The following is a 115,343-nucleotide window of genomic DNA, read 5'->3' as shown; positions in this document are numbered from 1 at the left end:
CCCGCGGTCCACGTAGGGGACGCATGCGGCGTCGTCGCAGGCGCCCGGCGACGCGGTCGCCGTTCCGGCGCCGAACCCCAGGACCGGAGCGACCAGCAGACCACCGGCAAGTGCGAGCAGACCTCTCATGCCCTGCAGCCTAAGTGGTCCGGCCGCGCTCCCGAGCGGGCTTTGCCGGCATTGGCCCGATATCGCGCCGTGGCGCGTAGCGTGTCGGCTCATGAAGGCGCGGTCTACTGCGGTGACGCTCGGGTTGGCACTCGGGTCGGCGGCCGCCGTCGTCTCCGCGCCGTCGGCGGCTGCCGACGCGGTGGCGTATCTGGTCAACGTCACGGTGCGGCCCGGCTACAACTTCCCGAACGCCGACGCCGCGATCGGCTACGGACGCAGCATCTGCGATCGGGTCGCGGCGAAGACCAGCTACGCCGACCTGGTGGACCAGGTGACGGCCGACTTCCACAGCACCGATTGGTACCAGGGCGCCTACCTGATCAACCAGGCCGTCAACGAACTCTGCCCGGCACAGATCTGGCAGCTGCGGCAGTCGGCCGCCGGTTACCGACCGTCGTGATTCAGGGGCAGGTCACCTCGATCTCGAACGGCTTGGTGACCGGTTGCAGCGGGTTGGCCATGTCGACGCCGGAGGCAGTGCCGGAGATCTTGTAGGTCTTGTCGTCCTTCTCGACCTTGGCTTCGCCTTGTCCGTTGTTGGCATAGCCCAGCGTCACCCCGTTGACGTTGCCCAGCGCCACCGACACAACCGACGGGTTGTCACCGGTGGTCACGATGGCACCCAACCCGCCGGTCGGGTTGCCGATCGCGATGTTGGTGTTGCCGCCCGCGTCCGTGCAGACGACGTTGCCCTGGATCTCCTGGTCCTGACCGTCGATCGTGACGGTGGACTTGCCCTCAGCGGCCGCGACCGACGAGGTCTCTCCGGATGTCTCCGACTTCTTCTCGGACGAACAGCCTGACAGGCCGGCGATGAGGATCGCTGCGCCGCCGACGGCGACCAGGACGTCACGCTTCATCACGGTTCTCCTTCATGTCTTCATGGGGATCCGCCGCTGGATCACCGCGGCCAGTATGGGCGGCGGGCAGGTCGGAGTTATCCAGATTGCGAAAATGTGACACAGCTGATTGGCAGCCGATATGCAGGCTCGCCGGGCAGCGGGCGGGCCCGAGTCAGCAGGAAACGGCGATGGTGAACGTGCCCGACGTGCGGAAACTCGGGCTGTCGGTGGCGAAGCCGTCCGCGGTGCCGGTGATCTCGTAGGTGCGGCCCGTCATGCTCACCGAGGCATCACCTCCGAGCCCCGCGTTGTAGCTGCCGGTGAACCCGCCCAGATCGGTGATGCCGACCTGGCGAACCACCAGTCCGTCGGCGTTGGACACCATCGCCGAGACCCCGCGGCTGTCGTCACCGGTCTCGATCGTCATCAGGGAACCGGCCGGCGTGCAGCGCACCGACTCGGTTCTCCCGAGATCCTGACCGTTGACGCTGACCTGTGCGGTGCCGGCGACGAGCTGGCCCGGGGGCGGGTCGTAGGGTGGCGGTGCCGACGAGCACCCGGCCAGCACTGCCGCCGCAGCACCGGCCCATGCGCCTCGAATCCTCACAATGGAAGAATCTACGTCCGTGCCGCCCCCGAACACCCGCGATCCGTACTTCTGCGTCGAGGCGGAATTGCCGGGACGGGCGGGCCGAGCAGGGGTGATCCACACTCCGCACGGCGACATCCGCACGCCAGCCTTCATCGCCGTCGGCACCCAGGCCACCGTCAAGGCGGTTCTGCCAGAGACCATGAAAAGCCTTGGTGCGCAGGCGATTCTGGCCAACGCCTACCATCTCTACCTGCAACCCGGCGCAGACATCGTGGACGAGGCGGGCGGCCTGGGCGCCTTCATGAACTGGCCGGGTCCCACGTTCACCGACAGTGGTGGCTTCCAGGTGATGTCGCTGGGCGTCGGGTTCAAGAAGGTCCTGGCGATGGACACCACCCGGGTGCAGACAGACGACATCATCGCCGAGGGCAAGCAGCGGCTCGCCCACGTCGACGACGACGGCGTGACGTTCCGCTCGCACCTCAACGGCTCGACGCACCGCTTCACCCCCGAGGTGTCGATCGGTATCCAGCATCAGCTCGGCGCCGACATCATCTTCGCGTTCGACGAGCTGACCACGTTGGTCAACACCCGCGGATACCAGGAGCAGTCGGTCGAGCGCACGCACCGGTGGGCGCAGCGCTGCCTGGCCGAGCATCGCCGGCTCACGCAGGTGCGCGCCGACAAACCGCCTCAGGCTCTGTTCGGTGTGGTGCAGGGCGCGCAATACGAGGACCTGCGCCGTCAGGCCGCGCGCGGACTGACCGAGATCGTCGACGACGACGGCGCCGGGTTCGACGGCTACGGGATCGGCGGTGCGCTGGAGAAGCAGAACCTCGCCACCATCGTCGGCTGGGTCACCAGCGAACTGCCCGCCGACAAGCCCCGGCATCTGCTCGGCATCAGCGAACCCGATGACCTGTTCGCGGCGGTGGCGGCCGGCGCGGACACCTTCGACTGCGTCTCGCCCTCGCGGGTGGCGCGCAACGCGGCGGTCTACTCCCGCACCGGTCGGTACAACCTCACGGGCTCGCGTTACCGGCGCGACTTCACGCCGATCGACGACGAATGCGACTGCTACACCTGCGCCCACTACACGCGCGCCTACCTGCGCCATCTGTTCAAGGCAAAGGAAATCCTGGCCTCGACGCTGGCGACGATCCACAACGAACGCTTCGTCGTGCGGCTGGTCGACGACATCCGCGCGGCCATCCTGGCCGGCCGCTTCGACGAGCTGCGCGAGCACGTGCTGGGGCGGTACTACGGGACGCGGGCACAATAGGGCATGACCACAGGCAGGATCGACGAAGCGCCGGACGTCCTGCTGCGCGAGCTCCTCGATCCTGATCACCGCGCCGACCCCTACCCGCTCTATGCCGGCCTCCGCGAGCACGGCCCCCTGGTTCTGCCCGATCACAACCTCGCGGTGTTCACGTCCTACGCCGACTGCGACGAGGTGCTCCGTCACCCGGCCACGTGCAGCGACCGGCTGAAGTCCACGGTGGCCCGGCGTGCGATCGCCAACGGCGCTCCGGCGCGCCCGCTCGGACCGCCCGGCTTCCTGTTCCTCGATCCGCCCGACCACACCCGGCTGCGCCGGCTGGTCAGCAAAGCGTTCGTGCCGAAGGTCGTGCGCGAACTGGAGCCCGCCATCACCGGCATGGTGGACGAGCTGCTCGATGCGGCGGCGAGCCCGTTCGACGCGGTCGCCGGACTGGCCCATCCGCTGCCGGTCGCGGTGATCTGCCGGCTGCTCGGCGTGCCCGTCGACGACGAGCCACGCTTCCGCGACGCCTCCGCCCGGCTCGCCCAAGGGCTGGACCCGTTCGTGTCGATCACCGGTGCTGCCGATGACGGCGTCGAGGAGCGGTTGCGCGCAGGACAGTGGCTGCGGGAGTACCTGCGCGGGCTGATCGCCGAGCGACGGCGCGAACCCGGCGAGGACCTGATGTCGGCGCTGGTCGCTGTGGAGGAGTCCGGCGACGTGCTCACCGAGGACGAGATCGTCGCCACCTGCAATCTGCTGCTGATCGCCGGGCACGAGACGACGGTGAACCTCATCGCGAACGCGACGCTGGCGCTGCTGCGCCACCCCGACCAGTGGGCCGCGCTGACCCGCGATCCGAGCCGTGCCGCCGCGGTGATCGAGGAGACGCTGCGCTACGACCCGCCGGTGCAGCTGATCGGCCGCGTCGCGGGGGAGGACATGACGATCGGGGGGACCCGTATTCCCAAGGGAGACAACATGTTGCTTCTGCTGGCCGCTGCGCACCGCGACCCAGCGGCGACCGAGCGCCCCGACGAGTTCGATCCGGATCGTCCGGCGATCCGCCACCTCGGGTTCGGCAAGGGCCCGCATTTCTGCATCGGCGCTCCGCTGGCGCGAGTGGAAGCCACCGTGGCGCTGACCGCGCTGACCACCCGCTTCCCCGATGCGAGCCTGGCCGCCGAGCCGGCCTACAAACCGAACGTCACCCTGCGGGGGATGGAGGAGCTGTCGATCACGTTGTGACGCAGGCTAACTCAGCGCGGCGATGACCTCGCCGGCAGCGCGCTCGCCCGCTTCGACGGCGCCCTCCATGTAAGCGCTCCAGTGCGTGGCGGTATCGGTCGAGGCCCAGTGGATGACCCCGATCGGCTCGGCGAGTGCGGGGCCGTAGGTGGTCCACACGAGCGGCCCGCAGTTGGCGTTGTAGCAGCCTCGCGTCCACTGCCGGCTGCCCCATTCGCCGTCGATGTAGTACTGGGGGTTCGCCGCCCGATCCCCGTAGTGGCGGACCAGTTCCGCGGTGAGTGCCGCCCGCCGATCCTCCTCGGACCAGTGCAGGTGCGTGCGCGCCTGCTCGCCCTCCAGGAACAGCAGGATCACCCCGCGGTCGTCGCCGGGCAGGCAGGTGTCGTTGGACATCCGGGCCGGTCCGATGTCGGAGATCAACTGGCCGTTGTGGCCGTCGGCACGCCAGAACGGCTCGTCGTAGACGAAAAACGCTTTCATGGCAGCCGAGTTCGGCATGCGCTGGGTGAGCTGGTCGCGATACCCCGACAGCGGTGGATCGTAGGCGATGCGGCCCGCCAGCATCGGCGAGATGGCCACGATGACCCGGCGCGCGCGGGCGGTGCGGCCGCCGCGGCAGTGCACGTTGACGCTGTCGGCAGTGTGCTCGATCAGCTGCACCGGGGCCTCGAGCACGAGATGGCTCTCGACCAACGCCGCCAACCGGTTCGGGATCTCGGCCGTCCCGCCGACGAACCGGGTCGTTTGCGCCCCACCTTCGGATTCGGCGAACAGTTCGGCGGTCACACCGCACGTCTGGATCGTGAACAGCAGATGCAGGAACGACACCTCTACCGTTGGCACCGCGAGGATTCCGACTGTGCAGATCTCCAGCAGCGTGCGCGCCACCGGGGAGAGTCCCTGGCCGTCGTACCAGGCGCCCGCGGTGATCGCGTCCCACTCCGCGGCGTGCGGAGCCGTCCACGGTGCCTCCGGCGGAACCTCGGCCGCCAGCTCGTCGAGCAGCCGCAGCACCTTCTCCAGCTCGGCGAGCTCACCCCCGAATCGGCGATGGAACTCGTTCTCGCGCAACACCCCCGAGCCGACCAGCTCGTAGGAGGTCTCCCCCTCGTCGTACTGCTCGTAGGTCTGCACACCGAGTTCGGCAGCGAGCGCGAACATCCGGTGGTGGGTGTCGCCGATCCACTGGGCGCCCAGCTCCACCGGCAACCCGGGGGCCACCTCCTCGGTGAGCACGCGGCCCCCGACGCGTTCGTCGGCCTCCAGGACCAGCGGGGTCAGGCCGGCGGCGAGGACCGTGCGCGCCGCGATCAGCCCGGAGATGCCCGCACCGACGATCACGACGTCGGCCTCGAGTGCTGCCATGCCGACAGCTTCTCACGGTGGTCTAGAGCGGGTTGAGGATTCGCTGCAGGAACTGCCGGGTGCGCTCGTGCTGCGGGTCGCCGATCACCGCGGCGGGCGGGCCCTGCTCGAGGATCACCCCGGAGTCGGTGAACAGCACCTGATCGGACACCTGCCTGGCGAACTGGATCTCATGGGTGACGATCACCAGCGTCTGCCCCTCGACTGCCAGATCGCGGATCACCGCCAGTACTTCGCCCACCAGTTCCGGGTCCAATGCCGAGGTGGGCTCGTCGAACAGCACGACCTTGGGGTTCAGCGCGAGCGCCCGGGCGATGCCGACTCGCTGCTGCTGACCGCCGGAGAGTTGGAACGGATACTGGTCGCGCTTGTCGGCCAGCCCCACCTGGTCGAGCAGGGTCACCGCCTCGGCCCGGGCCTGCTCGCGCGGCCGTTTCTGCGCGACGACCGGTCCCTCGATGACGTTCTCCAGCACCGTCTTGTGCGGAAACAGGTTGTGGGACTGGAACACGAAGCCGCTCTGGGCCCGGTACTCGCGCAGCGTGTTCTTCGTGACGGGTGCGCTGAAGTCGATCTCGACGTCCCCGACGCGGATCACCCCGGCGTCCGGAGCGTCGAGTGCGTTGAGCGCGCGCAGCAAGGTGGTCTTGCCGGAGCCGGAAGGTCCGATGATCGTCGTCGCCGAACCGCGGGGCACGGTGAACGACACGTCCTTGAGCACCTCCAGCGGGCCGAAGGACTTCCGCACGCCTCGGGCGATGATCCGGTCCTCGCTCATCATCTTCTCCTCCTCGCGCGAGCGCTCGTCATCTCGCCACGTACCTCTCCAGTCGATGCTCGATTCTGGCCTGACCGAACGACAGCACCAGGCAGATCACCCAGTAGTAGACGGCGGCGGTGCCGTAGAGGGCGAAGAACTCGAACGTCGGCGCGGCGATGATCTGCGCCTGCCGCAGGAGCTCGGTGACCAGGATGGTCGACGCCAGCGAGGTGTCTTTCACCAGGGAGATCAGGGTGTTCGACAGCGGGGGTACCGCGACGCGGGTCGCCTGGGGCAGGATGATCCGGCGCAGGGTTCCTGCGTAGTCAAGCCCGATGGTCTGCGCCGCCTCCCACTGCCCCTTCGGGATGCTCTGGATCGCCGATCGGATGATCTCGGCGGCGTATCCGCCGACGTTGAGCGAGAACGCGATCACCGCGGCGGGGAACGGGTCGATCTTCACACCGAACTGGGGTAGGGCGAAGAACACGATGAACAACTGCACCAGCAGCGGAGTCCCGCGGATCACCGAGATGTAGAACCGGGCGAGGTTGCTGGCCACGATGTTCGACGACAGCCGCGCCAACGCCACCGCGAGGGCGATCACCAGACCCAGAGCGAAACTGATCACGGTCAGCGGGATCGTCATCGTCAATGCCGCCCGCGCCAGCGGCCAGAGGTTCTCCCGGACCAGCTGCCAGGTGGACCGCGCCGGGGGCGCCGTGTCGGCGGCCTCGGGCGCCCCGGAGGCGTTGGCGTTGAGGTACTTCTGCGAGATCCGCGCGAGCGTGCCGTCGGCGCGGAGTTGGTCGAGCGCGCTGTTCAGTTCGGGCAGCAGCCCGCTGTCCTTGCGGGCGGCGAAGCCCTGCTCGCTCTTCTCCCCGACAGTGCCGGCGATCTTGACCGAGGTGTCCTTGGTCTCGGCCAGATAGGCGTACACCGCGATGCTGTCGTTGATGACGACGTCGACGCGGCCCTGGCTGAGCAGGGTGATCGCCTGGGTGAAGCCCTCGACCGTTTCCACCCGGGCGCCGGCCCTGCGGGCGACCTCGGACCAGTTGCTGGTGGCGTTCTCGGCGGCCACCTTGCCTTTCAGATCCGCCGTCGACGTGATCGAGGTGTCGCCGGCACGGGTGACGATGACGCCCTCACCTACTGAATACGGCTGCGAGAGGTCGTATTTGGCTTGGCGTTCGGGGTTGATCGTGACCTCGTTGGCGACCACGTCGAACCGGTCGGCCTCCAGCGCGGCGAACATCGCATCCCACGGCGTCTCGACGAACTCGACGCGCACGCCGAGCTTCTCTGCGACGGCGCGTGCCACGTCGACGTCGTATCCGACCAGCTCTCCCGTCGCGGCATCGTGGTAGGAGAACGGGGCGTACACGCCCTCGGTCCCCACCCGCAGCACCCCGGCCGAGGCGATCGGGGTGTCGCCGCCGCCCGAGGACCCGGCGCATCCGGTGAGGATCAGCGCCGCGAGGAGGAGGATCGACAGGGTTCTGATCACCCGGGCACATATACCCACGGTGAGCGGGGTAGACGCGCCGGATCGAAATCGTCGAGCATGCCGTCCACGGTGCTCGACGTGAATCCGAGAGAGTCGGCGATCAGGGCCAGCGCCTGCTCGACGCCGATCTCGGCGAGGGTGACCGCGCCATCGCGTTTGGCCAGCCGGGCGCCGTCGGCGTTGAGGACCAGCGGCACATGGGCGTAGACCGGTTCGGGGTGGCCGAGCAGCCGGGCGAGATAGGCCTGGCGCGGAGAAGAGGACAACAGGTCATCGCCCCGGACCACCTGGTCGATCCCGGCTTCGGCGTCGTCGACGACGACCGCCAGGTTGTAGGCGGGTACGCCGTCGCCGCGGCGGACGACGAAGTCGTCGACCAGACCCGTGTAGTCGCCGTGCAGCAGGTCGTGCACCGTCGCCGTCGTGGTGTCGGTCCGCAACCGCAACGCCGGGGGCCGCCCGGTGTCCGCGCGCCGGTGCGCCCGCTCGGTGTCGGTGAGGTCGCGGCACGTACCCGGATACGCCCCCTCGGGGGCGTGCGGCGCCCGCGGCGCCTGCGCGATGTCGCGTCGGCTGCAATAGCACTCATAGAGCAGGCCACGCCGGTCGAGATCCTCGACGACGGCGTCGTAGCGGTCCGGGTGGTCGGTCTGCCTGGTGGCCGGGCCGTCCCAGGTGACGCCGATGGCGGCCAGGTCGGCGAGTTGGCGCTCGGCGATGTCGGTGTGAGTGCGGTCGTCGAGGTCCTCGACGCGCATCAGGAACCGGCGGCCGGTGGCGCGGGCGAACAACCAGGCGAGCACCGCGGTGCGTAGGTTCCCCAGGTGCAGGTCGGCCGACGGGCTCGGGGCGAATCTGCCGGCGCCGCACGTACTGGTCACCGTGTCACTGTGACAGACCGGTGTCAGACGGCGCGCCGGTCCCGGCTCTGCAGGGCGACCGACGCCACCGATGCCGCCGCCACCTCCGGCGCGACGCCGACGCCGCGGCCCTGCGCGGTGACCGCGAGCCGGGTGCGGTCACCGCGGAAGAGGTCGCGGGAGAATTCACACGGGGTGTCGTGCTGGTCGTAGGTGATCCGGGTGATCAGCAGCAGGGCCGAATTAGCCTGGATGCCAAGAAGATTGGCCTCTTCATCGGTGGCGTTCACCGCCTCGATGCGCTCGTCGGCCCGCGCAGCGACCAGACCGTAGCGGCTCTCCAGGATCTCGTAGAGCGAGCCTCCGAGCTGCTGTTCGAGCAGGCCCGGAAACGCGTCGGCGGGAAACTGCGCGAGCTCCAGGGAGATCGGCGAACCGTCGGCCAGCCGGACACGCTGGATCTCGACGACGAAGTCGTCGCCGGACAGGCCCAGTGCCTTCTGTGAGGTGGCGTCGGCGGCGCAGATCTTGGTGGACAGCACCCGGGTGCCTGCGACATAACCCTGGCTGGCCAGGAACGCGGGGACTCCGACGACGTCGCCGAGGCTGCGCTGCACCTGCGCGTGGCTGATGAAGATCCCGCCGGCCCGCCCGATCACCCGGTCGACCAGGCCGGCCTCCTCCAGAGCGGCCAGAACCTGACGCAAGCTGGAGCGGCTGGTGCGATACCGGTCGGCGAGCTCACGCTCGCTGCCGAGCTTGGTGCCCGGCTCGCCAGCGTTGATGTCGGCCACGATCCGGCGCCGCAGGTCTTCGGTATGCGTGGCCACCCGCGTCTCCTCGCGCCTGAATTTGGTCGGACCAAATCAGGATACGTGCTCCTCAGAGGTCGGCGAGCGCCTCTGCCGATTCCGGCAGGATCTGACCGCCGTCGACGACGAGCGTCTGACCGGTGATGTAGGCGGCTTCGTCGGTGGCGAAGAACAGTGCCGCGTTACCGATGTCGGCGACCGTGCCGAGCGTGCCGGTGGGGATGGCGGCCTTCATCTGGTCCATGTACTGCTCACCCATCTCGACGAGGCCCTCGGTCAGAATGTTGCCGGGCAGCACCGCGTTGACGGTGATCTTCTTGCGCGCCAACTCGATGGCCGCGGTGCGCAGGAACCCGAGCTGCGCGGCCTTGCTGGCGCCGTAGTGCGACCAGCCGGGAAAGCCGGTGATGGGTCCGGTGATCGACGAGGTCAGCACGATGCGGCCGTGGCCGCTGGCGGTCAGCGGCTCCAGAGCGGCCTGCACGATGTAGAAGGTGCCTTTGACGTTGGTGTCGAGCACCTGGTCGAGATCCTCCGGGGTCATCTCGCTCAGCGACGCCGACGGGAAGATTCCCGCGTTGGCGCAGACGATGTCGAGGCCGCCGTGACGTTCGACCGCGGCCGCCACCACCGCGCGGCAGTCGTCCGGACTGGTCACATCGGCGGTGTGACCGCTCACCGTGCCCGGCAGGTCGGCGAAATCAGCGACCGTGCGGTCGATGTCGGCCTGGGTGCGGCCGGTGAGCACGACGTTGACACCGGCACGGGCGAAGACCTCGACGATGCCGCGGCCGATGCCCTTGCTGCCACCGGTCACGATGGCCGTACGGCCCTGCAGGGAGGTGAACATGGACGAACCTTTCGAATGTCAGGTCAGCGAGTGACCGTCGGAGGACAGGTACTTCTCGGCGAGCATGCAACTGCCTGCCGCATAGGTCACGGAAATGGCCTGCGATTCCCGAGAGTGGCTGTGCGTGCCCATCCAGGCGAGCAGCAGCATCCGCCGCAGCAGCACGAACGAGGCGAGCATGTCCTCGTCGGCGGCCGTCATCTCGCGGCGGGTGCGGTAGCCGCTGACCCAGGCGTCCTGCCACTCCGGCACCGAGGGGTGATCTTCGAAGAACGACACCGCGGTGCCGAAGTCGTAGAAATACCAACCGAATCCGCAGTCGTCGAAATCGATCACCGTGATCGTGTCACCGTCGACGAGCAGGTTGGCCAGTCTCAGGTCGGCGTGCACCAGGCCGAAGGTGCCGCTGCCCGTACCGTATTCGGCGAGCCGGCGGCTCAACAACTGCTCGGCGCGGGTCAGGACCTCGGCCTCGGACTCTCCGACCCCGATGGCATCGCGCCACCGGCCCCAGCGCGGTGAGGCGCCCAGACTGTGCTCCCAGTCCCAGGCGAAGCGACTGAACGCCGGGGGTCGCGCCCAGCCGCGGGCGTGGTCGTGCAGTGCGGCGGTGATACATCCCAGCGTGTGGAAATCCGTTCCGCTGAGGGTGTTCTCGTCGGGTTCGGCGCCGGGCACCATCTCGAAGTGCACGACGTGCCGCGGTGTCCCCTCGTGTTCGACGGTGACCACACGACGCCCGTCACGAGTCGGCACCACCGTCGGCACCGTGACGTCGCTGTCACGGCGCAACGCGTCCAGCCACATCAGCTCGGACTCGATCTGATCGGCGCGGTGGTAGTTCTTGCGGTGTACCCGCAGGATCGACCGGTGCCCGCAGCCGGGCTCTTCGACGGCGTAGGTGGCGTTCTCGGAGAGGTTCAGCAGCCGCAGCGCCGAGCCCTGCGGCAGATCGAACTCCTCGAGGGCCTTCTGTGCGACGACCTCATCACCGCCGAGGTCAGCACCGAGATCGCTCAATGGTCCCGCCCCTCGATCCCCTGCAGCACCGTGGTGATCGCCTCGCGGGCGGTCACCACATCGTCGGTGCTGCCGCTGATGTAGAGCCGGCCGGCCGCACCGATCATCTGCACGTCCACCAGGGTCAGGCCGGGTGCAGCGCGCTCGGCCTCGTTGGCGGCGACCGCGGCGAACAGCGCCGGTGTCATCTCGTAGACGAGCAGCGACTGCCCCGGCAGCACCATCGAGGCCTGCCGGTTGCGGTTGAGGATCACCGCGTGCTGATCGGTGATATCGGCGATCACGTCGTGGTAGAGCACCCGCGGGCGCAGCTGATCGGACGCCGAGCTCTTCGTGCCGTTCAGGATCGCCTCACCGGCCCGGCGCACGTCGGCCAGATCGCTCGAGTGGATCTCGAGGACACCGAACTGGCGTTCCACGTAGAGGATTCCGGGTTGGATACCGGGCACCTCGCGCAGTGCCAGGTCGATGACCCGCTCGATCGCCAGCGCCGGCGACACCTCGACGATGAGCGCGTGCTCCCCGGCATACGGCGGATAGCCGCGGGCGCGGGTCGGCGTCCCGAGATAGGCGGCGAACTGCTGCTGCAGATCCTCGACGAGCAGGTAGACGCGGATGTCGGTCCGGGTCGGTGCGTCGGTGGCGGCCATCGGGTGAGGTTACTGCGCGGCGACGGAGAAGTGCGCGCCGAGCTCGTTGTGCGGGCGCGGGATCACGTGCACGCTGATGAGCTCGCCCACCTGGGCGGCGGCCTCGGCGCCGGCCTCTGTCGCGGCCTTGACCGCGCCCACCTCGCCGGTGACGATCACGGCGACCAGACCGTCACCGACCTGCTGACGGTCGGTGATGGTCACGTTGGCAGCCTTGACCATCGCGTCCGCCGCGGCGAGCGCCGCGACGAAGCCCTTGGTCTCGATCATGCCGATCGCGTTGCTGGCCATGGTTTCTCCTTCTGTGTGGGTGGTGATGACGGGTGTTCTGGTTATTCGTCGGGGTCGATGGAGCCGATGATCAGGGCGTCGACCGGCGGCGGCGTGCCGGTGAACCAGCTCGCCGCCACCGACCCCTGGGTGATCAGGACGTGTTCGCCGACGCCGCTGCCGAGGACGTCGAACGCGATCAGCCGTGACCCCGAGCCGTCGACCTCGACTTCGAGGAAGGCGCCGGCCGGCAGACCGTCGATGCGTCGGGTCGACCAGACCTGACCGGTGACCGTGCCACGGATCATGTTCGCTCCTTGTGGATCGTCACGCCCAGCGCACGGGCGCGTTCGCGGGCCAGCGGGGTGAGCACGGCCTTGGGGCCGAGGACCAGGGATGAGCCGGATGCGGCGATGTCGGCGATCTGCCGCTCGGTGACCGCGCCGCGGTCGACGCGTCGACTGCCCCCGGCGCCTGGACGTTCCGTCCCGGCCAGGCGAAAGGACAGCCGGCCGTGCCGAAGGTCGGCGCGCGTCTTGGGATTCTCGAACAGTCGCAACAGGTTCCGCACGAAGACGTCGAGGTCGCGGTCGTTGGTGATGCGGACTGTGTCCACCCGCGACCGTTCGTCGGCGGCCAACGGCCCGGTGGCCACCGGACCCTCCGGCACCCGGGGGGCCGGCGGTGGGGGGGACGGCTGCGCAGCCGGGCGGGGTGCCGGCGCAGGTGTCAGGTCGCCGATGGCCTCCCTGATCACCTCGCGCACCAGCTGGCGCAGCGCATCCCGGTCGATGCTCACCGCACGCTCCGCGCCAGGGCTTCTTCGGCCGCCGCGGCGGCCTGGCGGATGTCGGATTCGCTCCCGGACAGGTAGACCCGGCCGGTCGCGCCGATCATGCGGAAGTCGACGACCTTGATGTCGGCGGCTTTCTCGGCCTCGTTGGTGGCCAGGATCGCATAGGAGGCCGGCGCGACCTCGAGGACGTACAGCGTCTCACCGGCCAGCACCATCGACCCGATCTTGTTGCGGTTGATCAGGAATGCGTGCTGGGAGTCGATGCTGGAGATGATGCGCGACGCCAGGATCTGCGGCGGTTTGGCGTCGGCCGTCGCGTCCCCGTCACGGCCCAGCTCGGCAAGTGCCGCATCGGCGGCGGACTGCACGGCGTCGGTGTCGCCGTGGAACTCCAGGTAGCCGAACTGACGCTCGACGACGAGCACTCCGGCCTGCACCTGTGCGTGTTTGAGCGCGACGTCGGTGACGCCCTCGATGTCGAGACCTGGTGCCACCTCGATGATCTGGGCCGCCACGCCGGCCCGCGGCAAGGCGCCTTTGATCCAGGTACCCAGATACGACATCGTCTGCGGCTGGAGCCGATCGATGAAGATGAACGAACGCAGTTCAGCCACGGGTCACCTCTTGATCAGTTGGGCGAGTTCTTCGGCCACCAGCGCGCGCAGCTCGGCGCGCAGCGCCTCGATGCCCGGGTCGGCGGCGCGGCGGGACGCGGTCGGGCGGCTCACCGGTGCAGCGGGCGCCGGGCCGGACGTGTCGTTCGACGCACGCGGATACGCGGGCACCGGTTCGGCGGGGGTGCGCCACGGTGAGAGCCCGGCGAAATTGGGCATCGCGACGCCGGCATCGGAGTTGTAGGCGATCCGCGTCCAGTTCATCAGGTTCTCGGGCTGCAGGTTCTCCCCGATCGAGCTGCGGCCGACGAACCCGGTGCCGATCGTCATCGACGGCGCGAGGTTGGTCTCCAGGCCGGAGCTGCCCGTGGAGTTCCCGACGTTGACCGACACCCGCAGAACCGGCACGTTGGCTGCGAATTCCGTGATCACCGAGGCGCTTTCGCTGTGGATCGCGGCGGAGTGTCCGGCGCCGGCGATGCGGACCACCGCGCGGGCGGCGCGGATGCCGCGCTGCGCGTCGGCGACCGTCGTCATGCCGAGCACCGGGCTGAGTTTCTCGTGGGTGAGCACCTCCTCGCCGATCAGATCGGTGAACGGGGCCACCAGCACCTTCGTCTTGGGCGTCACCCGCAGCCCGATGCGCTCGGCGATCCACGCGGCATCGCGCCCGACCACGTCGGTGTTCAGGGCGCCCTCGGGGAACATGAACTCGCGCAGCCGCTGGGTGGCGTCGGCGTCGAGGACGTGCGCGCCGTGCCGGGTGAGTGCCGAGGTGAGCTTGCCGGCGATCGCCTCCTCGGCGATCAGTACGGATTCGTTGGTGCACAGCACCGAGTTGTCGAATGCCTTGCTCTCGACGATGCGGCGCGCGGCGGCGTCGATGTCGGCCGTCGCGTCGACGAAGACGGGCACGTTGCCCGGCCCCACACCCAGCGCGGGATTGCCCGAGGAGTAGGCCGCCCGCACGACGCCGGTGCCGCCGGTGGCGACGATGACGTCGGTGCGTTCGTCGATCATCATCGCTTCGATCAGCGGCAGGGTCGGTTCGTCGATGACCTGGACGACCCCGTCGGGGGCACCGGCTGCGACGGCGGCCTCGGCCAGCAGGCGGGCCGCCTCGGTCGAGCACTGGCGGGCCCGCGGGTGCGGCGCGACGACCACCGCATTGCGCGTCATCAGCGCCAGGATCACCTTGAAGTACACCGTGGCAACGGGATTGGTGGTCGGGCACAGTGCGAGCACGACACCGGCCGGGCGGGGGATCTCCACGATCTTGCGAGCCGTGTCGATGCGCGGGGTCACGTAGTCCTGGTCGCGATAGAAGTCCACGATGCCGCGTGAGCAAGCGCGGTTCTTGACGATCTTGTGGTCGACGACGCCCATCTGGGTCTCGGCGACCGCGGCCGCGGCGAAACGTTCGGCGTCGCGGTGCCCGGCATCGGCGACCGCTTCGACGATGCGCGCCACCGACGCCTGGTCGTACTCGGCGTACGCGGCCGCGGCGAAGCGCGCCCGTTCCAGCAGTTGACCCGCCTGCGCTACCGATATCACGGCTTCCTCCGTCCGGTCGCGGCCAGCTTCGCCCGCCCGACGGCGACCTCGACGCGGTCGAGCACGTCCTCGCACAGTTCGCGGTTGAGCAGTAGGCCCGGTTTGAATTGCAGGACACGGGGATCGAGGGTGGAGAAGATCGCCCACACGCCGCCGTTGTACAGCTCGCGCATCACGAACTTGGCGCCCTCGGGGTGGTCGAACTCCAGGCCGATCACGACGCCGTTCTGCCGGATGCCGATGAACCAGTCCGGGTGGTCGGCCTGGATGCGAGCCAGACCGCGGGCGAAGATGTCGGCGATGTAGTGCACCGAGGAGCGCACCTCGGGGCGAGAAGTGATCTCGAGTGTCTTGAGTGCGGCAACGCAACCGAGTTCGGCACCGCCGAAGGTGGAGATGTGGCCGAAGCCGTCCTGCTCGAGCCACTGGGCCGCGCGATCGCTGAGCAGCGCGGCGGTGATGGGATACATGCCGCCGGAGAGGCCCTTGCCGGTGACCATGATGTCGGGCTCGATGCCGTGTTTGGTGATCGCCCACATCTCGCCGGTGCGCATCAGCCCGGTCTGCACCTCGTCGGCGATGTAGAGCGCGTCGTACCGGACGCACATCTCCTTGACCGCTTCCAGATATCCGATGGGCGGCAACGGGAACCCGTAGGTGGCGGGGATGGTCTCCATGATCACCGCGGCGACGTCGCGACCACGCAGTGCCTGTTCCATCGCATCGGTGTCGCCGAAGGGCACCTGCACGAACTCGTCGGGCCGGTCGGCGAGGAACAGTTTGGCGAACCGGTCGTCACCGGTGGCCACCGCCAGCCCGGTGTGGCCGTGGTAGGCCTTGACGATCGAGACGATCTTGCGACGCTGCATGGCGTGGCGCGCGCTCTTGAGCGCGATGTCGATGGCCTCGCCGCCGCCGGAGCCGAACGCGACCTTGGTCAGCGACGCCGGCGCCGATTCGATCAGCTTCTGCGCCAATGCTGTTCGCGCCACAGACGGAAAGTGGTGGTTGCCGACGTCGAAGTACTGCATACCTTCGGAGATGGCGGCGACCAGTTCGGGATTGCGATGGCCGAGGTTGTACGTGCCGCCGTTGAGGTGCATGTCGATGAGGCGGCGTCCGCTCATGTCCCACAGGAAGTAGTCCTGCCTGCGGTCGATCACGAGGTCGACCCCGGAGTCGGTCCAGAACTGGGTCTTGTCCGGGTTCCAGTACTCCTTGGCACGTTCGAGCACCTGTGCCTTGGATTCGAACGAGAACGTGCCGTAGTCGTACACGAAACTCCCTGTCGTCAGGTCGCGGGGGCTGACCAAAAGCTAAAGGGTAGGACCATTTATGTCAACAGAGCCCGTTTGGGGTTGCGCGGTTCATTTGGTAGTGCCAATATGACTGCCGAATATCCCCTGTGGTCTAGGCCACACAGACCGACCATGATGGCCTGTCTCCCCTTCGCCTGGAAGGTGCTCGTCGAATGACAGAAGATGTCGTGCCCCGCCAAACATCGAATGATTCGGTGCAACGGCTCAAGCGCAACGCCGTAGGCACCTTCGGGGTGATCTTCATGGCGGTGGCGACCGCGGCCCCGATCACCGCGATGGTCGGCAACGTGCCGATCGCCGTCGGTTTCGGCAACGGTACCCACGCCCCGGCCGGTTACCTCGTCGCCACGATCGTGTTGGGCCTCTTCGCGATCGGGTACGCGACGATGGCCAAGCACATCACGTCCACGGGGGCGTTCTACGGCTACATCTCCCACGGTCTCGGCCGGGTGATCGGGATGGCGAGCGGGCTGATCATCACGATGGCCTACGTCGTGTTCGAGGGCTCGCTGATCGGCATCTTCGCGTTCTTCTTCCAGAATCTGTTCTCCAGTCAGCTCGGGATCACGATCCACTGGCTGATCCCTGCGCTGCTGATGCTGGCGCTGAACTGCATCCTGACCTACTTCGACGTCAACCTCACCGCCAAGGTGCTCGGCGTCTTCCTGATCACCGAGATCGTCATGCTGTCGCTCGGTGCGCTCGCCGTCGCGGTCAAGGGCGGTGGCCCGGACGGCTTCGCCGTCGGCCAGATCCTCAACCCGGTCGGCGCATTCCAGCCCGCAGCCATCGCCGGCGCCAGCGCCGGCCTCGGCCTGTTCTTCGCGTTCTGGTCGTGGGTCGGCTTCGAATCCACGGCCATGTACGGCGAGGAGTCCAAGGACCCCAAGCGGATCATCCCGCGCGCCACCATGATCGCCGTGCTCGGCGTCGGCATCTTCTACATCTTCGTGTCCTGGATGGCGATCGCCGGCACCGGCCCGCAGAAGGCCATCGAGCTCGCCCAGGATGCCAACACCAGCTCGGAGATCTTCTTCGGCCCCGTGCGCAGCACCTACGGGGAATGGGCGATCACCCTGTTCAACATCCTGCTGGTGACCGGTTCGTTCGCATGCGGCATGGCATTCCACAACTGCGCATCGCGCTACCTGTACGCCATGGGCCGTGAGGGCCTGCACGCCGGCCTGCAGAAGACCCTGGGCGCCACGCATCCGCACCACGGCTCGCCGCACATCGCCTCGTTCGTGCAGACCGGCATCACGCTGGTGATCATCCTGGCGTTCTTCTTCGCCGGTATGGACCCCTACGTCCACATGTACACGCTGCTGGCGATCCTGGGCACCATGGCGATCCTGATCGTGCAGTCGCTGTGTGCCTTCTCCGTCGTCGCCTACTTCCACTTCCACAAGAACCATCCCTCCAGCGCCCACTGGTTCAAGACGTTCCTCGCGCCGCTGCTCGGCGGCATCGGCATGCTCTACGTGGTGTACCTGCTGTGGGAGCACAAAGACGCCGCCGCCGGTGCTGCCTCGGGCACGCTGCTGTTCAAGCTGACACCATGGATCGTGGTCGGGTTGTTCGCGTTCGGTGCGGCGATGGCGCTGTACTTCAAGTTCGCCGACAAGGACCGGTACGAGCTGATCGGTCGGATCGTCTACGAGGACAACGAAGTCCGCGACTGACGATTCGACGCCGAGAGTCCAGCCAGGAGGCTTGCATGGCAGACGAGTTGGGCCGGTTCCGGGTACTGAACGCCAAGGCCGTCAATCTCGACGGGTTCAGCGTCCCGGACCCCCGACTCGGTCTGGCCGCGATGAGCAGCCCCCATGACCCCTCCCCGTCCCTGACCATTCGGGACGGGGAGGTCGTCGAGCTCGATGGCAAAGGCGCCAGCGAGTTCGACGTGATCGACGAGTTCATCGCCCGCTACGGCATCGACCTCGCGGTCGCCGAGGAGGCGATGGCTCTCGACGACGTGACGCTGGCGCGGATGGCGGTGGACATCAACGTCCCCCGTGCGGAGGTGGTACGGCTGATCGGCGGCACCACACCCGCCAAGCTGGCCCGCGTCATCGCGCTGATGTCCCCGGTCGAGATGCAGATGGCGATGGCCAAGATGCGGGCTCGCCGGACCCCGAGCAACCAGGCGCACGTGACCAACCAGCTCGACGACCCGCTGTTGATCGCCGCGGACGCCGCGAGCGCGGTCGCCTACGGTTTCCGGGAGGTCGAGACCACCGTGCCGGTGCTCGGCGATGCACCCTCGAATGCGGTGGCGTTGCTGATCGGCTCACAGGTCGGTACGCCGGGCGCGATGGCGCAGTGCTCGATCGAGGAGGCCCTGGAACTGCGGCTCGGCCTGCGCGGGCTGACCAGCTACGCCGAGACCATCTCGATCTACGGCACCGAGCAGGTGTTCGTCGACGGTGACGACACTCCGTTCAGCAAGGCCATTCTCACCTCCGCTTATGCGTCTCGTGGTCTCAAGATGCGGGTCACCAGCGGCGGCGGCGCCGAGGTCCTGATGGGCGCGGCCGAGCAGTGCTCGATCCTCTACCTCGAATCGCGGTGTGTGTCGCTGGCGCGTGCGCTCGGCTCCCAGGGCGTGCAGAACGGCGGCATCGACGGGGTCGGCGTGGTGGCCTCGGTGCCCGAGGGCATGAAGGAGCTGCTCGCCGAGAACCTGATGGTGATGATGCGCGACCTGGAGTCGTGCGCGGGTAACGACAACCTGATCTCCGAGTCCGACATCCGTCGCAGCGCACACACGCTGCCTGTGCTGCTCGCCGGCGCCGACTTCATCTTCTCCGGGTTCGGCTCGATTCCGCGCTACGACAACGCTTTCGCGCTGTCGAACTTCAACTCCGACGACATGGATGACTTCCTGGTACTGCAGCGCGACTGGGGTGCCGACGGCGGGTTGCGCACCGTGTCCCCGGAGCACCTCGAGACGGTCCGGCGGCGTGCCGCGCAAGCGGTCCAGGCGGTCTATCGCGATCTCGGTCTCGCCGACTACGACGACGCCCGCGTCGAGCAGGTGGTGGCGGCCAACGGTTCCCGCGATCTGCCCGCGGGCCACCCGAAGATGGTCGCCGAGGCCGCCGCGTCGATCGAGGCCAAACAGTTGACGGTCTTCGACGTGATCGCCGCTCTGCACCGCACCGGTTTCACCGAGGAGGCCGAGGCCATCACGACCCTGACGCGCGAGCGCCTCAAGGGCGACCAGCTGCAGACCTCGGCGATCTTCGACGAGCACTTCGGGGTGCTGTCCAAGCTCACCGACCCCAACGACTACACGGGCCCGGCCACCGGATACGCACTCACCGACGCCCGGCGCGCCGAGATCGACGCCATCCGCCAGGCCCGCACCGGCGACGAGTTGACCGCCGACCAGGACGAGCACCGCGGGCACGTGACCGTCGTCGACGTCGAGCCGGCCCGGCAGGGCAGCGATCCGCGCGAAGTGTGCATCGGCCTGTCCCCGGCCTGGGGGCGCAGCGTCTGGTTGAGCCTGTGCGGGTTGACGATCGGTGAGGTGCTGCGCCAGTTGTCCGCCGGACTGGAAGAGGAAGGCTGTGTGGCCCGCACCGTGCAGGTGCGCTCGACCATCGACGTGGGCCTCATCGGATTGACCGCGGCCCGGCTCTCCGGATCCGGAATCGGAATCGGGTTGCAGGGCAAAGGAACCGCCCTGATCCATCGGCGCGACCTGGCGCCACTGGCGAACCTCGAACTGTTCAGCGTGGCGCCGCTGCTGACCGCGAAGATGTACCGCGAGCTGGGCCGCAACGCCGCCCGGCACGCGAAGGGAATGGCCCCGGTGCCGATCTTCACCGGAGGCACCGACGAATCCATCTCCGCGCGGTATCACGCGAGGGCAGTGGCGTTGGTGGCGCTGGAACGTCAGTCCTGCGAACCGGGGGCAGCCCCCGTCACGGTGAAGGTGGAACGGCCATGAGCGAGATCACCGTCGGCAACGCGGTGGACGGCAAGCTCGGGCTGGCCGATCTGCGGATGGATCCCGCGGCGCTGGCCCACCAGGCTGCGGTGGCCGAACAGGGCGGAAACCCGCAGCTCGCCGAGAACTTCCTGCGGGCAGCGGAATTGGCGATGATCGACGACGAAGACGTGATGGCGCTCTACGAGGCACTGCGCCCGCACCGGTCGACGGCCGCGGAGTTGGAGCAGCTGCGCATCTCGCTGATCGACCGCGGCGCGCCCCGGTGCGCCGCGCTGGTCGAGCAGGCTGCCGCCGCCTACGCCCGTCGAGGCCTGCTGCGTTGACCCGCACGGTCGCCGGGATCGACATCGGCAACCACACCACCGAGATCGTGGTGGCCAGGGTGGACGGCGGTGCGGTCACGACGCTCTCGCACGGTCAGGCGCCCACCCGCGGGCGCAAGGGCAGCCGCGATTCGCTGCAGGGCGCCGCTGCGCTGCTGCACAAGATCGAGGTCGAGGCCGGGGTCAGCGCCGATGAACTGTTGCTCTCGGCGTTGCGGCCGGTCGACACCGCGACCGCGCCGATCCCGCCGGCCTATTCACCCACAGCGCCGGTGCGCAGCCTGCGCCGCCCGGACGCCAGCACGCCGGCCGGCGCGGGACACGCAGTGGGACACCATGTTCGGCTCGCGGATCTGAGTTCATCGCCGGTGGACGGGCCGGTGGTCGTGTCCGTCGATGAGGTCACCGATTTCGAGGATGCCGCGCGTGAGATCGGTGCGGCGGTCGCCCGCGGACGGCAGGTCGTGGGGGTGGTGGCCGCGCAGGACGACGCCGTCCTGATTCGCAACCGCATTCCGATCGACGTGCCGGTTGTCGACGAGTGCGACGTCGCCGGGCTCGCCCCCGGGGCGCTGGTCGCGGTCGAGGTCGTCGAGCAGGGCCGCGCGTACCGGGCCATGGCCGACCCGATCGCGCTGTCTGCGGCGCTGGACCTGCCGCTGGAATCTCTGTCCGAGGTGGCCGAGTTCTGTCGCGAGTTGGCCGACGCGGCAGCGATCGCGGTCACTGCGCGGACCGAACCCCCGCCCCCGCCCGCCGCCGACGAGGACTACGTCGAGATCCGTGTCGATGACCGTGCGGTCCGCTACACCCCGGCGCAGGCACACACGGTGCTGCGCCGTTCGGTGCCGGGGTCGGTCACCCACGTTCGGTTGCGATCGATGCCGTCCGCAGCAGGCGGCCTCGCCGTGCACGACGCGTTCTTCACCGACCTGGCGACCATCGACAACGGGGCGTGGCTGCGCCGCGGCGTCGTCGACGCCCACGGCACCGTGGTCGCCCTGCTGGCCGCCGAGGAAGCGGCTGACGCCGCCGGGCAGTTGAGCGAGCTGACCGGCCGGCCCGCTCGCACGCTGACCTCCGAGCCCGAGGCGGCGGCATGGGGCGCGCGCACCACGCCGGGTTTCCCGCCCGGGGCCATGGTGTGCGACATCGGCGGCGGCACAGTCGATCTCATCGGTGCCGAGGCGACCGTGGTCGCCGCGGGCGCGGGCGAGTCGATCACCGTGGCCATCGCCGCGGTGCTCGGCATCCCGCAGGCGCTCGCCGAGACGGTCAAACGCACCCCCGCGGTGCGGGTGGAGGGTCCGCACGTCGCGCACGAGGAGGACGGCAGGCGGGTCTTCCTCGACGCCCCCGCGTCATCGGATGCCATCGGTCGGTTGTGCACCCGGGGCAGCGCGGGCCTGGTGCCGTTCTCGAACCGGCTGGCTGCCGAGGAGTGGCGCAGCCTGCGGCTGGCGGTCAAGCAAGAGACCGTCGCCGCCAACATCGCGCGATGCCTGACCGCGTTCGACGAGCCGCCGCGAGCCTTGCTGCTGGCCGGGGGCGGCGCGCTCGACGACGAGTTGATGCGCACGGTCGCCGAGGCGCTGCGGCCCGCGCGGATCGTGGTGGGCAGGGCGCACATCGACGGTGTGCACGGTCCGCGCTTCGCCGTCGCCCGCGGCCTGGTCGCCCTCTACGGCGAGCAGACGCGAACTCGCGCGACACGCCGCTGAGACCACTCGAGTCCGCGTCTGCTCGCGGGGCAAATCACCGCCGCGCGGGAAGCGGTAGTCCTGCGATCGCGTGGGCAATATGGCCGCGCCAGTGGGCCGGTTCGATGCGATGGATGGCCTCCCCGTCAAACGCGCTGGAGATCACCACATCTGGGGTGATTTCAGCGAGCGCACGCAGACTTGCGCCGATCGCGGCGGCGTCGTCTGGAGTGTGGAAGCCCTCGATGTAGCCTGCGCGCCATTCACCGTCGATGTGGAACAGTGCGTCGCCGGTGAAGAGGTAGCGGCCTTCGGCCCCGGGGACCAAATAGCAGACGCTGCCCGGCGAATGTCCCGGTGTCGGGATGATTTCGATGCCGTTGGCGTCGACGTAGCGACCCGTCACCGGCACGTCGACGTGGTGGTGTCTGCTGATCTCGGCGAGATCCCCGGTCGGCGCGTGCAATGCCGAGCCGAACCGTTCCGCGATGCGGGCGAGCATCGGGCCGGCTTCGTCGCGGTGGCTCAGGTACTGATGGCGGACACCACCGAGCGCGTCGAGCCCGTCGAAGTCGGCATCGGTGGCCGGCGAGTAGAACAGGATGTTCGCCGGCGTCCACAGACACGCGTGGGTCGTGAGTCCGGGAAATGGTGAGTCGGTGCGGGTTTCGTAGAGGTCGCGAAGTACACGTTGCACGCGGCAAGGTTGCAACCTCAACAATGCTTCAGGTCAAGTGCCGCGGCGAGCAGACGCGAACTCGAGAGACACGCCGCTGAGAACACTCGAGTTCGCGTCTACTCGCGAGAAGGACTCAGCCCAACTCGGCGAGTTGTTCGACTGCTGGTGCGATGCCCTCGATCCACGCGGCCGGAGAACCGGTGGGCGGGAACACGATCACCTCGTCGACCCCCAGTTTCGCGTAGTCGGCCATGCCGGACACGAAGTCGTCGCGGGTGTCCGGCGCCGGGCTCAGGTCGTTGACCATGATGGTCTTGCGGATGGTGTCGTAGTCGCGGCCGACGTCGTCGCAGTGCCCACGCAGCACCTGCAGTTTGTGGGCCACTTCCTCGGCTGAGGAGGCGATCAGGTTGCAGGCATCGCCGTACTGGGCGACCAGCCTCAGGGTCTTTCGTTCACCGCTCCCGCCGATGAGCACCTTGGGTTTGTTGATCGGCTGCGGATTGCACAACGTTTCCTGCAGGTGGTAGTGCTTGCCGCGATACTCCCCGTTGTTGTCCGGGTCCCACATCTGGTCACAGATCTGGATGGTCTCTTCGAGCCGTTCGAAGCGCTCCTTCAGCGGCGGGTAGGGCACGCCGAGCCCGAGGTGCTCACGCTCGAACCACGCCGCGCCGATGCCCAGGACCGCGCGGCCACCGGAGAGCACGTCGACGGTCGTCACCGTCTTGGCGAGCAGTCCGGGATGGCGGTAGGTCACGCCGGTGACGAGCAGGCCCAGGTCGATCTGGGACGTGTGGCCGGCGAGGTAGCCGAGCAGCGTGTAGCCCTCCAGCATGTTGGCTTCCGCGGGCAACCCGGTGGGTTCGATCTGGAAGAAGTGGTCCATGAACCACAGCGAGTTGGCGCCGACCGCCTCGGCGGCCTCGCCGACGCTGGCGAGTTCAGGTCCGATCGCTGTGGTGCCACCGTCGATGTCGAGAATGGGAATGCTGAGTCCGAGGTCCATGTTCGGCTACAAGACGGTGCTCGGCGTCACCATTCCCGATTGGCAGCAACTCGATGGCGACGCCGGCAACTGCCACCGTCACTGCCGGGCCATGGCCACCCGCAGTGCCTCCTCCGGCGAGACGCGGTGATTCTCGGCGACCGCAGCCTCGGCGATGGCGAGTTGCACGCCCTTCACCCGGCCGGTGAACGCGTTGCGTCCGGCGTGGTAGTCAGGGGAGACCGGCGACCCGGAGTCGAGTCCGACATCGCAGCCGTCATCGGCCGAGAAGATCATCGGAAGGGTCGCGTCGACCTCACCGCTGCCCACCTCGGTGCCGTCGACGTACAGGCGCACCGCACCGCCGCCGCCGAGGACCTCGCCGCGGTAGTCGAACTCCATGCGCACCTGGTGATCACCGGCGGGCAGCGGCTCGCCGGATGCCGCGTAGAAGTGCCGCACCCCGCCGAGGTTGTAGCAGTACTTCAAAATGCCGCGCAGAGCGTAGAGGCTCCAGCCGCCGATGCTCGCACCCTGGGCGATGATCACGCCCTCCGCCCCCGATTCGGGGACCTCGATCTCCGCGGTGACCGAGTGCGACTTGTTCTTCAGGTTCAGCACGCAGTTCTCCGACAGGTGGCCCATCCCACCGAACAGCAGCTGGGTGTTGCCGCGGATCAGTACGGGCCGGCCGGCGACGTCGGGGTTCAGTCGCCGGGCCACGTCGTCGTCGAGCGGCAACACGTTGTAGCGGGTCGCCTCGATCAACCAGAGTCGTTGCAGCTCATGGAGTTTCTCCGGCATCTCGGCGGCCAGGTCACGGGCCTGACTCCAGTCCACGGTGGTGTCGTAGAGCTCCCACACGTCGTCGTCGAAGGCCGGCACGTCGTCCTCGACCAGCAGCCACGGCGTCTTGTGCTTGGTGACCGCGGTCCACCCCTTGTGATAGATGCCGCGGTTGCCGAACATCTCGAAGTACTGGGTCTCGTGGCGGTCCGCCGCGTCGGCGTCGTCGAACGAGTACAGCATGCTCACCCCCTCGATCGGATGCTGCTGCACGCCGTTGACGAACAGCGGCTCCGGCAGGCCCGCGGCCTCGAGGATCGTCGGCGCGACGTCGATGACGTGGTGGAACTGCCAGCGCATCTCACCGCGCGACTCAATAGCGTTGGGCCAGTGCACGATCGTGCCGTTGCGTGTGCCGCCCCAGTGAGAGGCGACTTGTTTGGTCCACTGGTACGGCGTGTCCATGGCGTGCGCCCAGCCGACCGCGTAGTGGTTGTAGGAGTCGGGCCCGCCGAACTGGTCGAGCCGCTCGGTCATGAACTCCGGTGTCTCGATCGCGGCCATGCCGTTGAAGTTCAGCATCTCGTTGTAGGTACCGTTCAGCGTTCCTTCGGCCGAGGCGCCGTTGTCGCCGATGATGTAGTAGATCAGCGTGTCGTCGAGGACACCGAGATCCTGCAGTGCGTCGACGAGGCGGCCCACATGGTGGTCGGTGTACTCGAGGAACCCGGCATAGACCTCCATCTGCCGGCGCAGCACCGGCTTGAGGTCGTCGGGCATGTCGTCCCAGGCCGGGATCTCGGCGTGCCGCGTGGTGAGCTCGCACTCCGGCGGGATCACGCCCAGCTCCTTCTGCCGTGCGAACGTCCGCTCCCGCAGCGCATCCCAGCCGTCGTCGAAGCGCCCGCGGTACTTGTCGGCCCACTCCGCGGGGACGTGGTGCGGCGCGTGGGTGGCGCCCGGGGCGAAGTAGACGAAGAACGGTTTGTCGGCCGCGAGCGCCTTCTGCTGACCTATCCAGGCGAGCGCCTTGTCGGTCATGTCCGCCATGAAGTGGTAACCCTCGTCGGGCGTGCGGGTCACCTCGATCGGATTGGTGCCCTCGAACAGCGTCGGGTACCACTGGTTGGCCTCGCCGCCGACGAAGCCGTAGAAGTACTCGAAGCCGCCGCCGCCGGTGGGCCAGGCGTCGAAGGGGCCCACCGGGCTGGTCTCCCACACAGGTATCTCATGGCACTTGCCGAACTGAGCGGTGTTGTAGCCGTTGAGTTTCAGCGTGCGCGCGATCGGTGACATCGTGTTGGGCAGCACCGAGCTGTAGCCCGGGGCTCCGGTGGCGATCTCGGTGATGCCGCCCATGCCGGTCGAGTGGTGGTTGCGGCCGGTCAGCAACGCCTGCCGCGTCGGTGAACACAGTGCGGTCGTGTGAAAGCGGTTGTACCGCAGGCCATTGGCCGCCAGGCGTTCCGCGACCGGCGTCGCACACGGCCCGCCGAATGCGCTCGAGGCACCGAAGCCGACGTCGTCGAGCAGGATCACCAGGACATTGGGCGCGCCGTCGGGCGGGCGCACCGGCTGGATCGGCGGGTAGCTGGTGTCGGGGTCTTTGGCGTCGTAGGTGATCAGGCCCGTGCGTGACGGTGTGGGGATGGGGAGATGGGTCCGCTGGATCACGATGTCCTCCGTGCTCGTCGGCGACTGCTTCACCGATCCACGGCAGACCCTAGACCCGGGACGATGTCGTCGAGGCGGAAATTGACGGGCCGGTCCAGCTGATCGAAGGTGCAGGAGCGCGGGTCGCGGTCGGGCCGCCACCGATTGAATTGCGCGGTGTGCCGGAAGCGGCTGCCCTCCATGTGGTCGTAGCGCACCTCGACGACGCGCTCGGGCCGCAACGGCACGAACGACAGGTCCTTGCCCGCGTTCCACCGCGACCCCCCGCCGTAGCGACGCACCACATCCGGGTCGGCGTGCGCGGCCCAGTTCCACGGGTGCTCGTCGAACGTCGTCACCAGCGGCTGCAATTCCGCGAACAGCGCGCGCCGGCGCGCCATCGGGAACGCGCCGATCACCCCGACCGACGCCAGCGACCCGTCGGCCGCGTACAGCCCGAGCAGCAGCGAGCCGATCGCATCCGGCCCGGATTTGTGCAGCCGATAGCCGGCGACCACACAGTCGGCGGTGCGCTGGTGCTTGATCTTGAACATCACCCGCTTGTCGGGCTGGTAGGTCACCTCGGGCGGTTTGGCGATGACCCCGTCGAGACCGGCGCCTTCGAACTCGTCGAACCAGCGGAGGGCGGTGGCGAGGTCGGTGGTCGCCGGGGTGACGTGGATCGTCGGTCCGCACCCGGCGAGTGCGTCGACGAGAGCGGCGCGCCGTTCGGCGAAGGGCCGCGCGGTCAGGTCGTCGTCACCGAGGGCGAGCAGATCGAAGGTGATGAACGCGGCCGGGGTCTGCTCGGCCAGCATCCGTACCCGCGAGGCGGCAGGATGCAAGCGCAGCTGCAGCGCCTCGAAATCCAGGCCGTCGGCGGTGGCGATGACGATCTCGCCGTCGATCACGCAGCGCGGCGGCAGCTCGGCCCGCGCGGCGTCGGCGATCTCGGGGAAGTAGCGCGTCATCGGCCGCTCGTTGCGGCTGCCGAGTTCGACGTCGTCGCCGTCGCGGAACAGGATCGACCGGAACCCGTCCCACTTCGGCTCGTACCACGCATCCGGCGGGATCTCGGGAACCGACTTCGCCAGCATCGGCGACACGGGCGGCAGCACGGGGAGTCTCATCGACTCCCATTCTGACCGCCGGCTCAGCGCTTCCTGCCGACCAGTGCGTCGACCGGGTCGGGCGCGCCGTCACGATCCTTGACCGCCCGGTAGGCAGCGAACCCGACGACAAGGGTGAGCACCACGAAGATCAGCGCGAAGTACTGCAGGAACAGCGAGTCGCCGTCGGGGTTGTAGACCTCCTGACGCGGCCAGCCGATGTTGATCACCAGCAGTGCGCCCATCACGACCGCGATCAGGTTGACCGGGATACCCCAGCGGCCCAGGTCCATGATCGGTTTGCCGTGCGACAGGCTCGTTCCGCGCAACCGGTGCATCAGCGCAGGCACCGTGACCAGCAGGTAGGCCAGATAGACGATGACCACCGACACCGACGCGATCGCGGCGAACACGCTGGCCTGACCGAGGTTGACCAGCAGCACCAGGATGGCCAGCGCGCTGACCGAGATGCCGGTGATGACCGGTGTGCCGGTGCGCTTGTTGACCTTCGCGAGGAACGAGCCGAACGGCAACCGGTTGTCGCGGGCCATCGAGAACATCACCCGCGAGGCCGACGCCTGGATCGCCAGCGTCGCCGAGAAGATCGCGACGGCCACCAGGCCCAGCAGCGTCTTGCCGAGCCACGTGTCGAGTTGGCTCTCGATCACCCAGGCCATCCCGCCGTGGGCGAGGTCGTCGCCGAGGACGGGGGCCGACATCAGCGCGGCCACGATCATCAATCCACCGCCGAGGAACGAGACGAGCAGTGCGGTCACGATCGCCTTGGGTGCGGTGCGCCGCGGGTCGCGGGTCTCTTCGGAGAGCTCTGCGGCGCTGTCGAATCCGTACATCACGTAGGCGGCCATCAGCATCGAGGCCAGGAACGCCGGCAGGTAGTGCACGCCGGTGCCATGGCCACCGGTGTCGAGCACGGCCTGGGCGGGGCTGCGCTCGGCGGTCAGGAACATCGCGCCGATGATGAGGATGACGCCGATGATCTCCAGCGTCACCCCGGTCACCGTGATCCGGGCCATGAACCGCACGCCGACGGCGCTGATGATCGTGCAGATCACGATCGTGACGGCGCCCAGGATGATGCCGTTGGTGGCGCCGTCGACCGACAGCGGGTCCATGTCCTCACCCACCAGCTGGAACCCGCTCCAGATGGGCGGCAGCACCGTCTGCATCGCGATGGCCAGCGCCGCGATCGACACGATGTAGCCGATGAGCATGAACCACCCGGCGAACCAGCCGATCGCGTTGCCGGCCAGTCGTCGCGACCACTGGTAGATCGCGCCGGCGACGGGGAACTTGCCGGACAGTTCGGCGAAGACGAGGCACACGCAGAACTGGCAGACGAAGACGATGGGCCAGGTGAAGAAGAACGAGGGCCCGCCGAGGGCGAAGCCGAGCGGAAAGAACGCGAACACCGTGGTCAGGATCGAGACGAACGAGAAGCCGGCCGCGAACGAGGCGTAGCCGCCGATGCCTCTGTGGAGTTCCTGTGTGTAGCCGAGTTCCTCCAGGGTGGAGGCGTCCTCGGCGGAGGAGATGGCGGGATCGTAGCCGGCGGTCATGGCGCTCCTGACATAGACATTCCTGTCGTGCGACAGAAACGTACGAAACGATCGTGTGCTGGTCGTTTCGGTGATGTCACGGCTGTGTGACCGGAGCCTGGAAAGGGCGACAATCAACTCCATGTCGCACGGTCATGATCTCGCGCAGACCGTCGCCGCGCTCGACATGTGCGCCGACGAGGCGGCTCTGCGTGCCGAGATCACCCGTGCGATGGCCGGCCTCACCCGCCGGCCCGAAGCGTCACAGGCGTGGTCGGCGGTGCTGCGCCGCGCCGTGGCGGCCGCGGTGCGCGTGGTGGAACCGGCGGACTGGACGTGGTTCGTCTCGGGGAGCGTGGCCCGGGGAGAGGCCGTGCCGGGGTCCGACGTCGAGACGATGGTGATGCTCGGCGAGGGGGTCGGTGACCCCGAGAAGGCCGACCTGCTGGCCCGTGCCGCGCAGGTGCATGCGCTGTTGGAACGCAGTGGGATCGGTGGCGACGCCAACGGCGTGCTGGCCAGCCGGTCGCGGTTCTGCCGGCGGCGGAGCAGCTGGGACGAGGGCATCGAACGCTGGGCGACCGAGCCAGAGCGGGACCGGGGCGTGGTGATGACCGGTTTGGTGGCCGATGCGTCTGCCCTGGCCGGCGCGGAGGACGCGATGCGGGTGGGTGGGGCGGCAGCGGCCGGCAGGCACTATGCGGTGCGTCAGGCGATGCTGCAGGATGCCACCGCGGTGCGGGCTTCGGTCCCGTCGCGGCTGCGGGTGTTCGTCAGTGCCGGGGACGCCGTCGACGTCAAGCGCGCCGTACTCGACCCGGTGGTCAAGATCGCGCGGTGGGCCTCGCTGTCGGTCGGCTCCACCGAGCTGACCACCCGGCAACGGTTGGCCGACGGCGCCGCCGGCGGGGTGCTCGACTCCGACGACGCCGAGACGCTGCGCGAGTGCCAGCAGTGGTTGATGCGGTTCCGGTGGCAGGCCCGGGTTGCGGATCTGCGGACCGGCCGCACAGTGGGGGACGTGGTCGCCCTTCGTGAGTTGTCCCCCCAGGACCGCGCCGCGTTACGCAGCGTCGCCCGGGAGGTGTCCGGTGTGATGCGCAAACTCGGCTATCTGGCGTCGGTGTCGGCGTTCGCCGACCAGTAGATGGACGCCCAGGAGCACGTCGTCGCGACGACGGTGGCCGTACACCGCATCGAGGGGTGGCACCCCGACGCCGAACACCTCGAGGCGCTCGCCGCGATCGCGCGGGGGGAGCTTCGCTGCGACGATCACCTGACCGGCTACCGGCGCCGCCACCCCCCGCCCGTTCGGCAGCGGCGGCGGCTGCGGCTGGGACGGCCTGCGCCTTACCTGATCCCCGGCACATCGTTGCTGCGCAACGAGTTCGGAGTCACCACTGCCGACGCGCTCGCCGACCTGGAGTACATGACGTCCGCGGCGCGCATGGCGGAGTGGCTGTGCCGTCAGCCCGCTGATCAACCGCTCGACGTCCGCGACATCCACCGGCACCTGTTCGGCGGGGTGTACGACTGGGCGGGCCGCTATCGGACGGTTGATTTACGCCGCGGCAAACAGTCTTTCGGCTCTGTGTCGGCGATCGCCGACGCGATGGCCGCGGTACACGACCGGGCGCGGCAACTGGTGGGCGAAGACCTTGACCCCGCCCGGCTGGCCTACGAGCTCGCGCGAATCTACGCCGACTACAACCAGATTCACCCGTTCCGGGAGGGCAACGGGCGCGCCGGCGCTCTGCTGCTGCTCGGTGTCGCGGCGCGCTGCGGTCGGCGGCTCGACTTCACCGGGATCGAGCGGGCCGACTGGTATGCCGCGGCGATCGACAGCATGCCGCTGCGCCGCGACGGCCGAGCGAGCCACCGGCCGTTTCTGTATCTGCTGAACCGGGCGCTGCGATGAGCGCATGATGGGGGCATGCTCCGAGTCGTGCTCTGCGTGCCGGTGGCCGTGCTGCTCGCAGCCCCCTGCGCAGCCGAACCGAGCTCGGCGGCAGCCGTCATCGACGAACTTAAAGATCAGGGGTACGACGTCGCCATCAACTGGGTGAGCGGCATCAGCAGTCGACCGCTGTCGGAGTGCCGCTCGCTAGGTGTGCACAATCCGGATCTCACGGGCCCGCCGCCAGAGACGTTCACGACGGTCTACGTCGACGTGTCGTGCCCCAACGATCACGACGACGGCGGCGTCTGGATCGAGGGTGGTCTGGGCGGTGTGGGAGTCGGCATCAGCAACTGAGCGCGATGAGATTGTCTGGGTACTCGGGTCTACGTGACTATGGAAGCCATGGACCTGCCCGTGATGCCGCCGCTGGAGCCGATGCTGGCCAAGGCGCAGAAGGCGGTCCCCGCAGAGGCCGGTGTGTGGTCGTATGAGCCCAAGTGGGACGGGTTCCGGGCGTTGGTGTTCCGCGACGGCGACGAGGTGGTGCTGCTCTCGCGCAGCGGCAAGGATCTGGCCCGCTATTTCCCTGAGGTCCTCGACGCGGTGCGCGACGAGCTGGCGCCGCGCTGCGTGCTCGACGGAGAGATCGTGGTGCCACGCGACATCGGGGGCCGTGTGAGGCTGGACTGGGAGTCGCTGAGCCAGCGCATCCATCCCGCCGAGTCGCGCGTGCGGATGCTGTCGGAGCAGACACCGGCGCACTTCATCGGTTTCGACGCCCCCGCCGTCGGTGACACCTCGCTGCTGAAAGAGCCCTTCCGGACCCGGCGAGAAGCCTTGATCGAGGCGGTCAACGAGAAGCAGTGGTGCCACGTCACCCGAACCACCGAGGACTCCGCGCTGGGCACGCAGTGGCTGCAGGACTTCGAGGGCGCGGGGTTGGACGGGGTGATCGCCAAGCGACTCGATGGCGTGTACCTGCCGGGCAAGCGCGACATGGTGAAGGTCAAGCATGCCCGCGACGCCGATTGCGTGGCGATCGGCTATCGAATCCACAAGAGCGGAGAGGGTATCGGCTCGATCCTGCTCGGCCTGTACCGAGACGACGGTGAGCTGCAGATGGTCGGCGGGGCCGCGTCGTTCACCGCAAAGGCGAGGCTCTCGCTGCTGGCGGATCTGGGGCCGTTGCGCATCGGCGACGACGTCCGGGACGGCGAGCCCAGCCGGTGGAACTCCGCGGCGGACAAGCGCTGGATCCCGGTGCGGCCCGAGCGGGTCTGCGAGGTCGCCTACGACCAGATGGAAGGGGACCGCTTCCGCCACGCCGTGACGTTCCGCCGGTGGCGCCCCGATCGCGACCCGGCCAGCTGCACCTTCGACCAGCTCGACGTGCCGGCGACCTACGACCTCTACGACGTTCTGGAGTCCTCCGGGGCGAGCGAAGCGACGGGGGAGGGGAATTGATGCCCAGTCCCGCAACCGAACTCGATGTCGACGGGGTGAAGGTCCGGCTGACCAACCCGGACAAGCCGTATTTCCCGAAGCTCGGCGCCGAGGGCACCAAGGGCAAGCTGGTCGAGTACTACCTGTCGGTGGCCGACCGCATGGTCGCGTTGCTGCGGGACCGGCCGGTGCACCTGCAACGCTTCCCCGACGGCATCGACGGTGAGGAGATCTACCAGAAGCGGGTGCCGCAGAAGCATCCCGACTACCTCGAGACCTGCACCGTCACCTTTCCGTCCGGCCGCACCGCCGACGCCCTGAAGATCACTCACCCGTCGGCGATCGCGTGGGCCGCGCAGATGGGTTCGGTGACGCTGCACCCATGGCAGGTGCGCTGCCCCGACACCGAACATCCCGACGAGCTGCGCATCGACCTCGACCCGCAGCCGGGCACCGGCTTCGCGGAGGCGCGCGCCGTGGCGGTCGATGTGCTCAAGCCGCTACTCGACGAGCTCGGCCTGGTCGGGTATCCGAAGACGTCCGGCGGGCGCGGCGTACACGTGTTCCTGCGCATCGCACCCGAGTGGGATTTCGTCGCGGTGCGCCGGGCGGGGATCGCGCTGGCCCGCGAAGTGGAACGGCGGGCCCCCGACGCGGTGACGACGTCGTGGTGGAAGGAGGAACGGGGTGAGCGGTTGTTCATCGACTACAACCAGAACGCGCGCGATCGCACGTTCGCCTCGGCGTACTCGGTGCGCAAGACGCCGATCGCCACGGTGTCGACGCCGCTGACGTGGGACGAGCTGCGCACCGCCGATCCCGACGAATTCACCATTCAGACCGTGCCCGACTTCGTCGCCGGCCGACCCGATCCGTGGGCCGGCATCGACGACAACGCCCAGTCGATCGAGCCGCTGCTGGACATGGTGAAAGCCGACGAGGAGCGTGGTCTCGGCGACCTGCCGTACCCGTCGGTGTTCTCTGGGAAATGGCTATGTGCGTGCGTGTCGAGTCGGAACAGGCGGGGATCCCGCTTACGGTGTGGGAGTGCTCTCCGCTGCCGCACCAGCAAAGACGTGGACAGTTCTAACAACGAAACGGCGGGGAACGTGGCCGACGGGGTACTCCGACGTCTTGGATGCGTGCGGTCCGGTAACGCCTGACGATTACCCGCCTGGGGTGGTAAAGGGCACGCCGATTCTGCTCTCGGACAACGGTGAGCTCGATGAATGGCTGGTGCTCTACTTCAATTCGTGCCCGGAGTTCACCGCGCTGGATCTGTCATCCCGGAAGACGTATGCGCGCGAGATCGCCATGTGGTGTGGCTTTCTCGGGCAACAAGTCGACCCGATCACCTGGCTTGAAGCTACGGAAGAAGAGTTCGTCGACTACAAGATTCGCAGAACCGACCAACTTCATTCCGCCAATGCGGTGACGGGAGCAACGTGGAACAAGGCCGTCTTCGCGCTCAGAGGCTTGTACGACTGGGCATTGAGCCGGAAGATTCCGATTACACCCCACGGACCTGCAATTGATGCGAGTCCGGTGCCCGGCGGGCGCGGCGCGACGAAGTTGCCAGGCGTAAGGGCGAACGCGGCGTTCGTGCGTACCGAACGGGACCGGTGGATCGTCCCCGGGACCTACCGTCTTTGGCGTGACGTTGGCCTACGTGGCCGCGGCGTTCAACGAGTCGGTGCGAGTCAGTGGCAAGTCGCAGGCGACGATGAATCGTGCCGGGCCCGCAACTCGTTGCGTAACACCGCATTCACCGACTTCATCTACTCAACCGGTTTACGTGTTCAGGAAGCCGGATCACTACTCGTGGCGGAACTGCCGCCGGCGGACGTGATCGAGGCGAAGCTGCCGGCAGCGGTCGCAAAGTACGGCAAGGCCCGGATGTGGTACGCGGCGCCGACTGTGATGCGCACGGTGCGCAGTTATATGGCGGTTGCCCGGGCAGCTGCCGTTCGCCGGGCGATACGCGAGAGCCGTTATGACGAGATCGAGGGCATCATCTGGGTGACGGAGGTCCGCCGCTCGCGCAAGGGAACTCTGGAAGCCGTCCGCGACGACGGTGCCGTCATGTCATTAAACACGATGAAGCCAGAGGTCCGGCGACGATTGTTCTGGCTTCGCGACGGCCACCCGGAACCGATGACGTTGTGGCTTAGCGAGTCTGGAACCCCGTTCCACCACGAATCCTGGATCGGGATCTTCGATGCCGCCAACGAAAGGCTCTGGTCAGCAATAGAAAACACCGGTGCGGCAGCCAGTCACGAGCTGTCAGTCACACCGCATTCCCTCCGATTCAGCTTTGCGCTGGCGCTGACGGTTCAGCTGCATCAGCGGCTTGATGATTCGCACGGATGGGACGAGAGCGTCTCCTACGGGGACGGGTCGCGCTATGACGAGGTGTTTCGCACCGTGAAAGACGTCCTGGGCCACAAGTCGGTCGAGACGACACGAAACATCTACATGCCTAGGGTGCAACGACTGCGCTTCGACCGACTGTTTGGTACCCCAAACGGCCGGATGACCACGACGGGGGATCTGGTGTCAGCCCTGGCGCAGCACCTCGTCGAAGTTCGCGACTTGACCGGGTCCAAACCGTGACAGCGCCCAAGCGTCGACAGTCCGCCGACGGCGTCGTCACGCGCCGTGACGATCCAGAGGTCGTGGTCGCCACCCTGCCGGGCTCTTATGCACCTACCGTAATCGACCTTCGGGAGTGGCCATGCGACACGAAGCTCAGGGTGCAACTCGCCGATGCCATCGAGGCCCTTACAGGAGTGAACGGAACGTGGAAGAGTGCCCAGTCGGCACGGCAGAACCGCGACCGGATCAAGTATTTCGCACGGTGGTGCGGTGAACAAGAGGTTTGCGAGCTCCAGCAGCTGACCCCGGATCAGTGGAACAGCTACCTGCTGCACTTGGCGACGAAGGGAACCAAGTCCAACACCCAGCACAGGCAGCTGGTCGCGGTGAGGCAGCTGATACGCCGGTATCCGCATCGGCTCCACCCCGACCTCTCCAGGCATTTGAACCGACGGCTGCCGAAGCGGGACGCTGACGAAAGCCAGCCTTATTCAGAGGATTTCTACGACGCAATCCTCAAGGCGGCGGCCGCTGCCGTCAACGCCGAGTATCAGCGCATTCACCCCAACCAGGTGATGCTGCGGCGGCGCAACGATACTAAGCTCCCGCCCGAGCATAAGGCTCGTGCCGACGCTCTTCGTGAAGTCGCCACTACTGGCGCCCCGCGATCGGACGCGACCCGCGACGCGTTGGGAATCACCCTCGCCGACCACCGATACTCCGGGGTCAACAAGGCGCGACCGATGCTGTTCGTCAGCCAGGAAGGCGCCGTCGCTATCGCCGTGCTCATCGCTTGCCTGGAGGGGGCGAACTTCACCCCGATCAACGAACGAAAGGTGCCCTCGGCCGCACCGGGTCTCGGTGTCAAAGAGAATATTTGGGGCGTCGAGGACGAAAAGCGCCGGCGACACGATCACCCATACGACGCCCACGCAATACCGAAGAATGCCCGCCGTGCGATGTCAAAGATCATCGAGATGACCCAGCCGGGACGGGACTACTTGGCGGCGAACAATCTGCCTGGTGCTGACCGCCTCATCGTCTACTGGCCTGCCATGAAGGCTCTGGAGTCTTCTCCATCGGTTGGCTTGACCCCTAGTCACCTCAAGCTGAGCAGGCTCACGTGGTGGCCGAACCAGGACGAGCCGATCTCGTTCACCCGCATCCGCAAGACGGTCCGCGTGCTGATCGACCGGACCCCGCAGGGACATTCGCGTGCAACCTGGTCCACCACCTACATAGAAGCATCGGAAGTCGAACGCGAGCGGCTCATGACCGAAGCGGTGGAGACCGGCTTGTGGGCAGTGATCAAGAATGCTGAGGACCATCTGAAGATGCGCTACGAGCGCGCCCTCGCGATGACCAACACCGACACAACGATCGGCGGGTGCGTCGACTGGGAGCACCACCCCCTGACCGGGCAACCCTGTGGCGACGATTTCCTGTTATGTTTGCAATGCACCAACGCCTTCGCCACCCCCCGCCACCTTCCCCGGCTCATCGAACTGCGCCACCAGTTGGAGGCCATCGCATCCACCGACGGACCCGACTGGACGGATTTCCGGGCCATGGCCTACAGGTGCCTCGTCGCGCTCATTGATGACCGGACGCTCATCACCGGTGACGAATACGCTGCCGCCGAACGTGAAATCACCGACGAGGACCGAACCGAAATCCATCTGCTCCTGAACGGAAAGTACACATGACTCGATCTGCGGTAGGCGCGGACGATCTTGCTTCTGGCAACGGCACCGGCGCCGTCGATTGGGCAGCTGTCGAGGCCGGACCGGTCGTCGTGCATCCGCTGCGGCTCAGGCGCCCCGACCTTCCAGGAAGCATATTCACGGACGACAGATGGTCTCTCCGTCCTATGGAGGTCACACGCGGTACCGTTCAGAATTTGCACTGGATACCTGGGCCGAAAGAGCAGCAGTATCGGATCCCACACCGACTGATCAATACGTTCAAGCGCGTCATATGGCTGATCATCAACAGGCCCGCCCCAATCGCCTACCTCGCAGGCAACAATGGGCGGACATGGCCGGCTGCCTCATCTGTGCGTGCGCGGTTCGTCGCGATGCGTCATTTCGCTGATTTTCTTGGTCGACATGAAATCATCCAACTTCGCGATGTGAGTGTCGACCTGCTCGACGAGTATGCGGCGGGCGTTATTGCTGACGAAAGTCGGTCCAGTCATGCGCGAAAGGCGCAGGACCTCGGGTACATAGCAGTAATCCCCCACCTAGCCGACGACCTTCCAGAAGCCGATCGCATGGTTGCGCCGTCGTGGTCTGCCGTGAACCTCGGGGCTGGTCGTCGTGCGCGTGCGGTTGACAACAGCAAGGAGATCATCCACCCGGATACATTCGCGCCGCTGTTGTGGTGGTCCCAGCAGATTCTCGGCTGTGCCCCGGACATCATCGCCGCCGTGACGTGGCTGAATGCAGCACTGAGCCGCCCGCAAGCTCGCGAGAGTTCACGCGCGGGTTTCGACGCGGTCGAGCAGATCGTGGCTTTGCGTGGCGGGGTCCTGCCTCAAGGCGAGATTGACGGTTATGTCGCTGCGCAGTACCTCATTGCGGTGCATGAGGCCGATATCAATATTCGAGATTTCAGCAGCTGGCGTCGGCAACGTGGTGGCACATTTTCAGTCGATCCGTCTGTACCGCAGCCGATTCCGGTACCCGTCACATGCTTGATCGAGGGACGGCCCTGGCTTCCGCAGATCGATTACCGAGATATCGGAAAATTACATCGCGTTCTTAAAGCGGCGGCAGCGATCCTGATTTGCACGTGTTCGGGAATGCGTGGCGAGGAGTGCACGAACCTGCAGCGCGGTGCACTACGTACGGTTCCACGTCCGGACGGAGCCCACTCATACCGGATCGACGGCCGCATCTTCAAGGCAGTCCGCGACGGCGACGACCAGCAGGATCGCGGCGGCAAGCAATGGGTGTGGGCGACCATTAAACCCGGCGCCGACGCGATCACGGCATTGAAGCGCCTGGCCGACGTGACCGGCTCGAGCGCGTTGCTGGCTCACCCGGAGGCACGTCGTCAGCCAGGATTGACGAGCGCAACGATGACTCGGTGGGTTGACGAACTCATCGAGTACGCCAATGGGTTGCGCACCACACTCGGCATCGATGGCGTCCATAGCATCGATCCGGACCCGGCCGGGAACGTCACGCTCGACCGCTTTCGTCGCAGTGTTGCGTGGCATATCGTCAACCAGCCGGATGGCCTCGCGGCAGCGGGTGTCCAATTTGGGCACATGCAGTCGACTACTACTGATGGCTACGGCTCCACCATCACGTCAGGTATGGCGGCCACAATGGATCACGAGCGCACCGAGGCCATGTACAACGCTCTCCAGAACCACGCGAACGCTGCCAAGAACGGGCTGAAAGCATCTGGCCCTGCGGCCAAGCGGCTCGGCCAGGCGCTAAATCGATTCGTCGCTGGCAAATTCCCGGGTACATATGCTGATCTGACGAAAAAGGAAGAACGCCGGCTGCGTAGTGATCCAGACATGGCTGTGCGGGAGAATCCCGGCCACGCGTGCCTGTGTCTTGCCGACCCGTTGAGGCCTGAAACCATGGCGTGCTCTCGAGAGAACGACGGCGAGCCTAACCGCAATGATTGCAAAACCTATTGTGGCAGCCGGGTTTACACCGACGCCACGGTTGCGCAAGACAAGAAAGAGGCTGCCCAACTCCGGGAGCGGTTGCAAGACGTGAACCCGATCATGGCGGCGCGGATCAACAGGCGGATCTCGCACCTTGAAGAGCACATCGCTGAACACGAGAACACAGCAATGCCGTTGCTGACGATCATGTCTGCGGAGGAAGCCAAAGCAGCCCGCGTTTCACAGAAGGCTCAACCTAAGAGCCCAAGACTGTCGAATGTTCCTACAGATGGAGACGTGGTATGACATCCGGTGCTGTGATACCTGTGGCGCAACGTGATTGGCCTCCAACGGACGACGAGATCAACGAGGAACGGAATCCCACGCGTAAGGCCGTCTTAATTGCAATGCGGAGTCTGCTTACAGGGGACCCTGCGCCAAAACCGATCAATCAAGGTAAGCGAAGCGTTGTGGCACTGGCCAACGAAGCAGGAGTCGGTCGCACCCGGCTAGTGCGTGGCGCACTGAGCGATCTCGCCGACTGGATGGACAGGGCCGCCGCCAAGCAGGACGAGGTGGTCACTCCGCAAGAGATCGAGTGGAACAAGAAGTTTCAGAAGATGCTGGACCGCGCTCTCGACGCGGAGCGTAAGTACGAGGCCGCACGTGATAAGCGAAAGGAACTCGAAGCCGTTGTCCAGGCACTGTCCGAGCAGCTTCAAGTCAGCATCAGAGACAGGGCAAGGCTCCAGGGAAAGCTGGACAGAGTGGCCAAGAAAAGTACTGGGGTGTTTCCGGGGAGTGAGTCCCGCTCATCCTGATGGTCCGCCCACGCGCACCCAGGTTTGTATGCTCTCAACTCGCCCGAAACGCATTCCTAGGAGGGATGTTTGGCCAAACTCAAGACGCTCGACCGGCTCACCGCTGCTGTGGTCCAGGCCGAGCTGATCCCTACGAATCGCCCCCTCACCACTGGGGAGATCGAGTTGCTCGACGATATCAACGCCCAGCTGCGCCCGGAGCTCGCCAGCCACCGGGGCGAGGTCATCGGTCTGCTGCGTCGCGTCTCCGCAGTTCGCAGGAACCGTGAAACCGGTGTTAGCGCATCGGCCACGCATTCGCAGGCCGCAAAGAAGCCGGTGAAGGTGCAGAACTCGAAGGCTAAAGGCACAAGTATCGGGCAGATCCACGCCGAATTATCCCAAATGGCAACCACACAGAAGTCAGGGACGCTCGGACGCAAGCGCCGCGAGCGACTCAACAAGATCATCAACGACGCGGCGAAGCTAACCTGGAAGGGTCCCCAGTACAAGCGGCTGTACGAGCGCGCACTGCAGATTCAGGAAAAGGACATGAGGCCTTCGCGACCGAAAAGAAGTCGGCGCGTTGGACCCTCCGGGCTCGTCCAGAACCCCGGCCTTTCTGAAGGCGGCCGCGAAGTGCTCGGCGGGTTGCCGTCTTCGAGGCGCGGACACTGACCTCAAATCAGCGACCATGGCCGCGAACCGTTAGACCTGTGAAAACCTTAGTTCAATCGCAGTAGTCCGTCGGGTTGTACCGCTCAGCGCGAAGGCCCGCTGCGCTGTGAATTTGACAACCAACAGGCAACGCCGAGTCGCCTCTGCTGTCATCCATGGTGAACAGCGCCGCCAGCGCCGGGCCTTGCAGTTTGTTCGTGATCGATAGGTCCACAGCTGCGTCGAGCTCGAGCAGGTCAATGAGGCTCGGGTTGTCGTCCCAGAGCTTGAGTGCTGACGGTTCAGACATCAAATCCCACCTTGTGGGACCAGTTTCTTCATGGAGTCGAGCCGACGATGTACGTAAGAGAACAGGGAGAAGGCGTCATAGAAATCCACCAAGTCTTCATCCTGAGAAATCCTGCTTGAGTGAGCGCGCGGATTTCGGACGTGTCCGTGGATGCCTACGAGCAGGTTCTTGAATCCACGATGCTCGCTGATCTCGGTGTCTGATCGGTGAGCGTTGATAGACCAGAGGGGATGCTCACGATTCGTACCGAGCACGCCATCGAACAGCGCGGCCCCATCACCTGCCAGGCCCGTGATGCTCCGAATACGGGCAGGGATGCTCTTCGATGCCTCCGACATGGCGTGAAACAGGGAGCGGTTGATGAGCTCCTCGTCGCAGTAGCGAAGCAGTTCGGTATGGCAACCGCGTCGCATTAGCTCGGTTCGAAGGCGTCCCGCCCGAGCGGCACCCTCGGAAATCGTTGAGGCTTTTGTTCCGCTCATGAGCTTGCCGTGTCGGCTCCGGTCGAAAAGTGAGCAGGTAGTTCCGGTCGAAAAGTGAGCACCCTTCTGATTGGAGAGTGATCACTTTGGAGGATTGGGCGGAGATTCGCCGGCTGTATCGGTCGGAGAAGCTGTCGCAGGCGGCGATCGCGCGGAGGTTGTCGCTGTCGCGCAACACCGTGGCCAAGGCGATCAGCGCCGAGGCACCACCACGCTACGAACGGGCACCGTCGTCGACGTCGGCGTGGTCGCAGATCGAGTTGGCGGTGCGGGTGCTGCTCGGGCAGTTCCCGACGATGCCGGCCGCGGTGCTGGCGCAGCGGGTCGGCTGGACGGGTGGGCATTCCTGGTTCGCCGAGAACGTCGCACGGATCCGCCCGGAGTACGCCCCGGCCGATCCCTGCGACCGGCTGGTGCATCTGCCCGGTGAGCAGGTGCAGTGCGACCTCTGGTTCCCCGGCCAACTCGTGCCCGATCACGCCGGGGTGCTGCGCTCGTTCCCGGTACTGGTGATGGTCGCCGCGTACTCGCGGTTCATCGCCGCGATGATGATCCCGTCGCGGATGACCGGTGATCTACTGGCCGGCATGTGGCAACTGCTCCAGGATATCGGCGCGGTGCCGCGCACACTGTTGTGGGACAACGAGTCCGGTATCGGTCAACGCGGCAGACTGGCCGAGGGCGTGGCCGGGTTCTGCGGTGTGCTGGCCACCCGACTGATCCAGACCCGACCCTATGACCCCGAGTCCAAGGGACTGGTGGAGCGGGCCAACGGCTACCTGGAGACCTCGTTCCTGCCCGGCCGGACGTTCACCTGCGCGGCGGACTTCAACACCCAGCTGTGGGCGTGGCTGACCGAAATCGCCAACCGACGCATCCACGCCACGACGGGGCTGATCCCGGCCGATGCACTTGCGGTGGATCGGGCGGCGATGACCGCCCTGCCACCCGTGCCTCCGGCGGTGGGGACGACGGTGACGACCCGGTTGGGACGCGACTACTACGTCAGCTGCGGCGGCAACGCCTACTCGGTGAATCCGGAGGTGATCGGCCGGATGATCATCGTGAGGACCGGTCTGGATCGAGTCACCGCCTCTTGCGGGGACCGGCTGGTCGCCGATCACGAACGGCTCTGGGGCACAGCCGGTCTGGTCACCGATCCGGAACACTTGGCCGCTGCGGCGGTACTGCGGGAGCAGTTCCGCGCTCGTCCCACCGCAGGATCGCATCTACAGGTCGAGGTGGAAGTGGCCGACCTGAGTGCCTACGACGCACGGTTCGGAACCGGGGAGGTCGCCTGATGCCCGCCAAACGCACGTCTACGGCTCCCGGTGACGCCGACAAGCTCATCGCCCACCAATCCCGTCTTCTGAAGGCCCCCCGGATCGCCGAGCACTACCACCGCCTCGCCGAGCAGGGCCGCGACGCCGACTGGTCGTTGGAGGACTACCTCGGCGCGGTCCTGGCGGTGGAATCGAATGCCCGCGCCGAATCCGGCGCCCGTCAACGGATTCGGTATGCCGGGTTCCCGGCGATCAAGACGATCACCGACTTCGACTTCACCGCCCAACCCGCCCTCGACCGCGCCCAGATCGCCCGACTGGAAGCCGGCGGATGGCTGGCCGAAGCCCGCAACATCGTCCTACTCGGCCCACCCGGAACCGGCAAAACCCATCTGGCCACCGCGCTGGCGATCGCGGCCGCCCACACCGGGCACCGGGTGGCATTCGCCCCCGCGACCGGCTGGATCACCCGCTTGGCCGAAGCGCACCGCACCAACCGCCTCGACGCCGAACTGCGCAAGATCAGCCGTTACGGACTCATCGTGATCGACGAGGTCGGCTACATCCCGTTCGATACCGAAGCGGCCAACCTGTTCTTCCAGCTCGTCTCCACCCGCTACGAGAAGTCCTCGATCATCCTCACCTCCAACCTGCCGTTCTCCCGCTGGGGCCAGGTCTTCGGCGAAGCCACCATCGCCTCGGCGATGATCGACCGCATCGTGCACCACGCCGACGTCATCGCCCTCAAAGGCGCCAGCTACCGCATCAAACACACCGCGATCGACACACTGCCCTCCGTGGAAGCCGATCGTCAGGCAGACTCAACCCCGTAAACCTGCTCACTTTTCAACCGGAGCAGGCCGCTCAGGATTCGACCGGAGCCGACATGCCGGCCTCATTGACCGAGTATCCGTAGTAGATGAGAGACTCGTTGAGCTGGTCGCGCAGATCGGTGAATCGAGCTGGTTGAGCGGCGTATTTGCTCGGGCTCATTGCTTTGGCGATGAATGCGCCCACGACATTGCCGGCCTGCTGTCGAACCTGGACGTTATAGAGCGTGATGTAGAGACTCTCACGCTTGTTACCACCAGGCTCCCGACCTTGGACCCGCACCATCTGAAGGAGAGAATCGATCTCCGAGCCTGAGAGGCCCGGGAAGCCAGTTTGCGCGAGGACATCGCAGACTCCCTTGACGAAGTCCGGACCAAACGGCGGAATTTTGGCGGGTTTCTGTTGGGATGCGGTGGTCATAGTTCTGCGCCTAGCTAGTAGTTCTACGGTCTCATTTTCCTGCGCCGTTCCTCCTCCGTGATGCATGACACGCCAACACTCCGTCGTGTTTGGGCAATGAGGATCGATTGCGTCTCGAAGACACAATCACGATGTCCGCCTATCCCCGCAGAACCAGGTCATCCTCCGCTAGGGTCGGTCATACCCAGAAAGATCGGGGTTCGTCGGACGGGGGTTCTACGCCGCAATGCCTGAGCCTTGGTTGTCGGCCGACGACATCGCCGCGCATCTGGGCGTCACGAAGGACACGGTCTACTCCTGGATCGCCGACAAAGCGATGCCAGCCCACAAGGTCGGTCGCCTGTGGAAGTTCCAGGCCACCGAGGTCGACGACTGGGTCCGCACCGGCGGCGCGGCAGCAGCAGAGGGAAAGCCTTCGTCCGGGTGAGCCGCGGGACACCGGCAACTCGACATGTCTGACAGTGGAGGTATGTTGATCGACTTTGCTCATCGCTGGAGGAGGTGCACTTGATGACAGACACGCCGCGCGGTTCGCGCTACGCGCTGTCGTTTACCAGTGGCGCTCTTCTAATGCGTGAGGCGACCATCGCGGCCCCGGTATACCTCCGTGAGCACGACTGGGGGAAGGTCCGACAGCTCATCGAAGATGACAACCTGCTCCAGGCTCGTACCGTCGCTACCGGACGGCGGCTCGCTCGGGAGGTTGCCCAGCGTCTCTCCGTCCTAAGCGATGGCGAACTCGAGTTGGTAATCGACGCGACGACATCGGAACGCGGTCACCTAATGTGGGCTGCAGCCTGCCGGCGCTACCGCCTGGTCGGCGAGTTCGCCGAGGAAGTCGTTCGTGAGCGCTTCCTCCTGCTGACACCCACGCTGGATTACGACGACTTCGACGGATTCATCCGGAGCAAGGCCCTCTGGCACGAAGAGGTCGCAAACCTTAAGAGTTCCACCCTGCGGAGGCTCCGCTCCAATATGTTCCAAATGCTCGCCGAGGCAGGTCTCCTCGACCAGGACGGCCGGATCGTTCCCGCAGTGCTGTCGTCCCGCGTCTCCGACGTGCTTTCTGCCCGCACTCCGAGCGGCGTCCGCTTCTTCCCGACGGCAGTGGATGCGCAATGAGCAGCGTCGATCTGGGCAAGCAGGAGGAGCACCTGTTCGGGGTGCTCAGCGGTAAGCGATTTCTTCGGATGGAGGGCCTCAGCAATGAGGTGCCGTTCTTCATCTACCCATATCCGCCGGAGGACGCCCTTGCTGTCGCGCAAATCAAGAAGCGTGTCAAAAACAGGTTGAGCCTCATTGGCGTCAACGTGCGCGAGGTCAACCTCTACGACCTCTCCGTCGAGATCCTCAAGAAGCGCGGTGTGTGGGAACGTGTACTCGCGGCAGAGCCGGACCAAGATAAGGACGACTTCCGCGAGCTACTCCAAGGCATGCTGGATCCGCAGCTCCACGTCGCACCGGCGATCCGCACCAAGATCGAAGACGGCGATTTCGACATCTTCTTCCTCACCGGCATCGGCGAGGTCTTCCCATACATCCGGTCACACAACGTGCTGAATAACCTCCAGAGCGTCGTGACCGGCAAGCCAATGCTCATGTTCTTCCCCGGCCGCTACGAGCAGTCCGACACCCTCGGCTCCACGCTCGTGCTTTTTGGCCGGCTGAAGGATGACCAGTACTACCGGGCAAAGAACATCCTGGAACAGGAAGCTTGACAATGACGTTGCTGAACGAGATCTTCGCCAAGGACGTGCAGCGTCCGATCGAGGGCGTCATCAAAGCGGACGACACCGCGCACCTGGGTACCGAGGTGGACGAGTACGTCCTGACTAATGAAGCATCGATAGGTCTTGAGCTCCTGCTGGAGGCCTACACGAACTACACCAACGCCAACGGAGTGTGGATCTCGGGCTTCTTCGGTTCTGGTAAGTCGCACCTCCTGAAGATGCTCGCTCACCTTCTCGGCGACGTCGAAAGCCAGGCGTTCGACCGCGCCAAGGTCACGGAGAGCTTCCGCGCCAAGGGAACTGGTGCCTTCCTGCCTGCTCTTCTGGCCAAAGCCGAGCGCATCCCCGCTAAGAGCCTGCTGTTCAACATCGATCAGAAGGCCACGCTCATCACCAAGGATCAGACCGATGCCTTGCTGAAGGTGTTCGTGAAGGTCTTCGACGAGAGCCGCGGTTACTACGGAAACCAGGGCCACGTCGCTCGCTTCGAACGAGACCTCGACAATCGCGGTCAGTACGCAGCATTCAAGGAGGCCTACCAGCGGATCTCCGGACGTGACTGGGCCCAGGGTCGCGAAGAGGGCGTTCTCGAAGAGACCAACGTGGCCGCGGCCTATGCCGAGGTTAGCGGTCAGGGCGGCTCGCCGACCAACATCCTCACCAAGTACCGCAACGAATACTCGGTCTCCATCGAGGATTTCGCCGAGGAGATCACAACATGGCTCAACAAGCAGCCCACGGGCTTTCGGCTCAACTTCTTCGTCGACGAGGTGGGCCAGTTCATCGGCTCGAACACCCATTTGATGCTCAACCTCCAGACGATTGCCGAGACCCTTAACACCAAGTGCCAGGGCCGCGCGTGGGTGTTCGTGACGTCGCAGGAAGACATGGACAAAGTTGTCGGAGACCGTACTAAACAACAGGGCAACGATTTCTCGAAGATTCAGGCGCGCTTCAAGACTCGTGTGAAGCTCACTAGCGCCGACGTCGAAGAAGTCATCCGCAAGCGCCTACTGGAGAAGAACGCGGCAGGCGCCGCCGCGCTCAGCGCCATATACGACAGGGAGTCGGCCAACTTCAAGACCCTGTTCGACTTCGTCGACGGGGCGAAGAGCTACCGCAACTACGCCAACAAAGCTCACTTCGTCGGCACCTATCCTCTTGTCAGCTACCAGTTCCCGCTCTTTCAAGCGGCAATCGAAGGCATCTCTGACCACAACGTCTTCGAGGGCCGCAACAGCTCGGTGGGCGAACGGTCGATGCTCGGCGTCGTCCAGCAGGTCGCCAAGGATATCGGTGACGTGGAGGTCGGTCGCCTGGCCACCTTCGATCACATGTTTGCCGGTATCCGAGCGTCGTTGAAGTCTGCGGCTCAGCGCTCCATAGACGTCGCTGAGCGGAACCTCGATAACCAACTCGCGATCCGCCTCCTCAAGGCACTCTTCCTCGTCAAGTACGTCGAGAGCTTCCAGGCCACACCGCGCAACCTGACGGTGCTCGTCTATGACCGCTTCGGCCTCGATCTGCCCGCCTTGTCCGCAGAGGTCAAGGAAGCGCTCTCGTTGCTAGAGGCGCAGACTTACGTCCAGCGCAACGGCACCATCTACGAATACCTGACCAACGAAGAGCAGGTTATCGAAGAAGAGATCAAGAACGTCGACTTCGACTCCTCCGAGGTGAGCACACGACTCTTCAAGATGCTGTCCGGCGACGTCATCAAGACCAACAAACTCCGCTATGCGAAGAACGGTCAGGACTTCCCGTTCGGCTTCAAACTCGACGACCAGGTGCATGGCCCTCAACGGGAACTATCAATTCACTTCATCACCCCGGAATATCCATTCACGCCGGACGAGACGCGGATGCACAGCGCCGGGAAGGACGAACTGCGCGTCATCCTCGAACCAGACGCCCGCGTGCTCGCGGATCTCCGCTTGCTCATCAAGACGGAGAAATATACGAAACGCAAGCAGACCAGCTCACTTTCGGCGATCGAAGATCAGATCCTTCGTTCGAAGGCCGCGCAGAACGTCGAACGCGAGAAGGAACTCATTGGGCGCATCCGCCGTGCCGTGGGCGAAGCTGCGCTGATCATCAACGCCACCGAAGTCTCCGTGAACTCGCAGGAAGCGCTCGCCCGCGTGACCGACGGCTTTCAGGACCTCGTTAGCCGAACCTACACCCAACTAAAACTGCTCGACGGCGTCACTTATGGCGAGCAGCAGGTGGCAGGGGCGGCGAATCCGGACAGCGGCCTCTTCGACCCCGCGGCGTGGACGAAACTCGCCACTCCCGGTGAGGAAGTGCTTTCGTTCATGCTGCGGAAGCAGGCACAAGGGGAGCAGGTCACGGTCAAGACGATCGTCGATACCTTCCAGGCAAAGCCCTACGGTTGGGACCTGGCCTCGATCGAGGTATTCGTGGCCTTCTTGATCGGTGCCTCGAAGGTAACCCTGACGGTGGACGGCAACGTCCTCAAGCGAAGCGAAGTGGCTGCTGCGCTGCGTAATACGCAGAAGCATTCGCACGCTGTCGTCGCTCCGCAGAAAATATTCGACGAACGTAAAGTCGCCGCCTTCCGGAGATTCTGCACCGACTTCTTCGACGATGCGAACGCGCCCAAGGATCCGCTCGAGCTGGCCCGTCACGGCGCCGACAAGCTTAAGGGCAAGCTTGGCGAACTAAAGGCGGTCGCCACTGGTTCGAAGTACCCGTTCGTGGAGCAACTCGGCGGCCCCATCAGCTTGCTGGACCAGGCGGTAGGCAAGCCCGACGAGTGGTACCTCAGCGACTTCAACCTGGGCGATGACCTGCTCGACGCCAAGGAAGACACCGTCGACCCGATCCTGTCTTTCCTGAATGGGGCGCAGAGTGCGATCTACGATGAGGCCGTAGCACTACTCGCCGCACACAGCAGCAACCTCAGGTATCTGCCCAAGGGCAGTGTCGATGACGTCCGGGCTGGGCTCACGGATCCGAATGCCTTCCGGGGCAACCGGATGGCGCAGCTCAAGAAGGCCACCGACGAACTCCGCAGCCGCATCGAGGACGTCGTCACCGCGAACCGGAGCAACGTCAGCACTTCGATTAAAGGACGCAGGACCGAGCTTCTCGACAGCACTTATTACGAGAAGGCCACGGCCGCAGCCCAACAGGGCGTTCTCCAGTTGATTGACCAAACGCTCTCGCGAGTCGGCACGGAGAGCCAGGTGGCACTCATTCTGCAGATCGGAACCGACTTCGAGGCCAGCGTGTACCCGTCACTGCTCGATCAACTGGCCGGATCCCAACAGGGCGGGGGCAATGGTCCGCCCCTGCAGCAGACAGTGGCTGTCAAGTCGGTGGTCGTGGCTGGAGTGACCGGTGTACTCGAAACAGAACACGACGTCGACAACTACCTCACGGCACTCCGTGCTGCCCTGCTCAGAACGCTGGACGACGGAAAGCGAATCTCACTCTGATGGAGACTGCCTCGCTGAAATCTTTTGCGACGTGGGCGCGTACTGCACTCATTCGCGAGGTCACCGCACGCATCGCTGTCGTGCTGGCCCCGGCTTCGCCGGCACGCGTCGAGCAGTCCAATGTTGTTGCCGCCCTCGAAAGAGCCGTCAATGCTGCGGGCGGTGGCGACAAGGGGCGATCGGCCGTGGCGGACAGAGTCGCGTACACCTGGTTCAACCGGATCATCGCTCTGCGCTTTATGGATGCCAACGGCTACACCGGAATCGGAGTCGTCTCGCCCCAAGCCGGAGTTGACGTTGGCCAGCCAGAGATCCTCGCCGAGGCCAAGCGAGCCAACATCGACCCCGAAGTGGTCAGTCAGCACGCCCGCGAAATTGTCGCGGGGTTGCTCAACGGAGCACTACGCAGTGACGACCCGCAGGGCGAGGCATACGCGCTGTTGCTCGCTGAGTACTGCCGTCATTGGAACCGCTCTATGCCATTCATGTTCGAACGCGAAGGCGACTTCACCGAGTTGCTCATCCCGGCCAGTTTGCTCGCAGACGATTCGGTGCTGAACCGTGCGGTCAAGGTCCTGACCACTGACGCGTGCCAGGACGTCGAGGTGATTGGTTGGCTGTACCAGTTCTACATCTCGGAGCGGAAAGACGAAGTCTTCGCTGGCTTCAAGCAGAACCAGAAGGCCGGCGCTGCAGAAATTCCCGCTGCAACACAGCTCTTCACCCCGCACTGGATAGTCCGCTACCTCGTTGAGAACTCACTCGGCCGCCTCTGGATGCTCAACCACCCGACGTCACGCTTAGTCGACCAGATGCAGTACTACATAGCCCCGGTCGACATCGAGACCGAATTCCTTCTGATCAACAGCCCCGAGGACCTCAAGGTCATCGACCCAGCTTGCGGATCCGGCCATATGCTCACCTACGCCTTCGATCTGCTCTGTGCCATTTACGAAGAAGAAGGCTACGCGTCAGCCGAGATCCCGGGACTTGTCCTGAAGAACAATCTATTTGGCACCGAGATCGACCGCCGCGCTGGTGCCTTAGCTGCATTCGCGCTGACCATGAAGGCGCGCGCCCGTCAACGGACGTTTTTCACCAAACAGCTTCACCCCAACGTCTGCGTGCTGGAACCCGTCGCCTTTACGATTGTCGAGCTTGCCGAACTTACTAGCCGGCATGGTGACCGTGTCGCCGAGGAAGCATTCTGGAATCAGTTCCAGCACGCTGATATCTATGGGGCCCTTATCCGCCCGGACGATGCGCTCGTCGAACCCCTTCAACGACACATCGACCAGACCCTTTCGCGCCGCGAAGATCTTCTAGCATCAGACTTGTATGACCGAGCTCAACGAGTACTGGTGCAGGCGAGGTATTTGTCACCCACGTACCACGTGACCGTCGCTAACCCGCCCTACATGGTAGGCGGCAACATGAATGCGGGATTATCTGAGTTTGTCAAGCAATTCTTTCCGGACTCTAAGGCAGACCTCTTCGCGGCGTTTATCGAACGCAATCTGAGCTTGTCGCTTCCCGGTGGCTGGGTGGCGATGATCACTATGCAATCATGGCTCTTTCTGTCGTCGTTTGTGACGCTGCGCCGTCGAGTAATGGATGAACACGCGCTGTCGTTGATGGCGCATTTCGGTAACTTCGCTTTCGACACCATCAATAGTAAGGTGCTGTCCACCACCGCGTTCGTAATTCGAACTGGACATTCAACCGAACTTTCTCATGGAACCTATTTACGCCTTGTCAAGGGCGCCAACGAGTCCATCAAGGCCCATGAACTGCGCAGAATAGCGGAGGGCCAGCAATCGGAAAACCGGTATGACTTGAAGAATGCGGAATTGTCAGTGCTGCCAGGCGCGGTAATAGCTTATTGGCTCAGTCCGGCTGTTCGGCGGTGCTTCACGGCAGGAACGCCGTTGGCGGCTGATTTTGCCGCAATTAATGGGATGACAACCGGTGAGAACGCACGCTTTCTACGTTTATGGTATGAGATTTCGCATGCGCGACTGTCGCTCGTAGCGACCAGTGCGTCGGTGGCGACAGCAAGCGGTGCCAAGTGGTTCCCATACAACAAAGGCGGGGGTTATCGGAAATGGTATGGCAACGCAGAGTTCGTGATCAATTGGGAGGGCGACGGTAGAGACGTAATTGCACACGGCCGCGCGTTTCCCCGAGGGCGAACCCACTACTTTGAGCCGATGGTGTCTTGGGGAAAGGTCAGCAGCGCGTTGCCGTCGTTTCGGTTTTATCCGAGTGGGTTCATATTCGATGTCGCTGGTACGGCCATGTTCACTCATGGGTCGGGACACCTTCACGATGCTCTGGCTTTCTGCAACTCGGTGGTGGCAGAAAAGCTGCTCGGCGCGCTATCCCCGACAATGAATTTCGAGTCTGGTCAGATCGCGTCGCTTCCATTGATTCCAGAAAGCAGCGGGCGTGTAAGGGAAATTTGCGAACGTCTTATCAATATTTCCCGCGATGACTGGGACGCCGCAGAAACATCATGGGGCTTTGTGGGTCCAGCTTACTGCCCTGTACCTGCTGGTTCGGAGACGAAGTTAGAGGTTGCTTTCGAGGCGCAGAGGAATGCGGAACTTCAACTAGCCGAGGAGGTGCGACGGCTTGAAGAAGAGAATAACGCAATTTTGTTACAACTATATGAGCTGACTGGTGAGTTCGATGCTGGGGTCGCCAGACATAAGGTTTCAATTTCGGCTAATCCTGAATTTCGATTTGGTCCAGGTAAAAGTGAAAACGAATATGCCGCGCTCGTGCAATCTTCCCGTGCTGCGGATCTCGTTTCCTATGCCGTTGGTTGCATGTTCGGTCGATACAGCCTGGACAAGGCAGGTCTGATCCTGGCCGACCAGGGCTCGACTTTGAGAGACTACTTCACGGAGGTGCCAACGCCGTCCTTCGTGCCCGACGCGGATAACGTAATCCCGATTGTCGACGGTGACTGGTTTGAGGATGACGTCGTCGTGCGGTTCCGCAAGTTCCTCCGTGCGGCCTTCGGCGATCAGCATTTCGAGCAAAATCTTCGGTTCGTCACTGAGGCGATCGGGGTGAAGGACTTACGCGACTACTTCGTGAAGTCCTTCTATAAGGAACACGTTCAGCGGTACAAGAAGCGCCCAATCTACTGGTTGTTCTCCAGTCCGAAGGGCTCGTTCAACGCGCTCGTCTACATGCACCGCTACACGCCGTCAACCGTATCGACTGTGTTGAACGAGTACCTGCGCGAGTACAAGGCCAAGCTGGGTGCCAGCCTCCAGCATCATGAGCGCCTCGCCGGCGGTGGTACGCCTCGGGAGCAGGCCGCTGCGCTCAAGGAAGCCGACAGGCTCCGCAAGGTGCTGCTGGAGCTCGAGGAGTATGAGCACGATGTGCTTTACCCGTTGGCGTCCAAGCAGATTGAGATCGATTTGGACGACGGCGTAAGAGTGAACTACCCGAAGTTCGGCGCCGCGCTGAAGAAGATTCCCGGGCTGGATGTGGCCGAATGACGATCCTGATAAGCGGGGCCCACTGATGTGGACCGCACAAGTCCATGCTCCCATTTGGAGCATCCGAGGTCTCCTGTGAGTGGCGTTCGCGATCACCTCCTGCGTCGGTTTGAAGGTACGCGGGTCGTGTTCTGGCACGATCCCGACGGCCAATACGCCGCGGACCTCGACGCCCTCGACTTGGTGGGTGTGGAGACGATCCGCGTCGCCGACAATGAGTACGCCATCAAGCAGCGGTTGCTGCACGACGAGCCGATGGGCAAGTTTCTTGTGTACCGCTCCGGACATGTTCCCAATGGAATCGGCAACTGGCTCCTCGATCTGGAGTTGGCCTACGGGGTCTTCACGGCGGACCGCACGTCGTTGGTCGCCCAAGACCTCGGGCTCACCGCCGACGGGATCGACGAGGTCGTCCAGGCGCATGAGAAGTTCTTCAATGCGGCCAGACGCGTTCAGAGTCTGAAGGCGTTACTGAATCCCGATGACGACCCAACAGTCTTGCGCGCCAAAATGACCGCGGTGGTGCTCGGGGTGAAGGATTCGCACAGTCTGTTGGAGGTCACCCGGACGCTCCTCGTTGAGAACGCGAAGGACAATCGGACGAAGTACGACGCCCTCGTCGACTATGAACTCGACGATTTCTTCTGGCGCGGCGTCGCCTCCATCTACGGATATGAGTCTCCAACACCAAGCGTAGAGGACTTTGTACTGTGGACCTTCCGGAAGGCGATTGACGGCTTCGCATCGGAACGACCGGGCGGCCTGCGGAACATCCAGCTCGACTTCGCGAGCCTCCGCAACGACCGGCGCAGCCAGGATGCGCTCGCCACGCTGGCCAAGCGCGCGGCCGCCGACCTCGATTACGCCTCCGCCATCGAAGACGCCAGCTTCCGCGACCTCGTGTCGGTCGACCTGTTCGAAGAGACTGACCAGAAGATCCTCAGCGACCTGGCAAGCGCGGTGGCCGAGCGAACCGTCACCGCGCGCGAGGTCGCCGAGGTCGTGCGTGCGCGGCAGAGCAGCGTGTGGGTCGATGGTTATAAGCAGCTCTACACGGCGATCGCCAGCGCGTCGGAGTTGCTGGCCGAACTGGTGTCGCTGAACTTCGTTGCGCAGTCGTTCGACGATGCATTGGAGCGGTACCGCCGCGAATGGTTCCGTATCGACCAGCTCTATCGACAGTTCACCTTTGCGTATAGGACTTACGAGGGCCCGCATCCGCTGGGACCGCTGCGTGAGCAGGTCGAGAAGCGCTATACCAACACATTCGTCTACGAGCTGGGCAATTCTTGGCAGCAGAAGGTCGACGACGCGGACGCGTGGACGTCGTCCGTATTGCGATCGCAGACCTCCTTCTACGCCGACTACGTCGAGCCGCTGGTACGCGACGGTGACAAGAAGGCGGTCGTCATCATCTCCGACGCGCTGCGCTACGAGGTGGCCGAGGAGCTCGGGTCGCGCATCCGTCAGGAGGATCGTTTCGACGCCTCACTCGATGCGGTCCTAGGCGTGCTGCCCAGCTATACACAACTGGGAATGGCAGCACTGCTGCCGCACACCACGCTTAAGCACTCCGATGACGCGAAGACAGTGCTGGCGGACGGCCAGCCCACCAACGGAACTGCCTTCCGTGGCAAAATCCTTGAGAACGTGGGCGGTTCAGCAATTCAGGCTGAGCAGTTCAGAGGGATGACCGGCGACGAACGGCGCGCACTCTTCAAATCGAATCGAGTGCTGTACGTCTACCACAATCGGATCGACAAGATCGGAGATGACCCGATCTCCGAGCGGCAGGTCTTCGAAGCCGCGGAGGACACCCTGCGGGACATCATCGACCTCGTAAAGAAGTTGGCTAATGCCAACGCCACGAACATCTTCATCACGGCCGACCATGGATTCCTGTTTCAAGACGACGCCCTCGCTGATTCGTTCTTCCTCTCGACGAAGCCGCAGGGCGACGACATCAAGGTGGTCAACCGCCGCTATATCCTCGGGCGCGGCCTCAAGATCGACATGGCCTTCAACACATTCACGTCTGCACAACTCAACCTCGGCAGCGACTTCGAGGTTCAGATCCCCAAGTCGATTCATCGACTTCGGCTACCTGGCGGAGGCACGCGATTCGTCCACGGCGGCTCCACACTTCAGGAAGTCGTCGTACCGGTGCTCGCTGTCAACAAGAAGCGCAAAACCGATACCCGGTTGGTCAACGTCGAGGTGTGGCCGGAGTCCGACAAGATCACCACGGGGCAGGTCGTCGTTCGCTTGTTCCAGTCCGAACCGGTGAGCGACAAGGTGCAGCCTCGCACCGTCCGTGCCGGGCTCTACGTAGGGGAGACCCTGATCTCGAACCAAGCTGAGTTGACTTTCGATCAATCCTCAACCGACAAGCGGGACCGTTATCAAAGCGCCCACATGCTGCTCAGCCAGGACGCCAACGACTACAACAACCGTGCGGTCGAGTTCCGGCTCGAAGAGCGCATCCCAAACACCAACCAATGGCGCGTCTACGCCAAGGCGATATACACGCTAAAGCGGTCGTTTGCCTCGGATTTCGACTTCTAAGGAAGGTACGTGATGAGCGAAGTGGGTGAGCTAAGCGTGGACGCCGTGGAGGACGGGGCTCCTGAACCGCCGGCGCAGTCGGCGCTCGACCGCAAGATCAATGAGCACTTCGCCGGAGTCGTCGTACGCAAGGACTTGGTCAAGGCTGTGAAGGGCAACGCAATCGTCCCGTCGTACGTGTTGGAGTACCTACTCGGTCAGTACGCCGCCTCGGACGACGAAGCCACCATCCAGGCCGGCATCGACACAGTCCGGCAGATCCTTGCCGATCATTACGTTCACCGGAACCAGTCCGAACTGGTGAAGTCGACGATCAAAGAACGCGGGCGCTACAAGATCATCGATAAGGTCACCGTGAGCCTCAACGATAAGGACGACGTCTACGAGGCCACGTTCGCCAACCTCGGCATCAAGCAGGTCCTCGTTGAGTCGGCCACCATCAAGGCCCACCCGAAGCTGCTCGTCGGTGGCGTGTGGTGCATCTGCGACATCGAGTACTTCCACAGCGACAACGCCAAGGTCGTGCCGTGGATCCTAGGGTCGATCAAACCGATCCAGCTGTCCAACTTTGACTTCGACGGCTATATCACCGCCCGGCGCGAACTAAGTACCGACGAATGGGTCGACCTGTTGATTCAGTCGATAGGGTTCAACCCAGAGATGTTCGGCCGTCGCGCCAAGCTCCTTCAGCTCGTTCGTCTCATCCCTTTCGTCGAGCGCAACTACAATCTCGTCGAGCTCGGGCCGAAGGGCACGGGGAAATCGCACATCTTCTCCGAGTTCTCGCCACACGGCATGCTGATCTCCGGTGGCGAAGTCACCGTCCCAAAGCTTTTCGTCAACAACTCCAATGGCCGCCTCGGCTTGGTCGGCTACTGGGACGTCGTCGCCTTCGACGAGTTCGCGGGCAAGAAGAAGCGCACTGACAAAGCACTCGTGGACATCATGAAGAACTACATGGCGAACAAGTCGTTCTCCCGCGGTGTCGAGACTCTCGGCGCAGAGGCCTCAATGGTGTTCGTCGGCAACACATCACACACCGTGCCCTTCATGCTCAAGAACTCCGACCTGTTCGACGAGCTACCAGAGAGCTACCACGACTCCGCCTACCTCGACCGCCTGCACTACTACATCCCCGGCTGGGAAGTCGACACCATCAGGGGCGAGATGTTCTCCGAAGGTTATGGATTCGTCGTCGACTACATCGCCGAAGTACTCAAGTCCATGCGAGACGCCGACTACTCGGACCGCTACCAGCAGCACTTCACCCTGGGCTCTGATATCTCCACCCGTGACCGCGATGGCATCCACAAGACGTTCTCCGGACTTTCAAAGATCCTCTTCCCACACGGGGAAGCGACGAAGGAGGAGGTCGAAGAGATACTCCGGTTCGCTATTGAAGGCCGTAAGCGGGTCAAGGACCAGATCCTGCGAATCGACACCACGATGGCCAACGTTAAATTCGGCTACCTCGACAAGGCCGACGAATGGCATGCCGTCACCACGCTCGAAGAAGACGAGTACCCGAGGTACTACCGCCGGCTGCAGTCCGACGATGACGAGAACGAGGACTCGTCGGGCACCACGGTCCAAGACCCCGAGGTCCCAGTTACGCCGCCGACGGTCGATACGACGCCGAAACCGGAGCGACTCTGCGAGGGCCACCGCGAATTTCAGGAGAACCAACGCGGCGTCTCCTACGAAACGCTGCTGCTTCCGTACCTCCGCGGCGCAACAGAGATCACCATCGTCGATCCGTATATCCGTCTGCCGCACCAAGGTCGCAACCTCGTCGATCTCCTCGGCCTGCTGGCTTCAGCGAAGGACCCTGCCGACGAAATTGCGGTGACGTTGGTGACCAAGGAGGACACCGGCGAGTTTCAGAGGCAGCATCTGTTGATGCTCAAAGACATTCAGGACGGAGCCGCCACTGTCGGGATCAAATTCGACGTTCATTGGGACCCGTCCATTCATGACCGATCCATTCGGGCTGACAACGGCTGGAAGATCCTCCTGGGCCGTGGACTCGATATCTTCCAGAAGGGGTCCGGCAGCCAGTTCGACATCGGAGCCCGCCGCCAAGAGTTCAGACAGGTGGTCGCTTTCGGGGTTACCTACATCCGACAGTTGGAGGGTGGGCTCAATGCCTGAATCGCCCGAGATAGCGCGGCAAGCCCAGGTGGGTCCGGAAGACGAGGCGGGGCCAAAGCACCAAGGCCGTGTGGTCGAACGTCCTCGCGGGCTGTTTCTGGTCGGCGGAGTCGTCAAACAGCTCATAACGACAGACGATGCGCATGTGGTGCGCGAGCATTTGAGCTCGCTCTTACAGGTAAAGAATCTTGTCGTGTTTCTTGGGTCCGGGGCTTCGTTTCATCTCGGGTCACCACAGACTCGCAACCTCACCAATCAGACGGTGCTCGAACTGATCACAAAGTCTGGCGGCGAACCCAGCGATGCCGACGCCGAGCTTCTGACCGTCATCAACCCCACCGACAATGGTGACCTGGAACAGTTGCTCAATGGACTGCAATTGGCTGCCTCACTCGCGAGGCAAGCGGGTCAAGACTCGGTTTCAATCGGTGCGGGACAGGCGGCCAAGGGTTACCCGAAGGAGCAGGTCGAAGGTCTCCGCCGCAGTATCAACCGAGCGCTTGCTGAAGCTTGCCGACTGCCCTCTGATTTGGCTGCGCTCGAGTCGCCGTTCGACGTTGATCCGTTTCGCGCCCACCGAACTTTTCTGTCGCGAATGGTGCGCAGTCGCCGGTCAAATCTCGCGCGCCCCAGTATCTTCACGACCAACTACGACCTTGTAATAGAGCGAGCTCTGGATCAACTCGGTTATCCATACATCGACGGCTTCAGCGGGACTGTGGATCGTCGCCTGAACCTGGCCCACTACGGCCTCGACTTTCATCGAGTGGAAACGACCACCCAATCAGTAGTCGCAAGGGCAGAGGGAGCTGTTTACCTCCACAAAGTCCATGGCAGTCTCAACTGGCGATCGTCCGTCGAGCGAGACGCGCTCACGGGACTCGAATCGTTGGAAGTCAAGCAGAGCGCCGACGGGTTCGTGGGCGACGAGCTCGTGCTCATTTATCCCACAGCCGCCAAAGAGGCTGACTCCCTCGCCTACCCGTATTCAGATCTGCTGCGCCTGCTCGGAGATGCAGTCCAACAAGATGACACCGCGGTCCTCGCAGTGGGATACGGCTTTGCTGACCCCCACATCAATCGGCTCTTGTTGCGCAGTCTTGCCAGTAACCCTGCGCTCAACGTTTTCGTGGCCGACCCGAAGGCGGTCCTGAGCGATGACGATCTGGCGGCAGTGACAGACAACTCGGATAACCTCGGCAAGGCGTTGAGTGACACCGGTGCAAACCCGAAATCGACGGCTATCGCGGCACTTGCGGCCGCGGCCGATTCTCGTATCGCCGTACTCACCGGAGACCTCGGCAAGTTCTCAGAACTTGCCGAGTTGATGCCAGACACAAGCACCCACGGAAGCGTGGGTCCACCCACGGCAATCACAAGCCTCATCGAGGCCTTGGAGCGGGCAGCAAGCGGAGCCGTTCCGCCTCTTCCTGGGATTGATGCCGTGTGAGGGACGTCGGTGTGATCGGGCGGGTCATCGATGTTCGGAGCACCACGATCCGCGTCGCGTTGGAGGTCGGAGCGAAGGGCTTCACCAAGGTGGGGCCGGATGGTCTCCAAACTGTAGGTGTCGTCAACTCATACGTCACAGTGCCAGCGGGGGCTCACCGCGTCGTAGGAATCGTCACTGCTGTGTATATCAGCGGGCGTCAGGCGTCGAAGGAGCGCGTCGAATTGCTTAGCCAAGACGATACGGCTACTTACGAGCTGGAAGCCACGGTTGTAGGTCGGTTCGAGGGCAACATCTTCAAGTCAGGGCTAACTGGCTATCCACCCCTGCACGCCCCCGTCCAAGCGGCGACCCCTCAAGAAGTCAAGTACATATTTCACCCGAAAGGAGGCCCGGCGCTTCGGATCGGAACATCGGCTGTGGCCAGCGAGCAGGTGGTCTATCTGGATGCGAACCTATTACTTGGGCATCATTGTGCGGTCGTCGGTTCAACCGGCTCCGGCAAGTCATGCACTGTTACGGCCGTGATTGATGGACTTCTCGATCACCCGATTCCCAACGCGCACATCGTGATCTTCGACATCAACGGCGAGTACGCCCAGTCATTTTCGCCGCCGACCACACGAAGTAAGCGGACTCGGCCATTGATACTTGGACCACGTCCAGGGACGTCGACTGGTCTCTTCCTACCGCATTGGTTCATGAACAACGAAGAGCATTTGACTCTGTTCAAGGCCAGCGAAGGGGTACAAGCACCGATGTTGCAGCGCTCGATCGCCGACGCGCGTGTCGCAGGCGCATCGAGCAACACCGAAGTGCTCCGGCTACAAAACCTGCTGACTTCGATGACGATCGTCGAGGGAGCTTTCTCCGACAAAGGCGGTTCCGATAAGACGTTCACGCAACTTGCTGGGTTGAAAACCCTGGTGGACAGCCAAGCTGGCGAAACGTCCGGTTGCGCTGCGCAGTGGGCGCAGATCAAGGTTATCCTTGACGCAGGTATCCCTCAGGTCGACGCTCGCAACACCCCATGGACGGCGTTGACAGCACCGCAACGGGATGTGCTTGCACGCATGTTCGTCGCTATGCGCAAGCAGGTTCAGGCAGCGTTCGGCATCTTAGGCATGGGGAGTGCCCACGCGGCGCCCGACTTCGACGCGCCCGTGTATTACTCGCTCCAAGAACTCTGCGATTTCTTCCTGCCGAATCGAATCCAGCGGGAGCAGGGTACCGACAACAAGATCGCGGGTTACGTGGCAACGCTTCAAATGCGCCTGAGCCGTCTCCTGGCTGACGGGCGCTACGACTTCATCACTCGCGTGGAGAAGCACGTCGACCCGCTTGGTAACTACCTGAAGGCGCTAATGGGTGTCGATCCAACCGGAGGAAGAGCGCACTCCGATTGGCCGGCCGCAGACGCATACCTCACTCAAGCGGCCACCCACAGTTCTGGACCATCAGTGACGATCTTCGATCTCAGCCTCGTCGCGAACGACGTGCTCGAGAACGTAACCGCTTTGCTGGGCAGGATCCTGTTCGAGTTCGCGGTAAGAAGCCAGCCTCGGGCCGAGCATCCGCTATTGCTGGTGCTAGAGGAGGCCCATCGATTTATCCCCTCACGACAAGAGCTCAACGGTTCTGGCAGTCGCTCGGCAGCTGTGTTCGAGCGAATTGCGAAGGAGGGGAGAAAGTTTGGCCTCTCCTTACTCCTTGCCAGCCAACGACCGAGCGAACTCAGTGAGACTGTTGTCGCGCAGTGCGGCACCGTGATCGCACATCGGCTTACTCATGAAGCGGACCAGAGCTTGTTGCGGCACGCGACGGCGCTGAGTTCGCGCGCGCTTCTCGACCAACTCCCGAGTCTTGCGCAACAACATGCCCTTGTCACCGGGGTCAGCACCGGTGTGCCAGTCGCCGTCAGAGTGCGCGATGTCGACAACCCTCCGAAGAGTGACGATCCAGACTTCATGACCGCCTGGGGGCAGGCCGAGAATTCGTCGGGGCTCTCGGAGCATATCGATCGGGTGGTCAAAGACTGGCAGGGCGAGGTGCCGACGAATTAAAGTCTGTGACTACCCATTGGCTCGCCTGTGGTGTTCAATCAAGCCAAAGCAGTGGATGAACGGCGCCGGAATGGGCTGATTCCTGTCTCTCCACGGGCAATATTGTCGAGGATCAACTTCCGCTCCTTCCACCTTGCAGTTAAGCAGCGTGAGTGCGCGGCCACTTCACTCATCTTGCCAGTTAGCAGCCACTTTTCGGCTCGGCTGCACTCGCGGGGGCTCGCCGGGCATCTTGGGGTAATCCGGAGGAAAATTTTTCTCAACTGGGTTTTCGTTCCATAGATCCAGCAGCTGTTCAATCGAGTGGTGCTCATCGTCGATACTCAGCCAGGGGTCGCCTGACTCCGCTAGACGTCCCGGCACAGTGGACACGTTGAGTTCACGGGGGTCGGGGATCCGCTCGAGCTCAGTCCAAGTCACCGGTGTCGAGACCGGTGCCCCAGAGCGCGCTCGGGGCGACCAAGCTGCGGCAATCGTTCTGTCCCGACAATTCTGGTTGTAGTCGACGAAGACTCTCTCGCCGCGGAGTTCTTTCCACCATTCCGTAGTGACGCCTTTGTCGCGCCGCTCCAGTTCTCTGCCGAAAGCGATAGCAGCGTGACGTACGTCGTCGAAACCCCAATCTGGCTTGATCCGCGCGAACACGTGTACGCCGCGGCCGCCTGAGGTCTTGCAGTAACCAGTTATCCCGAACTCTCCGAGTAGATCTCGGGCTGTAAGCGCCACCCTCACGACGTCACGAAAAGTGGTTCCTGGTTCGGGATCCAGATCTATGCGCAACTCGTCTGGTTTGTCGACAGAAGTCGGATCATCTGTACGTCGGACCGGCCACGGGTGGAACGTGATTGTCCCCATTTGGGCGCACCAAGCGAGCACCGCCGTTTCTGTTGGGCAGAGTTCTGTGGCGGTTCTGCCAGAAGGAAAAGTAATCTCGACCCCATCGACGTAATCAGGCGCATGTCGGATCATGCGTTTTTGGTAGAAGCCGCCGTCGTCTGCGCCTCGTCCTAGGTGCATCCCAGGATGCACGCCGTTGGGCCATCGCTCCAAAGTCGTTGGGCGCTGACGTAATACGCGAAGAAGTGGTTCGCTAACCGCAAGCGTGTAGTTGACTAAATCGAGCTTGGTTATGGCTGGCGTAATGTCCGTTGATGGAAAGACCACGCGACTGGCGCTCGACACACGCAAGATTCGGGTCGGCGCAGCTGACGATTCCACCTCTAGCTCAACATCGTCGCGCTTTGCCATCTCCTAGTCCTTGTCTTGTCGTCGATCGAACTGAGGCCATCAGGTACTGAGCGGCAGTGCCCACGGTGCGCAGCCTAATCGCTGAATCACGAGCAGGGATGTTTGTTGGGGACGATAAGTTCCCGGGAGATTTACCGGCCTAATGATCCCCCGCGAGCAAAACCAGTGGTCAGCGACGGCACGGGGCCATACGATCGCCAGATGCGGTAAAGGCTTGGCGGAGGTGCAGCCATGGGACGAGGGACCCCTAAGAAGGTAGTGGTGTCAAAGGCTGCGTTGAAGCGCGCCGGGATGCGTGCCACTAAGGCGTCAGCCAAGTTAGAGGGCCGGGTCGTGCCCGCTGGCCACCAGCGGTCTGCGGCCGTCGAGGCGTGGCTGGCAAAGCAGCAGTCAGCGAAGCGCTGATACTGCTTACCTCTCGCCGATGTCGCGATTCCAATCCTGTGTCAGTATTGCCGAGCTGGGCCTTCGGCGACTGCATCGCCGCACACCAATGGGGCCGTCATCGGCCGCGTGCGGTAAGCCCGTCCCGACCCGCCGATGTCAGTGAAGTCGCAACACACCACGGTGTGATCCGGTCCTATGCGCGCGTACGGGAGGTACCAACTACGGTCTGGACAGGCGGTTTCCACACAGAGCGCACCATCCAACAGCAGTGCCGAAGATTGAAGTGATCGCGTCCAGTTTGTCCAGACGGTGGGTACATCCGGCGCGAGTCAGGTGGTCTCGGATGGTGGTGGCGATGAAGTGTGCGCGCTCGGCGGGGGTGCTTCCGTAACCGTCCGCATAGATTGTTCCGGAAGCGATGATGTCCCCGCGCTCCAGGTTCAGCTGTCGGTAGCGGGTGGTGCCGTCGGCACTCTGGCCGTCGGCGATTCGCATGGATTTTCCGGTGGGCCGGAGGTCTATTTCGAGGTCCCAGTCTCCGCCCCGTTCGCGAAAGTAGAAGCTGTGTCCGTCGACTTCGCCGCGCCACTGTTCGGGTGCCCAGCCGCCGTGGCTTTGGACAACGACGCCTGGGTGCTCGGCGAGCCAGGTTTGCAGGTCTTGTTCGGCAGTCTCGTCGGCGGCGCGGATTCGGAGGCCTTCCGGAGATTGCCAGTACCCATCAATCCCGTCGAACAACCGTCGAAATGACTCGCGACGCTGGTCGTGCGTGCGGGTGCACGTGCATCCGAAGCCAAAGTCATGGAGGTCGCTGCTAGGCAGCTGCGGGTGACAGGAACAGCGGCACAGCTCGCCTGTCTCAATGTCGGGCCACTCGGTCAACGCCGTCAACAGCGCTTCTGCCATGCCCGCGGGGTCCGCGCCGCCCCGTTCGTCGAGCCTTGCCGCCAGATAGGCGAGGTAGCGGGCACGCGCATCAGAGCGGGCACGCTCTCGGCGTTCGCGGTGCTCGGCCGCAGTCAGCGGCCCCCGGTCGTCGGTCACGAGAAGTCAGGATGACACCGCCGCCGTCAGTATGTCGCGCACTTTTTCCGGATGGCCGCGGCCCGCTGCGAAGGCGGGGCTCAACGGCTGGTACGGCGGCAGCGAAATAGGACCTTGCCAGTTCGCCGCCAGGGTGAGAATCTGTACGACTTTGCTCCATCCCGCCGACCCCACCTGAAGCGATGACCCTCACCGAAGACGCAGCATCAACCGACGACGTTCCGACTGGACGCAGTGCTGATGCCGCCCGCATCGTAGCCGCCCTGCTCGCCGGTCTACCTGGCGCCGACACCGCCGACACCGTCGACACCGACGCGGTGGCCGCCGCGCTTCCGGAGCGCGCCAGCGGTAGCGGCCTGCGCGAGATCGTGCGCCGCGCCGTCCTGTCCGCCGACGACACCGGCCTCCTGGCCAACACGGCGCTGCTGGCGGAGTTGGGCAGCGGCCGCTACCGCGCCATCCCCACGGAAAGGATGTACCGGTGACGGCCGATGGTGACGGCATCCCGGAACTGACCGACGCGGAGAAGGTCCTCGGGCGCGCTGCTGAATCCGACGTCGCCGCCATGAGCGAGGCACTCAACAACGGCACCGCCACACCTGAGGACGTCGACGGCGCCTTCGGCCGGCTCATGGCCCTGGACGTCGACCCCAACAAGCACCGCAACGACCTGCACATCCCACCCGACGCCGGAGAGCATGCAGCAGCGATCGAGGCCATCCTGCGACGCATTCCGGACGGATGGGGTCGCTGGCTGAGCGTCGACGCCGGCTGGTACCCACTCGTGATCGCCACCGACACACAACTGGCCCGACTCGACCCCCACTATCGGGTGCACCAGATCAAAGAGAAGTTCGGCCTCTTGTGCTACTACTGCTGGCTCAGCATCGACGACGCAAGCTCGGAACTGTTCGACGCGATGTACGCCATCACCGAAGACGCCGAACGCGCCTCCGCCCTCATCTGCGAACGATGCGGAGAACCCGGCATCCTGCACCAAAGCCGCCACGTCCGGGTCAAAACCCTCTGCCCTTCCTGCGCCGAGCAACTCGGATATATCACACGTGAGTAGCGAGCGTGCACGCGGCGCTGTGGCTGATCCGACCGCCACCCTTAGTTGATGAGGGTCAATCCGCGTCTTCGGCGCAGAAGGACTCGAGTTCGATGTAGGCGCAGCGGTGCCCCTAGTAGAACGACGGCGCCTGAGCGAACTGCGCACCTTCGAATGTTCAGCTAGCTGTACAGACTTCTCATCCGCCAGCAGACCTACTAGACGGTGTGCCCACCGCTCGCGATCAACACGACCCGAGGCGGGTTGCTGCGTGGGAGCGGCGTCGCAGGCAGATTGGCCTAAGAGTCCAATCGCTGCGGATCGAAAAGGGGCTGACACAGGAACAGCTTGCGCTTCTCGCGGGTCTTTCCAGGGGCACGCTCATAGCGATAGAGCATGGGACCAGTGGGATCCTCGTCGAGAGATGCTTCGATATCGCGAAGGTCTTAGACATCTCTGGCGCAGAGCTGATCGAGGGGATTCGGTAGCTGGCGGCTGATGGCGGGGGACCGTCGAGTACCCAGATACGATTGCCACTCGCCGAAGGTCAATGTTCGCCTAGAGCGACTTTAGTGCAGTACCCTACATCGTGTCCGCCAAGACTCCCCGGCCGTCGGGGCCAGACCCGTTGGTGGTGCCAGCCACCAACGGGTTCGTAGGCCTCGAGGCTGCAGACCAACTCGCCCCCGCAGAAGCGCTCAGCGTTCCCACCGACGCTGGCAAGTATCGAGACGCACTGATCACGGTGCTCCTCCGGATCCCGACCGGGTACGACAAGAGAATTGCGTGTGGCCCGGGCTGGTACCAGCTTGTTGCGCGACTGCACAGAGCGCTGTGCAGCATCGACGTCCACTACACGGTGTACAGCGTTCGCAAATGCGGGAACCGGTTGCAGTATGAAGCCGAGAGCTTGTCCGAAGATCCGGCAGTGCAGAGATCCTTCCATGATGCAGTGACGCGTGCGCAGCGTCGGTCTTCGGAGATCTGCCCATGGTCTGGGGAACCGATTCGTAGCCATTAGTTAACGGCAGGCGATTGGGTGATCCAGGGGTGATCCCCAATCTGGCTGGGCACACCGTCACGCTACAAACACGCTTTTCGGATCGCTGGGCATCTCGTGGAGCGTCCAGGCGCCGTTGTGGCGGCCAACCCTTTCCGGCGGTCAGCTATCGTCGCGGTCATGCGACTCTCGCGAGTGGTACTCGTCGGCTACAGATCTATCGACTATCTGGATTTCGAAATCGGGCCGTTCACGGTGCTGTTCGGAAAGAACAACACCGGTAAGACGAACGTCCTCGAAGCAATCTATGAAATATTGGCTTCAGGTGAGGAGCCCGGTCCATGGGGGCAGTCGAGTTCCGTCCGCGGGTTACGCGGAGTTGATGACGTTACCGGGATCCCGCGTGGCGCGGCCTATGTCCAGCTCGATAGGGGTTCGCAGTTCGACAATGAAGTTGCATCGCTGGGCAACGTGGGGAGGGAGATTGTGCCTGTCGGCTTTCAGGTTCACTCGCTTCCAAGTGGGGAGGTCGCCTTGGTCAGGGACTACGAGGAGTCGCTGGTGGCCTTCGTGGATCCAGGCCCCTACTTCTTGCGAGATCTGACCAGTCTTGCAGAGGGGGAGTCCTTTGAGCAATTCAAGTCAACATGTGCGAAAGGTCCACGCCCGCAACGTCTTTTCCTTGATTGGGACTTCGACAACATCAACGAACGAGTGGGCGCCGCACTCCTCAAGCCACTCATGCAAGGTGGAAGAACAGCCAAAGGTCGAAACCCTCGTCGAGGTTGGTCAGAACGTATCGACGACACCGAGGTAGAGGCTTGGCGGGTGCGGCCGGAGATCCACGAACGTGTCGCGAGCTTTGCCGAGTTAGCGACGAGCTTGTTGCCGGATTTCATCAGGGGTTCCATTCGTGCACGTTTCTGCGTTCCCAACCAGTGGGGCCAGGCGCCTTGGGTCTCAGTCGAGTTTGAGGACGAAGATACGGGCTTGCGCACCGACTCTGTAAACGACATCGGCCGAGGTGCCGCGCGATGGATAGCAGTCGTCACACAGCTAGCTCAGCATCTCGTTGTCGGTGGCGGCTTGGATGCCGAGCATGTTCTGTTTCTCGACGAGCCTGAAGCTCACCTCCATCCTTCCGCGGTCGCGAGTGCAGTCCGCTGGTGCCAACGTATGGTCGGCATCGGATTAAACGTGGTGGTGGCATCGCATCACGAAGAGTTCCTGCGTGCGGCTGGCGATGAGTTCGATCCGCCCACTCTGGTACGTATCGCAAGGGAACTCGATACTGGCCGAACCATTGCCCGCACTCTGCCGTCGGCAAGCGCGACGCGGCTGCTGGAACTTGCTGACGATGTAGGGATGCGCCCAGCGGCAGCGCTTTCAATTCACCGGGCGATCTTGTTTGTAGAAGGCCCACTAGATGAAGCTGTCCTAGATGAGTACGGGGGTATCGAACTGGATGCCGCCGGGGTAAAGGTCATTCCAATTCATGGAACCCGAAACCTCGAAGGACTCATCGCTGTCGAACTCGTTGCTGGACTTGGCATCAAGACCGGCATCCTCACGGACGCGACCGACCCGGCCACGATGGCTGCACGTTCTGGGCGGAAACGTTCTTCTGAGGAACGAAAGGTGTTGAGAGTCATCCAGATCGCCGAAGAGAAGGGCGTGCCGACACCGACATCTTTCGGCGTTCCCGAGGCGGATCTACTTTTCGCGCTCCCCGCCGACGCCATTCGTGAACACCTCAATGGACCTTTCCCGGGCTGGAAAGAGCTCGTCGCTGAGTGTCGCGAGCACCTCGGCAAGGGTCCGTCAGATTCGGTCGACTGGAAATCGTTCGCGAATGAACGTTACGGGCTGCAGATTTCTACTCCGGTCGGCGTACGGGAACTTGTTCGTAGACTTGACCTTGCGAAAGTGCCGTTACCTTCGATCCGTGCCGTGCTGGACGACATCGTTGCATGGGCAAAAGCTGGAAACTGAATGCAGCACCACGAGTGGGTCAACTCAATACTGCTGCGCACCAGACCATTTAGATGCCGTTAGCTTTTCCTGATCCCATTGCGGGTTTGGGGACGTTAGCGTGAGAGTGCATCGTGCGCCCCTCATCCCGTTTAGTTTGAGATGGCCGTTTGGACGGTTACTAGCTAGTGGTCAGGGCAATCCGCTAGCGTAGCTGATGCATTGCTGTCATCGATCTAGCTCAGGAGCCTCGCCAGTTGACCTCTAGTTCCGGGTCGCAATCGCGCCTCATTATTCGTGCGGGCGACCGCGTCAAAGTCATTGCTGAGGGTGACGGCCATTCTGGCGAGATTGGTCAGGTCCATAACGTGATGGATGGCGCCGACGGAATGAATGTCTTCGTCAAATTCCCATCCGACGAAGATCTCTACGCATTCAGTGCTGTCGAGCTCCGCAAACAAGAACCACGGCAGAAGAACGCTGGTGGGGGCAGCAAGAAGGCGGCGTCCGAGCCGCGACCGCCCCTCTTTAACGTGCAGGTGGGGCGACGGGTAAGGGTTGTTGCTGACGGAGACGAGCGGTATGGGCAGGTGGGCGAAGTCGTCGCACTGATGGACGGCGCGGACGACATGAATGTCTTTGTTCGGTTCGAGGACGACGACGAACTCTACGCATTTAGCCGCGACGAGCTGAACGACCCCAAAGCGAAGATCCAACCCAAGCGGCGTCCGAGACGGCCTGAGCCGCCTTCAACACCTTCCTCGCCACCCCAAACTAAAAACAAGCCAGCCACATCACCCGCAGAGCACCTCTGGCCTCACGGCAAGTCGTTGAGTGAGATGGCTGGCCCAGAAGCGGTCCCGGTGGGTGGATCCGCTGAGATGTCTTGGCGGCAGCACGCGTTGCTTGCATGGCGCGCACTACCGGTTTTCGGCCGCATCGCGCTACTTGGGGTGCCGGCAGTGCTGCTGGGACTGGTAGTGGTCATTTTTGGATTTGCGAACTCCTCTCAGGACGCTGAGGACTCGACCCAGGCCGATGGCCCGTCAACATCCGATGAATGGCGCCGAGTCGTTTGCCAGCCCGGGACGTACTTCAATGGTGCAGATGTGTTGCGCAATTCAACTGGGTCCGCGGTTTGTACGTCGCTAAATGGCGTTCCAATGGGAATCGCGACGTACTCATCGAACTTCGACCTAGAGAACGACGTCGCGGTTTACCGCGGGGGGAGCTACGCGGTGACAACGACGACGGATGGAAACCTCTATGTATTCGTCCCTCTGACAGGCTCGGCAGGCGGCGTAGTGCAAACCTCTCTAGCGCCGCTGCTGCAATACGGGTTCAGAATTCTTCCGATTGCCTGACTGCAATGCGCAACCGAAAGAGACCACCATCAGCGACTACTACGGACCACCCCTGGATGTTGCTGGATGACTAGGCATTATAAGGCGACGGGCCGCTGGTCTAGTGCACGGAGTCGTCGCGGGTGGCAGCCTCGGCTGCGATTTATTCCCGCTTCGCCCTTCCTCCCAACTGGCCACTCAGACGGGGTTCACCCTACAGTCGGCTGCGATCCAGCAATCAAAGTCGAACAGCGACTGGATTACGAAACGGGTCACCCTCGATGAGTGAAGCTCCTCCGCGATGTACTCAATGAACTGCTAGGCAGGGCCCTCGTGTGCTTAGAAAATGTGCTCCTGACCTCTATGAAGCGGCAGCCCGTTCTGCCTAGACGAAGCTTCATGGGGCGCTCGTTGCCGTGGGCATTGGATACGTCGCAAACAGCGTTGTGGGCAAAACCCGTGCCTCCCGTAGGTAATGACAGCTAACGTACAGAATGATGACGAACCCATCTCGCCCGCCATCCCATAAATCATGGAACACGGTTTACGGGCAAAAGCCGCACCCCGAGCTGGCTCAGGCCTTGTTCGAGCTGGCCGCTGACTGCGCTCGGCGAGCTATTGAGGAGCCGCCAGCGGACCAGTCGGGGTTCGACCGGTGGGTTCGTTTGGCTGCGATCGGTCAGGCGGGCGAAATGCTTCTAAAGGCGACCCTGGCGAGCATCAGCCCCGTCCTCATAGCCGAGAAGAACAGCGGTACGCCCACGTTGTGGGCGTTAGCCGGCATTTCGCGGCAGCTACATCAGGGCAAGGTTGGCACTATCGGGGGCACCGACGCGCTGCGGCGGCTTAATGACTGCAAGCCGGGTAACGCGCCTGGCTTGCCGGAGCCCAAGTTGCTGTTCGAAGTTCGGCATGGTGCCCAGCACTTGGCACTGTCGCCAAACGATCAGGACCTGGACACCGCCCTCAACGAATTGGTGACCCTGGTGGATGGCGTGTTTAAAATTCGCGACGCCATGAATCAATCAGCCGACCTCAACGAGTTCTGGTCACCCAAGCACTTCGCAATCGTCGAAGCGCGCCGAAAGGCTGGATATGAGAGTTTGCTGGAATTTTACAGTGATGCGGTCGGTGAAGCGAAGTCAATCTACGCGAAGTTGGTCGCTGGCCTCAGTGAAAACGATCGCAATCGAGTAGTTAGCGAACTTGAGGCGCGCTTGCCCCCGGTGGAGGACTATCAAACGTCTCGGAAGCACAACTGCCCGGCCTGCGGAAACTACATGTGGGTCGTGTATGACGTGCAGCGGGAAATCGATGTCGACGATTCTGATGCACCGCACAGCTTCGCTTTTTACGCAATAGTGTCAGGGACCGTCGAGTATGCCGAGTGTCCTGTTTGCAACTTGCATCTTGATCAGGAGCATTTGGTGCTGACCGACGTTCAGTTCAGCCTCGATCTCGGTACGGACGAGGCTACCGATGATGAGGAAGAGGGTTGGCGTGATGCGCGCGACGCCGAAAGTGCCGACGAGTGGCAGTATGCAGACATCGACCCTGCCGACTACGGCTACCACGAGGAAGGGCCAGGAGTGTAGTCGCGAGTCGGCAGGTGCTTGAAACTTCGACTGCGGTCCTGCGTTGGTGTCGGACAGTGCCGCCTCTAGCGTTTCTGGCCATCGACCCCACTCATAAGCGAATCTTGCCAAGAGGCCATCTGAAAGGTTATTGCGCTATTGCGACTCCGCCAGGTGACTGGGGTCGCACCTGTTCCTTTCGCCGACGATCTCGGCCTCTAGTACTTACAACTGTAGTACTAGGTAGCGTCGAGCTGTTCGAGAGAAGCTAAGCCGAATGTTGGTTGCAACCACCACCTTGCGTGCGGTATGCGCTGTGAAACGCGGTCTGTGAGTTAGCGCTGCGCTGCAACTAGATTCGAGACCGAACGCAATGTCTACAATGCGGATGGTTGGCACGCCTTGGGACTGAGGCGGTGAGGTCCGTCGTGACGGTCACACCGTCTTGCGGCGGCCAGTCTGTCCACCTCAAGATGCTCAGCAAACAAGCCCACCACCGGCCGGTCTCAAGGTCGACGACCCACAGCGCCGGAGGAGCTTCACGACCGCACAGCCCTGAACTACCCGGAGAACCGAGCTACCCGAAGATGCCGGGCGAACCGCCGCGCGTGCAGCCGAGCAAGAAGGTCGCGGCGCACTGGGACGACGAGGGAAATCCGATCACGTAACCGCAAGGGCGACAGTGAGTTCGGCGATCGTTCGCGAATCCTGCAACCTATCGCCGTAGGCGTCGCGCAGTTGTCGCAACCGATAGCGGATCGTCGAGGGCGAGACGTACAGCTCGGCAGCCACGTCCTCGCGGCGGCCCTGGTGCAGCAACCAGGACCGCAGCGTCTCGACGAGCCGGTCCCGCGCCCGGTCGGGCATCCCCGCCAACGGCGCAAGCACGCGATTGCGCAGGTCCGCAAGGGCTTCGGAGTCGGCGCTGACCACCAGTTCCGGGAGGAACTCGTCGGTGTCCAGGACGCCGACGGCATCCGGTCCGCGCAGCGCCGCGGCCCGAACCGCCCGGCGTACCGACGATCGCGCCGTCTGCCACGGCGTCGCCGGTCCCACAACCGCATTCGCTGTGTCCAGTGATACGAGGAACGGTGCGCGGGCCGTGCCGCCGACATCGCAGACGAGGACCACATGTTGACCGGAGGCCACCTCCTCGATGGCATCCTCGGGCACATTGAGCGTGCGTGGATCTGCCGAGATCGCGGCATGCCGCCGGCTCGCCAACACGACCGCCGTGAGCGTGCGCGGGACAACCCAATTCGCCTCTGCTGCAGCGCGTTCCAGCTCCTCCGTGGGCGCGCCGCTCAACACCAGGCGAACCAGCCGCTCCCGCTGCCGCTCGCGGTCCAACCCTGATTTGGCCTGTTCCTCGGCATAACCCGCCACTCCTGCTGCCGAGATCTGATCCAGGTAGGCAAAGAACATCTCGGCGAATGCGCTGATCTGGTCTCGGTCGATGCCGTCACGCACAGCCAGAGAACTCCAGTCGCGCCACAGTTCGCGCGCCCCCACCCGGTAAGCCGCCAGCTGCACCTCAGTGGGGCGGCCGTTGCGGGCTTCACGGCGGCCGAAGCGGTAGGCCGTGTCCAGCACGTCCTGCATCGGCACGGCCGTGAGCGGTTCTGTCGACGCGTGCAATTGGTTCAGCAAGGCACCCAACAGCTGGTCGGCCGATGCGTCGATGACCGGCCGCCACGACTCCTCGGCAGCGGCTGCCAGCGCGGGTACCTCGGCGATCACGGCCAACACCATGCGGTCGATCAGGTCAGGCAACCCCGCCCGCATCGCGGCGAGCGTGTGCGGCGGGAGCCCGACAATTCGCGGTCCCGGGGTCGGTGGCTCGGCCATGCCGACGATCGTACGGGCCCGGGAACCCGCGGTTGCCCTCTCAAGGCAGTTTCATCGGGAAAGTTTGGCCGTTCGGGGCGAGAAGCTGCCCACAGAGGTGAAGAAGAATAGGCGGCATGACCATCTCGTCGACCATGCCAGGTAGTGGTGCCAGTCGGGAGGACATCTCGCTGCGGCTGCTCAAGGGCTCGGCCAAGAAGTCCTACGAACCCGTCGTCGACATCGACTGGGACGCCCCACTGGCCGATGACAAGTACTACGTCCCGCCGCAGATGTCGTCGCTCTACGGCACGCCGCTGTGGGAGCAGATGTCCCAACAGCAGCGGTTCGAACTGTCGCGGCAGGAGTTCGTCAACTACCTGTCGATGGGGATCTGGTTCGAGAACATGCTCAATCAGTCGTTGCTACGCGGCATGATCCACTCCTCGCCGACGGCGCACAGCACGTTCTACGAGCTGACCGAGCTGGGTGACGAGGCGCGCCACATGCTGATGTTCGGCAGGGCGATCGAGCGCGTGGGCGTGGAGCCCTTCTGGCCCACCGGGAATGCAGCGCGCCGGGTCAATGCGATGGCCTTCGTGTTCCGCGGTCCGATGCTGTGGATCGCAGCGCTGGTCGGGGAGGAGATCTTCGATGCGTTGCAACGCAGGATCCTCGAGGACGGCGACGACGTTCAGCCCCTGGTGCAGCGTGTGATGCGCATCCACGTCACCGAGGAGGCTCGCCACATCCAGTTCGCCCGCGACGGCATCCGGCGGGACGTCGGCTCGCTGTCGCCGCGCATGCGCTGGCTGCTGTCCAACCTGCACGGCCTCGGCGCCCGGCTCTACCTCCAGAACTTCACCCGACGCGGCCTCTACCAACGCGTAGGTCTCGACGGCGCCGAAGCGCAACGGCAGGCCCGCGCCAACCCGCACTTCCACGCCGTCCAGCGAACGGGTTTCGCGCCGCTGGGCGAGTTCCTCGACGACGTCGGGCTGATGGGGCCGGTGGCCCGCCGGATGTGGAAGCGCAGTCACTTCCTGTGATCGACGTGGGGGATCGCGGATACGACGGACCCGCCAGCCTGGTCGTCGGCGACACGCGTCATGCCGTACGAGTGCGACTGACGGGCTCGATCAACCCGTTCGACGGGCGCTACCACTGGCAGGGCACCGTCTACGACGTGCCGGAGGAAGTCCGGTCGGGCAGCGCTGCGGCTCGACTGTGCGTGGCCGACGACGATGTGGCCGCCCGCCTCGTGGAGCGAACCCCGGGTGGACATCTGATGATCAGCGGCGTCGGCCGGCCGCCGTTCCCGCTCTGACCCGGAGGGCGATAGCGTCGCAGAGTGACATCAGCCGCTACCCTGCCCAGGTGACCTTCCGCAAACTCCTCGCCGCGCTGGCGATCATCGGAGTGCTGGCCAGCGGCGTCGGCATCGCGTCGCTCGTGCTGGTGGCCAGGTCCGACGAGCAGCAGTCCGCGATCCCGCGTCGGACACCGCCCGCTCCGCCACCGCCGTCGGTGCCCACGGTCAAGGAATTCCTGATCGGGGTCACGGTGACCAACCAGACCTGCCAGCCCAACGGCCCGTGCGTGTACACCTACACGATCGAACCCAAATACGTTGGGCTGCATCCTTTCCCGGAGACGCCGTTCGCCGTCGAGTACGAGGTCACTGGCGGTACCGCGCCGCAGCCGGGCCGGTTCACCGTGCAGGGCGAGAAGGCGGAGATCTTCAAGGACGTCCAGATCGAAGGGCCACCGGGAGCGAGGCTGTCGGTGAACGTCCTGCGCGTCGTGGAAGAACCACCGCCTCCACCGCCGCCTCCCGGCGCGCCGCCACCACCACCCGCCCCGCCGGCGGCGCAGCCGTGACGCAGCCGCAGCGGAGCGCCTGGGTCCGCAACTTCACCCCCGCCCCGGCGGCGCCCGTTCGTCTGGTGTGTTTCCCGCACGCCGGCGGGTCGGCCAGCTACTACTTCCCGCTGTCGCGGGCGCTGTCCCCGGAGTTCGACGTCTTCGCACTGCAGTATCCGGGGCGGCAGGACCGGTACAAGGAGCCGTTCGTCGACACGATCGATGACATGGCCGATCAGATCACCGCCGAGCTCGCCGCGGTGCCCGCCGGTCCGGTTGCGTTTTTCGGGCACAGCATGGGCGCCGTGCTGGCCTTCGAGGTGACCCGCAGGCTGGAGGCATCGCAGGGCCGCGCCCCGGTGACGATCTTCGCCTCCGGCTCGCGCGCACCCAGCCGCTACGGCGACGAACGGGACCACAAGGACGACCGCGAGCTCGTCGACGTGATGCGCCAGCTCGGCGGCACCGACCCGCGGGTGCTGGAGAACAAGGAGATGCTCGAGACGTTCCTGCCGGCGTTCCGCAACGACTATCGCGCGCTGCAGGCCTACCACCGCGGCACCGATATCGGCATCCAGGCACCCGTGGTCGTGATGACGGCGACCGACGACCCGAAGACCAGCGTGGCCGACGCCTCGGCCTGGCACGAACACACCACAGCGGGCGGGTCCGTGCACACCTTCTCCGGCGGGCACTTCTTTTTGGAGAAGCAGCCGCAGCAGGTGATCGAGGTCATCGCCGCGACGCTGCGCGCGCTGCCGGCCTGACCGCGCTCACGTCACTTCCGCGAGCAGACGCGAACTCGAGCGCGACACGCGCAAAACAGCTCGACATCGTGTCTGCTCGCCGGGAGGACAGCGGGTCAGGTACCTGGGGTGAGAACCGCCTTGCCGGTGCGCGTACCACCGCTGCGGTCGATCCACGTCAGGTCGACGACGTCGCCGGGGTAGTGCCGGTCCAAAACCGCGGGCAGCGACTTCGACGAGTCCAGCCGCACCCCGTCCACAGCGAGCAACAGGTCACCGTCGGCCAGTCCGGCCTGCTCGGCCGGGCCACCACGCAGCACTTCCTGGATGACGACACCCGACGTGCCGCGGTCCGCGGCGCGAATGCCGACGCCCAGCAGGACCGGGGGGCCGATGTGCACGCTGTCCGACGCCGCCCCGGCACGGATCTGGTTGGCGATCGACATCGCGTCATTGATCGGGATCGCGAACCCCTTGCCGCCCGGGCCCATCCGGAAGTTCACCGACGCGGCGGTGGTGATGCCGACGACTTCGCCGTTGGCGTTGACAACGGGGCCGCCCGAGTCGCCCGCACGCACCGGTGCGGCGAACTCGATCAGACCGGTGATCTCGTCGCTGGAGCCGGTCAGCGTGTCCTCGGCGTTGACCGTCTGACCGAACGCGGTGAACGTGCCCGCCTCCTGCGTCAGGGGACTCTGGGTGCCCGAGGCGTTGCCCAGCGCGATGACGGGCTCACCGGGAACCAGGATGTTCGAATCACCGATCCGGGCGGGTGGAAGACCGACGGCGCCCAGCAACTGGAGCACGGCGACGTCGCGTTTGCGGTCGTACCCGACCAGGGTCGCGGGGTAGGCGCGCCCGTTGACGGTGCCGGTGATGCGGTCGGCGCCCTGGACGACGTGGAAGTTGGTCAGGACCTGGCCATTGGGATCGATCACGAAGCCGGTACCGGCGCCGATGACGCCCTGGTAGTCGACCTGGGTGTCGATCCGCACCACCGATGGCTCGACCTGCATCGAGACGGCGACCAGGTCGGTGGGGGCAGCGGAGGCCGGCGCCACCGGGGCGACGAATGCCATCGCTGCGATCACTGCGGCCAGGGCGAACCTCAACCGGGGAAAAGAACCCATAGCGTCAATAGTGGCTGTCGGATGAGCTGCTGTCGAACGAGCTCGTGCTTGCTCAGTCCTCGACCGCGACCGAACCGCGGGTGCGGCGACGCCTGCTGAGCAGCGTGCCCTTGCCGCTGGGGCGCTTGTTCTGCAGCTTGCCGGGGCCGTCGGAATCGTCCTCGGAACCGTCGTCGGAGTCGTCCTTGGAGTCGTCGGCGTCGCTACCGGTGGTCGGCTCCTCCGACACGTCTCCGGCCTCGTCATCGGTCTGGCCGTCTGCGTCTGCGCTGTCAGCCGCGTCGTCACTGCTGTCGTCAGCGGTGTCGTCTCCGGCCTCGGTGCCGGTGTCGTCTTTCCGGCGCCGCCGAGACGTGCGCTGCTTGACTTTCACCGGTTTCGGGGGCGGCGGCGGCAGCTCCGCGACGAAGGCCAGGTAGAACCCGAGGAACCCGAGCAGCGCGATCGCCGCGGCCGCGCCGTAGATGCCGAACAACCACTGTCCGGCGCTGTCCAACGAGATCCAGATCTCGGCGATCGCCGTCCCGATGATCAGGACCGCGGCCAGCACGTGCAGCACGATCGAGGCGGTGCGCAACCGGAGCGCCACGTGGGGCACGCCGAACTCGGGCCGGCGGGTGCGTTGCAGCGTGAACACGACGGGCAGCGCGGCCAGGCCGATCAGCGCGCCGGTGACAATTCGCATCGCGGAGCCCAGCGTGTGCGAGGTGTCGCCGAGCAGTTCAAAAGTGCGGGGAAGGACGAAGAAGTAGTAGAGGACACCTGCGGCAACGGCGAACGACACGTGCCAGACCACCGCGACGGTGCGGCCCATACTCCTCCTCGATCGTGGTGCCCGGGGTGCGATGACGTGGGTGAACCGGTCGATCGCACCCCGGGCGAGTGCGGAGGATGCGGGATTTGAACCCGCGAGGGCTGTTAACCCAACCCGCGTTCCAGGCGAGCGCCATAGGCCACTAGGCGAATCCTCCGTCGGCAATGGTAACCGACTGCCATGGTGGCTCGAAAAATCCGCCACCCGCTAGACTCCTCGTGGACCCCGCGCGGCGTCCATCCTGTGAACTCCCCCAGGGCCGGAAGGCAGCAAGGGTCAACGGGCTCTGGCGGGTGCGCGGGGTCCCCTTCATGTCACCCACACGACGGGAAAGGCGAGCCGTGGCGTTTCAGTCGCTGAGCCGCGAAGAGCTGGCCCAGCAGCACGAACTGCAGCAGCGCAACTACGCCGAGCTGCAGGCCAAGAAGCTCGCGCTCGACCTCACCCGCGGCAAGCCGTCACCTGCCCAACTCGATCTGTCCAATGCGCTGCTGAGCCTGCCTGGAGAAGGTCCGGATGCGTTCCGAGACCCCGACGGCACCGACACCCGCAACTACGGCGGTCTGCACGGCCTCCCTGCCCTGCGCGCCATCTTCGGCGAGCTGCTGGGTATCGGAGCGTCGAACCTGATCGCGGGCAACAACGCCAGCCTCGAGTTCATGCACGACGTGGTCGTCTATTGCCTGCTGCACGGCGGCGTCGACTCGCCCCGGCCCTGGATCGACGACCTGCGCGACGGCACAGGTGTGAAGTTCCTGTGCCCGGCGCCCGGGTACGACCGACACTTCGCGATCACCGAGAGCCTCGGCATCGAGATGATCACGGTGCCGATGCGCGAGGACGGGCCCGACGTCGACCTCATCGAAGAACTCGTCGCCGTGGACCCGGCGATCAAGGGCATGTGGTGCGTGCCGGTGTACGCCAACCCCACCGGCGCCACCTATTCCTGGGAAGTGGTTCGCCGGTTGGTTCAGATGCCAACGGCCGCAACCGACTTCCGCTTGATGTGGGACAACGCCTACGTGGTGCACACGCTCACCCACGAGTTCGCCAAGCAGGTCGACGTGTTGGGCCTGGCCGCGGCCGCCAACCACCCGAATCGGCCCCTCGTGTTCGCCTCGACCTCGAAGATCACCTTCGCCGGGGCAGGGGTCAGCTTCTTCGGCGGATCGCTGGGCAATATCGCGTGGTACCTGCAGCACGCGGGCAAGAAGTCGATCGGACCCGACAAGGTCAATCAGCTTCGGCATCTGCGCTTCTTCGGCGACGCCGACGGGGTCCGGCTGCACATGCAGCGCCACCAGGAGTTGCTCGCACCCAAGTTCGCGCTCGTCCAGGAGATCCTGGAGGACCGGCTGGGCGAGTCCAAGATCGCGTCGTGGACCGACCCCAAGGGCGGCTACTTCGTCAGCCTCGACGTGCTGCCCGGGACGGCCAAGCGCACCGTCGCGTTGGCCAAAGATGCGGGGATCGCCGTGACCGAGGCCGGCGCCTCGTTCCCATACCGAAAAGACCCGGAAGACAGCAACATCCGGATCGCGCCGACGTTCCCGGGGATGGCCGATCTGCGCGAAGCGATCGACGGGTTGGCCACGTGCGCGCTGCTGTCGGCCACCGAGTCACTGCTGGCCGACAAGTAGGCCGCGAAGTAGGCCGCGAAGTAGTCGGATGGGGTCGGTAGCCTGCTTCCGTGGCTCTCTACCGTAAGTACCGACCGGCGACCTTCGCCGAGGTCGTCGGCCAGGAACACGTCACCGAGCCGTTGTCCATCGCGCTGAACTCGGGCCGCATCAACCATGCGTACCTGTTCTCGGGGCCGCGGGGCTGCGGAAAGACGTCCTCGGCGCGCATCATGGCGCGATCGCTGAACTGCGAGCAGGGCCCGACCTCCACGCCCTGCGGGGTGTGCCCGTCGTGCGTGGCGTTGGCGCCCAACGGTCCGGGCAGCGTCGACGTCACCGAGCTCGACGCCGCCAGCCACGGCAGGGTCGACGACACCCGTGAACTCCGGGACCGCGCGTTCTACGCCCCTGCGCAATCGCGGTACCGGATCTTCATCATCGACGAAGCGCACATGGTCAGTAAGGAGGGTTTCAATGCCCTGCTCAAGATCGTCGAGGAACCGCCGGACCACCTGATCTTCGTGTTCGCCACCACCGAGCCGGAGAAGGTGCTGCCGACCATCCGCTCGCGCACCCACCACTATCCGTTCCGGCTGCTGGCGCCCCGCATCATGCGGTCACTGATCGAGAAGATCGTCGCCTCGGAGAGCGTCGACGTCGACGACGCGGTGTACCCGCTCGTCATCCGGGCCGGCGGCGGCTCACCGCGAGACACGCTGTCGGTCCTCGATCAACTGCTCGCCGGCGCCGACGGGAACCATGTCGCCTACCAGCGTGCCCTGGCGCTGCTGGGGGCCACGGACGTCGCGCTGATCGACGATGCGATCGATGCGCTCGCCGCCGGTGACGCAGCGGCGTTGTTCGGCGCGGTCGAGGGTGTCGTCGACGCGGGCCACGACCCGCGCCGCTTCGCGACGGATCTGCTGGAGCGGTTCCGGGACCTGATCGTGCTGCAGGCCGTGCCGGACGCTGTCGCCCGCGGCGTGGTGGACGGGGCCGAGGACGAATTGGACAGGATGCGCGATCAGGCGGCGCGGATCGGGACAGCCACGCTGACCCGCTACGCCGAGGTGGTGCACGCCGGGCTGGGGGAGATGCGCGGAGCGACGGCGCCGCGGCTCCTGCTCGAAGTGGTGTGCGCGCGCCTGCTGCTGCCGTCGGCCAGCGACACCGAGTCCGCGCTGTTGCAGCGGGTGGAACGCATCGAGACCCGCCTGGACATGTCGATCCCCGCCGACGGGGGCGCCGCCCCTGCTGCCGCGGCGCCGGTCAAGCAGTACGTCCGCAAGACCAAGGTGGCGGAACAAGCCGTCGAGCAACCCTCCGTTGCGCCCGCCGCACCGCCGACACCGCCGACACCGCCGCCCGCCCCGCAGGCGGCGCCACCGAGGCCGGTGGCAGCGGCGCCTTCCGCACCTGCTGCGCCGGCTCCCGCCGCACCGGAACCTGCGGCGCCCGAACCGGTTTCGTCACCGCCGCCGGTGCGCCCGCCTGCTGCGCCCGCGGTCGAAGTCCCACCCGTCACCCCCGCGGCTGCGGTCGCGGCGGGTGAGCCGAACGCCGCGGCCGTGCGCAGCATGTGGACCACGGTGCGCGAGAAGGTCAGGGAGCGCAGCCGCACCACCGAGGTGATGCTGGCCGGGGCGATCGTGCGCGCGGTGGAGGACGGCACGCTGATCCTGAGCCACGAGTCGGCGCCGCTGGCCAAACGGTTGACCGAGCAGCGCAACGCCGACGTCATCCGGGAGGCGCTCAAGGACGCGCTGGGGGTGAACTGGGCCGTGCGCTGCGAGGTGGGCTCCGCACCCGCCGCGGCGCCTGCGCCCGCTCAGCCGCGCCGGATACCCGACGAGCCGCCGCCACCGCCGGACGGGGACGACGAGGAGAGCATGCTGGCCGAGGCCGGCACGATCGACCCCGCCGCGCCGCGCCGCGATCCGGAGGAAGCGGCGTTGGAGCTGCTGCAGAGCGAGCTGGGCGCGCGCCGTATCGACGGGTGAGCGGTCAGGCGGTCCACCAGGGCCGCAGCGGCAGGCCGCCGTCGCGGCCATGTTCATCGAGCTTCGCGGCCAACACCTGGTGCAGTTGAATCGCGTTCTGCTCGAAGCCCACTCGCGAGGCCGCCATGTACAGACCCCACACCTTGGCGGTGGGCAGCCCCACTTCGTCGACCGCCTGATCCCAGTTGTCGACGAGGTTGCGACACCAGTCCCGCAGCGTCATCGCGTAGTGGTGACGCAGGTTCTCCTCGTGCAGCACCTCCAGGCCGACGTCCTGGATCTCGGTGATGATGCGGCCGGACCCGGTCAGCTCCCCGTCGGGGAACACATAGCGGTCGATGAACCCACCCGCAGCGGCGCCGTGTCGGTTGTCGTGCCGGGTGATGCAGTGGTTGAGGAGCAACCCACCGGTGCGCAGCTTGGACTTCAGGAACCGGAAGTAAGCCGGATAGTTGGCCACCCCGATGTGTTCGGTCAGACCGATCGAGGACACCGCGTCGAACTGGGACTCCCGCACGTCGCGGTAATCGCTGTGGCGCACCTGCGCCAGATCGCCCAATCCCTCGTCGGCGATGGCTTTCTGGGCCCACTCGGCCTGTTGGCGGGACAGCGTGACGCCGATCGCGTTCACGCCGTGCCGGGCCGCGTAGCGCACCATGCCGCCCCAACCGCAGCCGACGTCGAGCAACCGGTCGCCGGGCTGCAACCGCAGCTTCTCGAACACCAATCGGTATTTGTTCTCCTGCGCCTCTTCCAACGACGCATCCGGCCGCGGATAGCAGGCACAGGTGTAGGTCATCGACGGCCCCAGCACCCACTCGTAGAAGGTGTTCGACACGTCGTAGTGGTGATGGATGGCCTCGGCGTCACGAGCCTTGCTGTGCCGCAGTCCTTCTGCGAAGCGGCGCCAACGTGGCAGCGCCTCCTGTGGCGGCGGTGAGATCGGCTTGAGGTGCTCGATGCCGATCGAACGGACGATCTGAGCCAGCACCCGCGCCGAAGGCCGCTTGAAGTCCAGCTTCTCGGTCAGCGCGTTGAGCAACGGGTACGGATCACCAGGGTGCACACCCCGCATGTCGAGGTTGCCGGAGATGTAGGCGCGCGCCAGGCCCAGATCACCGGGAGCGGTCGCGAGGTAGGTGGTGCCGCGCGGGGTCAGCAGATCCAGGCCGAGATCGGCGTCGTCGGGCCCGGCGCTGCTGCCGTCGTAGGCGGTGAACCTCAGCGGCTGCGTGCCCGAGGCGAATATCTCCAGGATCTCGGCCAGCGTCAGCTTCGGGGCCTCGGCCGTCTCTCGAAAGGTCGTCATTGTCGCCGCACCGCCTTCGCATACAGGTCCAGAAACCGTGAGTCGGGGTCGTAGGTCTTCTTCACAGTGGTGTACACCTCGCCGCCGTAGAGCTCGTCGAACTCCTCCCGCGAGTAGAAGGCGTCCGAGTACAGGGATTTGTGTCCGGCGAGGTCGCTGACCTTCCGCTCGATCATCTTGTTCGTGTACCCCTCCTGCGGCCCGATAGGCACCGAGGACCAGAATCCGACGTTGACGTAACTGTGCTGCGGCCGAATCGGATACAACGGCCAGCCATCAGCTGAACTCGTCGATTCGCGCAGGCGCAACGGGCACAACCAGATCGGTTCGATCGGGATCGTGGCCAGGAACCATTCCACGAACTCGGCGGTGTTCTCGATCGGCACCTCGATGTCCTGCACGACCCGCTCCCGCGGTGGCCGGCCGTTGCGCTTCTCGATGCGATCGGCGATGTCGAAGCGCTGGTCGTAGCCGATCAGCTTCCAGTAGAAGCTGCTGCGCCGGAGGCGTCGCGGCCAGATGCGCCTGATCCGAGGGTTCTGGGCGCCGAAAGCCCGTGAGCACCAGAACCAGTCGGGATCCCAGCGCCACAGGTAGTCATGGATCGTCAACCGGTCGTGCTTCTCCCCGGCCGGATGCTGGATGGACCGGTAGTAGATCTGCTGGCCGGTGTAGTCGCTGACGGGGCCCGGCGTGGCCGACTGTGTGCCCAGACACAGGTAGCTCTCGTCGGCGGTGAACACGACACCGTCGAGGTAGTCGACCCGCTCGCCGTTCCAGCCGCCCGTTTCGATGATGCGGTCCATCGCCTCGACGAGCTCGGCGATGGAGTGGAAGCGGAGGTGGCGCAGCACCACGAACGGCTTGACCGGCTCCAGCTCGATCTTCAACCGAACCGAATACCCGAGCGTCCCATACGAATTGGGGAAGGTGGCGAACAGATCGGGATGCTCGGTGGCCGACGTGCGCACGATTTCGCCTGTGCCGGTGAGGATGTCCATCTCGAGCACCGACTCGTGCGGCAGACCGTTGCGGAACGACGTCGACTCGATGCCCAGCCCGGTGACGGCGCCGCCGAGGGTGATCGTCTTCAGCTGCGGAACGACCAGGGGTGAGAGTCCGTACGGCAGCGTCGCGGCGACGAGATCTTCGTAGGTGCACATGCCGGCCACGTCGGCGGTGCGTGATTCGGGATCGACGGCGATCACACCGGTCAGGCCGGAGACGTCCAACCCGGGCGCCGTGGTCTTGGCGCGGGCGCGGAACAGATTCGAGGTGGGCTTGGCCAGGCGTACGGTCGCGCCTGCCGGGATCGCCCGGTAGCTGGTCAGGAGCCGCTGCACACCATCGGCGTGCGCGGCCCACGTGTCGATCGAGCCCGCTGCCACACATATACGCTAGTCCGCGGTCGCACCCGATGCGACCGCACCCACTCGACGACAAGGAGTTCCACCGATGGGACAGGTCAGCGCGTCCAGCACGGTTCTGATCGACGCCGACCCCGCGACAGTGCTCGGCGCCGTCGCCGACTACCAGGCGATGCGTCCGAAGATCCTGTCCGAGCACTACAGCGGCTACCGCGTGCTCGAGGGCGGTCAGGGTGCAGGAACCGTCGCCTCGTGGACGCTGCAAGCCACGAAGTCGCGCTCCCGCGACGTCAAGGCCACCGTCGACGTCGCGGGACGCACGGTGATCGAGAAGGACGCCAACTCGTCGATGGTGACCAACTGGACGGTCGCACCAGCGGGCCCGGGATCGTCGGTGACGGTCAAGACGTCCTGGCAGGGCGCCGGCGGCATCGGTGGGTTCTTCGAGAAGACGTTCGCGCCGATCGGCCTGCGCAAGATCCAGGCCGAGGTGCTGGGCAACCTCAAGCGTGAGGTGGAGGGCACCGAAGCGGTCCAGGACGTCTAGCCGCGCTGGGCGCCCAGGAACGCCACCACGCCGCGCACGATCGCGTCCGCGTACTTCTGCCGACCCTCGGGGGTCTTCATCAGACCGGAGTCGATCGGGTTCTTCATGTTCCCGCACTCGACGAGGATCGACGGGTACTGCGCCAGGTTCAGCCCGGCGATGTCGGCGCGGGGGTTGAGCCCCGACGAGCCGATGTAGGTCGCCGGCGGTATCCCCGAGCCCGCCATCGTGTCGCGCATGACCTGAGCGAATTGCACCGCGGGCCCGGCCTGGGCCGTGTTCAGCGGCGGCGACGAGTAGAGCACATGGAAGCCGCGCCCGGTCGGCGGACCGCCGTCGGCGTGGATCGAGACGATCGCGTTCGGCCGGATCGCGTTGGCCATCGCGGCGCGCTCGTCGACGCAAGGCCCCGGCCCGGTGTCGTCGCCGCGCGACATCGCCGTCCGCACCCCGAGACCCGTCAGTGCCTGCCGCACCCGCAGCGTGGTGTCCCAGGTGAACGTGTGCTCCGGGTAGCCGTCGTCGGTGGCCGTGCCGCTGGCCTGGCAGTCCTTGGTGCCACCGCGGCCGGTGGGGACCTGGCGGCTCAGCCCCGCCATCGACGCCTGGTGACCCGGGTCGAGGAACACGATCATGCCGGCGACGTTGGAGGGGGCGGCGTGTGCTGGTGCGGCGAGCGTGGAGGCCGCGACGAGCAGCCCGGCGAGGATCTGGGCGCCGACACGGCGAGGGGCTCTCATCAGCACCGCGCCACGGTAGCCCGCCTCCCGACTACGCTGGAAGCCCTGAGCGCCGCTTCGGCGTGAGCGCAACCAAGTCGATACCGACACGCAATCAACCCGCAAGAGGATCAGCATGCAGCCTGGTGGCCAACCCGATATGTCCGCACTGCTCGCCCAGGCGCAGCAGATGCAGCAGCAGTTGATGGAGGCGCAGGCAGCGCTGGCCGCCGCGGAGGTGCACGGTCAGGCCGGAGGCGGCCTGGTGCAGGTCACGATGCGGGGCAGCGGCGAGGTCGTCGGCGTGGCCATCGATCCCAAGGTGGTCGACCCGTCGGACGTGGAGACCCTGCAGGACCTCATCCTCGGGGCGATCTCCGACGCCGCGAAGCAGGTCACGATCCTGGCCCATGACCGGCTCGGCCCGCTGGCAGGCGGCATGGGCGGCCAGGGATTCCCCGGCCTGCCGGGGATGTGACTTGTTCGAAGGACCCGTTCAGGACCTGATCGACGAGCTCGGCAAGCTGCCCGGGATCGGCCCCAAGAGCGCCCAGCGGATCGCATTCCACCTGCTGTCCGTCGAACCGCCGGACATCGACCGGCTGACCGCGGTGCTGAACAAGGTGCGCGACGGGGTGACGTTCTGCGCGGTGTGCGGCAACGTCAGCGACGAGGAGCGCTGCCGCATCTGTGCGGACCCGCGCCGGGACGCGTCGCTGGTGTGCGTGGTCGAAGAGCCCAAGGACGTCCAGGCCGTCGAGCGGACGCGAGAATTCCGCGGGCGCTATCACGTGCTGGGTGGGGCGCTGGATCCGCTCTCGGGCATCGGCCCCGACCAGCTGCGGATCCGGGAACTGCTGAACCGGATCGGTGAGCGTGTCGACGGCGTGGAGGTCGCCGAGGTGATCATCGCGACCGACCCCAACACCGAGGGGGAGGCGACCGCGACGTACCTGGTGCGGATGCTGCGCGACATCCCGGGGTTGACGGTGACGCGTATCGCGTCGGGTCTGCCGATGGGCGGGGATCTGGAATTCGCCGACGAGCTGACGCTCGGCCGGGCGCTCGCCGGTCGCCGTGCGATGGCCTGATCAGGAGGCTGAGCCGCAACGCCGGGCAAACCCACGTCTTGTCGGCGATCCCTCGCACTTTCGCTGCAGGACGTGGATGTCGCTCACATGTCGGTGGCCGTTGTCAGGATGGCTGCATGAACAGGGTCATTCTCGGCGGCGAGGCGGTCCGGGCGGGTGTGGTGACCCGGCACGAACTGCGCCGCGATTACACGAAGCTCTACCGCGGCGTCTTCGTCCGTGCCGGCGGGGAGATCTCGCTCAAACACCGTGCGATCGGTGCGTGGTTGGCCACCGGTAGGCACGGGGTGATCGCCGGGGTGACCGCGTCCGCGCTGCACGGTGCGCCGGGGGTGGATGCGCGGCAACCCATCGAGGTGACCGGAGCCAAAGGCCGGCCGCAGGACGGTCTTCTGTTGCGCACCGAACGCCTGGCAGCAGATGAAATCACCGATGTCGGCGGTTTGCCCGTCACCACTCGGGTGCGTACGGCGTTCGATCTCGGCCGTCACCTCGAACGCGCCGAGGCGTTGGCCCGGCTGGATGCGTTGATGTGGAACCAGCGGTTCGACATCGCCGAGGTGGCCGAGCTGGCGCAGCGGTATCCGCGGGTGCACGGCGTCGCCCAGCTGCGCGAGGTGCTGCCCCTGGTCGACGGCGGCGCGGCGTCCCCGCGCGAGAGCGCGATCCGGCTTGCGCTGCACGACAACGGCTTTCCGCGGCCTGAGACGCAATACCCGGTGCTCGACGGATCGCGGCCCGTCGCGTTCCTCGACCTCGCCTACCCGGAGTACGGCGTCGCCGTCGAATACGACGGCGACCATCGCCGCACCGACCGGCGGACTCATGTCAACGACATCACCCGGCTGCGGATGCTGGAGCAGCGCGACTGGATCGTCATCCGGGTGATCGCCGAGGACCGGCCCGACGCCTGGCTGTCCCGCGTCGCCACAGCGCTGCGGGAGAGGGGGTGCCCGCTGCCACTCTCCCTCGTCACGACGCTGTGCGCGTGACGGCCTCGTGCCGGAGCCGGGCCGTCATCCGGCGGTAGCCGTTGAGGTTCACCAGCCCCCGGTGCTCGGGTGCGCCACACAGCTGCAGGTCGGGGTAGCGGTCGAACAGGGCCCGCAATGCCGTCACCGCCTCGTTGCGGGCCAGCGCGGCGCCCAGGCAGACATGGATGCCGCTGCCGAACGCCAGATGCTCGCGAGCGTTCGGCCGGGTGATGTCGAAACGGTCCGGCTGGTCGAAGACCTGGGGATCCCTGTTGGCGCCCCCGAGCAGCAGGACCACCGCGGTGCCGCGCGGGATCGGCACCCCGGCGATCTCGGTGTCGCGGCTGGCCTCGCGCGCGGTCATCTGCACCGGGCTGTCGAAACGCAGCATCTCCTCGACGGCTGACGGCCACAGATCGGGATCGTCGCGCAGGAGCGCGAGTTGGTCCGGGTGATTCATCAGCGCGACGATGCCGTTGCCGATGAGGTTGACCGTGGTCTCGACCCCCGCGCCCACGAGCAGCGCCGCGTTGGCCCGCAGCACGCGGTCGGTGAGGCCGCCCTCGAGGGCCATGGTGCTGAACGGTGTGCCGTCGGACCCTTCGGCGCGCAGCCGCCGGAAGTGCTCCAGCAGATACTCCTCGACGTCCCGCAGTTCGGTGATCGCGCCGTGGTAGGCCGACCAGGTGATGCCGATGTCGAGGAGCGGAGCAATTCGGTTGCCCCAGCGGAGGATTCGCTGTCGGTCGGCGATCGGCACGCCGAGGAGATCGCTGATCACCGCGGCGGGCACCTGCGCGGCGTAGTCGGAGATCAGGTCCACCTCGTCGCGGCCGTCGAGCCCGTCGAGCAGTGCGAGGGTCAGCTCGTCGATGCGGGAGTCGAGTGTGGCGATGGCGCGAGGGGTGAAGCTGCGCGACACCATCTTGCGGTAACCGGTGTGCTCGGGGGGATCGGTCATCAGCATCGACGGTGACTCGACGGGATTGGGCAGCCCCGGGTCGAGCCGGCGCATGACGCGCGCGATGACTTCGGGCAGGCCCGTCTCCGCGGGATCGGCGACCACGAAGTCGTTGTCGCGCAGCACACTGCGGCAGACCGCGTGATCGGCGCTGACCAACACCAGGGGAGTGCGGGCCAGCGGGCCGGCCGCGCGGATCTCTTCGATGCGGCGCAGCCGTCCCGACGGATCGTCGCGACCCAGGCTCAGTGTCGCCATCGGTTCTCCCCGGCGGGCGCGCGACGAGAGGACGGCTCGGGGAATGCCGTGCAGTGCTGTCCAGCGCATCCAGGTCGCCAGTCCGTTACCCATACGTCGACGGTAGGCAGTGTCGCGCACGGGCGCATCGTCCCTGGAGCGCAGGTTCGCCTCCTACCGGGGTAGGAGGGGGAATGCCTACCGCGGGCGGTGTTGCGGTTTCCGGACCGCTCCTACACTGGGCCGATGCTCGATGCGCTGCGGCACCGCGTGCGCGGGTACGCCGCACGCAAGGCCGAGGACATGCCGGGCGGCTACACCTGGCCGTTCGTCATCAGCGTCGACGTGACCATGGTGGTCGTCTCGGTGATCGCGGCACTGCAGCGACCGTGGTCGCACTGGTGGATCGCCGCCGTCGCGTTGCTGATCGCGATCGTGCCCGATGTCGTGTTCTTCTTCCTGGACCGGCGGGTGCCCGTGGCGGTCGAGGCGGCCACGGTGTGGCTGGCGTGGATGGCGAGTACCGCGTTGCTCCTGTTCGCGTTCCCGACACCGATCAGCGGGGATTTCGCACCGCTGCTGCTCAGTCTGCTGACCGGGATGATCGGTGCGTTCACCTCGGCGCGCACCAGTCTGCTGGTGGCGCTGTCCGCGGCGGCGCTCGTCGGTGCAGCAATGTGGGCCGGACGGCTCGAAACTCCCTGGCTCTACCTGACATTCATTGCGATCGGCCTGCTCGTCGGCTCGCTGATGCGGACCCAGCAGGAGTTGCTGATCGAACAGCGGCGGGCGCAGGCCAAACTCGCCGAACACGCCGCCGCCGACGAGCGGCGCCGGATCGCCCGCGAGGTCCACGACGTGATCGCGCACTCGTTGAGTGTGACGCTGCTGCACGTCACCGGTGCGCGACGCGATCTGCAGGTCGACCGCGATGTCGACGAGGCGGTGGCGGCACTCGAGCAGGCCGAGCGCCTCGGCCGCCAGGCCATGGCCGACATCCGCCACACCGTCGGTCTGCTCGCCGACGCCACCGGCACGGCGGTGCCCAACCCCGGCATCGGTGATCTGGCCGCGCTCGTGGAGGATTTCGTGCGGGCCGGGTTGTCGGTGTCGTTGCGCATCACCGGGGACATCGACCGAATCTCCGCGGGCGAGGGTCTGGCCCTGTACCGCATCGCGCAGGAGTCGCTGGCCAATGTCGCCAAGCACGCGCCGGAGGCGGCGACGTCGGTCGCGCTCGACGTCGGCAACGTGGCGCGGCTCGTGATCGTGAATCGGGTTCCGGTTCCCGTCGCGGGCGCAGGTGCGCAACTCGAAGGGCGAGGCATGCGCGGCATGCGGCAGAGGATCGAACTGCTCGGCGGCACGTTGGACGCGGGACCCGACGGTGACGGGTGGTCGGTGCGCGCGGTCATCCCCGTCGACGGTCGGCCCGGCTGCGTGGTGCGGGGCGGTGCACTGTGACCCCCGACCCGGTGAGTGCGCTGCTCGTCGACGACCAGGAATTGGTGCGCTCGGGTCTGCGCCGCATCCTGCGGCGCCGCGACGGGATCGTTGTCGTCGGCGAATGCTCCGACGGCGACGAGGTGCCTGCGGCAGTGGCCGAGCACCGGCCCGACGTGGTCGTCATGGATCTGCGAATGAAGCGCGTCAACGGGATCGAGGCGACGCAAACCCTGACCGACCGTGGCGGGCCGCCGGTGCTGGCGCTCACCACGTTCAGCGACGAGGAGCTGCTCTCGGGCGTATTACGCGCGGGCGCAGCCGGATTCGTCCTGAAGGATTCGCCTGCCGAGGAACTCATCCGGGCGGTGCACGCCGTCGCGCGCGGCGACGGGTACCTGGACCCGTCGGTGACTGCGCGGGTGCTGACCACCTATCGCACGGCGGCCGCCGATCCCGCGCCCGACGCGGTGCGGGAGCTGACGCCGCGGGAACTCGACGTGCTGACGCTGGTCGCCAAGGGCCGCTCCAACAGTGAGATCGCCGAGGAACTCGTCATCTCCGGTGTCACCGTGAAGAGTCACATCGGCCGCATCTTCGGCAAACTGGGGCTGCGAGATCGCCCGGCGGCCATCGTGTACGCCTATCGCCACGGCATCGTGGCCGCCCGCTGATCTACACGCGTCGCGGCGCTGCGAGCCGTTCCCGCCGCAGCCTGTCGACCTCCGGAAGGTCCAGTGGCGCAAGCGGTCCCACCACCTTGGCGAGCAGGTGATCGGCGAGCTCGGGATTGCGCGCCAAGCAGCAGCCGTGCAGATAGGTCGCGACGACACTGCCCTGGACGGCACCGTCCAGCCCGGAGCCCGCCCGGTTGCCTGCGCCCTTGGTGACCGCGGCCAGCGGCCGCGCCTCTGCGCCCAGATCGGTTCCGCCCCGGTGATTCTCGAAGCCGGTCAACGGCTGCGTGAGCCCGTCGATCAGCGGTGTGGAGGCCACTTCGCCGATCGTCCGCTCGGGCTGCGGTGAGGTCGTGACGTCGAGCAGACCCACGCCGGCCACCCGTTCCCCGGCGGACGTCTCGTACCAATGGCCCAGCACCTGGATCGCCGCGCAGATCGCCAGCACCGGGGCGCCGCGCGAGACCGCCTGCTGCAGACCGGGATAGCGCACCAGATGCTTGGTGGCGAGCCGCTGCGCGTAGTCCTCGGCGCCGCCGAGGGTGTAGATGTCCAGCTCGGCGGGCACGGGATCGTCGAGCGTGATCTCGACGATGTCGGCGTCGATTCCGCGCAACCGCAACCGCTGCCGCAGCACCAGCGAGTTGCCGCCGTCGCCGTAGGTGCCCATCACGTCGGGCAGGACGAGCCCGATGCGGACCGCGGACTCGCTCATGGCAGCCGCCTGTTCAGCTGGAGGAACGCCGTGTAGTTGGCGAGCACCTCGACGTGGCCGGGTGGGCAGCTGCGGATCGCGGCCATCGTGTCGTGCACCAGCGTGTGCTCGACGCCGGCGTAGCCGAGGCGCACCGCGAGATCGGTGCCGCGTTCCCCGGCGGCGACCACCGGCACGTTCTCGAAGTGCTCGAAGCGGACGTCCCACAGCCAGGACAGGTCCTCGCCATCGGGTACCTGACCGTTGACCGAGATCACGACACCCGCTGCGTCGCGGTCGAGCATCGACAGCGCCTCCTGCCACCCGGCGGGATTCTTGGCCAGCAGCAGGCGGGCCGTGTGCGACGGGCCGACCGCAACGGTGCGGTAGCGGCCGGCCACTTCGTCGACGGCCGACACGGCGGCGACGGCCGCGACGGGATCGGCGCCGAGGGTGACGGCCGCGGCGACGGCCTGGGTCGCGTTGCCCCGGTTCACCATGCCCGGCAGGGTGAGCGTCATCGGCAAGCTCAGACCGTCGGGGCCGTGGATGTGCGTGTCGTCGTACCACCACGCCGGGGTGGGCCGGTGGAAATCGCAGCCCGTCGAGCGCCAGTGCGCGCCGTCGCGCACGATCACCTCACCCGAGCGGGGGCAGCTGACCGAATCGCTGGCCCAGCCGCCGCCGGCAGCCACCCACACGACATGGGGGTGGTCGTAAGCCGCCGAGGTCATCAAGACGTCGTCGCAGTTGGCGACCACCACCGCCGCCCGGTGCCGGGCCATCCCGGCGCGCAGGGTCCGCTCGATGTGGTTGATCTCACCCACCCGGTCGAGTTGATCTCGCGACAGATTGAGCAGCACGATGACCGAGGGCGTGATGGCGTCACTGACGTGCGGGACGTGCATCTCGTCGACCTCGAGCGCGGCCAGCGGCGCGTCCGGTGCGGAGGCGAGCGCGGCCACCAGCCCGGCGTCCATGTTGGCGCCCTCGGCGTTCGTGGCGACGGGTCCGAGGGTGGCCAGCGCTGCGGCCGTCATCCGGGTGGTGGTGGACTTGCCGTTGGTGCCGGTGACGACGACCGTGCGGCGGCCCTGCCCGAGTTGGCGCAGGATCGACCCGTCGATGGTCATCGCGACGAGGCCGCCGATCATCGCGCCGGCACCGCGGCCGGTGACACGCGATGCCCACCGGGCGCCTGCACCGGCTGCGAGAGCAGCTCGTCCGCGTACCGAAACCATTCCCGGCAGTTTAGAGAAGGGCCCGACACGCGGCGTGGGGAGCAGGGCTTGTCGGAGCTGCGTGCCATTCTCAGACGGTGAGCTCAACCACCGTCAGCACCTGGGGTCGGCCCGCCGATCACGCGGGCGCCGGGTGGGCGGTCGTCGACGTCGAGACCTCCGGTTTCCGGCCGGGGCAGGCCCGTGTCGTCAGCGTCGCCGCGCTCGCGCTCAGCGATGACGGCAACGTCGAGAAGAGCCTGTACACGCTGCTGAATCCGGGGGTCGACCCCGGCCCCACCCACATCCACGGGCTCACCGCGGAGATGCTGGCCGGCCAGCCGACGTTCGCCGATGTGGTCTCTGACCTGTGCGACGTGCTGCGGGGACGGACCCTGGTGGCCCACAACGTGGGATTCGACTATTCGTTCCTGGCCGCCGAAGCGGAGATGGTGGGGGCTGAGCTGCCGACCGACACGGTGATGTGCACGGTCGAATTGGCCCGACGGCTGGACCTCGGGACGGAGAACCTGCGACTGGAGACGTTGGCCGCGCACTGGGGCGTCACCCAGATGCGCCCGCACGATGCCCTCGACGACGCGATGGTGCTCGCGCAGATACTCAAACCGGTCCTGGTGCGGGCGCGTGAGCGCCGCTCCTGGCTACCGGTGCACCCGGTGTCGCGTCGAGCCTGGCCGAACGGGCGAGTCACCCACGACGAGTTGCGTCCACTCAAGGCTGTCGCCGCCCGGCTTCCGTGCGCATACGCCAACCCTGGCCGCCACGTTCCCGGCCGGCCCCTGGTCCAGGGCATGCGTATCGCAGTCGCCGACGTGGATCGGACCTACGAGGAACTGATCGAACGGATGTTGCACGCCGGTTTGGCATACACGGAATCGGTCGACCAGCACACGTCGCTGATCGTCAACGATGTGCCGGATACGCAGCAGGGCAAAGGCTTTCAGGCCAGAGAACTCGGGGTGCCGGTGATGTCGTCGGGCGAGTTCATGGACGCGGTGGTGTCGGTCGTCGGTGGCGCCCAGGTCGAGGACTTCGTCGGCTCCGACCTGGGCGAGGACCAACTCGCGCTGTTCTGACTCAGGGCGCTTCGCAGATGCGTCCCGGGGTACATCCCGCGACATCGGGCATACCGTCTTGGCCCGGCGGGATCTCGCCCACGATGGGCGGCGGACCACCCTCGGGTGCCGGGGCGTCACACGCGGCGCCACGCGAGGCGCCGCCCGGATCGTCACACGGCACATTGGGCTGTGCACCGGCGACCGGAGCCATCGCGATGACCGTCGCGGCGGCCCCGGTCAGCAGGGCTGTTCCAAAGGTGATGAGTTTCATGCTGCTGTGAATTGCCAGCGAGCCCGCTGGCGAAACGATCTAATCGTCGCCGTTGTTGCACACCCGGCCGGGGATGCAGCCTGCGCCGCCGATGTAGGGATTGGTGCCACCCTGGCTCGCGGCCGGACCCGTGTTCGTCGTCCCGCCGCCGGGGGCGACGTTTGCGCACGGCGTGCCGTCAGCGGCGCCGTGCGGCGTCGCGCATTCCGGCTGAGCGGCCGCTGCAGGTGCGAACGAGATCGCCGCGGAAGCGGCGAGGGTGAGCAGAGAACCGAAAGTGAAATTGAGCTTCATGTTGGACAGGCTTCCCGCCGCGAGGTGCGTGAAACGCCAATCAGCACAAGTCATTTCTCGGTCACTCCTGCGCGGCGCACGAGCCCGCCGGCCGGGTCAGCGCCGCGCGGCCCGGTTCACCGCCGACACCACCGCGCGCAGCGACGCCGTCGTGATCGAGGTGGCGATCCCCACACCCCACACGGTGTGACCGTCGATCGCCGCCTCCACGTAGGCCGCGGCCTGCGCCTCCTCGCCCGAGGACATCGCGTGCTCCGAGTAGTCCAGCACGTTGACGTGGTAACCGATGGCGCCCAGCGCGTCGCAGAACGCGGCCAGGGGTCCGTTACCGGCACCGACGATCTCGCGTTCGGTTCCGTCGACCTTGACGACGGCCGTGATGGTGTCGGTCCCGCCGTCGACCTCGGCTGCGTCGACGCGTTGCCGCATGCGCTCCAGCGGGGTGATCGGTGCCAGGTACTCCTCGTAGAACGCGTCCCACATCTCCTTGGGCGACACTTCGCCGCCCTCACCGTCGGTGATGGCCTGGATGGCCGCGGAGAACTCGATCTGCAGCCGTCGGGGCAGCGCCAACCCGTGATCGGCCTTCATGATGTAGGCCACGCCACCCTTGCCGGACTGCGAATTGACCCGGATCACAGCCTCGTACGTGCGCCCGACGTCCTTCGGGTCGATCGGCAGGTAGGGAACCTGCCACAAGATGTCGTCGACGTCTTTGTCCGCGGCATCGGCGTCGAACTTCATCGCGTCCAGGCCCTTGTTGATCGCGTCCTGATGGCTTCCCGAGAACGCGGTGTACACCAGATCGCCGCCGTAGGGGTGGCGTTCGTGGACGGGCAGCTGGTTGCAGTACTCGACGGTGCGGCGGATCTCGTCGATGTTGGAGAAGTCGATCTGCGGATCGACGCCGCGGGAGAACATGTTCAGGCCCAGTGTGACCAGGCACACGTTTCCGGTGCGCTCGCCGTTGCCGAACAGGCATCCTTCGATGCGGTCCGCGCCGGCCTGATAACCCAATTCGGCTGCTGCGACAGCAGTTCCGCGGTCATTGTGCGGGTGCAGGCTCAAGATGATGCTGTTGCGCGGCGTCAGGTGCCGGTTCATCCACTCGATGGAGTCGGCGTAGACGTTGGGCGTGGCCATCTCGACCGTCGCCGGCAGGTTCACGATCAGCGGCACCTCGGGCGTCGGCGCGACGATCTCGGCGACGGCGTTGCAGACCTCGACCGCGTATTCCAGTTCGGTGCCGGTGTAGGACTCCGGCGAGTACTCGAAGCGCCACTGCGTGCCGGGGTACTTCTTGGCCTCCTCGACGCACATCCGCGCGCCGTCGGTGGCGATCTTCTTGACGGCGTCGCGGTCGGCGCGGAACACGACGCGGCGCTGCAGGATCGACGTCGAGTTGTAGAAGTGCACGATCGCGCGAGGCGCCCCCTCGCAGGCCTTGAACGTCTTCTCGATCAGTTCGGGGCGGCACTGCGTCAGCACCTGGATCGTCACGTCGTCGGGAATCGCGCCCTGTTCGATGATCTCTCGGACGAAGTCGAAGTCGGTCTGGCTGGCCGACGGGAAGCCGACCTCGATCTCCTTGTAGCCCATCCGGACCAGCAGGTCGAACATGCGCCGTTTGCGGGCCGGGCTCATCGGGTCGATCAGCGCCTGGTTGCCGTCGCGCAGGTCGACCGCGCACCACAGCGGGGCGGTGTCGATGACCTTGTCGGGCCAGGTGCGGTCGGGCAGTGTGACGGGCTCGACCTCGGCGGCGAAGCTGCGGTACCGGCTGACCGGCATCGACGAGGCGCGCTGGGTGTTCCAGGCGGGCTGGCCGTCGCGGCGGGGGCCGGCGGGCGTGGTGATGGTGCGTACCGAATGAAAAGCGTCGGGGGTGAAGTTCTCGGTCATGATGATGGGCTCCGGGTTGGTCTAGGGATTCTCAGACCGGCGCATCGCGAATACCCGCGACGGGAGGCCAGTCTGGATCAGACCCCGTCGCGGCGTCCGAGAAGGAGCACCCGCTGCACGCGGTTGACTGTACTCCGGAGGGCGCGTCGGGCAAAACGAACGGTCGTGCGGGCGCGGGTGTGCGGTGTCATCCGCGACACGCCGCGGCAGGCGTATCGCGACGCACACTCGGCGCGCTCAGACGTGCGAGTCGGGGAACGCGATCACCGACAGGAACCGGATCGGCACCTCGACCAGGTCGACGGGACCGTGGGCGCCCTCGCCGTCGAACTGCAGCGAATCGCCGGGGTGCAGCCGGTAGACGGAGCGGCTGTGGCTGTAGTCCATGACCCCTTCGAGCATGTAGATGAACTCCGTGCCCGGGTGCTGGAACAGCGGATACGTCTGGCTCTTCTCCGACAGCGTGACCTGCAGGCATTCCAGCCGCTTGTGCTCGCCGCGCAGCGAGCCGAGCAGCTCGTAGTCGTGGCCTTCGCGGGTGCCCTCCCGCACGATGCGCGCCCCGGTGCCTGCCCGCACGAACGCCGCGGGACGTTCGACGTCCGCGCCGCGGAACAGGCTGGTGACCGGCACGTCGAAGCCCTTGGCCAGCAGCGCGAGCGTGGACAGGCTGCAGGAGGTCTGCGCGTTCTCGATCTTGCTCATCATGGCCTTCGAGATGCCGATGCGCGCGGCGGTGTCGGCGACGGTGAGGCCCTGTTGCAACCGCAGCAGCCGCACGTTGCGGCCGATCGCCGCTTCGATCTCGAGTTCGTCGACGGGTTCGGCGGGGTCGCGATCCCGGGCCGTGCCCGACTTGTTGCGCAGCAGCGGCGCGTGCTCGTCAGCGGAGGTCACAGCTCACCTGTCTAGCGCATCTCTCCCGCGCCGACGTACGGGTACGGCGTGGTGAGCAGGTCGCCTTCGGCGAAGCGGGACAGCCGGAAGTCCGCCGCCGGGATGCGTGGATCGCGGCTGTGGCCGTCGACGACGATATCGGCGACGAGCCGGCCGACTGCGGGTGCGATCTTGAACCCGTGGCCGCTGAAGCCGGCCGCGACCACCAGGCCGTCGAGACCGGTGCGCGAGATCACCGGATTCCAGTCGGGAGTCACGTCGTAGCAACCCGCGTAGCTGCTGGTGATGACGGCGTCGGGGAGGCCGGGGAAGCGGGTGCCGACCTTGTCGACGGTGATGTCGACGAACTCCTCGGTCGCCCGGTTGAGGTAGTTGTCGGGATCGGCGGTCTGCGCATCGCTGAGATCGCTGTTGCCGAACAGTATTTCGCCACCGGTCTCGGGCCGCACGTACTGCAGCGACACCAGGTCGGAGAACACCGGCACCGGACCCAGATCGACACCGGGGTCGATCAGCACGATCTGTTCGCGTACGACGCGGATCGGCACCTCGACGCCGTAGCGGGCGAGGAACGGCTGCGTCCATGCTCCGGTCGCGACGACGACGGTGCCGGCGGACATCTCGGTGCCGTCGGCCAGCGCCACACCGGTCACCCGGTCCCCAGATTGGATCAAACCTGTTGCGGCGCAGCCTTGCCGGAGGCGGATGCCGGCAGCGCGGGCCGTCGTGGCGAAGGCCTGAGCGGTCTGGTAGGCGTCACCGTAACCGCCACGGGCCTCGTAGCCGAACGCGGCGAACGGCGTGAGATCGGCGACGGGCCACATCCGCGCAACCTCGGCATGGTCGATCTCCTCGGTGTCCACTCCGACGGCGCGCTGAGCGGCGAGGCTCTTCCGCAACGCGTCGACGTTGGGCTCGCCCACGCCGACGATGTAGCCGGTCTGCCGGAAACCGATGTCGGTGCCGAAGATCTCGTCGGCCTGCTCGAACACCTCCAGGCCCACGGCGGCCATCGCGGCCAGTGAGCTCACCCCGTAGTGGCAGCGCACGATGCCGCTGGACTTTCCGGTCATGCCCGACCCGACGGTGCTGCGTTCGACGATGGCGACATCGGTGATGCCGCGCTCGGCCAACGCCCACGCGGCCGCGCAGCCCTCGAGGCCGCCGCCGACGATGACGACGTCGGCCGAACTCATTGCCCCGGAATCCACGACGTGCCTGCCAATGGGACCTTCGCCATCGCCGCGGCCTCGATACTGACGGCGACCAGGTCGTCGGGCTCCAGGTGGCAGACGTGGGACTTGCCGCAGGCACGGGCGATCGTCTGCGCCTCCATCGTCAGCACCCGCAGGTAGTTGGCCAGCCGTCGGCCGGCAGCCACCGGGTCCAGGCGCGCGGCGAGCTCGGGGTCCTGCGTGCTGATGCCTGCGGGATCGTTGCCGTCCTGGTAGTCGTCGTAGAAACCCGCTGCGCTGCCCAGCTTTTCGTAGTCAGCGGCATACCGGGGGTGGTTGTCGCCCAGTGCGATCAGCGCCGCGGTGCCGATGGCGACGGCGTCGGCACCCAGCGCCAGCGCCTTGGCGACGTCGGCACCGTTGCGGATGCCACCGGAGACGATCAACTGGACTTTGCGATGAACCCCGAGTTCCTGCAGCGCCCGCACCGCCTCGGGGATCGCGGCGAGCGTCGGGATGCCGACGTGTTCGATGAACACTTCCTGGGTGGCGGCGGTGCCGCCCTGCATGCCGTCGACGACGACGACGTCGGCGCCGGCGTGCACCGCGAGCTTGACGTCATAGTAGGTGCGGGTGGCGCCGACCTTGACGTAGATCGGCTTCTCCCAGTCGGTGATCTCCCGCAACTCGTTGATCTTGATGGTCAGATCGTCGGGCCCGGTCCAGTCGGGGTGACGGCATGCCGACCGCTGATCGATGCCCTGCGGCAGGGTACGCATCGCGGCGACCCGTTCGGAGATCTTCTGGCCCAAAAGCATTCCGCCGCCGCCGGGTTTGGCGCCCTGCCCGAGCACCACCTCGATCGCATCGGCCTTCCGGAGATCGTCGGGATTCATGCCGTACCGCGACGGCAGATACTGGTACACCAGGTGCTTGCTCTGGCCGCGCTCCTCGGGCGTCATGCCGCCGTCGCCGGTGGTCGTCGACGTGCCGACCTCGCTGGCACCCCGGCCCAGCGCCTCCTTGGCCGGCCCGGACAGGGCGCCGAAGCTCATGCCGGCGATGGTGACCGGGATGGCCAGGTGCAGAGGGTGTTTGGCGTGCCGATCGCCGAGCACCACATCGGTGGCGCAGCGTTCGCGATAGCCCTCCAGCGGATACCGGGACATCGACGCGCCGAGGAACAGCAGATCGTCGAAGTGGGGGAGTCGCCGTTTGGCGCCCCACCCGCGGATGTCGTACACCCCGGTGTCGGCGGCACGCTGGATCGCCGCGATCGTGGCGCGGTCGAACGTGGCGGACTCACGCAGGCCGAGGCGGGCGCGATCGTCGGTGTCGGTCATCAGTAGCTCGCAGAGTTGTCGACGTGGAAGTGGTAGAGCGATCGCGCCGACCCGTAGCGGGTGTAGGCGGCGGTGTCGTCGTCATCGAATCCTGCTGACTTGAGCAGTTGTTGGAGTTCCTCGTGGTGTTCGGGGCGCATCGGCTTGGCGACGCAGTCGGCGCCGAGGGAGGCGACCTCTCCCCGAACGTAGATGCGGGCTTCGTAAAGCGAGTCGCCGAGCGCCTCACCGGCGTTGCCGCGCACCACGAGCCGGCCGGCCTGGGCCATGAACGCGCTCATGTGGCCGACATTGCCGCCCACCACGATGTCGACGCCCTTCATCGAGATGCCGCACCGCGCCGCGGCGTCGCCCTCGATGACCAGCAGACCACCGTGGGCCGTCGCGCCGGCGGACTGCGAGGCGTTGCCTTTGACCCACACCGAACCGCTCATCATGTTCTCCGCGACACCGGTGCCTGCGTTGCCGTTGATCACCACGTCGGCGTGCTGGTTCATGCCGGCGGCGTAGTACCCGACGTGACCGTCGATCGTGACGCGGACCGGAGCGTCGAGTCCGACGGCGACGTTGTGCGCGCCAGCCGGGTGGGCGATGACGAACTCGCCCTGCAGATTCGGGGCGTGCAGTGCGGTGTTCACCTCACGCAGCGGGGTGGTGGTGAGGTCGAGTCGAGTCGTTACCTGCTCCATGCGTAGACGACCTCCGGTTCGGGTTCCCAGATGCGCGCGCTCTCGACGCCGGGAAGGCCTGACAGGGCGCGGTATTCGCTGGCCATCGCCACCCAGTCGGCGGTCTCGGCGATGACCGCGGGCTTGCATGCGATGGCGTCCCGGACGACGGCGAACGAATCGCGGTTGGACACCAGCAGCGTGTAGAAGCCGTCGAAGGTCGCGCAGAGCTCCTTGAGGGCACTCTCGACGTCGCGGCCCTCCGACAGCTGCGCCGCGATGAAGCGGGCGCCGACCTCGGTGTCGTTCTCACTGTCGAACATCACACCGCGCGAGCGCAGTTCGCGGCGGATGGTGGCGTGATTGGCGAACGAGCCGTTGTGCACCATGCACTGACCCGGTCCGACGGCGTAGGGGTGACAGCCCGACGGGGTCACTGCGGACTCGGTCGCCATCCGGGTGTGCCCGACGCCCTGCCAGCCCTGGGCGGCGGAGAGCCCCCACTGCTCGGTGAGCGCGCGCGGGTGGCCGACGCCTTTGAGGACTGCCATGTCGGAGCCGAAGCCGGCGACGATGGCCTGCGGATAGCAGGCCTTCACCGCCGTCAGCAGCGCCTCCGAGGAGGTGTCGCAGGACAACAGGCGGCTGTCACCGACCGCGACCACGTCGACGGCGTCGGCGTCCTCGTCGAGGGCGGTGGCGACGGTGCGCCGGATCAGCTCGACGTCCTCGGCCCGGCCGGTGCCCAGATCAGCCACCGACACGCAACCCTGACCGGGCGGTGACCACGTGGAATCCCCGTACACCGCGACACCGGCGGAATCACTTCCCCGGTCGCCCATTTCGCACAGCATGCCGGACAGCAGGGTGCCCAATCGCGGATAGAGCTCTGGTGTGCGCAGGTGTAACCCCACGATGCCGCACATGTTTTCCTCCGTGCCGTCAGAAGGCGGTCAGGTACTGGTCGATCTCCCACGGGCTGACCGCACTGTGGTAGTTGAAGAATTCCTCGCGTTTGATGCCGGCGAAGTACGCGGCGACCCCGTCCCCGGCGGCGTCGAGGACGCCGGTGATGACGGGATCGGTCTCGAGTTCCTCGACGGCGTGCAACAGCGTGGGTGGCAGTGCGCGAGTGCTCGTTCCCGAGCCCACCGGCCCGGGGTCTGCGCTGCGCTTGATTCCGTCGATGCCCGCACCCAGGGCCGCGGCGATCGCCAGGTAGGGGTTGGCCGAGCCGTCGCCGCCGCGCAACTCGACGCGCTCGGCGTCGGGAACCCGGATGTAGTGGGTGCGGTCGTTGCCGCCGTAGGTGGGTAGCCGCGGCGCCCAGGAGGCGCCCGACCGTGTGGACACCGCACCGGTCCGTTTGTAGGAGTTGACCGTCGGCGCGATCACCGCCTGCAGTGCGCAGGCGTGGTCGAGGATGCCGCCGATGAAACCGTAAGCTGTGTCGGATAATCCGAGCCCCCGACCGTCGTCACCCTGTGCCGGGAACACGGCGTTGCCCGCGCTGGTCAGCGACAGGTGTAGGTGCAGCCCGCTGCCGGTCTTGTCGGAGAACGGTTTCGGCATGAATGTCGCGATCATGCCGCGCTCCGCGGCGATCATCGACAACAGGTAGCGCAACGTGATGACGCGATCAGCGGTGGTCAGCGCATCGGCGAACGTGAAGTTCTGCTCGAACTGGCCGTTGCCGTCCTCGTGGTCGTTGGCGTAGTTGGACCAGCCGAGTCCGTTCATCGCGGCCGACACGGCCGTCAGGTGGTCGTACATGCGGGTGACACCGCGGGCGTCGTAGCAGGGCTGAGAAGCGGTGTCGGCGGCGTCGGCGACCGCGACGCCACCGTCGTCGGTGCGGCGCAGCAGGAAGTACTCGACCTCTGCCCCCACCCACGGGTCGAAACCGGCGTCCGCGCAACGCTGTACGAGGTTTCTGAGGATCACCCGCGGCGCGTACGGCCAGGGCGCTCCGTCGACGTGGGGATCGCAGTGCACGATCGCCAGGCCCTCTTTGAGGAAGGGGACCGGGGTGAACGATGCCGGATCGGGCAGCGCCATCAGATCGGGGTCCTTCGGCTCCTGGCCCATGGCACCCACGGCGTAGCCGGCGAAGCCGACGCCCTCGGTGGCCAGGAGGTCGATCGCCTCGACGGGAACCAATTTGGCGCAGGGCTTTCCGCGCAGGTCGACGAACAGCGCGAGGATGAATTTGGTGCCGGCCTTCTCGGCCGCGACCGCGAGGTCCTGGGTCATGTCGTCCACCTTGTGTCTCTTGTTAGGAATCAAGGTATCAGTAGCGGAAACACGCCGCATGTCGAACGGCCGGTGCGGACCCAGTCCGCACCGGCCGTTCTGATGGTTCGTTCAGACAGAGGCGAGTTCGTACGACGCCTCGCGGTGGAACGCCGCGTCGATGCCCTTCTCCTCGTCGTCGGGCGAAATGCGAATGCCGACAGTCTTCTTCAGCGCGAAGGCGATGATGCCGGCGACGACGAACGAGTAGATCATCACCGCGCCCGCGGCCACAGCCTGCCGCCACAGCTGGTCGAACCCGCCACCGTAGAACAGGCCGTTGGTGGCATTGGGCATCGAGTCGCTCGCCAGGAAGCCGATCAGCAGGGTGCCGATCACGCCGCCCACGAGGTGAACACCGACCACGTCGAGCGAATCGTCGTAACCGAAGCGCTCCTTGAGGCCGACGGCGTAGACACAGACCGCACCGGCGATAGCGCCGAGGATGATCGCGCCGACCGGCGTCACCGCGCCGCAGGCCGGGGTGATCGCGACCAGGCCGGTGATCGCACCCGAGGCCGCGCCGACACCGGTCACGTGCCCGTCCTTGATCTTCTCCACCGCGATCCACGCCAGCGTGGCAGCGCACGTGGCGACGAATGTGGTGACCATGACGATCGCGGCCGAATCACCCGCAGCAAGAGCCGAACCGCCGTTGAACGCATACCAACCGGCCCACAGCAGCCCCGCGCCCAGCAGCGTCAGTGGCACGTTGTGCGGCTTGCGCAGCTGGCCCCAGCTCGCCGACTTGCCCAACACGATGGCGACGGCCAGGGCGGCCGCGCCGGCGTTGATGTGCACCGCGGTACCGCCCGCGAAGTCGATGGCCTTGAGTTTGTTGGCGATCCAGCCACCCGCCGAGTCCTCGGTGACCACGCCGTCGAAGGCGAAAACCCAATGGGCGACCGGGAAGTAAACCAGCACCGCCCACAGGGTCGCGAAGCCCATCCAGGCGCCGAACTTCATCCGATCGGCGACGGCCCCGGAGATCAGCGCCACGGTGATGGCGGCGAAGAGCGCCTGGAAGATCGAGAACAAACTGACCGGCAGGCCTGAGATCGTCGTCTGCGTCTCCAGAAGGTCCTTCATGCCGGCGAATTCGGTCAGGTTGCCGAGGAACCCGCCGTAGGAGGTGCCGAAGACCATCGAGAAGCCGAACAACACCCACAGCACGCCGACCACAGCAACCGCGCCGAACGTCATCATCATCATGTTGGTCGAGCTCTTGACGGACACCATGCCGCCGTAGAACAACGCCAGGCCGGGGATCATCAGCGTGAGGCCGATGATGCAACACAGCATGAACGCGGTCGTTCCGGTATCCATAGACATCTCCTGCGATTCTCGGCCCCGCTGCAGAGCCGCTCACCGACAGTTACCGATGTCTCTGTTACGTGGACTGTTTCCTCAGGTTTCGTCCGCGTAACGGAATTGCGCGATTGCGGTGTGATGGCAAACATGCCCGACGGCGCGAGTGTGCGGTTTCATCCGCAACACGCCGCGAGAGGCGTATCAGGACGCACACTCGGCGTCGCCGACGAGCGTGATCAGCCCAGCGGCCAGTTCAGCACGATCTCGTCGAGCGGGCGCCGCTCGCGGGGCATCGAATCGCGCTCCGCGATCTCCGGGTCGACGTCGGCGTAATCGCCGAGCCGGCCGACCGCGATCACCATCAGTGGACGCAGCTCGGCGGGCAGATCGAATGCCTCGCGAGCCCGGTCGGCGTCGAACCCCGCCATCGGATGCACGATCAGCCCGCGCGACACGGCCTCCACCGACAACATCCCCAGGGCCGATCCCGCGTCGACACCGGAATAGAGCGCGGTGTTCTCGTCAGGCCCCTGGTCGGCGCAGAGCAGGATCAGCGCGCTGGCCACCCGGGCGTAGCTGTTTCCTCTGCTGAGCACGTCGGACAGCGTGGCGAAGGTCGCCTCACCGCGGCGACCCACCACGAAACGGACCGGCTGGCGGCGTCCCCACGTGGGCGCCCACCGGGCTGCCTCGAGCAGCGCGACCAGGTCGTCGTCACTGATCTGCGCGGTCGAATCGAAGGCCCGCGGACTCCAGCGAGCGGCGATGGGCGGGTGAAGGGGAACCGAGGTCTGGGCCGACCGGGCATCGGGTGTCACATCGCCGACGCTACTGGGGCGAATAAATCACGTGCGCGCAGCCTTTATCCTTGTTCGGGATTCCCGCACGTTGGAAAGGTTCGAGTAGTGGCGCTCGTCGTACAGAAGTACGGCGGATCCTCGGTGTCCGACGCCGAGCGCATCCGCCGTGTGGCCGAGCGCATCGTCGAAACCAAGAAGGCCGGCAACGACGTCGTCGTCGTGGTCTCGGCCATGGGTGACACGACCGATGAACTGCTCGACCTGGCCAAGCAGGTGTCGCCCGCACCGCCGGTCCGTGAACTCGACATGCTGCTGACCGCCGGGGAACGCATCTCGAATGCGCTGGTCGCGATGGCGATCGAGTCCCTCGGCGCGCAGGCCCGGTCGTTCACCGGCTCCCAGGCCGGTGTGGTCACCACCGGTACCCACGGCAACGCCAAGATCATCGATGTCACCCCCACCCGGCTGCGCTCCGCGCTCGACGAAGGCCAGATCGTGCTCGTCGCCGGCTTCCAGGGCGTCAGCCAGGACACCAAGGACGTGACCACGCTGGGTCGCGGCGGTTCCGACACCACCGCCGTCGCGGTAGCCGCCGCGCTCAAAGCCGACGTCTGCGAGATCTACACCGACGTCGACGGCATCTTCACCGCCGATCCGCGCATCGTGCCCAACGCCCAACGCCTCGACACCGTCTCCTTCGAGGAGATGCTGGAGATGGCCGCCGCCGGCGCCAAGGTGCTGATGCTGCGCTGCGTCGAGTACGCCCGCCGCTACGACCTCCCCATCCACGTCCGCTCGTCGTACACCGACAGGCCCGGCACCATCGTCAAAGGATCGATCGAGGACATCCCCATGGAAGACGCCATTCTGACCGGAGTTGCCCACGACCGCGGCGAGGCGAAGGTGACCGTCGTCGGCCTGCCCGACGTCCCCGGCTACGCCGCCCAGGTGTTCCGCGCGATCGCCGACACCGACGTCAATATCGACATGGTGCTGCAGAACATCTCCAAGGTCGAAGACGGCAAGACCGACATCACGTTCACGTGCTCGCGGGAGAGCGGGCCCGGCGCGGTGGAGAAGCTGACCTCGCTGCAGGATGAGATCGGCTTCACCCGTGTGCTCTACGACGACCACATCGGCAAGGTCTCGCTCATCGGGGCCGGCATGCGCTCACACCCGGGCGTGACGGCGACCTTCTGCGAGGCGCTGGCCAACGCCGGCATCAACATCGACCTGATCTCCACGTCCGAGATCCGCATCTCGGTGCTGATCAAGGACACCGAACTCGACCGCGCCGTCGCCGCACTGCACGAGGCCTTCGGGCTCGGCGGTGACGAGGAAGCGGTCGTCTACGCGGGAACGGGGCGCTAGAGATGGTCAACATCGGTGTGGTCGGCGCGACCGGTCAGGTCGGCCAAGTCATGCGAACCCTGTTGGCGGAGCGCGACTTTCCCGCCACCGAGGTCCGGTTCTTCGCCTCGTCGCGCTCGGCGGGCAAGAAGCTGGAGTTCCGCGGGCAGGAGATCGAGGTCGAGGATTCCGAGACGGCCGATCCCTCAGGCTTGGACATCGCGCTGTTCTCCGCCGGCGCGACGATGTCGCGGGTGCAGGCGCCGCGGTTCGCCGCCGCGGGCGCGGTCGTGATCGACAACTCCTCGGCCTGGCGCAAGGATCCCGATGTCCCGCTGGTGGTTTCGGAGGTCAACTTCGCGCGCGATGCCGGGGTGCGGCCCAAGGGCATCATCGCCAACCCGAACTGCACGACGATGGCGGCGATGCCGGTGCTCAAGCCGCTGCACGAGAAGGCCGGCCTGGTCCGGATGATCGCCTCGACCTACCAGGCGGTGTCGGGCAGCGGACTGGCCGGTGTCGACGAACTCTTCGGTCAGGCCAGCGCCGTGGTGGCCGACAGCCAGGCGCTGGTGCACGACGGCAGCGCGGTGGCCTTCCCCGCGCCGAACAAGTACGTGGCGCCGATCGCGTTCAACGTCGTGCCGCTGGCGGGTTCGCTCGTCGACGACGGCTCCGGCGAGACCGACGAAGACCAGAAGCTGCGCAACGAGAGTCGGAAGATTCTCGGTATCCCCGACCTCGCCGTGTCGGGCACGTGCGTGCGGGTGCCGGTCTACACCGGGCATTCACTCTCGCTCAATGTCGAGTTCGCGCAGCCGCTGTCGGCCGCTGAAGCGACCGAGATCCTGTCGGGCGCGCCCGGTGTGACCCTGGTCGACGTTCCCACCCCGTTGGCCGCCGCGGGTGTGGATGACTCTCTGGTCGGCCGGATTCGCCAGGATCCGGGGGTGCCCGACGGCCGCGGCCTCGCACTCTTCGTCTCCGGGGACAACCTTCGAAAAGGTGCTGCGCTGAACACCATTCAGATCGCCGAGCTGCTGGCCGCTCAGCTCTGATCCGCCGAAACCGACGTTTGGGCGGATAAGTGCGAGAGACGGGCGCCATTTCGTCGATCTCGGCGCTGGTGCTCGCCCTGGCCCTAGCTCCCGGCGCGTCTGCCACGCCCGTCGACTTGCCGACGCTGCAGCCCGGGCAGGTGTTGCGCGTCGGTCCGGTGGCCGGAACAGGCACGCCCACAATCGATTACGGTATCGGCGCGACGGATCTCTGCGAGTTCATGCAGTTCCCGTCGGGCATCCTGCAGGTGTGCGGTGACAGCTTCGCCGGCCAAGGTGTCGGATTCGGTGGGTGGTATTCGCCGATCGCGCTGCACGTGGTCGACGGCTCGCTCGAGGATGCCGGCGGGGTGCGCTACGACGGGGTGACGGGGGTCGACACCCCGCTGCTCGCCGACCCGACGCCGCCGGGATCGTCGCAGCTGCCGGCCGGCATCGTCGAGATCAACCGCGAGAACTACCTGCTCGTCACCACCACCAAGGATCTGCGGCCCCAGTCGTCACGTCTGGTGAAAGCCGAAGCGGGACAAGGCCGGTGGGCCACCGTGCCCGGCTCAGTGCGCGATGCCGCCTTCGCCGGGGGAGGGCAGTCGCAGATCAGCGGGTACTACGACCCGATCCCGACCGCAGACTCGCCGCGGGGCTGGGTGTACATCGTCGCGAACGACTTCGATCGCACCGGACCGCTGACTCTCTACCGGACGCCGCCGCAGACCTTCACCGATCGCGCTGCGTGGCAGGCCTGGTCGCCCGAGGGCTGGGGTACTCGGCCGGCGCCGTTGTGGGACGACCGGATCGGTGAGATGAGCGTGCGCCAGATCGACGGGCAGACCGTGCTGTCGTACTTCAACGCCAGCACCGGCAACATGGAGATCCGCGTCGCCAACGATCCGACCCAGCTCGGGACCGCGCCGGTGACCACCGTCGTCGTCGCGGCGCCGTGGCCGCAGCAGGCCGAGGATCTGCCACCGCCGCAGGACAACCGGCTCGCCCAGCCCTACGGGGGATATCTCTCGCCCGCCTCGACACCCGATGCGGTGCGCGTGTTCGTCAGCCAGTGGAACACCATGCCGCGCGGAGGCAGCCCTTACCGGGTGATCCAGTTCGCGGTCAATCCGTACAAGCCCTGACGGTGCGCCCTGTCGGCGTTTGCACTGCCGACCAACCGGACATGATGTCCATGGCGGATGTGATCGCGCGGGGAAGGGAGATACCGGTGTCCGTTCTGTTCATCGCGGAGAGGTCCAGACGAGCGAGTGCGGGACTGTCGGGCCTGTCGATGGTCGCCGGAGAGGGTGTCACGTACTCCGAGGACCCGCCGTTCCTGTACAGCGACGCGCCCGCCGAGGCGCGCAGAGTCGCGCTGGTCAGCGGCGGGGGCGCGGGCCACGAGCCGATGCACGGTGGTTTCGTCGGCCGCGGCGGGCTGGACGCGGCCTGCCCGGGCGAGATCTTCACCTCCCCGCACAATCGGCAGATCTACGCGGCGTGCAGCCAGGTCGCGCGACCGGACGGCGTGCTGCAGATCGTGAAGAACTACACCGGCGACGTCCTGAACTTCAACATCGCCGCGGAGAGGCTGCGGGCCGACGGCATCCCGGTGGAGCAGGTCCTGGTCGACGACGACTGGGGTTCGCGCGACGCCGGCAAGGTCGGCAGGCGGGGCACCGCGGCGACGGTGATCGTCGAGAAAGTGCTGGGCGCGGCCGCCGACGACGGGATGTCCCTGGCGGACCTGGCCGCCTTGGGCAGCGACATCGTCGCGCGATCGCGCACGGTGGCGATCGCCGCGGAGGCGCACCGCAGCCCGGGAGACGGCGACCGCGCCTTCGACGTGTCGCCGGGCTCGCTCGAATTCGGCGTCGGCATCCACGGCGAGCCCGCACGCGAGACCATCGAGGTCGCCGACCTCGACGGGCTGGTCGGCACCATGGTCGACGCGCTGACCGCCGATCTGTCCGCACCGGACGGAGTCGTGGTGCTGGTCAACGGCCTCGGCGGAACCGGGCAACTCGAGTTGCTGCACGTCGGTGACGCCGCGGCCAGGGCGCTCGCCGACCGCGACCTGACGGTGCGCAGCCTGGTCGTGGGCGCGTACTGCACTGCCCTGGACATGCGGGGCGTGAGCTTGACGGTGGTGGACGCCGACCCGGCCTGGCTGCCGCACTGGTACGCCGATCACGGCACACCCGGGCTGCCCCGGCCCCGGCCGTTCCCGGGAATCCGGACCTTGCGCGGCGTCGCGTCCGACGACGACGCATCCGAGTCCGCGTCATCCTGGCTCCAGGACGTGGCGAGCCGAACCGAGCGGCTACGGGATCGGTTCAACGCGCTCGATCAGGCAGCCGGCGACGGCGACTTCGGCGACAACCTCGCGGTCGGGGTCGGGTATGCGGTGCGGCGCGGAGACGTCGACGACGACGTGGTGGCCGATCTCTCCCATCTCGCGGCGGCGTTCCTGGACGACGTCGGCGGGTCGAGCGGACCTCTGTTGGGACTGGTGTTCGGCGGGGTGTCGTCCCGCGCCGAGGAGTCCCGGTCCGAGGGGCTCGGCGGCGCGGTGCTCGCCGGGCTCGCCGACGCGTTGACCGCCGTGCAGCGGGCCGGCGGCGCCGAGCCGGGCGACCGGACACTGGTCGATCCGCTGGCCGCGATCGTCGAGGACGCCCGCACGCGCGGCGTCGACGCGCTCGACGAGGCCTCGGTGCTGGCGGGGATCGAGGCGGCCGCGTCGACCGCGGACATGGTCGCCGGCCGGGGCCGGGCCGCCTATGTGGGTGAACGCGCGATCGGCGCGCCCGATGCCGGTGCTGTGGCGATCGCGTGGTTGGCGGCGCTGCTGTGGCAGACCGCCGGCGGTGGTTCTCCCGCGGTCGACGACGCGCTGGCCGACCTGCTGTCGGCGCGCTGACTCGGACTCAAAGGGTATTCACAGCCGGCACCTAACCCTCGTTGTGCGTCGTGGAGCAGGATCGTGCGCATGAGTGAGACACCGCCACCGTCGACACCGTCGTCATCTCCGTCGTCACCCCGGCCGGAGGAGAACGAGCCCGCCACCGGCCCCGTCTTTCCGCCGCCCACCTACAACGAGCCGCCCGCCACCTACGCTCAGCCCTCGTCGATACCGCCGCAGACCGTGTACGTCGAGCGGTCGGGCCGCCTCACCAAGGTGGCGGCGTGGGTCGGCATCGTTGCCGGTTCGCTGTTCATCGTGGTCGTGATCTTCGGCGCCGGCTTCTTCACCGGGAAGGCCGTCGGCAATCACCGCGACTACGACGGTCGCGGCCACGAGATGATGATGCGTCCCGGCACGGCCATGTTCCCGATGGGCCCGCCCGGAGGGATGCAACGCGGGCCCGCGTTCCCCGGGCCGTTCGGACCCGGACAGATCATCGAGATCCCGAGGCCACCGGGCGGCGCTCCGGATACGCCGACTACGCCTCGGCCGTGACCCACCGGTGGCAGGGTGACGGGTGCGGCTTTCGGGTACCCGCACCTCGGCGGCGCAGCCCGGCAGCCGCCCAGCCCCTGAGGAGAGTAGATGTCTGACAAGTACGCGACCACCGACGGCGGGGCCCCGGTCCCCAGCCTCGAACATTCGCTGACCGTCGGCCCCGATGGGCCCATCCTGCTGCAGGACCATTACCTGCTCGAGCAGATGGCCAACTTCAACAGGGAGCGCATCCCGGAGCGGCAGCCGCACGCCAAGGGCGGCGGCGCTTTCGGCGAATTCGAGGTCACTGACGACGTCAGTGCCTTCACCAAGGCCGCGTTCCTACAGCCCGGGGTGAAGACCGAGATGGTCGCGAGATTCTCGACGGTCGCCGGCGAGCGGGGCAGCCCAGACACCTGGCGGGATCCGCGCGGGTTCGCGCTGAAGTTCTACACGTCGGAGGGCAACTTCGACATGGTCGGCAACAACACCCCGGTGTTCTTCCTGCGCGACCCCATGAAGTTCCAGAACTTCATCCGCAGCCAGAAGCGGCTGCAGGCGTCGAACGTGCGCGACCACAACATGCAGTGGGACTTCTGGACGTTGTCGCCGGAGTCGGCGCACCAGGTCACCTGGCTGATGGGGGACCGCGGCATCCCCAAGACGTGGCGCCACATGAACGGCTACTCCAGCCACACCTACAGCTGGGTGAACGCCAGCGACGAGCTGTTCTGGGTGAAGTACCACTTCAAGACCGACCAGGGCATCGACTACCTGACCCAGGAGGACGCCGACCGGCTGGCCGGTGAAGACGGCGACTATCACCAGCGCGACCTGTTCACCTCGATCGAGGACGGCAACTTCCCGTCCTGGACGCTGCACGTGCAGATCATGCCGTTCGAGGACGCGAAGACCTACCGCTTCAACCCCTTCGACCTGACGAAGGTCTGGCCGCACAGCGACTACCCGCTGCAGCAGGTCGGGAAGATGACGTTGAACCGCAACGTCGTCGACTACCACGCGCAGATCGAGCAGGCGGCGTTCGAACCGAACAACATCGTGCCGGGTACCGGTCTGTCTCCGGACAAGATGCTTCTGGCGCGCGGCTTCTCGTACGCCGACGCGCACCGGCACCGCCTCGGGGTCAACTACAAGCAGATCCCCGTCAACGAACCCAAGGTGGAGGTGCGCGCCTACTCCAAGGACGGGCCGATGCGTATCCACAACGTCACCGACCCGGTCTATGCGCCCAATTCGATGGGCGGTCCCGAGGCCGATCCGCGGCGGGCGTCGGAGGTGCACTGGGCGTCCGACGGGGACATGGTGCGCGCCGCGTACGCCCTGCGCGCCGAGGACGACGACTGGGGTCAGGCCGGCACACTGGTGCGGGAGGTCCTCGACGACGACGCGCGAGACCGGTTGGTGCACAACATCGTCGGCCATGTGTCCGATGGCGTGAAGGAGCCGGTGCTGTCCCGGGTGTTCGAGTACTGGCGCAACGTCGATCCCGATCTGGGCAAGAAGGTCGAGGAAGGCGTGAGAGGCGCTTAATTCTGCCGCGAGTGCACGGTTTCTGACGAGAACCCCGAGAGGGCCCATCAGAAACCGTGCACTCGGCAACTAGCGCTGACCCGGGTAGGGCAGCAGCGCCATCTCGCGGGCGTTCTTGATCGCCGCCGCGACCTGCTTCTGCTGCTGCACCGTGACGCCGGTGACCGCACGCGAGCGGATCTTGCCGCGCTCGGACAGGAACTGCCGCAGCGTGGCGGTGTCTTTGTAATCGACGTCCTCGATCCCCAACGACGACAACAGGTTCCGCCGCTTCTTCGCGGGCTCGGCCACCCGCCTCGATCGCTTCACCAGCTCGACTTCCGCACGCCGGGCAGCTCGCCGCGGTGGGCGAGTTCACGCACCCGCACCCGCGAGAGCCCGAATTTGCGCAGATGGCCGCGGGGCCGGCCGTCGACGGCGTCGCGGTTGCGCAGCCGTACGGGGCTCGCATCGCGCGGCTGCCGGTTCAGCTCTGCTCGGGCGGCAGCCTTCTCGTCAGGTCCACCCGTACGGATGACCTCCTTCAGCTCGGCACGGCGCTCGGCGTAGCGGGCCACCACCTCACGGCGCCGGGCGTCGGCGACGATCTTGGATTTCTTGGCCATCAGCGCTCTTCGCGGAAGTCGACATGGCGACGCGCGACCGGATCGTACTTGCGCAACACGATGCGATCGGGATCGTTGCGCCGGTTCTTGCGGGTGACGTAGGTGTAGCCCGTGCCGGCTGTCGAGCGGAGCTTGACCACGGGGCGGACGTCAGTGGTTCGTGCCATCAGAGTCTTCCTTCCCGGCGGAGGCGGGCCACCACCGATTCGATGCCGTCGCGGTCGATGGTCTTGATGCCCTTTGCGCTGACGCGCAACGTGATTCGGCGACCTTCGGACGGCAGGTAATAGGTCTTGCGTTGGATGTTGGGGTCCCAGCGCCGGCGGGTGCGGCGGTGCGAATGCGACACCGCGTTGCCGAAGCCGGGCGCGCGGCCGGTGACCTGGCAGCGAGCTGCCATGGCGCCTCCCTATTGAAAATCGTTTTCGACAAGATGCGGAGTGGACTGTAGCGTGAACGCGTCGTTGTTGAAAATCATTCCCGATAAGGAGTCAGCCGATGCGCACCCCCGTCATCGTCGTGTCCGGCCAGGACGGCACCGCCGAGATCGCTCGAGTGCTCCTCGAGCGCCCCGGCACCACGGTGGTGGAGCACTACTTCGACGGGCACGTGGTGCACCGCACCACCGCCTCGGTGCAGCGCGGAGTCACCGTGAAAGCCGACGCCGTCCTGGAGCTGACGAACTGCTGCCTGGCCTGCACCGTGCGCGAGGATCTGCTGGCCCACCTGTGTCACCTGCACCGCCGAGGTGACCTCGAGCGCATCGTGGTGCGCCTCGCCGCGTGGCTGGAGCCCGAGCCCGTCTGCGCCGCGATCACGCACTCGGCCGCGGCCCGCGAGGTGTCCCTCGGCGCGGTGATCACGGCCGTCGACACGGGCAGCTGGCTGTCCCAGGCGCTCGGTGAGGACGAGCTGGCCGACGGGCGCACCGTGGCGCAGGTCGTGGTGGGGCAGGCCGAGTTCGCCGACGTCGCCGTCGTGACAGCTCCGGACCCCGAAACCCTCGCCGTGGTGCGCAGACTCGCGCCGCGGGCCCGCATCACCGTCGGCAGCGACCGGCTGGAACTCGCGCTCGCGCACCTCGAACCCGACGCGCGGCGCGGGCGCGGGCGCGATCCGCACGCCTCGCTCCTGGGTGGTCAACCACCGTTGGATCCCGACGGTCGCGTCGGGCTGGTCGAGTTCACCGCGCGGCGCCCGTTCCATCCCGAACGCCTGCACGACGCACTCGACGTGTTACTCGACGGCGTGGTGCGCAGCCGCGGGCGGCTCTGGTTGGCGAACCGGTCGGACAGGGTGATGTGGCTGGAGTCCGCGGGCGGAGGGCTGCGGGTCACCAACGCAGGAAAGTGGCTGGCGGCGATGACGTCTCGCGAGGTGGCCTACGTCGATCCGGAGCGCCGTGCGATGGCGGCTCTGATGTGGGACCTGCGCCACGGCGACCGGCACACCTCGCTGGCCGTGCTGACGTGCGGAGCCCACGACGGCGACATCACCCGCGCTCTGCGCGACGCCGTCCTGACCGACGACGAGATGAATGATGACGACGAATGGTCCGGTTACGCAGACCCTTTCGGGGACTGGCATGCCGACCCGTGCGGTGAGCAGGTGTCCACCGCGCTCCCGGATCGCGAAGGCCACGCCGGGGATTGACAGGTGGCTCAGCGCTCCGAGTCGAGTGCCGCCATGTGGGCCGCGGGATAGCGGTCGCCGGCCACCCGCTCTGCGGGTACCGCCGCCTCGATGCGGCCCAGTTGGGCGTCGGTCAGCTCGATGTCGACCGCCCCGAGCGCCTCGGTCAACCGGGTACGGGTGCGCGCGCCGATGAGCGCGACGACATCCGTGCCGCGGGCGATGACCCAGGCGATGGCGGCCTGCGCCACCGAGATACCGAGCTCGTCGGCCACCCGGCGGAGCGCTTCGGCCAGATCGAGGTTGTGCGTGAGGTTTTCGCCGGAAAACCTCGGACTGAGCGTCCGCATGTCACCATCGCCGATGCCGGCTGCGGTCCAGTGCCCGCCGAGGAGACCGCGGGCCAGCACGCCGTAGGCCGTGATGCCGATGCCGAGTTCCCGACAGGTTGCGAGGATGTCGCGTTCGACCCCGCGGGAGGCCAGCGAGTACTCGATCTGCAGATCGGAGATCGGCCGAACCGCGGCGGCGCGCCGCAGGGTGTCCGCGCCGACTTCGGAGAGTCCGATGTGCCGCACGTATCCGCCGTCGACGAGTTCGCCGATGGCGCCGACGGTTTCCTCGATCGGCACGGTCGGGTCGAGGCGCGCGGGCCGGTAGATGTCGATGTAATCGGTACCCAGCCTCTGCAGCGAATACGCCGCGGCGGCTTTCGCCGACGCCGGGCGCGCGTCGAACCCGACCCAGGAGCCGTCGGGGCCGAGTTGCCCCCCGAACTTCACGCTGAGTTGGTACTGCTCGCGTGGGATCGCACGCAGCGCCTCGGACAGCAACAGCTCGTTGTGCCCCGTGCCGTAGAAATCGCCGGTGTCCAGCAGGGTGATCCCGGCCTCGAGAGCCGCACGGACGGTCGCCACGCTCTCCGCCCGGTCGGCGTGGCCGTAGGCCCCCGACATACCCATGCACCCGAGCCCGAGTGCGGATGTGGTCAGTGATCCGAGTGTGGTCGTTTGCATGACCACACTGTCGACGGAATGCGACGGGACAACCACGGCGCGCTTCGCCGGGGACTCGGAGTCCCTGGCTACGCGGGGACGTGGTGACCACAATGGCTGGATGGATGGTCGGATGGACCGTGACGCCCTCGCCGGGTTCCTGCGCCGACGACGAGAGGCCATCACGCCCGCGGAGGTCGGCCTGCCTGAGGGCGCACGTCGACGCACGTCGGGGCTGCGGCGCGAGGAGGTGGCGCAGCTGGCCGGGATGTCGGCCGACTACTACGGACGGTTGGAGCAGGCGAGGAGCACGCAACCGTCCACTCAGATGGTGCGGGCGATGGCGCGGGCGTTGCGGCTCTCCGAGGACGAGACCGACCATCTGCACCACCTCGCGGGCCACGCGGCCCCCGATCGCGGCAACCGTTCGATGCACGTCGGACCCGCGTTGATGTTCGTCCTCGACCAGATGCGCGACGCCGCGGCGTTCGTCACCTCCGACACCTACGTCGTCCTGGCCCAGAACCAACTCGCCACCCTGCTGGTGGGCGATCTCGGAGCGCATGCGAGCACCGGGCCGTCGGCGAGCATGAGCTATCGGTGGTTCACCGACCCGCGGATGCGTGAGCGCGTACCGCCGCACGAGCGCGACGAGCACAGCCGGATCATGGTGGCCGATCTGCGGGCGGCGTGGGCGCGTCGGCGGGCCGACCCGGACATGCGGGAACTCATCGACACTCTGCTCCGGGAGAGCTCGGAATTCGCCGCACTGTGGACGCGCCACGAGGTGGCCGTCCGGAGGATGCAGCGAAAGACGTTCGTGACGGCGGTGGGCCCGCTGACCCTCGATTGCGAGGTCCTGGCGGCGACCCACGGGCAGAAGCTGGTGGTGCTCACACCGCCGCCCGGGTCCGCAGCGCTGGAGAACCTGCGGCTGCTCAGCGTTGTGGGACCGGCGCCGGCGGGCCTGGCATGATCGGCTCGGTGAGCACCGCGCGGATGATCGTTGCCGTGACCATGTCGGGAGTGGGAGTGGCTGTCGCGCTGGCCACCCCCGCCGCCGCCCGGCCGTCCGATCCCGGAGTGGTGAACTACGCCGTTCTGAACAAGGGGTCGGTGGGCAACATCGTGGGCGCGCGCCTCGGATTCGAGTCGACGTTCACGGCGCCGTTCCAGGCCTACTGGGTCGACGATCCGGTCTGCAACAACTGGGCCGACATCGGGTTGCCCGAGGTGTACCTCGATCCCGACCTCGCCGCGTTCAACGGTGCGACGGCCCAGGAATC

The 115,343-nt window shown here is 66.0% G+C and carries 107 protein-coding genes, 1 tRNA gene, 1 other RNA gene and 2 pseudogenes (2 of these 111 running past the window's edge); 58 read left to right on the top strand and 53 right to left on the bottom strand.

The features are described from left to right. Positions 1–129, bottom strand: the start of a protein-coding gene (locus tag MHN84_RS11495; protein WP_241204756.1) for a hypothetical protein. It extends 243 nt beyond the left edge of the window; only the first 129 of its 372 coding nucleotides appear in the window; it begins with the start codon at positions 127–129; the stop codon falls past the left edge of the window. 91 nt (positions 130–220) lie between these two features. Here MHN84_RS11495 and MHN84_RS11490 point away from each other — a divergent pair, with 91 nt between their 5' ends. Next, positions 221–571 (top strand): DUF732 domain-containing protein, encoded by a 351-nt coding sequence (locus MHN84_RS11490; protein ID WP_241204755.1) that lies wholly within the window; start codon positions 221–223, stop codon positions 569–571. A 1-nt stretch (position 572) separates the two neighbouring features. Here the strand turns inward: MHN84_RS11490 and MHN84_RS11485 are convergent, their stop codons facing one another. Continuing rightward, on the bottom strand, positions 573–1,031 hold the full coding sequence (locus MHN84_RS11485) for a lipoprotein LpqH (RefSeq protein WP_241204754.1): 459 nt from the start codon (positions 1,029–1,031) through the stop codon (positions 573–575). 154 nt (positions 1,032–1,185) lie between these two features. Next, the gene (locus MHN84_RS11480; protein ID WP_374238360.1) at positions 1,186–1,614 is read right to left on the bottom strand and encodes a lipoprotein LpqH; all 429 of its coding nucleotides are present in this window, start codon (positions 1,612–1,614) and stop codon (positions 1,186–1,188) included. A 7-nt stretch (positions 1,615–1,621) separates the two neighbouring features. Between MHN84_RS11480 and tgt the strand changes: the two genes are divergently transcribed. After that, positions 1,622–2,887, top strand: coding sequence for a tRNA guanosine(34) transglycosylase Tgt (gene tgt / locus MHN84_RS11475; RefSeq protein ID WP_241204752.1), 1,266 nt, complete (start codon positions 1,622–1,624; stop codon positions 2,885–2,887). Positions 2,888–2,890: 3 nt separating this feature from the next. Further along, on the top strand, positions 2,891–4,117 hold the full coding sequence (locus MHN84_RS11470) for a cytochrome P450 (RefSeq protein WP_241204751.1): 1,227 nt from the start codon (positions 2,891–2,893) through the stop codon (positions 4,115–4,117). Between the two features lie 6 nt (positions 4,118–4,123). On the opposite strand, the gene MHN84_RS11465 is transcribed toward MHN84_RS11470, so the two are convergent. The 14 genes from MHN84_RS11465 to MHN84_RS11400 are packed head-to-tail and all read right to left on the bottom strand — an operon-like array spanning position 4,124 to position 16,458. Next, entirely contained in the window at positions 4,124–5,485 is a 1,362-nt protein-coding gene (locus MHN84_RS11465) for an FAD-dependent oxidoreductase (RefSeq protein ID WP_241204750.1), read from the bottom strand. Between the two features lie 22 nt (positions 5,486–5,507). Beyond that, positions 5,508–6,263 carry an amino acid ABC transporter ATP-binding protein gene (locus tag MHN84_RS11460; protein WP_241204749.1) on the bottom strand — a complete coding sequence of 252 codons (756 nt, stop codon included), beginning with the start codon at positions 6,261–6,263 and terminating at the stop codon, positions 5,508–5,510. Positions 6,264–6,291: 28 nt separating this feature from the next. Continuing rightward, complete coding sequence (locus MHN84_RS11455; protein ID WP_241204748.1) at positions 6,292–7,755, bottom strand: ABC transporter permease subunit; 1,464 nt, start codon at positions 7,753–7,755, stop codon at positions 6,292–6,294. Beyond that, complete coding sequence (gene gluQRS, locus MHN84_RS11450) at positions 7,752–8,636, bottom strand: tRNA glutamyl-Q(34) synthetase GluQRS (protein ID WP_241204747.1); 885 nt, start codon at positions 8,634–8,636, stop codon at positions 7,752–7,754. The genes MHN84_RS11455 and gluQRS overlap by 4 nt, the downstream gene beginning before the upstream one ends. 23 nt (positions 8,637–8,659) lie before the next feature. Continuing rightward, positions 8,660–9,445 carry a GntR family transcriptional regulator gene (locus MHN84_RS11445; RefSeq protein WP_241204746.1) on the bottom strand — a complete coding sequence of 262 codons (786 nt, stop codon included), beginning with the start codon at positions 9,443–9,445 and terminating at the stop codon, positions 8,660–8,662. A 52-nt stretch (positions 9,446–9,497) separates the two neighbouring features. Next, entirely contained in the window at positions 9,498–10,277 is a 780-nt protein-coding gene (gene fabG / locus MHN84_RS11440) for a 3-oxoacyl-ACP reductase FabG (protein ID WP_241204745.1), read from the bottom strand. Positions 10,278–10,295: 18 nt separating this feature from the next. Beyond that, on the bottom strand, positions 10,296–11,297 hold the full coding sequence (locus MHN84_RS11435; RefSeq protein WP_241204744.1) for a phosphotransferase enzyme family protein: 1,002 nt from the start codon (positions 11,295–11,297) through the stop codon (positions 10,296–10,298). Continuing rightward, the gene (locus tag MHN84_RS11430) at positions 11,294–11,947 is read right to left on the bottom strand and encodes a microcompartment protein (protein WP_046362949.1); all 654 of its coding nucleotides are present in this window, start codon (positions 11,945–11,947) and stop codon (positions 11,294–11,296) included. The genes MHN84_RS11435 and MHN84_RS11430 overlap by 4 nt, the downstream gene beginning before the upstream one ends. A gap of 9 nt (positions 11,948–11,956) precedes the next feature. Beyond that, positions 11,957–12,238 carry a BMC domain-containing protein gene (locus MHN84_RS11425; protein ID WP_241204743.1) on the bottom strand — a complete coding sequence of 94 codons (282 nt, stop codon included), beginning with the start codon at positions 12,236–12,238 and terminating at the stop codon, positions 11,957–11,959. Positions 12,239–12,279: 41 nt separating this feature from the next. Further along, the gene (locus MHN84_RS11420) at positions 12,280–12,525 is read right to left on the bottom strand and encodes a EutN/CcmL family microcompartment protein (protein ID WP_241204742.1); all 246 of its coding nucleotides are present in this window, start codon (positions 12,523–12,525) and stop codon (positions 12,280–12,282) included. Beyond that, positions 12,522–13,016, bottom strand: a complete 495-nt coding sequence (locus tag MHN84_RS11415) for a hypothetical protein (protein ID WP_241204741.1) — start codon at positions 13,014–13,016, stop codon at positions 12,522–12,524. Before MHN84_RS11415 ends, MHN84_RS11420 begins: the two co-directional genes overlap by 4 nt. Further along, entirely contained in the window at positions 13,013–13,627 is a 615-nt protein-coding gene (locus tag MHN84_RS11410; protein WP_241204740.1) for a BMC domain-containing protein, read from the bottom strand. The genes MHN84_RS11415 and MHN84_RS11410 overlap by 4 nt, the downstream gene beginning before the upstream one ends. A gap of 3 nt (positions 13,628–13,630) precedes the next feature. Continuing rightward, entirely contained in the window at positions 13,631–15,181 is a 1,551-nt protein-coding gene (locus tag MHN84_RS11405; protein ID WP_241204739.1) for an aldehyde dehydrogenase family protein, read from the bottom strand. Next, positions 15,178–16,458 (bottom strand): aspartate aminotransferase family protein, encoded by a 1,281-nt coding sequence (locus tag MHN84_RS11400; RefSeq protein ID WP_241204865.1) that lies wholly within the window; start codon positions 16,456–16,458, stop codon positions 15,178–15,180. Before MHN84_RS11400 ends, MHN84_RS11405 begins: the two co-directional genes overlap by 4 nt. Before the next feature lie 194 nt (positions 16,459–16,652). Here MHN84_RS11400 and MHN84_RS11395 point away from each other — a divergent pair, with 194 nt between their 5' ends. The 4 genes from MHN84_RS11395 to MHN84_RS11380 are packed head-to-tail and all read left to right on the top strand — an operon-like array spanning position 16,653 to position 22,505. Continuing rightward, positions 16,653–18,182, top strand: a complete 1,530-nt coding sequence (locus MHN84_RS11395) for an APC family permease (protein ID WP_241204738.1) — start codon at positions 16,653–16,655, stop codon at positions 18,180–18,182. 35 nt (positions 18,183–18,217) lie between these two features. Beyond that, the gene (locus MHN84_RS11390) at positions 18,218–20,458 is read left to right on the top strand and encodes a propanediol/glycerol family dehydratase large subunit (protein ID WP_241204737.1); all 2,241 of its coding nucleotides are present in this window, start codon (positions 18,218–18,220) and stop codon (positions 20,456–20,458) included. After that, a complete protein-coding gene (locus MHN84_RS11385; RefSeq protein WP_241204736.1) occupies positions 20,455–20,784 on the top strand; it encodes a diol dehydratase small subunit in 330 nt (109 codons plus the stop codon). Before MHN84_RS11390 ends, MHN84_RS11385 begins: the two co-directional genes overlap by 4 nt. Further along, positions 20,781–22,505: a diol dehydratase reactivase ATPase-like domain-containing protein gene (locus MHN84_RS11380; protein WP_241204735.1), complete on the top strand. Its 1,725-nt coding sequence runs from the start codon at positions 20,781–20,783 to the stop codon at positions 22,503–22,505. The genes MHN84_RS11385 and MHN84_RS11380 overlap by 4 nt, the downstream gene beginning before the upstream one ends. A 34-nt stretch (positions 22,506–22,539) precedes the next feature. Here the strand turns inward: MHN84_RS11380 and MHN84_RS11375 are convergent, their stop codons facing one another. The 5 genes from MHN84_RS11375 to MHN84_RS11355 all read right to left on the bottom strand — a co-directional run bounded on the left by MHN84_RS11375 (position 22,540) and on the right by MHN84_RS11355 (position 29,276). Continuing rightward, positions 22,540–23,181 carry an MBL fold metallo-hydrolase gene (locus MHN84_RS11375; RefSeq protein WP_241204734.1) on the bottom strand — a complete coding sequence of 214 codons (642 nt, stop codon included), beginning with the start codon at positions 23,179–23,181 and terminating at the stop codon, positions 22,540–22,542. 115 nt (positions 23,182–23,296) lie between these two features. Then, positions 23,297–24,172, bottom strand: coding sequence for an LLM class F420-dependent oxidoreductase (locus tag MHN84_RS11370; RefSeq protein WP_241204733.1), 876 nt, complete (start codon positions 24,170–24,172; stop codon positions 23,297–23,299). A 78-nt stretch (positions 24,173–24,250) separates the two neighbouring features. Further along, positions 24,251–26,614 (bottom strand): arylsulfatase, encoded by a 2,364-nt coding sequence (locus MHN84_RS11365; RefSeq protein ID WP_241204864.1) that lies wholly within the window; start codon positions 26,612–26,614, stop codon positions 24,251–24,253. A 26-nt stretch (positions 26,615–26,640) separates the two neighbouring features. Beyond that, entirely contained in the window at positions 26,641–27,720 is a 1,080-nt protein-coding gene (locus MHN84_RS11360) for an ATP-dependent DNA ligase (RefSeq protein WP_241204732.1), read from the bottom strand. 23 nt (positions 27,721–27,743) lie between these two features. Beyond that, on the bottom strand, positions 27,744–29,276 hold the full coding sequence (locus tag MHN84_RS11355; protein ID WP_241204731.1) for an amino acid permease: 1,533 nt from the start codon (positions 29,274–29,276) through the stop codon (positions 27,744–27,746). Positions 29,277–29,397: 121 nt separating this feature from the next. On the opposite strand from MHN84_RS11355, the gene MHN84_RS11350 reads away from it, so the two are divergent. From MHN84_RS11350 to MHN84_RS11305, 10 genes and pseudogenes are all read left to right on the top strand, one after another. Next, positions 29,398–30,402 (top strand): putative nucleotidyltransferase substrate binding domain-containing protein, encoded by a 1,005-nt coding sequence (locus MHN84_RS11350; protein WP_241204730.1) that lies wholly within the window; start codon positions 29,398–29,400, stop codon positions 30,400–30,402. Continuing rightward, on the top strand, positions 30,403–31,173 hold the full coding sequence (locus MHN84_RS11345; protein ID WP_241204729.1) for a Fic family protein: 771 nt from the start codon (positions 30,403–30,405) through the stop codon (positions 31,171–31,173). It begins immediately after the preceding gene. 15 nt (positions 31,174–31,188) lie between these two features. Further along, the gene (locus MHN84_RS11340) at positions 31,189–31,509 is read left to right on the top strand and encodes a hypothetical protein (RefSeq protein WP_241204728.1); all 321 of its coding nucleotides are present in this window, start codon (positions 31,189–31,191) and stop codon (positions 31,507–31,509) included. A 39-nt stretch (positions 31,510–31,548) separates the two neighbouring features. Then, the gene (locus MHN84_RS11335) at positions 31,549–32,619 is read left to right on the top strand and encodes an ATP-dependent DNA ligase (RefSeq protein ID WP_241204863.1); all 1,071 of its coding nucleotides are present in this window, start codon (positions 31,549–31,551) and stop codon (positions 32,617–32,619) included. Continuing rightward, a pseudogene (gene ligD, locus MHN84_RS11330) lies at positions 32,619–33,569 on the top strand (non-homologous end-joining DNA ligase); the annotation flags it as partial. The gene MHN84_RS11335 and the pseudogene ligD, both read left to right, overlap by 1 nt. A 208-nt stretch (positions 33,570–33,777) precedes the next feature. After that, positions 33,778–35,211, top strand: coding sequence for a site-specific integrase (locus MHN84_RS11325; RefSeq protein WP_241204727.1), 1,434 nt, complete (start codon positions 33,778–33,780; stop codon positions 35,209–35,211). Beyond that, a complete protein-coding gene (locus MHN84_RS11320) occupies positions 35,208–36,899 on the top strand; it encodes a hypothetical protein (RefSeq protein ID WP_241204726.1) in 1,692 nt (563 codons plus the stop codon). Before MHN84_RS11325 ends, MHN84_RS11320 begins: the two co-directional genes overlap by 4 nt. Continuing rightward, complete coding sequence (locus tag MHN84_RS11315) at positions 36,896–39,127, top strand: hypothetical protein (RefSeq protein WP_241204725.1); 2,232 nt, start codon at positions 36,896–36,898, stop codon at positions 39,125–39,127. The genes MHN84_RS11320 and MHN84_RS11315 overlap by 4 nt, the downstream gene beginning before the upstream one ends. 164 nt (positions 39,128–39,291) lie before the next feature. Further along, entirely contained in the window at positions 39,292–39,642 is a 351-nt protein-coding gene (locus MHN84_RS11310) for a hypothetical protein (protein ID WP_241204724.1), read from the top strand. A 69-nt stretch (positions 39,643–39,711) separates the two neighbouring features. Further along, the gene (locus MHN84_RS11305; RefSeq protein WP_241204723.1) at positions 39,712–40,299 is read left to right on the top strand and encodes a hypothetical protein; all 588 of its coding nucleotides are present in this window, start codon (positions 39,712–39,714) and stop codon (positions 40,297–40,299) included. Positions 40,300–40,351: 52 nt separating this feature from the next. Here the strand turns inward: MHN84_RS11305 and MHN84_RS11300 are convergent, their stop codons facing one another. Then, positions 40,352–40,588 carry a hypothetical protein gene (locus MHN84_RS11300; protein WP_241204722.1) on the bottom strand — a complete coding sequence of 79 codons (237 nt, stop codon included), beginning with the start codon at positions 40,586–40,588 and terminating at the stop codon, positions 40,352–40,354. Continuing rightward, positions 40,588–41,070: a TIGR02391 family protein gene (locus MHN84_RS11295; protein ID WP_241204721.1), complete on the bottom strand. Its 483-nt coding sequence runs from the start codon at positions 41,068–41,070 to the stop codon at positions 40,588–40,590. Before MHN84_RS11295 ends, MHN84_RS11300 begins: the two co-directional genes overlap by 1 nt. A gap of 86 nt (positions 41,071–41,156) precedes the next feature. On the opposite strand from MHN84_RS11295, the gene istA reads away from it, so the two are divergent. Next, positions 41,157–42,371 carry an IS21 family transposase gene (gene istA / locus MHN84_RS11290; RefSeq protein ID WP_241204862.1) on the top strand — a complete coding sequence of 405 codons (1,215 nt, stop codon included), beginning with the start codon at positions 41,157–41,159 and terminating at the stop codon, positions 42,369–42,371. Continuing rightward, positions 42,371–43,186 (top strand): IS21-like element helper ATPase IstB, encoded by an 816-nt coding sequence (istB, locus tag MHN84_RS11285; protein ID WP_241204720.1) that lies wholly within the window; start codon positions 42,371–42,373, stop codon positions 43,184–43,186. Before istA ends, istB begins: the two co-directional genes overlap by 1 nt. Before the next feature lie 31 nt (positions 43,187–43,217). On the opposite strand, the gene MHN84_RS11280 is transcribed toward istB, so the two are convergent. Further along, positions 43,218–43,604 (bottom strand): hypothetical protein, encoded by a 387-nt coding sequence (locus MHN84_RS11280; RefSeq protein ID WP_241204719.1) that lies wholly within the window; start codon positions 43,602–43,604, stop codon positions 43,218–43,220. A 226-nt stretch (positions 43,605–43,830) separates the two neighbouring features. On the opposite strand from MHN84_RS11280, the gene MHN84_RS11275 reads away from it, so the two are divergent. The 9 genes from MHN84_RS11275 (at position 43,831) to MHN84_RS11235 (ending at position 60,542) form a co-directional block, all read left to right on the top strand. Next, entirely contained in the window at positions 43,831–44,031 is a 201-nt protein-coding gene (locus tag MHN84_RS11275) for a helix-turn-helix domain-containing protein (RefSeq protein WP_241204718.1), read from the top strand. An 83-nt stretch (positions 44,032–44,114) separates the two neighbouring features. Next, positions 44,115–44,726 (top strand): DUF1819 family protein, encoded by a 612-nt coding sequence (locus MHN84_RS11270; protein ID WP_241204717.1) that lies wholly within the window; start codon positions 44,115–44,117, stop codon positions 44,724–44,726. Beyond that, positions 44,723–45,322 carry a DUF1788 domain-containing protein gene (locus MHN84_RS11265; RefSeq protein WP_241204716.1) on the top strand — a complete coding sequence of 200 codons (600 nt, stop codon included), beginning with the start codon at positions 44,723–44,725 and terminating at the stop codon, positions 45,320–45,322. Before MHN84_RS11270 ends, MHN84_RS11265 begins: the two co-directional genes overlap by 4 nt. Positions 45,323–45,324: 2 nt before the next feature. Further along, a complete protein-coding gene (brxC, locus tag MHN84_RS11260) occupies positions 45,325–48,795 on the top strand; it encodes a BREX system P-loop protein BrxC (RefSeq protein WP_241204715.1) in 3,471 nt (1,156 codons plus the stop codon). Beyond that, positions 48,795–52,313 carry a BREX-1 system adenine-specific DNA-methyltransferase PglX gene (gene pglX, locus MHN84_RS11255; protein ID WP_241204714.1) on the top strand — a complete coding sequence of 1,173 codons (3,519 nt, stop codon included), beginning with the start codon at positions 48,795–48,797 and terminating at the stop codon, positions 52,311–52,313. Before brxC ends, pglX begins: the two co-directional genes overlap by 1 nt. Before the next feature lie 27 nt (positions 52,314–52,340). Further along, a complete protein-coding gene (gene pglZ / locus MHN84_RS11250; RefSeq protein ID WP_308192934.1) occupies positions 52,341–54,878 on the top strand; it encodes a BREX-1 system phosphatase PglZ type A in 2,538 nt (845 codons plus the stop codon). 12 nt (positions 54,879–54,890) lie between these two features. After that, entirely contained in the window at positions 54,891–57,029 is a 2,139-nt protein-coding gene (gene brxL, locus MHN84_RS11245) for a BREX system Lon protease-like protein BrxL (RefSeq protein ID WP_241204712.1), read from the top strand. Further along, positions 57,022–58,479 carry an SIR2 family protein gene (locus MHN84_RS11240; protein ID WP_241204711.1) on the top strand — a complete coding sequence of 486 codons (1,458 nt, stop codon included), beginning with the start codon at positions 57,022–57,024 and terminating at the stop codon, positions 58,477–58,479. The genes brxL and MHN84_RS11240 overlap by 8 nt, the downstream gene beginning before the upstream one ends. A gap of 11 nt (positions 58,480–58,490) precedes the next feature. Then, positions 58,491–60,542, top strand: coding sequence for an ATP-binding protein (locus tag MHN84_RS11235; protein ID WP_241204710.1), 2,052 nt, complete (start codon positions 58,491–58,493; stop codon positions 60,540–60,542). A 165-nt stretch (positions 60,543–60,707) separates the two neighbouring features. On the opposite strand, the gene MHN84_RS11230 is transcribed toward MHN84_RS11235, so the two are convergent. Both MHN84_RS11230 and MHN84_RS11225 read right to left on the bottom strand, forming a co-directional pair. Next, a complete protein-coding gene (locus MHN84_RS11230; protein ID WP_241204709.1) occupies positions 60,708–61,790 on the bottom strand; it encodes a DNA polymerase domain-containing protein in 1,083 nt (360 codons plus the stop codon). 606 nt (positions 61,791–62,396) lie between these two features. Then, positions 62,397–63,221, bottom strand: a complete 825-nt coding sequence (locus MHN84_RS11225) for a hypothetical protein (protein WP_241204708.1) — start codon at positions 63,219–63,221, stop codon at positions 62,397–62,399. A gap of 182 nt (positions 63,222–63,403) precedes the next feature. Here MHN84_RS11225 and MHN84_RS11220 point away from each other — a divergent pair, with 182 nt between their 5' ends. The 7 genes and pseudogenes from MHN84_RS11220 to MHN84_RS11190 form a co-directional block, all read left to right on the top strand. Next, positions 63,404–63,706: a hypothetical protein gene (locus tag MHN84_RS11220; RefSeq protein ID WP_241204707.1), complete on the top strand. Its 303-nt coding sequence runs from the start codon at positions 63,404–63,406 to the stop codon at positions 63,704–63,706. Continuing rightward, a complete protein-coding gene (locus MHN84_RS11215; protein WP_241204706.1) occupies positions 63,703–64,293 on the top strand; it encodes a hypothetical protein in 591 nt (196 codons plus the stop codon). The genes MHN84_RS11220 and MHN84_RS11215 overlap by 4 nt, the downstream gene beginning before the upstream one ends. 206 nt (positions 64,294–64,499) lie before the next feature. Continuing rightward, positions 64,500–64,760, top strand: a complete 261-nt coding sequence (locus MHN84_RS11210; protein WP_241204705.1) for a helix-turn-helix domain-containing protein — start codon at positions 64,500–64,502, stop codon at positions 64,758–64,760. Positions 64,761–65,452: 692 nt separating this feature from the next. Then, positions 65,453–67,264, top strand: coding sequence for a TOPRIM nucleotidyl transferase/hydrolase domain-containing protein (locus tag MHN84_RS11205; protein WP_241204704.1), 1,812 nt, complete (start codon positions 65,453–65,455; stop codon positions 67,262–67,264). A gap of 236 nt (positions 67,265–67,500) precedes the next feature. Then, complete coding sequence (locus MHN84_RS11200; RefSeq protein WP_241204703.1) at positions 67,501–68,607, top strand: hypothetical protein; 1,107 nt, start codon at positions 67,501–67,503, stop codon at positions 68,605–68,607. A 476-nt stretch (positions 68,608–69,083) separates the two neighbouring features. Continuing rightward, positions 69,084–70,181, top strand: coding sequence for a hypothetical protein (locus MHN84_RS11195; protein WP_241204702.1), 1,098 nt, complete (start codon positions 69,084–69,086; stop codon positions 70,179–70,181). A 536-nt stretch (positions 70,182–70,717) separates the two neighbouring features. Further along, a pseudogene (locus tag MHN84_RS11190) lies at positions 70,718–70,828 on the top strand (ATP-dependent DNA ligase); the annotation flags it as partial. On the opposite strand, the gene MHN84_RS11185 reads toward MHN84_RS11190, so the two are convergent. Further along, positions 70,821–72,008, bottom strand: a complete 1,188-nt coding sequence (locus tag MHN84_RS11185) for a helix-turn-helix domain-containing protein (RefSeq protein WP_241204701.1) — start codon at positions 72,006–72,008, stop codon at positions 70,821–70,823. The pseudogene MHN84_RS11190 and the gene MHN84_RS11185 overlap by 8 nt on opposite strands. 116 nt (positions 72,009–72,124) lie before the next feature. Between MHN84_RS11185 and MHN84_RS11180 the strand changes: the two genes are divergently transcribed. From MHN84_RS11180 to MHN84_RS11165, 4 genes are read left to right on the top strand one after another with little or no spacing between them, the layout of a single operon-like run. After that, complete coding sequence (locus MHN84_RS11180; protein WP_241204700.1) at positions 72,125–73,036, top strand: diiron oxygenase; 912 nt, start codon at positions 72,125–72,127, stop codon at positions 73,034–73,036. A 5-nt stretch (positions 73,037–73,041) separates the two neighbouring features. Then, positions 73,042–73,314 (top strand): DUF4873 domain-containing protein, encoded by a 273-nt coding sequence (locus tag MHN84_RS11175; RefSeq protein ID WP_241204699.1) that lies wholly within the window; start codon positions 73,042–73,044, stop codon positions 73,312–73,314. 50 nt (positions 73,315–73,364) lie between these two features. Continuing rightward, entirely contained in the window at positions 73,365–73,868 is a 504-nt protein-coding gene (locus MHN84_RS11170; protein ID WP_241204698.1) for a hypothetical protein, read from the top strand. Beyond that, positions 73,865–74,617 (top strand): thioesterase II family protein, encoded by a 753-nt coding sequence (locus MHN84_RS11165; protein ID WP_241204697.1) that lies wholly within the window; start codon positions 73,865–73,867, stop codon positions 74,615–74,617. The genes MHN84_RS11170 and MHN84_RS11165 overlap by 4 nt, the downstream gene beginning before the upstream one ends. A 95-nt stretch (positions 74,618–74,712) precedes the next feature. Here MHN84_RS11165 and MHN84_RS11160 read toward each other — a convergent pair whose 3' ends face one another. The 3 genes from MHN84_RS11160 to MHN84_RS11150 form a co-directional block, all read right to left on the bottom strand. Then, the gene (locus MHN84_RS11160) at positions 74,713–75,726 is read right to left on the bottom strand and encodes a trypsin-like peptidase domain-containing protein (protein WP_241204696.1); all 1,014 of its coding nucleotides are present in this window, start codon (positions 75,724–75,726) and stop codon (positions 74,713–74,715) included. Positions 75,727–75,778: 52 nt separating this feature from the next. Beyond that, positions 75,779–76,540 (bottom strand): hypothetical protein, encoded by a 762-nt coding sequence (locus MHN84_RS11155; RefSeq protein WP_241204695.1) that lies wholly within the window; start codon positions 76,538–76,540, stop codon positions 75,779–75,781. A 71-nt stretch (positions 76,541–76,611) separates the two neighbouring features. Further along, positions 76,612–76,697 (bottom strand) — tRNA-Ser (locus tag MHN84_RS11150). Positions 76,698–76,757: 60 nt separating this feature from the next. Between MHN84_RS11150 and ffs the strand changes: the two genes are divergently transcribed. The 3 genes from ffs (at position 76,758) to MHN84_RS11135 (ending at position 80,162) form a co-directional block, all read left to right on the top strand. Beyond that, positions 76,758–76,852, top strand: an RNA gene (ffs, locus tag MHN84_RS11145) — signal recognition particle sRNA small type. 29 nt (positions 76,853–76,881) lie between these two features. Continuing rightward, positions 76,882–78,180 carry an aminotransferase class I/II-fold pyridoxal phosphate-dependent enzyme gene (locus MHN84_RS11140; protein WP_241204694.1) on the top strand — a complete coding sequence of 433 codons (1,299 nt, stop codon included), beginning with the start codon at positions 76,882–76,884 and terminating at the stop codon, positions 78,178–78,180. Positions 78,181–78,230: 50 nt separating this feature from the next. Further along, entirely contained in the window at positions 78,231–80,162 is a 1,932-nt protein-coding gene (locus tag MHN84_RS11135; protein WP_241204693.1) for a DNA polymerase III subunits gamma/tau, read from the top strand. A 4-nt stretch (positions 80,163–80,166) separates the two neighbouring features. On the opposite strand, the gene MHN84_RS11130 is transcribed toward MHN84_RS11135, so the two are convergent. Both MHN84_RS11130 and MHN84_RS11125 read right to left on the bottom strand, forming a co-directional pair. Then, entirely contained in the window at positions 80,167–81,471 is a 1,305-nt protein-coding gene (locus MHN84_RS11130; RefSeq protein WP_241204692.1) for a class I SAM-dependent methyltransferase, read from the bottom strand. Further along, positions 81,468–82,859, bottom strand: coding sequence for an FAD-binding oxidoreductase (locus tag MHN84_RS11125; protein WP_241204691.1), 1,392 nt, complete (start codon positions 82,857–82,859; stop codon positions 81,468–81,470). The genes MHN84_RS11130 and MHN84_RS11125 overlap by 4 nt, the downstream gene beginning before the upstream one ends. A 67-nt stretch (positions 82,860–82,926) precedes the next feature. Here MHN84_RS11125 and MHN84_RS11120 point away from each other — a divergent pair, with 67 nt between their 5' ends. Next, entirely contained in the window at positions 82,927–83,385 is a 459-nt protein-coding gene (locus tag MHN84_RS11120; protein ID WP_241204690.1) for an SRPBCC family protein, read from the top strand. On the opposite strand, the gene MHN84_RS11115 is transcribed toward MHN84_RS11120, so the two are convergent. Next, positions 83,382–84,125 (bottom strand): Rv3717 family N-acetylmuramoyl-L-alanine amidase, encoded by a 744-nt coding sequence (locus tag MHN84_RS11115; RefSeq protein WP_241204861.1) that lies wholly within the window; start codon positions 84,123–84,125, stop codon positions 83,382–83,384. The genes MHN84_RS11120 and MHN84_RS11115 overlap by 4 nt on opposite strands. 115 nt (positions 84,126–84,240) lie before the next feature. Between MHN84_RS11115 and MHN84_RS11110 the strand changes: the two genes are divergently transcribed. The 3 genes from MHN84_RS11110 to MHN84_RS11100 all read left to right on the top strand — a co-directional run bounded on the left by MHN84_RS11110 (position 84,241) and on the right by MHN84_RS11100 (position 86,187). Then, a complete protein-coding gene (locus tag MHN84_RS11110; RefSeq protein WP_241204689.1) occupies positions 84,241–84,582 on the top strand; it encodes a YbaB/EbfC family nucleoid-associated protein in 342 nt (113 codons plus the stop codon). Position 84,583: 1 nt separating this feature from the next. After that, positions 84,584–85,195 (top strand): recombination mediator RecR, encoded by a 612-nt coding sequence (gene recR / locus MHN84_RS11105; protein ID WP_143815683.1) that lies wholly within the window; start codon positions 84,584–84,586, stop codon positions 85,193–85,195. Positions 85,196–85,311: 116 nt separating this feature from the next. Further along, positions 85,312–86,187 (top strand): hypothetical protein, encoded by an 876-nt coding sequence (locus MHN84_RS11100; protein ID WP_241204688.1) that lies wholly within the window; start codon positions 85,312–85,314, stop codon positions 86,185–86,187. Here MHN84_RS11100 and MHN84_RS11095 read toward each other — a convergent pair. Further along, positions 86,168–87,481, bottom strand: a complete 1,314-nt coding sequence (locus MHN84_RS11095; RefSeq protein ID WP_241204687.1) for a cytochrome P450 — start codon at positions 87,479–87,481, stop codon at positions 86,168–86,170. The genes MHN84_RS11100 and MHN84_RS11095 overlap by 20 nt on opposite strands. A gap of 132 nt (positions 87,482–87,613) precedes the next feature. Between MHN84_RS11095 and MHN84_RS11090 the strand changes: the two genes are divergently transcribed. Together MHN84_RS11090 and MHN84_RS11085 are read left to right on the top strand one after the other, a co-directional pair. Further along, positions 87,614–88,831, top strand: a complete 1,218-nt coding sequence (locus MHN84_RS11090) for a sensor histidine kinase (RefSeq protein WP_241204686.1) — start codon at positions 87,614–87,616, stop codon at positions 88,829–88,831. Then, complete coding sequence (locus MHN84_RS11085) at positions 88,828–89,484, top strand: response regulator transcription factor (RefSeq protein WP_241204685.1); 657 nt, start codon at positions 88,828–88,830, stop codon at positions 89,482–89,484. Before MHN84_RS11090 ends, MHN84_RS11085 begins: the two co-directional genes overlap by 4 nt. Before the next feature lies 1 nt (position 89,485). Here the strand turns inward: MHN84_RS11085 and MHN84_RS11080 are convergent, their stop codons facing one another. After that, the gene (locus MHN84_RS11080) at positions 89,486–90,202 is read right to left on the bottom strand and encodes a glutamine amidotransferase (RefSeq protein ID WP_241204684.1); all 717 of its coding nucleotides are present in this window, start codon (positions 90,200–90,202) and stop codon (positions 89,486–89,488) included. Further along, on the bottom strand, positions 90,199–91,422 hold the full coding sequence (locus MHN84_RS11075; RefSeq protein ID WP_241204683.1) for a Mur ligase family protein: 1,224 nt from the start codon (positions 91,420–91,422) through the stop codon (positions 90,199–90,201). The genes MHN84_RS11080 and MHN84_RS11075 overlap by 4 nt, the downstream gene beginning before the upstream one ends. A 77-nt stretch (positions 91,423–91,499) precedes the next feature. On the opposite strand from MHN84_RS11075, the gene MHN84_RS11070 reads away from it, so the two are divergent. After that, on the top strand, positions 91,500–92,498 hold the full coding sequence (locus MHN84_RS11070) for a DEDDh family exonuclease (protein WP_241204682.1): 999 nt from the start codon (positions 91,500–91,502) through the stop codon (positions 92,496–92,498). Between the two features lies 1 nt (position 92,499). Here MHN84_RS11070 and MHN84_RS11065 read toward each other — a convergent pair whose 3' ends face one another. The 11 genes from MHN84_RS11065 to MHN84_RS11015 form a co-directional block, all read right to left on the bottom strand. Next, a complete protein-coding gene (locus MHN84_RS11065) occupies positions 92,500–92,751 on the bottom strand; it encodes a hypothetical protein (RefSeq protein ID WP_241204681.1) in 252 nt (83 codons plus the stop codon). Between the two features lie 39 nt (positions 92,752–92,790). After that, positions 92,791–93,045 carry a hypothetical protein gene (locus MHN84_RS11060; protein ID WP_241204680.1) on the bottom strand — a complete coding sequence of 85 codons (255 nt, stop codon included), beginning with the start codon at positions 93,043–93,045 and terminating at the stop codon, positions 92,791–92,793. A 96-nt stretch (positions 93,046–93,141) separates the two neighbouring features. After that, complete coding sequence (gene leuA / locus MHN84_RS11055) at positions 93,142–94,947, bottom strand: 2-isopropylmalate synthase (protein WP_241204679.1); 1,806 nt, start codon at positions 94,945–94,947, stop codon at positions 93,142–93,144. A 237-nt stretch (positions 94,948–95,184) separates the two neighbouring features. Next, positions 95,185–95,844: a helix-turn-helix domain-containing protein gene (locus tag MHN84_RS11050; RefSeq protein ID WP_241204678.1), complete on the bottom strand. Its 660-nt coding sequence runs from the start codon at positions 95,842–95,844 to the stop codon at positions 95,185–95,187. An 11-nt stretch (positions 95,845–95,855) separates the two neighbouring features. Then, on the bottom strand, positions 95,856–97,040 hold the full coding sequence (locus MHN84_RS11045) for an FAD-binding oxidoreductase (RefSeq protein ID WP_241204677.1): 1,185 nt from the start codon (positions 97,038–97,040) through the stop codon (positions 95,856–95,858). After that, positions 97,037–98,362: an FMN-binding glutamate synthase family protein gene (locus MHN84_RS11040; protein ID WP_241204676.1), complete on the bottom strand. Its 1,326-nt coding sequence runs from the start codon at positions 98,360–98,362 to the stop codon at positions 97,037–97,039. Before MHN84_RS11040 ends, MHN84_RS11045 begins: the two co-directional genes overlap by 4 nt. Further along, positions 98,362–99,051 carry a protein glxC gene (locus MHN84_RS11035; protein WP_241204675.1) on the bottom strand — a complete coding sequence of 230 codons (690 nt, stop codon included), beginning with the start codon at positions 99,049–99,051 and terminating at the stop codon, positions 98,362–98,364. The genes MHN84_RS11040 and MHN84_RS11035 overlap by 1 nt, the downstream gene beginning before the upstream one ends. After that, the gene (locus MHN84_RS11030; RefSeq protein WP_241204674.1) at positions 99,039–99,956 is read right to left on the bottom strand and encodes a glutamine amidotransferase; all 918 of its coding nucleotides are present in this window, start codon (positions 99,954–99,956) and stop codon (positions 99,039–99,041) included. The genes MHN84_RS11035 and MHN84_RS11030 overlap by 13 nt, the downstream gene beginning before the upstream one ends. A gap of 16 nt (positions 99,957–99,972) precedes the next feature. Further along, complete coding sequence (gene glnT, locus MHN84_RS11025) at positions 99,973–101,283, bottom strand: type III glutamate--ammonia ligase (RefSeq protein WP_241204673.1); 1,311 nt, start codon at positions 101,281–101,283, stop codon at positions 99,973–99,975. 111 nt (positions 101,284–101,394) lie between these two features. After that, positions 101,395–102,648 carry an ammonium transporter gene (locus MHN84_RS11020; protein WP_241204672.1) on the bottom strand — a complete coding sequence of 418 codons (1,254 nt, stop codon included), beginning with the start codon at positions 102,646–102,648 and terminating at the stop codon, positions 101,395–101,397. Between the two features lie 221 nt (positions 102,649–102,869). Then, entirely contained in the window at positions 102,870–103,451 is a 582-nt protein-coding gene (locus MHN84_RS11015) for a nitroreductase family protein (protein ID WP_241204671.1), read from the bottom strand. An 87-nt stretch (positions 103,452–103,538) separates the two neighbouring features. Here MHN84_RS11015 and MHN84_RS11010 point away from each other — a divergent pair, with 87 nt between their 5' ends. The 6 genes from MHN84_RS11010 to MHN84_RS10985 all read left to right on the top strand — a co-directional run bounded on the left by MHN84_RS11010 (position 103,539) and on the right by MHN84_RS10985 (position 110,825). Then, positions 103,539–104,804 (top strand): aspartate kinase, encoded by a 1,266-nt coding sequence (locus MHN84_RS11010; protein WP_241204670.1) that lies wholly within the window; start codon positions 103,539–103,541, stop codon positions 104,802–104,804. 2 nt (positions 104,805–104,806) lie between these two features. Beyond that, positions 104,807–105,841: an aspartate-semialdehyde dehydrogenase gene (locus tag MHN84_RS11005; RefSeq protein WP_241204669.1), complete on the top strand. Its 1,035-nt coding sequence runs from the start codon at positions 104,807–104,809 to the stop codon at positions 105,839–105,841. A 65-nt stretch (positions 105,842–105,906) separates the two neighbouring features. Beyond that, the gene (locus tag MHN84_RS11000; RefSeq protein ID WP_374238359.1) at positions 105,907–106,971 is read left to right on the top strand and encodes a DUF4185 domain-containing protein; all 1,065 of its coding nucleotides are present in this window, start codon (positions 105,907–105,909) and stop codon (positions 106,969–106,971) included. Between the two features lie 86 nt (positions 106,972–107,057). Further along, the gene (locus MHN84_RS10995) at positions 107,058–108,752 is read left to right on the top strand and encodes a dihydroxyacetone kinase subunit DhaK (RefSeq protein WP_241204668.1); all 1,695 of its coding nucleotides are present in this window, start codon (positions 107,058–107,060) and stop codon (positions 108,750–108,752) included. 69 nt (positions 108,753–108,821) lie between these two features. Next, on the top strand, positions 108,822–109,292 hold the full coding sequence (locus tag MHN84_RS10990; RefSeq protein ID WP_241204667.1) for a hypothetical protein: 471 nt from the start codon (positions 108,822–108,824) through the stop codon (positions 109,290–109,292). Between the two features lie 90 nt (positions 109,293–109,382). Further along, complete coding sequence (locus MHN84_RS10985; RefSeq protein ID WP_241204666.1) at positions 109,383–110,825, top strand: catalase; 1,443 nt, start codon at positions 109,383–109,385, stop codon at positions 110,823–110,825. Between the two features lie 69 nt (positions 110,826–110,894). Here MHN84_RS10985 and rpsR read toward each other — a convergent pair whose 3' ends face one another. From rpsR to rpmB, 4 genes are read right to left on the bottom strand one after another with little or no spacing between them, the layout of a single operon-like run. Beyond that, entirely contained in the window at positions 110,895–111,134 is a 240-nt protein-coding gene (rpsR, locus tag MHN84_RS10980) for a 30S ribosomal protein S18 (RefSeq protein WP_241204665.1), read from the bottom strand. Next, the gene (gene rpsN / locus MHN84_RS10975) at positions 111,131–111,430 is read right to left on the bottom strand and encodes a 30S ribosomal protein S14 (RefSeq protein WP_241204664.1); all 300 of its coding nucleotides are present in this window, start codon (positions 111,428–111,430) and stop codon (positions 111,131–111,133) included. The genes rpsR and rpsN overlap by 4 nt, the downstream gene beginning before the upstream one ends. Continuing rightward, positions 111,430–111,597 (bottom strand): 50S ribosomal protein L33, encoded by a 168-nt coding sequence (rpmG, locus tag MHN84_RS10970; RefSeq protein ID WP_241204663.1) that lies wholly within the window; start codon positions 111,595–111,597, stop codon positions 111,430–111,432. Before rpmG ends, rpsN begins: the two co-directional genes overlap by 1 nt. Beyond that, the gene (gene rpmB / locus MHN84_RS10965) at positions 111,597–111,830 is read right to left on the bottom strand and encodes a 50S ribosomal protein L28 (protein WP_241204662.1); all 234 of its coding nucleotides are present in this window, start codon (positions 111,828–111,830) and stop codon (positions 111,597–111,599) included. The genes rpmG and rpmB overlap by 1 nt, the downstream gene beginning before the upstream one ends. 98 nt (positions 111,831–111,928) lie before the next feature. Here rpmB and mrf point away from each other — a divergent pair, with 98 nt between their 5' ends. Continuing rightward, positions 111,929–113,083, top strand: coding sequence for a ribosome hibernation factor-recruiting GTPase MRF (mrf, locus tag MHN84_RS10960; protein WP_241204661.1), 1,155 nt, complete (start codon positions 111,929–111,931; stop codon positions 113,081–113,083). Positions 113,084–113,091: 8 nt separating this feature from the next. On the opposite strand, the gene MHN84_RS10955 is transcribed toward mrf, so the two are convergent. After that, positions 113,092–114,078, bottom strand: a complete 987-nt coding sequence (locus MHN84_RS10955) for an aldo/keto reductase (RefSeq protein WP_241204660.1) — start codon at positions 114,076–114,078, stop codon at positions 113,092–113,094. A gap of 100 nt (positions 114,079–114,178) precedes the next feature. Between MHN84_RS10955 and MHN84_RS10950 the strand changes: the two genes are divergently transcribed. Next, on the top strand, positions 114,179–115,033 hold the full coding sequence (locus MHN84_RS10950) for a helix-turn-helix transcriptional regulator (RefSeq protein ID WP_374238356.1): 855 nt from the start codon (positions 114,179–114,181) through the stop codon (positions 115,031–115,033). Positions 115,034–115,056: 23 nt separating this feature from the next. Further along, positions 115,057–115,343: the beginning of a sensor domain-containing protein gene (locus MHN84_RS10945; RefSeq protein ID WP_241204858.1), read on the top strand. 352 nt of this gene lie beyond the right edge of the window; the window shows 287 of its 639 coding nt (coding positions 1–287); its start codon is at positions 115,057–115,059; its stop codon lies beyond the right edge, outside the window.

The sequence above is a fragment of the Mycobacterium sp. PSTR-4-N genome, from assembly GCF_022348085.1.
Classification (GTDB): domain Bacteria; phylum Actinomycetota; class Actinomycetes; order Mycobacteriales; family Mycobacteriaceae; genus Mycobacterium.
This window is presented reverse-complemented; position numbering and strand designations above follow the sequence as displayed.

What these genes read in the sequence shown, in the direction of transcription:
- MHN84_RS11490 (WP_241204755.1), top strand. Translation starts at nt 221, where the DNA reads ATGAAGGCGCGGTCTACTGCGGTGACGCTCGGGTTGGCACTCGGGTCG.
- MHN84_RS11485 (WP_241204754.1), bottom strand. Translation starts at nt 1,031, where the DNA reads ATGAAGCGTGACGTCCTGGTCGCCGTCGGCGGCGCAGCGATCCTCATC.
- tgt (WP_241204752.1), top strand. Translation starts at nt 1,622, where the DNA reads ATGGAAGAATCTACGTCCGTGCCGCCCCCGAACACCCGCGATCCGTAC.
- MHN84_RS11470 (WP_241204751.1), top strand. Translation starts at nt 2,891, where the DNA reads ATGACCACAGGCAGGATCGACGAAGCGCCGGACGTCCTGCTGCGCGAG.
- MHN84_RS11465 (WP_241204750.1), bottom strand. Translation starts at nt 5,485, where the DNA reads ATGGCAGCACTCGAGGCCGACGTCGTGATCGTCGGTGCGGGCATCTCC.
- MHN84_RS11460 (WP_241204749.1), bottom strand. Translation starts at nt 6,263, where the DNA reads ATGAGCGAGGACCGGATCATCGCCCGAGGCGTGCGGAAGTCCTTCGGC.
- fabG (WP_241204745.1), bottom strand. Translation starts at nt 10,277, where the DNA reads ATGTTCACCTCCCTGCAGGGCCGTACGGCCATCGTGACCGGTGGCAGC.
- MHN84_RS11430 (WP_046362949.1), bottom strand. Translation starts at nt 11,947, where the DNA reads ATGGCCGCCACCGACGCACCGACCCGGACCGACATCCGCGTCTACCTG.
- MHN84_RS11425 (WP_241204743.1), bottom strand. Translation starts at nt 12,238, where the DNA reads ATGGCCAGCAACGCGATCGGCATGATCGAGACCAAGGGCTTCGTCGCG.
- MHN84_RS11420 (WP_241204742.1), bottom strand. Translation starts at nt 12,525, where the DNA reads ATGATCCGTGGCACGGTCACCGGTCAGGTCTGGTCGACCCGACGCATC.
- MHN84_RS11395 (WP_241204738.1), top strand. Translation starts at nt 16,653, where the DNA reads ATGACAGAAGATGTCGTGCCCCGCCAAACATCGAATGATTCGGTGCAA.
- MHN84_RS11390 (WP_241204737.1), top strand. Translation starts at nt 18,218, where the DNA reads ATGGCAGACGAGTTGGGCCGGTTCCGGGTACTGAACGCCAAGGCCGTC.
- MHN84_RS11385 (WP_241204736.1), top strand. Translation starts at nt 20,455, where the DNA reads ATGAGCGAGATCACCGTCGGCAACGCGGTGGACGGCAAGCTCGGGCTG.
- MHN84_RS11370 (WP_241204733.1), bottom strand. Translation starts at nt 24,172, where the DNA reads ATGGACCTCGGACTCAGCATTCCCATTCTCGACATCGACGGTGGCACC.
- MHN84_RS11360 (WP_241204732.1), bottom strand. Translation starts at nt 27,720, where the DNA reads ATGAGACTCCCCGTGCTGCCGCCCGTGTCGCCGATGCTGGCGAAGTCG.
- MHN84_RS11355 (WP_241204731.1), bottom strand. Translation starts at nt 29,276, where the DNA reads ATGACCGCCGGCTACGATCCCGCCATCTCCTCCGCCGAGGACGCCTCC.
- MHN84_RS11350 (WP_241204730.1), top strand. Translation starts at nt 29,398, where the DNA reads ATGTCGCACGGTCATGATCTCGCGCAGACCGTCGCCGCGCTCGACATG.
- MHN84_RS11345 (WP_241204729.1), top strand. Translation starts at nt 30,403, where the DNA reads ATGGACGCCCAGGAGCACGTCGTCGCGACGACGGTGGCCGTACACCGC.
- MHN84_RS11340 (WP_241204728.1), top strand. Translation starts at nt 31,189, where the DNA reads ATGCTCCGAGTCGTGCTCTGCGTGCCGGTGGCCGTGCTGCTCGCAGCC.
- MHN84_RS11335 (WP_241204863.1), top strand. Translation starts at nt 31,549, where the DNA reads ATGGAAGCCATGGACCTGCCCGTGATGCCGCCGCTGGAGCCGATGCTG.
- MHN84_RS11315 (WP_241204725.1), top strand. Translation starts at nt 36,896, where the DNA reads ATGACTCGATCTGCGGTAGGCGCGGACGATCTTGCTTCTGGCAACGGC.
- MHN84_RS11300 (WP_241204722.1), bottom strand. Translation starts at nt 40,588, where the DNA reads ATGTCTGAACCGTCAGCACTCAAGCTCTGGGACGACAACCCGAGCCTC.
- MHN84_RS11295 (WP_241204721.1), bottom strand. Translation starts at nt 41,070, where the DNA reads ATGAGCGGAACAAAAGCCTCAACGATTTCCGAGGGTGCCGCTCGGGCG.
- istB (WP_241204720.1), top strand. Translation starts at nt 42,371, where the DNA reads ATGCCCGCCAAACGCACGTCTACGGCTCCCGGTGACGCCGACAAGCTC.
- MHN84_RS11280 (WP_241204719.1), bottom strand. Translation starts at nt 43,604, where the DNA reads ATGACCACCGCATCCCAACAGAAACCCGCCAAAATTCCGCCGTTTGGT.
- MHN84_RS11275 (WP_241204718.1), top strand. Translation starts at nt 43,831, where the DNA reads ATGCCTGAGCCTTGGTTGTCGGCCGACGACATCGCCGCGCATCTGGGC.
- MHN84_RS11270 (WP_241204717.1), top strand. Translation starts at nt 44,115, where the DNA reads ATGACAGACACGCCGCGCGGTTCGCGCTACGCGCTGTCGTTTACCAGT.
- MHN84_RS11265 (WP_241204716.1), top strand. Translation starts at nt 44,723, where the DNA reads ATGAGCAGCGTCGATCTGGGCAAGCAGGAGGAGCACCTGTTCGGGGTG.
- brxC (WP_241204715.1), top strand. Translation starts at nt 45,325, where the DNA reads ATGACGTTGCTGAACGAGATCTTCGCCAAGGACGTGCAGCGTCCGATC.
- pglX (WP_241204714.1), top strand. Translation starts at nt 48,795, where the DNA reads ATGGAGACTGCCTCGCTGAAATCTTTTGCGACGTGGGCGCGTACTGCA.
- brxL (WP_241204712.1), top strand. Translation starts at nt 54,891, where the DNA reads ATGAGCGAAGTGGGTGAGCTAAGCGTGGACGCCGTGGAGGACGGGGCT.
- MHN84_RS11240 (WP_241204711.1), top strand. Translation starts at nt 57,022, where the DNA reads ATGCCTGAATCGCCCGAGATAGCGCGGCAAGCCCAGGTGGGTCCGGAA.
- MHN84_RS11230 (WP_241204709.1), bottom strand. Translation starts at nt 61,790, where the DNA reads ATGGCAAAGCGCGACGATGTTGAGCTAGAGGTGGAATCGTCAGCTGCG.
- MHN84_RS11220 (WP_241204707.1), top strand. Translation starts at nt 63,404, where the DNA reads ATGACCCTCACCGAAGACGCAGCATCAACCGACGACGTTCCGACTGGA.
- MHN84_RS11205 (WP_241204704.1), top strand. Translation starts at nt 65,453, where the DNA reads ATGCGACTCTCGCGAGTGGTACTCGTCGGCTACAGATCTATCGACTAT.
- MHN84_RS11195 (WP_241204702.1), top strand. Translation starts at nt 69,084, where the DNA reads ATGACGAACCCATCTCGCCCGCCATCCCATAAATCATGGAACACGGTT.
- MHN84_RS11185 (WP_241204701.1), bottom strand. Translation starts at nt 72,008, where the DNA reads ATGGCCGAGCCACCGACCCCGGGACCGCGAATTGTCGGGCTCCCGCCG.
- MHN84_RS11180 (WP_241204700.1), top strand. Translation starts at nt 72,125, where the DNA reads ATGACCATCTCGTCGACCATGCCAGGTAGTGGTGCCAGTCGGGAGGAC.
- MHN84_RS11160 (WP_241204696.1), bottom strand. Translation starts at nt 75,726, where the DNA reads ATGGGTTCTTTTCCCCGGTTGAGGTTCGCCCTGGCCGCAGTGATCGCA.
- MHN84_RS11155 (WP_241204695.1), bottom strand. Translation starts at nt 76,540, where the DNA reads ATGGGCCGCACCGTCGCGGTGGTCTGGCACGTGTCGTTCGCCGTTGCC.
- MHN84_RS11130 (WP_241204692.1), bottom strand. Translation starts at nt 81,471, where the DNA reads ATGACGACCTTTCGAGAGACGGCCGAGGCCCCGAAGCTGACGCTGGCC.
- MHN84_RS11120 (WP_241204690.1), top strand. Translation starts at nt 82,927, where the DNA reads ATGGGACAGGTCAGCGCGTCCAGCACGGTTCTGATCGACGCCGACCCC.
- MHN84_RS11115 (WP_241204861.1), bottom strand. Translation starts at nt 84,125, where the DNA reads ATGAGAGCCCCTCGCCGTGTCGGCGCCCAGATCCTCGCCGGGCTGCTC.
- MHN84_RS11110 (WP_241204689.1), top strand. Translation starts at nt 84,241, where the DNA reads ATGCAGCCTGGTGGCCAACCCGATATGTCCGCACTGCTCGCCCAGGCG.
- MHN84_RS11100 (WP_241204688.1), top strand. Translation starts at nt 85,312, where the DNA reads ATGAACAGGGTCATTCTCGGCGGCGAGGCGGTCCGGGCGGGTGTGGTG.
- MHN84_RS11095 (WP_241204687.1), bottom strand. Translation starts at nt 87,481, where the DNA reads ATGGGTAACGGACTGGCGACCTGGATGCGCTGGACAGCACTGCACGGC.
- MHN84_RS11090 (WP_241204686.1), top strand. Translation starts at nt 87,614, where the DNA reads ATGCTCGATGCGCTGCGGCACCGCGTGCGCGGGTACGCCGCACGCAAG.
- MHN84_RS11080 (WP_241204684.1), bottom strand. Translation starts at nt 90,202, where the DNA reads ATGAGCGAGTCCGCGGTCCGCATCGGGCTCGTCCTGCCCGACGTGATG.
- MHN84_RS11075 (WP_241204683.1), bottom strand. Translation starts at nt 91,422, where the DNA reads ATGGTTTCGGTACGCGGACGAGCTGCTCTCGCAGCCGGTGCAGGCGCC.
- MHN84_RS11065 (WP_241204681.1), bottom strand. Translation starts at nt 92,751, where the DNA reads ATGAAACTCATCACCTTTGGAACAGCCCTGCTGACCGGGGCCGCCGCG.
- MHN84_RS11060 (WP_241204680.1), bottom strand. Translation starts at nt 93,045, where the DNA reads ATGAAGCTCAATTTCACTTTCGGTTCTCTGCTCACCCTCGCCGCTTCC.
- leuA (WP_241204679.1), bottom strand. Translation starts at nt 94,947, where the DNA reads ATGACCGAGAACTTCACCCCCGACGCTTTTCATTCGGTACGCACCATC.
- MHN84_RS11045 (WP_241204677.1), bottom strand. Translation starts at nt 97,040, where the DNA reads ATGAGTTCGGCCGACGTCGTCATCGTCGGCGGCGGCCTCGAGGGCTGC.
- MHN84_RS11040 (WP_241204676.1), bottom strand. Translation starts at nt 98,362, where the DNA reads ATGACCGACACCGACGATCGCGCCCGCCTCGGCCTGCGTGAGTCCGCC.
- MHN84_RS11035 (WP_241204675.1), bottom strand. Translation starts at nt 99,051, where the DNA reads ATGGAGCAGGTAACGACTCGACTCGACCTCACCACCACCCCGCTGCGT.
- MHN84_RS11030 (WP_241204674.1), bottom strand. Translation starts at nt 99,956, where the DNA reads ATGTGCGGCATCGTGGGGTTACACCTGCGCACACCAGAGCTCTATCCG.
- glnT (WP_241204673.1), bottom strand. Translation starts at nt 101,283, where the DNA reads ATGACCCAGGACCTCGCGGTCGCGGCCGAGAAGGCCGGCACCAAATTC.
- MHN84_RS11020 (WP_241204672.1), bottom strand. Translation starts at nt 102,648, where the DNA reads ATGGATACCGGAACGACCGCGTTCATGCTGTGTTGCATCATCGGCCTC.
- MHN84_RS11005 (WP_241204669.1), top strand. Translation starts at nt 104,807, where the DNA reads ATGGTCAACATCGGTGTGGTCGGCGCGACCGGTCAGGTCGGCCAAGTC.
- MHN84_RS10990 (WP_241204667.1), top strand. Translation starts at nt 108,822, where the DNA reads ATGAGTGAGACACCGCCACCGTCGACACCGTCGTCATCTCCGTCGTCA.
- MHN84_RS10985 (WP_241204666.1), top strand. Translation starts at nt 109,383, where the DNA reads ATGTCTGACAAGTACGCGACCACCGACGGCGGGGCCCCGGTCCCCAGC.
- rpsN (WP_241204664.1), bottom strand. Translation starts at nt 111,430, where the DNA reads ATGGCCAAGAAATCCAAGATCGTCGCCGACGCCCGGCGCCGTGAGGTG.
- rpmG (WP_241204663.1), bottom strand. Translation starts at nt 111,597, where the DNA reads ATGGCACGAACCACTGACGTCCGCCCCGTGGTCAAGCTCCGCTCGACA.
- rpmB (WP_241204662.1), bottom strand. Translation starts at nt 111,830, where the DNA reads ATGGCAGCTCGCTGCCAGGTCACCGGCCGCGCGCCCGGCTTCGGCAAC.
- mrf (WP_241204661.1), top strand. Translation starts at nt 111,929, where the DNA reads ATGCGCACCCCCGTCATCGTCGTGTCCGGCCAGGACGGCACCGCCGAG.
- MHN84_RS10955 (WP_241204660.1), bottom strand. Translation starts at nt 114,078, where the DNA reads ATGCAAACGACCACACTCGGATCACTGACCACATCCGCACTCGGGCTC.
- MHN84_RS10950 (WP_374238356.1), top strand. Translation starts at nt 114,179, where the DNA reads ATGGATGGTCGGATGGACCGTGACGCCCTCGCCGGGTTCCTGCGCCGA.